Source organism: Pokkaliibacter sp. CJK22405 (assembly GCF_046614695.1).
GTDB lineage: Bacteria > Pseudomonadota > Gammaproteobacteria > Pseudomonadales > Balneatricaceae > Pokkaliibacter.
In genome coordinates this window covers 1-115,343 of the sequence record NZ_JBKKHQ010000009.1, presented here as the reverse complement: position 1 = coordinate 115,343, position 115,343 = coordinate 1, and the positions used below count along the sequence as shown (strand labels likewise).

101 protein-coding genes and 8 tRNA genes (1 of these 109 running past the window's edge) are annotated in these 115,343 nt (G+C 51.7%); 71 read left to right on the top strand and 38 right to left on the bottom strand.

Features of this window, described 5'->3' with window-relative positions:
• Positions 1–739 carry the beginning of a Lon protease family protein gene (locus ACKC9G_RS05935; RefSeq protein ID WP_411404012.1) on the bottom strand. It extends 1,658 nt beyond the left edge of the window, so 739 of the gene's 2,397 nt are visible here — the first part of the coding sequence; it begins with the start codon at positions 737–739; its stop codon lies off the left edge, out of view.
• A gap of 251 nt (positions 740–990) precedes the next feature.
• Between ACKC9G_RS05935 and ACKC9G_RS05930 the strand changes: the two genes are divergently transcribed.
• Together ACKC9G_RS05930 and ACKC9G_RS05925 are read left to right on the top strand one after the other, a co-directional pair.
• Positions 991–1,914, top strand: a complete 924-nt coding sequence (locus ACKC9G_RS05930; RefSeq protein ID WP_411404011.1) for a LysR substrate-binding domain-containing protein — start codon at positions 991–993, stop codon at positions 1,912–1,914.
• Positions 1,915–2,053: 139 nt separating this feature from the next.
• A complete protein-coding gene (locus tag ACKC9G_RS05925; RefSeq protein WP_411404010.1) occupies positions 2,054–2,461 on the top strand; it encodes an acyl-CoA thioesterase in 408 nt (135 codons plus the stop codon).
• Between the two features lie 83 nt (positions 2,462–2,544).
• Here ACKC9G_RS05925 and fliB read toward each other — a convergent pair whose 3' ends face one another.
• Positions 2,545–3,735 carry a flagellin lysine-N-methylase gene (gene fliB / locus ACKC9G_RS05920; RefSeq protein WP_411404009.1) on the bottom strand — a complete coding sequence of 397 codons (1,191 nt, stop codon included), beginning with the start codon at positions 3,733–3,735 and terminating at the stop codon, positions 2,545–2,547.
• A 379-nt stretch (positions 3,736–4,114) separates the two neighbouring features.
• Between fliB and yfcD the strand changes: the two genes are divergently transcribed.
• The 3 genes from yfcD (at position 4,115) to ACKC9G_RS05905 (ending at position 7,589) form a co-directional block, all read left to right on the top strand.
• Complete coding sequence (gene yfcD / locus ACKC9G_RS05915) at positions 4,115–4,630, top strand: NUDIX hydrolase YfcD (protein ID WP_411404008.1); 516 nt, start codon at positions 4,115–4,117, stop codon at positions 4,628–4,630.
• 153 nt (positions 4,631–4,783) lie between these two features.
• Positions 4,784–6,919 (top strand): putative bifunctional diguanylate cyclase/phosphodiesterase, encoded by a 2,136-nt coding sequence (locus tag ACKC9G_RS05910; protein ID WP_411404007.1) that lies wholly within the window; start codon positions 4,784–4,786, stop codon positions 6,917–6,919.
• A gap of 67 nt (positions 6,920–6,986) precedes the next feature.
• Positions 6,987–7,589: a response regulator gene (locus ACKC9G_RS05905; protein WP_411404006.1), complete on the top strand. Its 603-nt coding sequence runs from the start codon at positions 6,987–6,989 to the stop codon at positions 7,587–7,589.
• Between the two features lie 71 nt (positions 7,590–7,660).
• Here ACKC9G_RS05905 and wrbA read toward each other — a convergent pair whose 3' ends face one another.
• Together wrbA and arsC are read right to left on the bottom strand one after the other, a co-directional pair.
• A complete protein-coding gene (wrbA, locus tag ACKC9G_RS05900) occupies positions 7,661–8,263 on the bottom strand; it encodes an NAD(P)H:quinone oxidoreductase (RefSeq protein ID WP_411404005.1) in 603 nt (200 codons plus the stop codon).
• Entirely contained in the window at positions 8,260–8,607 is a 348-nt protein-coding gene (arsC, locus tag ACKC9G_RS05895) for an arsenate reductase (glutaredoxin) (protein WP_411404004.1), read from the bottom strand. Before arsC ends, wrbA begins: the two co-directional genes overlap by 4 nt.
• Before the next feature lie 136 nt (positions 8,608–8,743).
• Here arsC and ACKC9G_RS05890 point away from each other — a divergent pair, with 136 nt between their 5' ends.
• Both ACKC9G_RS05890 and ACKC9G_RS05885 read left to right on the top strand, forming a co-directional pair.
• Positions 8,744–10,012 carry a YihY family inner membrane protein gene (locus ACKC9G_RS05890; protein ID WP_411404003.1) on the top strand — a complete coding sequence of 423 codons (1,269 nt, stop codon included), beginning with the start codon at positions 8,744–8,746 and terminating at the stop codon, positions 10,010–10,012.
• The gene (locus ACKC9G_RS05885) at positions 10,006–10,284 is read left to right on the top strand and encodes an acylphosphatase (RefSeq protein ID WP_411404002.1); all 279 of its coding nucleotides are present in this window, start codon (positions 10,006–10,008) and stop codon (positions 10,282–10,284) included. Before ACKC9G_RS05890 ends, ACKC9G_RS05885 begins: the two co-directional genes overlap by 7 nt.
• A 50-nt stretch (positions 10,285–10,334) precedes the next feature.
• Here ACKC9G_RS05885 and ACKC9G_RS05880 read toward each other — a convergent pair whose 3' ends face one another.
• From ACKC9G_RS05880 to ACKC9G_RS05865, 4 genes are all read right to left on the bottom strand, one after another.
• Positions 10,335–10,877, bottom strand: coding sequence for a lytic transglycosylase domain-containing protein (locus ACKC9G_RS05880; RefSeq protein ID WP_411404001.1), 543 nt, complete (start codon positions 10,875–10,877; stop codon positions 10,335–10,337).
• Positions 10,874–12,592, bottom strand: a complete 1,719-nt coding sequence (locus ACKC9G_RS05875; RefSeq protein WP_411404000.1) for a proline--tRNA ligase — start codon at positions 12,590–12,592, stop codon at positions 10,874–10,876. The genes ACKC9G_RS05880 and ACKC9G_RS05875 overlap by 4 nt, the downstream gene beginning before the upstream one ends.
• Before the next feature lie 108 nt (positions 12,593–12,700).
• Positions 12,701–13,216 carry a GAF domain-containing protein gene (locus ACKC9G_RS05870; protein WP_411403999.1) on the bottom strand — a complete coding sequence of 172 codons (516 nt, stop codon included), beginning with the start codon at positions 13,214–13,216 and terminating at the stop codon, positions 12,701–12,703.
• A 181-nt stretch (positions 13,217–13,397) separates the two neighbouring features.
• Positions 13,398–13,904: a DUF523 domain-containing protein gene (locus ACKC9G_RS05865; RefSeq protein ID WP_411403998.1), complete on the bottom strand. Its 507-nt coding sequence runs from the start codon at positions 13,902–13,904 to the stop codon at positions 13,398–13,400.
• 279 nt (positions 13,905–14,183) lie between these two features.
• Here ACKC9G_RS05865 and ACKC9G_RS05860 point away from each other — a divergent pair, with 279 nt between their 5' ends.
• The 11 genes from ACKC9G_RS05860 to lolD all read left to right on the top strand — a co-directional run bounded on the left by ACKC9G_RS05860 (position 14,184) and on the right by lolD (position 24,598).
• Entirely contained in the window at positions 14,184–15,527 is a 1,344-nt protein-coding gene (locus tag ACKC9G_RS05860) for a Na(+)-translocating NADH-quinone reductase subunit A (RefSeq protein ID WP_411403997.1), read from the top strand.
• Between the two features lie 2 nt (positions 15,528–15,529).
• Positions 15,530–16,735 carry an NADH:ubiquinone reductase (Na(+)-transporting) subunit B gene (locus tag ACKC9G_RS05855; protein ID WP_411403996.1) on the top strand — a complete coding sequence of 402 codons (1,206 nt, stop codon included), beginning with the start codon at positions 15,530–15,532 and terminating at the stop codon, positions 16,733–16,735.
• Positions 16,725–17,531 carry a Na(+)-translocating NADH-quinone reductase subunit C gene (locus ACKC9G_RS05850; RefSeq protein ID WP_411403995.1) on the top strand — a complete coding sequence of 269 codons (807 nt, stop codon included), beginning with the start codon at positions 16,725–16,727 and terminating at the stop codon, positions 17,529–17,531. The genes ACKC9G_RS05855 and ACKC9G_RS05850 overlap by 11 nt, the downstream gene beginning before the upstream one ends.
• 2 nt (positions 17,532–17,533) lie before the next feature.
• Positions 17,534–18,202 (top strand): NADH:ubiquinone reductase (Na(+)-transporting) subunit D, encoded by a 669-nt coding sequence (locus ACKC9G_RS05845; protein ID WP_411403994.1) that lies wholly within the window; start codon positions 17,534–17,536, stop codon positions 18,200–18,202.
• Positions 18,202–18,810, top strand: coding sequence for an NADH:ubiquinone reductase (Na(+)-transporting) subunit E (gene nqrE, locus ACKC9G_RS05840; protein WP_411403993.1), 609 nt, complete (start codon positions 18,202–18,204; stop codon positions 18,808–18,810). Before ACKC9G_RS05845 ends, nqrE begins: the two co-directional genes overlap by 1 nt.
• Before the next feature lie 26 nt (positions 18,811–18,836).
• Positions 18,837–20,075 carry an NADH:ubiquinone reductase (Na(+)-transporting) subunit F gene (nqrF, locus tag ACKC9G_RS05835; protein WP_411403992.1) on the top strand — a complete coding sequence of 413 codons (1,239 nt, stop codon included), beginning with the start codon at positions 18,837–18,839 and terminating at the stop codon, positions 20,073–20,075.
• Positions 20,076–20,216: 141 nt separating this feature from the next.
• Positions 20,217–20,453, top strand: coding sequence for a (Na+)-NQR maturation NqrM (nqrM, locus tag ACKC9G_RS05830; RefSeq protein WP_411403991.1), 237 nt, complete (start codon positions 20,217–20,219; stop codon positions 20,451–20,453).
• 60 nt (positions 20,454–20,513) lie between these two features.
• Positions 20,514–21,917 carry a Si-specific NAD(P)(+) transhydrogenase gene (gene sthA, locus ACKC9G_RS05825; RefSeq protein WP_411403990.1) on the top strand — a complete coding sequence of 468 codons (1,404 nt, stop codon included), beginning with the start codon at positions 20,514–20,516 and terminating at the stop codon, positions 21,915–21,917.
• A gap of 73 nt (positions 21,918–21,990) precedes the next feature.
• Entirely contained in the window at positions 21,991–22,509 is a 519-nt protein-coding gene (locus ACKC9G_RS05820; protein ID WP_411403989.1) for a HugZ family protein, read from the top strand.
• A gap of 171 nt (positions 22,510–22,680) precedes the next feature.
• The gene (locus tag ACKC9G_RS05815; RefSeq protein ID WP_411403988.1) at positions 22,681–23,922 is read left to right on the top strand and encodes a lipoprotein-releasing ABC transporter permease subunit; all 1,242 of its coding nucleotides are present in this window, start codon (positions 22,681–22,683) and stop codon (positions 23,920–23,922) included.
• The gene (gene lolD / locus ACKC9G_RS05810; RefSeq protein WP_411403987.1) at positions 23,915–24,598 is read left to right on the top strand and encodes a lipoprotein-releasing ABC transporter ATP-binding protein LolD; all 684 of its coding nucleotides are present in this window, start codon (positions 23,915–23,917) and stop codon (positions 24,596–24,598) included. The genes ACKC9G_RS05815 and lolD overlap by 8 nt, the downstream gene beginning before the upstream one ends.
• Positions 24,599–24,673: 75 nt before the next feature.
• On the opposite strand, the gene ACKC9G_RS05805 is transcribed toward lolD, so the two are convergent.
• Positions 24,674–25,195 carry a DUF2062 domain-containing protein gene (locus ACKC9G_RS05805; protein ID WP_411403986.1) on the bottom strand — a complete coding sequence of 174 codons (522 nt, stop codon included), beginning with the start codon at positions 25,193–25,195 and terminating at the stop codon, positions 24,674–24,676.
• Positions 25,196–25,285: 90 nt separating this feature from the next.
• Between ACKC9G_RS05805 and ACKC9G_RS05800 the strand changes: the two genes are divergently transcribed.
• Genes ACKC9G_RS05800 through murB form a run of 8 tightly spaced genes read left to right on the top strand, consistent with a single transcriptional unit; the run spans position 25,286 to position 32,275 of the window.
• The gene (locus ACKC9G_RS05800) at positions 25,286–27,652 is read left to right on the top strand and encodes a DNA internalization-related competence protein ComEC/Rec2 (RefSeq protein WP_411403985.1); all 2,367 of its coding nucleotides are present in this window, start codon (positions 25,286–25,288) and stop codon (positions 27,650–27,652) included.
• 47 nt (positions 27,653–27,699) lie between these two features.
• A complete protein-coding gene (locus ACKC9G_RS05795) occupies positions 27,700–28,338 on the top strand; it encodes a MotA/TolQ/ExbB proton channel family protein (RefSeq protein WP_411403984.1) in 639 nt (212 codons plus the stop codon).
• Positions 28,335–28,751 carry an ExbD/TolR family protein gene (locus ACKC9G_RS05790; protein WP_411403983.1) on the top strand — a complete coding sequence of 139 codons (417 nt, stop codon included), beginning with the start codon at positions 28,335–28,337 and terminating at the stop codon, positions 28,749–28,751. Before ACKC9G_RS05795 ends, ACKC9G_RS05790 begins: the two co-directional genes overlap by 4 nt.
• Positions 28,748–29,734, top strand: a complete 987-nt coding sequence (gene lpxK, locus ACKC9G_RS05785; RefSeq protein ID WP_411403982.1) for a tetraacyldisaccharide 4'-kinase — start codon at positions 28,748–28,750, stop codon at positions 29,732–29,734. The genes ACKC9G_RS05790 and lpxK overlap by 4 nt, the downstream gene beginning before the upstream one ends.
• Before the next feature lie 55 nt (positions 29,735–29,789).
• Positions 29,790–29,993 (top strand): Trm112 family protein, encoded by a 204-nt coding sequence (locus ACKC9G_RS05780; RefSeq protein WP_411403981.1) that lies wholly within the window; start codon positions 29,790–29,792, stop codon positions 29,991–29,993.
• 3 nt (positions 29,994–29,996) lie between these two features.
• Positions 29,997–30,761: a 3-deoxy-manno-octulosonate cytidylyltransferase gene (gene kdsB / locus ACKC9G_RS05775; RefSeq protein WP_411403980.1), complete on the top strand. Its 765-nt coding sequence runs from the start codon at positions 29,997–29,999 to the stop codon at positions 30,759–30,761.
• A 3-nt stretch (positions 30,762–30,764) separates the two neighbouring features.
• Entirely contained in the window at positions 30,765–31,241 is a 477-nt protein-coding gene (locus tag ACKC9G_RS05770; protein WP_411403979.1) for a low molecular weight protein-tyrosine-phosphatase, read from the top strand.
• Positions 31,241–32,275: a UDP-N-acetylmuramate dehydrogenase gene (gene murB / locus ACKC9G_RS05765; RefSeq protein WP_411403978.1), complete on the top strand. Its 1,035-nt coding sequence runs from the start codon at positions 31,241–31,243 to the stop codon at positions 32,273–32,275. Before ACKC9G_RS05770 ends, murB begins: the two co-directional genes overlap by 1 nt.
• A 96-nt stretch (positions 32,276–32,371) precedes the next feature.
• On the opposite strand, the gene rne is transcribed toward murB, so the two are convergent.
• Positions 32,372–35,305, bottom strand: a complete 2,934-nt coding sequence (rne, locus tag ACKC9G_RS05760) for a ribonuclease E (RefSeq protein WP_411403977.1) — start codon at positions 35,303–35,305, stop codon at positions 32,372–32,374.
• Positions 35,306–35,580: 275 nt separating this feature from the next.
• Here rne and ACKC9G_RS05755 point away from each other — a divergent pair, with 275 nt between their 5' ends.
• Both ACKC9G_RS05755 and rluC read left to right on the top strand, forming a co-directional pair.
• Positions 35,581–35,838, top strand: a complete 258-nt coding sequence (locus ACKC9G_RS05755; RefSeq protein ID WP_411403976.1) for a hypothetical protein — start codon at positions 35,581–35,583, stop codon at positions 35,836–35,838.
• A gap of 132 nt (positions 35,839–35,970) precedes the next feature.
• The gene (gene rluC / locus ACKC9G_RS05750) at positions 35,971–36,954 is read left to right on the top strand and encodes a 23S rRNA pseudouridine(955/2504/2580) synthase RluC (RefSeq protein WP_411403975.1); all 984 of its coding nucleotides are present in this window, start codon (positions 35,971–35,973) and stop codon (positions 36,952–36,954) included.
• Positions 36,955–37,040: 86 nt separating this feature from the next.
• Here rluC and ACKC9G_RS05745 read toward each other — a convergent pair.
• Positions 37,041–37,116, bottom strand: a tRNA-His gene (locus tag ACKC9G_RS05745).
• A 184-nt stretch (positions 37,117–37,300) separates the two neighbouring features.
• Here ACKC9G_RS05745 and ACKC9G_RS05740 point away from each other — a divergent pair.
• The gene (locus ACKC9G_RS05740) at positions 37,301–38,404 is read left to right on the top strand and encodes a DNA-binding protein (protein WP_411403974.1); all 1,104 of its coding nucleotides are present in this window, start codon (positions 37,301–37,303) and stop codon (positions 38,402–38,404) included.
• Between the two features lie 64 nt (positions 38,405–38,468).
• On the opposite strand, the gene ACKC9G_RS05735 is transcribed toward ACKC9G_RS05740, so the two are convergent.
• Together ACKC9G_RS05735 and folD are read right to left on the bottom strand one after the other, a co-directional pair.
• The gene (locus ACKC9G_RS05735; protein WP_411403973.1) at positions 38,469–38,915 is read right to left on the bottom strand and encodes a MaoC family dehydratase; all 447 of its coding nucleotides are present in this window, start codon (positions 38,913–38,915) and stop codon (positions 38,469–38,471) included.
• Between the two features lie 9 nt (positions 38,916–38,924).
• On the bottom strand, positions 38,925–39,776 hold the full coding sequence (folD, locus tag ACKC9G_RS05730; RefSeq protein WP_411403972.1) for a bifunctional methylenetetrahydrofolate dehydrogenase/methenyltetrahydrofolate cyclohydrolase FolD: 852 nt from the start codon (positions 39,774–39,776) through the stop codon (positions 38,925–38,927).
• Between the two features lie 218 nt (positions 39,777–39,994).
• Here folD and ACKC9G_RS05725 point away from each other — a divergent pair.
• From ACKC9G_RS05725 to ACKC9G_RS05685, 9 genes are all read left to right on the top strand, one after another.
• A tRNA-Arg gene (locus ACKC9G_RS05725) sits at positions 39,995–40,071 on the top strand.
• An 18-nt stretch (positions 40,072–40,089) separates the two neighbouring features.
• Positions 40,090–40,165 (top strand) — tRNA-His (locus tag ACKC9G_RS05720).
• A 37-nt stretch (positions 40,166–40,202) separates the two neighbouring features.
• Positions 40,203–40,278: transfer RNA gene (locus ACKC9G_RS05715), tRNA-His, on the top strand.
• Between the two features lie 216 nt (positions 40,279–40,494).
• On the top strand, positions 40,495–41,811 hold the full coding sequence (tig, locus tag ACKC9G_RS05710) for a trigger factor (protein ID WP_411403971.1): 1,317 nt from the start codon (positions 40,495–40,497) through the stop codon (positions 41,809–41,811).
• A gap of 109 nt (positions 41,812–41,920) precedes the next feature.
• Positions 41,921–42,556, top strand: a complete 636-nt coding sequence (clpP, locus tag ACKC9G_RS05705; protein ID WP_411403970.1) for an ATP-dependent Clp endopeptidase proteolytic subunit ClpP — start codon at positions 41,921–41,923, stop codon at positions 42,554–42,556.
• Positions 42,557–42,648: 92 nt separating this feature from the next.
• The gene (clpX, locus tag ACKC9G_RS05700) at positions 42,649–43,929 is read left to right on the top strand and encodes an ATP-dependent Clp protease ATP-binding subunit ClpX (protein WP_411403969.1); all 1,281 of its coding nucleotides are present in this window, start codon (positions 42,649–42,651) and stop codon (positions 43,927–43,929) included.
• Positions 43,930–44,035: 106 nt separating this feature from the next.
• Positions 44,036–46,480, top strand: coding sequence for an endopeptidase La (gene lon / locus ACKC9G_RS05695; RefSeq protein ID WP_411404112.1), 2,445 nt, complete (start codon positions 44,036–44,038; stop codon positions 46,478–46,480).
• Between the two features lie 125 nt (positions 46,481–46,605).
• Positions 46,606–46,881 carry an HU family DNA-binding protein gene (locus ACKC9G_RS05690; RefSeq protein ID WP_411403968.1) on the top strand — a complete coding sequence of 92 codons (276 nt, stop codon included), beginning with the start codon at positions 46,606–46,608 and terminating at the stop codon, positions 46,879–46,881.
• Positions 46,882–47,122: 241 nt separating this feature from the next.
• Entirely contained in the window at positions 47,123–48,985 is a 1,863-nt protein-coding gene (locus tag ACKC9G_RS05685; protein WP_411403967.1) for a SurA N-terminal domain-containing protein, read from the top strand.
• A gap of 98 nt (positions 48,986–49,083) precedes the next feature.
• Here ACKC9G_RS05685 and queG read toward each other — a convergent pair whose 3' ends face one another.
• The 9 genes from queG to ACKC9G_RS05640 all read right to left on the bottom strand — a co-directional run bounded on the left by queG (position 49,084) and on the right by ACKC9G_RS05640 (position 58,164).
• Positions 49,084–50,184 (bottom strand): tRNA epoxyqueuosine(34) reductase QueG, encoded by a 1,101-nt coding sequence (queG, locus tag ACKC9G_RS05680; RefSeq protein ID WP_411403966.1) that lies wholly within the window; start codon positions 50,182–50,184, stop codon positions 49,084–49,086.
• Positions 50,185–50,266: 82 nt separating this feature from the next.
• A complete protein-coding gene (gene cueR / locus ACKC9G_RS05675; RefSeq protein ID WP_411403965.1) occupies positions 50,267–50,659 on the bottom strand; it encodes a Cu(I)-responsive transcriptional regulator in 393 nt (130 codons plus the stop codon).
• A 57-nt stretch (positions 50,660–50,716) separates the two neighbouring features.
• Positions 50,717–53,065 (bottom strand): heavy metal translocating P-type ATPase, encoded by a 2,349-nt coding sequence (locus ACKC9G_RS05670; protein ID WP_411403964.1) that lies wholly within the window; start codon positions 53,063–53,065, stop codon positions 50,717–50,719.
• Between the two features lie 105 nt (positions 53,066–53,170).
• Positions 53,171–53,767, bottom strand: coding sequence for a DNA-J related domain-containing protein (locus tag ACKC9G_RS05665; RefSeq protein ID WP_411403963.1), 597 nt, complete (start codon positions 53,765–53,767; stop codon positions 53,171–53,173).
• A gap of 63 nt (positions 53,768–53,830) precedes the next feature.
• The gene (locus ACKC9G_RS05660) at positions 53,831–54,682 is read right to left on the bottom strand and encodes a 6-pyruvoyl trahydropterin synthase family protein (protein ID WP_411403962.1); all 852 of its coding nucleotides are present in this window, start codon (positions 54,680–54,682) and stop codon (positions 53,831–53,833) included.
• Complete coding sequence (queE, locus tag ACKC9G_RS05655) at positions 54,682–55,323, bottom strand: 7-carboxy-7-deazaguanine synthase (RefSeq protein ID WP_411403961.1); 642 nt, start codon at positions 55,321–55,323, stop codon at positions 54,682–54,684. Before queE ends, ACKC9G_RS05660 begins: the two co-directional genes overlap by 1 nt.
• A 4-nt stretch (positions 55,324–55,327) precedes the next feature.
• Positions 55,328–55,984, bottom strand: coding sequence for a 7-cyano-7-deazaguanine synthase QueC (gene queC / locus ACKC9G_RS05650; protein WP_411403960.1), 657 nt, complete (start codon positions 55,982–55,984; stop codon positions 55,328–55,330).
• A 223-nt stretch (positions 55,985–56,207) separates the two neighbouring features.
• Positions 56,208–57,161: a diguanylate cyclase gene (locus ACKC9G_RS05645; RefSeq protein WP_411403959.1), complete on the bottom strand. Its 954-nt coding sequence runs from the start codon at positions 57,159–57,161 to the stop codon at positions 56,208–56,210.
• A gap of 4 nt (positions 57,162–57,165) precedes the next feature.
• Entirely contained in the window at positions 57,166–58,164 is a 999-nt protein-coding gene (locus ACKC9G_RS05640; RefSeq protein ID WP_411403958.1) for a response regulator, read from the bottom strand.
• A gap of 263 nt (positions 58,165–58,427) precedes the next feature.
• On the opposite strand from ACKC9G_RS05640, the gene ACKC9G_RS05635 reads away from it, so the two are divergent.
• The 19 genes from ACKC9G_RS05635 (at position 58,428) to ACKC9G_RS05545 (ending at position 79,939) form a co-directional block, all read left to right on the top strand.
• Positions 58,428–60,827, top strand: a complete 2,400-nt coding sequence (locus ACKC9G_RS05635; RefSeq protein ID WP_411403957.1) for a DNA polymerase II — start codon at positions 58,428–58,430, stop codon at positions 60,825–60,827.
• Between the two features lie 440 nt (positions 60,828–61,267).
• Complete coding sequence (gene thrS, locus ACKC9G_RS05630; protein WP_411403956.1) at positions 61,268–63,193, top strand: threonine--tRNA ligase; 1,926 nt, start codon at positions 61,268–61,270, stop codon at positions 63,191–63,193.
• Between the two features lie 2 nt (positions 63,194–63,195).
• A complete protein-coding gene (infC, locus tag ACKC9G_RS05625) occupies positions 63,196–63,738 on the top strand; it encodes a translation initiation factor IF-3 (RefSeq protein ID WP_411404111.1) in 543 nt (180 codons plus the stop codon).
• Positions 63,739–63,827: 89 nt separating this feature from the next.
• A complete protein-coding gene (rpmI, locus tag ACKC9G_RS05620; RefSeq protein WP_411403955.1) occupies positions 63,828–64,022 on the top strand; it encodes a 50S ribosomal protein L35 in 195 nt (64 codons plus the stop codon).
• Between the two features lie 40 nt (positions 64,023–64,062).
• Complete coding sequence (rplT, locus tag ACKC9G_RS05615) at positions 64,063–64,416, top strand: 50S ribosomal protein L20 (protein ID WP_411403954.1); 354 nt, start codon at positions 64,063–64,065, stop codon at positions 64,414–64,416.
• Between the two features lie 121 nt (positions 64,417–64,537).
• On the top strand, positions 64,538–65,533 hold the full coding sequence (gene pheS / locus ACKC9G_RS05610) for a phenylalanine--tRNA ligase subunit alpha (protein ID WP_411403953.1): 996 nt from the start codon (positions 64,538–64,540) through the stop codon (positions 65,531–65,533).
• Between the two features lie 59 nt (positions 65,534–65,592).
• Entirely contained in the window at positions 65,593–67,968 is a 2,376-nt protein-coding gene (gene pheT / locus ACKC9G_RS05605) for a phenylalanine--tRNA ligase subunit beta (RefSeq protein WP_411403952.1), read from the top strand.
• A 31-nt stretch (positions 67,969–67,999) separates the two neighbouring features.
• Complete coding sequence (ihfA, locus tag ACKC9G_RS05600; RefSeq protein WP_411403951.1) at positions 68,000–68,302, top strand: integration host factor subunit alpha; 303 nt, start codon at positions 68,000–68,002, stop codon at positions 68,300–68,302.
• Between the two features lie 174 nt (positions 68,303–68,476).
• A tRNA-Pro gene (locus tag ACKC9G_RS05595) sits at positions 68,477–68,553 on the top strand.
• A gap of 78 nt (positions 68,554–68,631) precedes the next feature.
• Positions 68,632–68,708: transfer RNA gene (locus ACKC9G_RS05590), tRNA-Pro, on the top strand.
• A gap of 308 nt (positions 68,709–69,016) precedes the next feature.
• A complete protein-coding gene (gene hsdR / locus ACKC9G_RS05585; RefSeq protein ID WP_411403950.1) occupies positions 69,017–71,392 on the top strand; it encodes an EcoAI/FtnUII family type I restriction enzme subunit R in 2,376 nt (791 codons plus the stop codon).
• A 121-nt stretch (positions 71,393–71,513) separates the two neighbouring features.
• Entirely contained in the window at positions 71,514–72,998 is a 1,485-nt protein-coding gene (locus ACKC9G_RS05580; RefSeq protein ID WP_411403949.1) for an N-6 DNA methylase, read from the top strand.
• The gene (locus ACKC9G_RS05575) at positions 72,995–74,716 is read left to right on the top strand and encodes a restriction endonuclease subunit S (protein ID WP_411403948.1); all 1,722 of its coding nucleotides are present in this window, start codon (positions 72,995–72,997) and stop codon (positions 74,714–74,716) included. The genes ACKC9G_RS05580 and ACKC9G_RS05575 overlap by 4 nt, the downstream gene beginning before the upstream one ends.
• A gap of 210 nt (positions 74,717–74,926) precedes the next feature.
• Positions 74,927–75,511 carry a hypothetical protein gene (locus ACKC9G_RS05570; RefSeq protein WP_411403947.1) on the top strand — a complete coding sequence of 195 codons (585 nt, stop codon included), beginning with the start codon at positions 74,927–74,929 and terminating at the stop codon, positions 75,509–75,511.
• On the top strand, positions 75,508–75,849 hold the full coding sequence (locus ACKC9G_RS05565; RefSeq protein WP_411403946.1) for a hypothetical protein: 342 nt from the start codon (positions 75,508–75,510) through the stop codon (positions 75,847–75,849). Before ACKC9G_RS05570 ends, ACKC9G_RS05565 begins: the two co-directional genes overlap by 4 nt.
• Complete coding sequence (locus ACKC9G_RS05560; RefSeq protein WP_411403945.1) at positions 75,839–76,534, top strand: hypothetical protein; 696 nt, start codon at positions 75,839–75,841, stop codon at positions 76,532–76,534. Before ACKC9G_RS05565 ends, ACKC9G_RS05560 begins: the two co-directional genes overlap by 11 nt.
• A 61-nt stretch (positions 76,535–76,595) precedes the next feature.
• Positions 76,596–76,877, top strand: a complete 282-nt coding sequence (locus ACKC9G_RS05555) for a hypothetical protein (RefSeq protein WP_411403944.1) — start codon at positions 76,596–76,598, stop codon at positions 76,875–76,877.
• A gap of 35 nt (positions 76,878–76,912) precedes the next feature.
• The gene (locus ACKC9G_RS05550) at positions 76,913–77,416 is read left to right on the top strand and encodes a glycine-rich domain-containing protein (RefSeq protein WP_411403943.1); all 504 of its coding nucleotides are present in this window, start codon (positions 76,913–76,915) and stop codon (positions 77,414–77,416) included.
• Between the two features lie 429 nt (positions 77,417–77,845).
• Positions 77,846–79,939 carry a hypothetical protein gene (locus ACKC9G_RS05545; RefSeq protein WP_411403942.1) on the top strand — a complete coding sequence of 698 codons (2,094 nt, stop codon included), beginning with the start codon at positions 77,846–77,848 and terminating at the stop codon, positions 79,937–79,939.
• An 88-nt stretch (positions 79,940–80,027) separates the two neighbouring features.
• Here the strand turns inward: ACKC9G_RS05545 and ACKC9G_RS05540 are convergent, their stop codons facing one another.
• Complete coding sequence (locus ACKC9G_RS05540) at positions 80,028–81,623, bottom strand: glucan biosynthesis protein (protein WP_411403941.1); 1,596 nt, start codon at positions 81,621–81,623, stop codon at positions 80,028–80,030.
• A 538-nt stretch (positions 81,624–82,161) separates the two neighbouring features.
• Between ACKC9G_RS05540 and ACKC9G_RS05535 the strand changes: the two genes are divergently transcribed.
• Both ACKC9G_RS05535 and hisN read left to right on the top strand, forming a co-directional pair.
• Entirely contained in the window at positions 82,162–83,226 is a 1,065-nt protein-coding gene (locus tag ACKC9G_RS05535) for a D-alanine--D-alanine ligase family protein (protein WP_411403940.1), read from the top strand.
• Positions 83,227–83,356: 130 nt separating this feature from the next.
• A complete protein-coding gene (gene hisN / locus ACKC9G_RS05530) occupies positions 83,357–84,151 on the top strand; it encodes a histidinol-phosphatase (protein ID WP_411403939.1) in 795 nt (264 codons plus the stop codon).
• An 85-nt stretch (positions 84,152–84,236) separates the two neighbouring features.
• Here hisN and ACKC9G_RS05525 read toward each other — a convergent pair whose 3' ends face one another.
• Both ACKC9G_RS05525 and ACKC9G_RS05520 read right to left on the bottom strand, forming a co-directional pair.
• Entirely contained in the window at positions 84,237–85,241 is a 1,005-nt protein-coding gene (locus ACKC9G_RS05525; protein WP_411403938.1) for an NAD(P)H-quinone oxidoreductase, read from the bottom strand.
• 199 nt (positions 85,242–85,440) lie between these two features.
• A complete protein-coding gene (locus tag ACKC9G_RS05520) occupies positions 85,441–86,061 on the bottom strand; it encodes a TetR/AcrR family transcriptional regulator (protein WP_411403937.1) in 621 nt (206 codons plus the stop codon).
• Positions 86,062–86,269: 208 nt separating this feature from the next.
• Between ACKC9G_RS05520 and ACKC9G_RS05515 the strand changes: the two genes are divergently transcribed.
• Positions 86,270–86,497: a hypothetical protein gene (locus ACKC9G_RS05515; protein WP_411403936.1), complete on the top strand. Its 228-nt coding sequence runs from the start codon at positions 86,270–86,272 to the stop codon at positions 86,495–86,497.
• 310 nt (positions 86,498–86,807) lie between these two features.
• Complete coding sequence (locus tag ACKC9G_RS05510; RefSeq protein WP_411403935.1) at positions 86,808–88,022, top strand: MFS transporter; 1,215 nt, start codon at positions 86,808–86,810, stop codon at positions 88,020–88,022.
• A 230-nt stretch (positions 88,023–88,252) separates the two neighbouring features.
• Here ACKC9G_RS05510 and ACKC9G_RS05505 read toward each other — a convergent pair whose 3' ends face one another.
• Entirely contained in the window at positions 88,253–88,633 is a 381-nt protein-coding gene (locus ACKC9G_RS05505) for a hypothetical protein (protein ID WP_411403934.1), read from the bottom strand.
• A 307-nt stretch (positions 88,634–88,940) separates the two neighbouring features.
• On the opposite strand from ACKC9G_RS05505, the gene ACKC9G_RS05500 reads away from it, so the two are divergent.
• Positions 88,941–89,645, top strand: coding sequence for an SAM-dependent methyltransferase (locus ACKC9G_RS05500; protein ID WP_411403933.1), 705 nt, complete (start codon positions 88,941–88,943; stop codon positions 89,643–89,645).
• 47 nt (positions 89,646–89,692) lie between these two features.
• Here the strand turns inward: ACKC9G_RS05500 and ACKC9G_RS05495 are convergent, their stop codons facing one another.
• From ACKC9G_RS05495 to ACKC9G_RS05465, 7 genes are all read right to left on the bottom strand, one after another.
• Positions 89,693–90,412, bottom strand: a complete 720-nt coding sequence (locus ACKC9G_RS05495; RefSeq protein WP_411403932.1) for a GNAT family N-acetyltransferase — start codon at positions 90,410–90,412, stop codon at positions 89,693–89,695.
• A 172-nt stretch (positions 90,413–90,584) separates the two neighbouring features.
• Complete coding sequence (nirD, locus tag ACKC9G_RS05490) at positions 90,585–90,917, bottom strand: nitrite reductase small subunit NirD (RefSeq protein ID WP_411403931.1); 333 nt, start codon at positions 90,915–90,917, stop codon at positions 90,585–90,587.
• Positions 90,918–90,927: 10 nt separating this feature from the next.
• On the bottom strand, positions 90,928–93,489 hold the full coding sequence (gene nirB, locus ACKC9G_RS05485) for a nitrite reductase large subunit NirB (RefSeq protein WP_411403930.1): 2,562 nt from the start codon (positions 93,487–93,489) through the stop codon (positions 90,928–90,930).
• 290 nt (positions 93,490–93,779) lie between these two features.
• On the bottom strand, positions 93,780–94,997 hold the full coding sequence (locus tag ACKC9G_RS05480; protein ID WP_411403929.1) for an NAD(P)/FAD-dependent oxidoreductase: 1,218 nt from the start codon (positions 94,995–94,997) through the stop codon (positions 93,780–93,782).
• A gap of 21 nt (positions 94,998–95,018) precedes the next feature.
• Positions 95,019–95,885, bottom strand: a complete 867-nt coding sequence (locus ACKC9G_RS05475; RefSeq protein ID WP_411403928.1) for an ABC transporter ATP-binding protein — start codon at positions 95,883–95,885, stop codon at positions 95,019–95,021.
• A gap of 27 nt (positions 95,886–95,912) precedes the next feature.
• Positions 95,913–96,833 (bottom strand): ABC transporter permease, encoded by a 921-nt coding sequence (locus ACKC9G_RS05470; RefSeq protein ID WP_411404110.1) that lies wholly within the window; start codon positions 96,831–96,833, stop codon positions 95,913–95,915.
• 163 nt (positions 96,834–96,996) lie between these two features.
• Positions 96,997–98,325: a CmpA/NrtA family ABC transporter substrate-binding protein gene (locus tag ACKC9G_RS05465; RefSeq protein WP_411404109.1), complete on the bottom strand. Its 1,329-nt coding sequence runs from the start codon at positions 98,323–98,325 to the stop codon at positions 96,997–96,999.
• A gap of 647 nt (positions 98,326–98,972) precedes the next feature.
• On the opposite strand from ACKC9G_RS05465, the gene ACKC9G_RS05460 reads away from it, so the two are divergent.
• Both ACKC9G_RS05460 and cobA read left to right on the top strand, forming a co-directional pair.
• Entirely contained in the window at positions 98,973–101,645 is a 2,673-nt protein-coding gene (locus tag ACKC9G_RS05460) for a molybdopterin-dependent oxidoreductase (RefSeq protein ID WP_411403927.1), read from the top strand.
• On the top strand, positions 101,632–102,570 hold the full coding sequence (gene cobA, locus ACKC9G_RS05455; RefSeq protein ID WP_411403926.1) for a uroporphyrinogen-III C-methyltransferase: 939 nt from the start codon (positions 101,632–101,634) through the stop codon (positions 102,568–102,570). The genes ACKC9G_RS05460 and cobA overlap by 14 nt, the downstream gene beginning before the upstream one ends.
• A gap of 113 nt (positions 102,571–102,683) precedes the next feature.
• Here the strand turns inward: cobA and ACKC9G_RS05450 are convergent, their stop codons facing one another.
• Positions 102,684–103,949, bottom strand: coding sequence for a nitrate- and nitrite sensing domain-containing protein (locus tag ACKC9G_RS05450; protein ID WP_411403925.1), 1,266 nt, complete (start codon positions 103,947–103,949; stop codon positions 102,684–102,686).
• 178 nt (positions 103,950–104,127) lie between these two features.
• Between ACKC9G_RS05450 and ACKC9G_RS05445 the strand changes: the two genes are divergently transcribed.
• Both ACKC9G_RS05445 and ACKC9G_RS05440 read left to right on the top strand, forming a co-directional pair.
• Positions 104,128–104,487, top strand: coding sequence for a hypothetical protein (locus tag ACKC9G_RS05445; RefSeq protein WP_411403924.1), 360 nt, complete (start codon positions 104,128–104,130; stop codon positions 104,485–104,487).
• A 186-nt stretch (positions 104,488–104,673) separates the two neighbouring features.
• Positions 104,674–104,895: a hypothetical protein gene (locus ACKC9G_RS05440; protein WP_411403923.1), complete on the top strand. Its 222-nt coding sequence runs from the start codon at positions 104,674–104,676 to the stop codon at positions 104,893–104,895.
• A 118-nt stretch (positions 104,896–105,013) separates the two neighbouring features.
• Here ACKC9G_RS05440 and gcvP read toward each other — a convergent pair whose 3' ends face one another.
• From gcvP to ACKC9G_RS05425, 3 genes are all read right to left on the bottom strand, one after another.
• Entirely contained in the window at positions 105,014–107,905 is a 2,892-nt protein-coding gene (gene gcvP, locus ACKC9G_RS05435) for an aminomethyl-transferring glycine dehydrogenase (RefSeq protein ID WP_411403922.1), read from the bottom strand.
• A gap of 324 nt (positions 107,906–108,229) precedes the next feature.
• The gene (gene gcvH, locus ACKC9G_RS05430; RefSeq protein WP_411403921.1) at positions 108,230–108,622 is read right to left on the bottom strand and encodes a glycine cleavage system protein GcvH; all 393 of its coding nucleotides are present in this window, start codon (positions 108,620–108,622) and stop codon (positions 108,230–108,232) included.
• Positions 108,623–108,771: 149 nt separating this feature from the next.
• Entirely contained in the window at positions 108,772–110,154 is a 1,383-nt protein-coding gene (locus ACKC9G_RS05425; RefSeq protein ID WP_411403920.1) for an L-serine ammonia-lyase, read from the bottom strand.
• Positions 110,155–110,488: 334 nt separating this feature from the next.
• Between ACKC9G_RS05425 and gcvT the strand changes: the two genes are divergently transcribed.
• Positions 110,489–111,610 carry a glycine cleavage system aminomethyltransferase GcvT gene (gene gcvT / locus ACKC9G_RS05420; RefSeq protein ID WP_411403919.1) on the top strand — a complete coding sequence of 374 codons (1,122 nt, stop codon included), beginning with the start codon at positions 110,489–110,491 and terminating at the stop codon, positions 111,608–111,610.
• 76 nt (positions 111,611–111,686) lie between these two features.
• On the opposite strand, the gene ACKC9G_RS05415 is transcribed toward gcvT, so the two are convergent.
• Positions 111,687–112,898, bottom strand: coding sequence for a D-alanyl-D-alanine carboxypeptidase/D-alanyl-D-alanine-endopeptidase (locus ACKC9G_RS05415; protein WP_411403918.1), 1,212 nt, complete (start codon positions 112,896–112,898; stop codon positions 111,687–111,689).
• 157 nt (positions 112,899–113,055) lie between these two features.
• Here ACKC9G_RS05415 and ACKC9G_RS05410 point away from each other — a divergent pair, with 157 nt between their 5' ends.
• The 4 genes from ACKC9G_RS05410 (at position 113,056) to ACKC9G_RS05395 (ending at position 115,342) form a co-directional block, all read left to right on the top strand.
• Complete coding sequence (locus tag ACKC9G_RS05410; protein ID WP_411403917.1) at positions 113,056–113,325, top strand: SelT/SelW/SelH family protein; 270 nt, start codon at positions 113,056–113,058, stop codon at positions 113,323–113,325.
• Positions 113,326–113,472: 147 nt separating this feature from the next.
• Positions 113,473–114,951, top strand: a complete 1,479-nt coding sequence (gltX, locus tag ACKC9G_RS05405; RefSeq protein ID WP_411403916.1) for a glutamate--tRNA ligase — start codon at positions 113,473–113,475, stop codon at positions 114,949–114,951.
• A gap of 221 nt (positions 114,952–115,172) precedes the next feature.
• Positions 115,173–115,248 (top strand) — tRNA-Ala (locus ACKC9G_RS05400).
• 18 nt (positions 115,249–115,266) lie between these two features.
• A tRNA-Glu gene (locus ACKC9G_RS05395) sits at positions 115,267–115,342 on the top strand.
• Position 115,343: the final 1 nt, after the last annotated feature.

The following is a 115,343-nucleotide window of genomic DNA, read 5'->3' as shown; positions in this document are numbered from 1 at the left end:
TCTTGATCGTCAGCTGGTTGAGCTCGCGCAGTTGCTCCGTTGTCTCACGGCGCCACTGGGGCAGGCTGAGTAGTTCGTTACGAAGATCCACCTCCAGCTCATTGATCATGGCATTGATCTGGTCGCGCATTTCCTCCGGCAACTGACTGAATTCCGCATCATCCAGCGGCTTGCCTTCAACGATTGGCGAGAAAGTGATGGAGCCTGCTTCACGGTAGAGAGCAATACCCTGACGGCTGGCTTTCTTCTCAACGGTTTCCAGTGCGGCCTCGTATTTCTGGTTGAAGTCACGCTCAATCGCGTTCTTGCCCTGCTGGTAGCTGGGGTCTTCAAAAGCAGCCGGGAATGTCAGCAGCAGGTTTTCCAGAAAAGTGTCGAAGGTTTCCTTAAAGGTTTGACCTTCACCGGGGGGAAGCTGAATGGAGCGGGGCGAGCGCGGATCTTTGAAGTTGTTGACGTAAAGACGATCCGGCGGCGTTTGCTGACGCTTTGCTTCGCTTTTCAGGTAAGAGCTGACATAGGAAGCGCGGCCAGTACCGGGCTCACCCATAACAAAAATGTTGTATCCGGGACGGCGCATGGCGACGCCAAACTGTAATGCCCGAACAGCGCGATCCTGCCCGAGAATGCCGCTCATGGGCTCGATTTCACTCAGTGAGCTGAAGGGAAGCTCATCATCTGCCAGACAAACAGACAGCTGAGCAGTTTCCAGAGACTTGAGGTGCGGCGTTTTTGCCATCCGATGACATCCTGAGGAGAGAGATTAGGGATTTTTTAGCAGTCTGATCAAGGCTTTGCAACCAGATTGATCGGGCAAAGCTGCTGCTGGCGGCTCGTCATCCGGGGCGAAAAAGCAGGGAAAAATGCTGCATAAAAGACCTTTTTGAGGATGCCTTTCGGGCATCGCCAACGGTTTGTCTTGTGAGCTGACCTTTTCCCGCCGGATTAGGCTGGTGTTTAATGGACGGATACTAAATCAAGGATAACGCTATGTCTCTGCCTATCTCTCTGGAAGCCCTGCGGGTGCTGGATGCTATTGATCGGCGAGGAAGCTTTGCAGCAGCGGCTGAAGACCTCAATAAGGTCACCTCGGCCGTGTCCTACACGATTCAGAAGCTGGAGCAGGATCTTGACCTGCTGCTGTTTGATCGTCAGGGACACAAAGCCAAGTTAACCCCTGCCGGGCAACTGCTGCTTGATGAAGGCCGTGAGTTGTTACGCAACTCCGAAAAACTGGTGGAAAAGGCGCGTCAGCTGGCGAACGGTTGGGAGTCTAACCTGACCATCGCGGTGGATAGTGTCCTCCCGATGAATCCGATACTCAGTCTGGTGAACCTCTTTTATAGCGATACGCAGGGGCAAACCAACTTTCGTTTACAGGAAGAAGTGCTAGGGGGCGGCTGGGATGCTCTGCTGAGTGATCGGGCAGATCTGTTAATTGCCCCTTTGCATACGGAGTTTGCGCGTGGTCTGCACCAAGTCACCCTGGGTCATGTGCAATTTTGCTACGTGGCTGCGCCACATCATCCACTGGCAAGCCTAAACCGACCTGCGACCGATGAGGATATTCGCCAGCACCGGGCCATTGCGGTGGCAGATACCTCACGTGAGAGAGCACCTCTCACAGCGGGATTGCTGGATCGGCAGTCCATTCTGACAGTGACTAGCTTCACCATGAAAATCGCGGCGCTGGAAAGTGGCATGGGAAGCGGATTTTTACCGCTACCCTTTGCCAAACCACTGATTGATGAGGGCCGATTAGTGCATGTTCCGGTCGATAAAGAGCGTGAGCCCATTCCTGTTTCTCTTTTCTGGAAACCTAAGCCGGGTGGCAATGCCCGCGACTGGATGATCAAGAACATGCCTAAGCATATTGGCGGCCAGTGTGCTCATGTGATGAATCTGGCCCTTTAGTCACCTTAACCCTGTAAGAATAAGTTGAACACAGCGTTGTGAGCATCGGCGTCTCTGGTGAAGCCTTTAGCGTCACCGCATAAAACTCCTTTTTGACGCGTGGATAGAGCAAACGCGTTCCTGCGATAAGGATCTTCGTATGTTTGTGAAAGAAATCGAGCCCGGCTTTTATGACACTGATGCGTTGGGCCATATCAACAACACCCGTCTGCCTGTCTGGTTTGAGCTGGCGCGTAATGATCTTTTTGCCGTGTTTTCCCCGGCGCTGGACCCGAAGGAATGGCATCTGATTCTGGCGCGTTTGGAAGTCGATTTTATCGGTGAGCTGTTTTACAACGATAAAGTGCAGGTTAAAACCTGGGTAGAGCGTCTTGGCAACTCCTCCATTGTGGTGTTGCAGGAAGCCTGGCAGGGTGATCGTCTGGGGGCACGAGGTCGAGTAACCATGGTTCATTATGACTGGAGTGAGAAAAAGTCCTGCCGTATCCCTGATCCGATTCGTGCCAGGCTGGAGAAGCATTTTCCATCGGATGCCCCCGACGCCTAAGGGGCAGATCAACGCCGTTGAGTGGCATTAAAAAAGGCGAGCCTGTTGCTCGCCTTTATTCCTCTGCATCGATAAAGCCCGCGCTATTGCGCATTCATCAGGATCAGGTCTGTCAAAAGAGCGGCATTGCCCTGATCAATCTCCTGTCGCAGTTCGTGTTCACAGCCACCGGCTGGCAAGTGATTTACCTTGCGACAGTAGTTGTACATCACCTCAACCAGCATATCCTGCGGGAGTTCGATGGCATTGATCTTGCCGCCCAGGCTCAGAAGGATCGTGCGAAGCATGAGAGTGCGAACGATAAGGGTTGTGGTCCATTGGGCAACGCTGTGGCCGTAATCCTGGCCTGCTGATGAGGTTGAGATAAAGGGGAAGCCTGTTCTGCTGATTTCCCCAGCGATAAACCGCTTCAGGGTTTGAGCTAAAGCAGGGCGCATGCTTCGGTAGTGGGTTGCAATATCCGCCTGAAGCTGGAAGGAGGGAACGCCATCCTTTGCATGATCAGTGATGGTGAAAGCGGTAGTGAGTGCCTGACGTAAAACCTCAGGTGAGCCCGGACGGGTCAGTGCTTCCAGCGCCACAATCATCAGCGACATTCGCCCGGCCATGGCGCGAGGCATCTCTTCGCTAAGGGAGGTTTCCTCTGCGCTGTGGTGAGCCTGAGCAATCACTCCGGCCCAGTCGCTGGCAGGTGTTGATTCCATCATTGGCCCCAGTTTCTGCAACGTCAGCAGAATGGCTTCTGCGGAAAGGCTCTCATCCTGCGCCAGCGCCAACAGAGCGCCAAGTGTTTGCTGCCACTGGCCGCTTTCAGGTTTGACAGGGTTATTTGGCACCAAGCCGTGACCCTCGGCATGATTGACTGGCAAGGTGCCTGTGGTCATGGAAAAAGGACTGTCCATGGTTAAGCACAAACGAGCCACCTCCGGGCAGCTCATGGTGCCGCCTTTGGTATAGAGTGCACCAAGGTCACGGAACATGCGGGGATAATTCTGGCAGGTATCTGACAGTAAATGCTCGCCATGATCACGGTGAATAATGCAGAGGCCTTTATCCAGAGCACGGCAGCCATTCTCATCACTCTGCATAAAATAGCCCTGCTCATCTTTAGCAAGGATGTTGTAAATGGGTGGGTAGTCTTTCTGATACTGGGCAACGTGTTCATTATCGACAGCGATACGCCATGCATCATTACAACAGCTGCTGGGGCATTGGTCGGCCAGACAGGAAAAGGCTTCGATATACTCAAAACTCGTGAGTGCTGGCTGTGACATGCTGGTTTGACCCTGAAGAACCCAATGTACTTGCTGAGTGTGGCAGAGGATTGTTCAGTTCCCAATGAGCAGAAGGTTGGCGTGCCTGGGTGAGAATGCCCGGCAGGTTGGCCCTCTCCGGGGAGGGAGAGGGCCGCTCCCATACTCATCAGGAGCCAAGCGAGCCAGGGAGGAAAGCAAAGCCTTCGAGTGGCAATATATCGCTATCAGCGGGGCAGCCTATTGATTCGGATCAAGATTTTCCTTATCCCTGAAAAGAAGCCAAAAATACCGGCGGCCAGCTTTAATCCTGTTAAACCGCCAGTGTTCTTAAGGTATCGCCTTACTGAGTTAGTCGTGGTTATCAAGTAGAACGTAATCCAGTGAAAGTGTCGTCATTATGAAATCTAGCGAAAATATTCGCCCAGCGGATGAGCTGGTAACCTGGGTGGATCGGGATAATCAGGTACTGGGGAGTGTGAGTCGGCGCCGTATGCGCCAGGAGCGCCTTTGTCATCGCGCAGTTTACGTGCTGGTATTTGACCATGAAGGCAGGCTCTGTGTTCATGAGAGAACAAGCACCAAAGACTTTCGCCCCGGCTGGTTTGAACTGAGCGCGGGTGGCGTCGTCGCTGCTGATGAAAGCTACGATGTGGCGGCGACTCGTGAGCTGGCAGAGGAGTTGGGGGTCATTGGTGTGCCCTTGACCTCCCACGGGATTTTTTTTGACGAGGCACCTGATTATCAGGTCTGGGGTGCTGTCTACAGCTGTGTTTACTCGGGTCCGCTGACTCTGCAGCCTGAAGAAGTGGCTGATGCATGGTTTATGGAGCTGCCTGCCATCAGCGAAGTCATGCTGGCGAAAACGACGGAAACCAGTCTCAAAGCGTTTCGTCACTGGCAGTTACAGAATTGAAATGCGAATATTGGGTGTTTATCTTGCTGGCATGGCTGCATTATTTTGTTTGAGTTTTATCTGAAACAAACATGGTTTTGCGCAAATGCCGTGGCCGTTAGACCGTGAGAGGTCTGTGTGAATATTCAAGTATGAGCAGAATCAGGGATTGAAATGAGTAGTACGTCCTGGGCGATTGAAGATTTTCCAGGCCTAAGCAAATTACTGCATCGGGCCGAACTGCGTGGTGGGTCAACACCCTCCGAAGGCTTGCTGCAGGTGGCTGCTGAATGGCAGCGGTTGCACGTGATGCTAAAGCTCCTTTCCCCTGCTTTCTGGGAGTATGATCCCGCCAAAGGCTGGTGGGGGACTCCCTCATTTTATGAGTTTCTCTCTTTGCCCGTTGAGTCAGGCTGGTTAAGTGATGAAGCCTGGATCGAGCGAATTCCGCCTGCGCTTCAGGATCTGGTCACCCCTTATGCTTCGCTGTCAGGCGCACCTGAACCCATCGTCGGAGTTATTCAGCATCACCCTTTCACTCTCGGTGAAACGGCATTTCGCGCCACTATTGCCATTCTTGAGGCAGCGGATAATCGTGGCTTTTGTGGCGTACTCATTCCCGAGCAGGCCAGTGCGCCAATTCTGAAAGCCAATGGCTTACTGGAGCAAAGCTCTTTTGGGATGCTGATGATTGATCAGCAGCTGCGGGTAAGCCAAGCCAATCAGCGTGCCTGTGAGCTGTTGGAAACCACCTCAGCGTCGCTCAAGGGCAAATTAATGCCACTGTTCAAAGCTCAGGCAGAGAACCCCGGCTTTATTCCACAGTTGATCGCGTTGATTGAACAAAACGGTCGTTGGCAGGGGGATTTGCTGTTATCTCAAGCCAATGAGGAAAATCGGATTTTTCAGGTTGAAGTGGTTGCTTCTGCTAAGCAGGGCATCACTCAGCCGGGCGAGCTGATGGTTCTGCTGACGGATGTCACACATCAGCGCCGCGCAGAGCGTCGGTTGAACCAGCTCGCCTATCAGGATGTATTGACCGGGTTGCCTAACCGTCAGCAATTACAGGCTGAAGTGGAGCGACAGATTATTCATGCCGGGCCAGGTCATGAGCTGGCGCTGATTCTTATGGATCTCGATAACTTTCGTATGCTCAACGACAGTTGGGGACATACCACAGGCGATGCGCTGCTGGTCAGTGTGGCCAGACGACTGCGTAAGCATCTGCCGGAAAACATCATGCTGGCCCGACTTGAGGCAGATCAGTTCGCGCTGCTGATCAGCGGTGTTCAAAAAGCCGAAAATGTGTTGTCACTTTGTTCCGAAGTGCAAAGAAATTTATCTGAGATTAAGGAAGTTCAGGGTAAATCTCTGTATACCACTGCAACGCTGGGTTACGCCTTGTATCCCGCGGATAGCAAGTCTTCTGAGGATCTGTTTAAACATGCCGATATGGCACGATTTCGTGCCAAGGCTCTGGGTAAGAACCGGATTCTCTGTTATGAACAATCCATGGGAGAGAGCCCAAAGGGGCGTTTGCATATTGCCCACCAGTTGAGGGAAGCTGTAGGGCGCAATGAACTGCAGTTGTTTTATCAACCAAAATTCAGCACCCAATCACCTTTTGAACTCGAAGGGTTTGAAGCGCTAATTCGCTGGTTCCCCAGCGGTTATGGCGGCATGATCTCGCCGCTGGAATTTATTCCGGTGGCTGAAGAGACGGGCATGATTGTCGGTCTCGGCTATTGGGTGCTGGAGGAAGCCTGCCGACAGATGTGTCTGTGGCGTGAGCAGGGTTTGCGTGTGCCGGTAGCGATTAACCTCTCTGCACGGCAATTACTGGATACCTCGCTGGTCTCCCGCGTCAAGGAAACGCTTGATTACTTTCAGCTTCCTGCAGACATGCTGGAAATGGAGCTGACCGAAAGTACCCTGATGCAGGATATTGATGAGGCGATTTATCAGCTTCATGCTCTGCGTGAACTCGGTGTGAGGCTGGCGATTGATGACTTCGGAACAGGGTACTCCTCTATGGCGTACCTCAAGCGTCTACCGATACAGACGCTGAAAATTGACCGGGCCTTCATTCGGGATATTGAGTCTGACAAGGATGATCGCGCCATTATCGGTGCAATCATGGCCATGGCTCGTAGTCTGGAGTTGAAGGTAGTAGCCGAAGGTGTGGAAACTCAAGCACAATGGGAGTTTCTGAAAGAAGCCGGGTGTGAGCTCACGCAAGGTTTTTTGCAAGGGAAGCCTATGCCGGTATCGGATTTAGATGGATTTTTTGCAGAACAGAAACTGGCCTGATCAGTGATCAGACTTTCTGAAGATGCGGAGCGTCGATTGATACAGATTTATTGAGTGAGGTCGTCACGTGAAGAAAGCGCTTACCACAGGGGAAGTAGCAAAGTACTGTGGTGTTAATTTCCGCACTGTCATTCGTTGGATTGAACGAGGACAGCTTAAGGCCTTTAAGCTACCGGGGCGCGGAGATAATCGCATCAGCATCGAGCATTTTGTCGCGTTTTTGCGCGAGCATGATATGCCCGTACCGTCGGAGTTTCAGGAACTGAGCCGACGCGTATTGATTATTGAAGACCAGCCGCAAATGGCTGCCGCTATTGAAAGGGTTCTTCGTCGTGCAGGTCTTGAAACCCGCATAGTGAGTGACAGTTTTCAGGCGGGTACCCAGCTGGCGGAATTTAACCCCTCCATGATTACGCTGGATCTGCAGATGCCAGGCCTGAACGGATTCCACGTATTGGACTTCCTGCGTCAGGATGATCGCTATCGTGGCGTCAAGGTGCTGGTGATCTCCGCGCTAAGCGAGAAGCAATTGCAATCCTCGCTTGAGCAGGGCGCAGACGAAGTGCTATCCAAGCCCTTCGATAACCAGCAGTTGTTGGATAAAGTGGCCTCCCTGCTGGATCTCAACATTGTGATCGAGCGGGAAGCTCCTGGCGCTGCCGAAGCCTGACTAACGGGTGCACCAGCATAAAAAAAACGCCTCTATGAGGCGTTTTTTTTATGGGCAATTATGGGGATGACTCAGTCTTTTAACTTAAGTGCGAAGCTTGCCACTCGCTTGCCCAGTGCGCTAGCAAGAGCGCTCTCATCCTGACTTAATCCAGATTCCTTTTGCTGTCCGGGTTGCCAGTGAGAGGCGCCATAGGGCGTTCCGCCTGTGGTTGTGCTGGATAGCTCAGGCTCACTGTAAGGCAGTCCGCAAATCACCATGCCATGATGTAGTAGCGGCAGCATCATCGTCAGTAAAGTACTTTCCTGTCCGCCATGCAGGCTTGAGGTGGACGTAAAGACTGCAGCAGGTTTGCAGCTCAGACGCGCACTCATCCAGCTGTCGGCGGTGCCATCAAGAAAGTACTTGAGAGGAGCTGCCATGTTGCCAAAGCGTGTGGGGCTGCCGAGGATCAATCCGGCGCAGTTATTCAGATCTTCTTTTGAGCAATAGACCGCGCCTTCGTCTGGAACGGCGGGAGCACTGGCTTGGTGATCTGGCGATACGCCAGGAACCGTGCGCAGGCGTACATCTATCCCTTTCACTTGTTGCACACCACGAGCAATTGCCTGGGCAAGTGCCAGGGTGCTGCCATGTCGTGAGTAATAGAGGACGAGAATGTAGGGTGCGCTCATGACAGAATTTCCAGGATCTGTTCGACAGGGCGGCCAACGGCAGCGCGATCACCACTGATCAGGATAGGGCGTTGCATCAGCTTGGGAGTGTCTGCCATCGCTGCAATCAGCGTCGCGTCATCTGTCGAGCCGGAGTTGAGTTGTTTGTATTCATCCTCGTTGGTTCGCGTCCAGTCCTTTACCGGAGCGCCCAGCTTTTCTGCGAGTTGGTGCAGTTCATCGCGGCTCAACGGGTCTTTCAGATATTCTCTTACCTCAAACTCCACGCCTTTTTCCTGAAGTAGAGCGAGCGCTTCGCGGGACTTTGAGCAGCGGGGATTATGAAGCAGGACCGGGCGTGACATAGAAAGACTCCTTACATGGTCGGCGTCGAAAGCGCAGACCTCTCTTGGCCTTGAGTGAATCCATCCGTATTGTAGAGAGCAGGAACAAGAATACCAGCCAGAGAATAGAGCAGGTCTGATGAAGGGAATACGATGGATGGCCAGAGCGCGGCATGCTTCAGCATTTGCCCGCTACGTGTTCAAGCGTTTCATTGAAGGGCAAGGGTTTCTCAATGTCTCGGCGCTGACCTATACCACGCTGTTTGCTGTCGTTCCTGTGCTGATGGTGATGTACTCGGCACTCTCAGTTTTGCCGCTTTTTGAAGGTGTGAGCCTGGATATGCAGGCTTTCATTTTTTCGCATTTTCTTCCCAGTAGCTCTCAGGCTGTTCAGGAGTATCTCGCAGGTTTTGCGGATCAGGCACGAAGGCTCACCGCTGTGGGGGTGGTTTTCCTGCTCTTGACGGCTTATATGACGTTGCGAACGATTGAGCAGACGTTTAACCGTATCTGGGGTGTGGTGGAGTCGCGTAAAGGTGTGGCAAGTTTTCTGCTTTACTGGGCAGTTCTTACCTTGGGGCCCATGCTGTTTGGTGCTGCATTTGCCATCAGTTCTTATATTGCGACCTTGCCATTTCTGACTGATGTCAGTGGTGTGGCTGGTCGTTATCAGCTGCTACAACTGCTGCCCTGGCTGTTGAGCTGGGGAGCCTTCACGCTACTTTACTGGGCCGTGCCAAATTGCTCGGTACCAGTGCGCCATGCTATGTGGGGTGGACTTCTTACCGCACTGCTCTTCAATATTGCCAAGGCTATCTTCACCTTTTATGTAAAGCAGTTTCCCTCTTATCAGCTGATTTACGGTGCCTTTGCCGTCATTCCGTTATTCCTTCTCTGGATTTATCTTTCCTGGCTGATTGTTCTGCTCGGAGGGCATGCGGTCCGAGCGATGGCAACCTTTAACCTCTTAGGGCTCAAACGGCATCCCGCCTTTATTACTATGGCTTTTGTGCTGTTGGAGCGTTTATGGATAGCGCAGAAACGGGGTGAGGCTGTCTCGGAAGAGCAAATGCAAAAGCATCTTCCGGCAGAGGCGCTTGAGGAGCTGCTGGATATGTTTCAGCAGTGTGGTTTTATTATTCGCAGTGAGTCCGGCGGCTGGTTATTAAGTCGGGATCTTCATGCGTTACCTATGTACGAAGTGCTGGAAGCACTGCCTTTTTCCCATAGAGGCGAGTTGCCGGGAAATGAAGGTTATGCCTGGGAGGCCAAACTCAGCGCAATGCTGCTGCAATGGCGAGGGCAGTGGCGAGAGCAAATGGCATTGCCTGTCACTGCATTATTAGAAGAGTCTGAGCGCACGGATGAGTCAGTGGCAGGTCATGTCTCGGAAAGCTTAAGTATAGTGAAGGAGCCAACATGCTAGCAGTTCATGCGTGGGTTGATGGTCGGGTACAGGGGGTCTGGTACCGTAAGTCGCTTTACGAACAGGCGGTCACCCATCAGTTGGTAGGCTGGGTGAGGAATCTAAAGGACGGTCGGGTTGAAGCCTGGCTTCAAGGAGAGGAGTCTTCGGTTCGGCACGTGGAAATGTGGCTGTACGAGGGGCCGGAGCTAGCGGTGGTGAATGAAGTAAAGCTAGAAGTGGAAGCGCCGGACACGGCTCTTGATCGCTTTGAGGTATGGCCTGATGGCTGAGGGTTGTCTATGGCTCTAGCTGGCTCTATAAAGCGCTTACCTGCAGCCTGCTAGAAATAATAATAATCCCACCAGATTTTCACCTTATCCGAATAGGTGCTTTCGCCGAGCGATCCGTTATAGCGCTGAAGTGCTCTATCAAAGTTACCGGATTCTCTATCCAGATAGCGCCTGAGAATCGTACAGCCCAGCTCGATGTTTTCCTTGTCCACCAAAAGATTTGCCTCAGGTTGCTCTAAAACAGGCAGCCAGAAGGGCATGACCTGCATAAGGCCTATGGCACCAACCCGAGAAACCGCAAAGCGATCAAAGTGACTTTCTACGTGGATGACAGCAAGTATCAGTTCTGGAGGAAGATGGTGTTCTTCAGCGGTGTCCCAGACGATATTGAGGAGCGGGAGCGGGTCTTCATTCTTAAAAAAACGTTTGTAGGGTGAGAGCCGGCCAGCCTGAAGTGTCAGCCAAACGGTTTTAATATAGGGGTCATCAGCTGCATGAGCAGCGGGCAGAGATGGAGTGAGAAAAACAAAAACCAGCCAGAAAAGCAGCACCTTTCTGACTGGTTTTAGTAAGTTTAATTGCGCTGTTGTCACACGTTAATGAGTGCTTTAAGCGTTTCGAATACTTCAGAGGCATTCATGTCACGGCTTTCGCTGTCACGACGGCCTTTGTATTCAACGGTGCCATTTTTAAGGCCGCGTTCGCTGATTACCAGGCGGTGAGGAATCCCGATCAGCTCCATGTCAGCAAACTTAACGCCGGGGCGTTCTTTGCGGTCATCCAGCAGGACGTCCAGACCGGCGTCACGGAACTGCTGATATAGCTCTTCGCTAATCTTGGCGACTTCTTCGGACTTGTCGGCGTTCAGCGGCACCAGTGCCAGATGGAACGGGGCAATCGCATCAGGCCAGATGATGCCTTTGTCATCATGGTTTTGCTCAATGGCTGCTGCAACGACACGGGTCACGCCAATGCCATAGCAGCCCATCTCGACAACCTGCGCCTTGCCATTCTCATCAAGAACCGTTGCGTTCATTGCTTTACTGTACTTGTTGCCGAGCTGGAAGATGTGTCCGACTTCAATACCACGGCGCATTACCAGTTTGCCCACGCCATCCGGACTTGGATCACCTTCAACAACGTTACGTAAATCCTGTACCTGAGGCGTCGGCAGGTCACGCTCCCAGTTGATGCCGAAGTAATGCTTGCCTTCAATATTGGCGCCAGCGCCAAAATCAGACATCGCAGCCACTTCACGATCAATGATACAAGGGATCGGTAAGTTGATCGGACCGAGTGAGCCGGGACCAGCGGGCATAAAGCTGCGAATCTCTTCTTCGGTTGCGAAGGTCAGTGGTGCAGCAACGTCTGGCAGGTTTTCGGCTTTGATTTCGTTAAGTTCGCGGTCACCACGAACCATCAGTGCGACGAAGTCGGCTTCATTTTCTTCGCTGGCACGAACGAACAGTGTCTTCACGGTCTTTTTGATATCCAGACCGTGTTTCTCGACCAGATCAGCAATGGTGCGAGTCTCAGGAGTGTCCACCAGACGCAGTTCTTCCTGAGCCGCTTCAGGAGCAAAGGTGGCAGGAATGGCTTCCGCTTTTTCCAGGTTGGCCGCGTAATCACTCATGTCTGAGAACGCGATCAGGTCTTCGCCTGAGTTTGCCAGCACGTGGAACTCCATGGAGCGATTTCCTCCAATAGCGCCGCTGTCTGCCTGTACGGGGCGATAATCCAACCCGATACGATCAAAAATATTGCAGTAGGTCTGGTGCATCAGCAGGTAGCCGTCGTTCAGAGACTCGGGCGTCAGATGGAAGGAGTAGGCATCCTTCATGATAAATTCGCGTCCGCGCATGACACCGAAGCGTGGGCGGATTTCATCGCGGAACTTGGTCTGAATCTGATAGAGGTTAATAGGCAGCTGCTTATAGGAACTAACCTCACGACGGAATACATCTGTGACGACTTCTTCGTGAGTTGGGCCTAAGCAGAAGTCGCGCTGGTGACGATCTTTGAGGCGCAGCAGCTCGGGGCCATATTGTTCCCAGCGGCCGGACTCCTGCCAAAGCTCTGCAGGTTGAACTCCAGGCATCAGGATTTCCTGGGCGCCGGACTTGTCCATCTCTTCACGAACGATTTTTTCTACCTTGCGAAGGGTGCGGATACCCAACGGCAGCCAGGTGTACATCCCTGAGGTCAACTTACGGATAAAGCCTGCGCGCAGCATCAGCTGATGGCTGATAACTTCTGCATCAGAAGGGGTTTCTTTAAGAGTGGCGATCAGCAGTTGACTCGCTCGCATAATACTCGCTCGTTTCGGTAGGAAAAAAAGACCAAATCATTCTAGGGAGTGGGCTGCACTGGGGCAAGCCTGCACTCCCGTTGGATGGGCGTTAATGAGACTGGGGGCTCAGGCCTGCGTACTGAACTGCCAGTGCCAGTCGGTGGCTGAAACCAATTGTTGGCAGAGTGCTTCGATACCAGCGACGTCTTCCAGGTCGAAGCGACCGGGATGGGGACTGTCGAGGTCCAGTACACCGATAACGTGACCATCAATAAACAGAGGGACTACCAGCTCCGATCTTGAGGCAGCATCACAGGCAATGTGTCCGGGAAACTCATGGACATCGGCGATACACTGAGTCACGCCTGAGCGTGCGGCGGCACCACAAACGCCTTTACTAAAAGGAATATCCACACAGGCAACTTTGCCCTGAAAGGGTGCGAGCTTCAGCATCTCAGGTGCACTGACAAGATAAAAGCCTGCCCAATTCAGCTCAGGTAAGGCGTTATATAATAAAGCGGAAACCTGTGAAAGATTGACGATCATGTCTCGGCTCATGCTTAGCAAACCTTCGCTCATGCTCAGAAGCTCTTCATAGAACTGAGGCTTGGGTAGCGAGGCGTCAACGGCGGCATCAAACATAACTGACTCTATCACCATCATGTTGTGGGTTGGGCGGCCTGAGCTTTCTCTAAAAAGGCTGTCGGTCGCGTGCATCTGAGAGGCGGAGAATAGCATAGTCTTAACTGGTATACGGCTTATGCACTTTTGAAAAATCCTGTTATTGCTGAGCACATTCATTTTCGCCGTAAGCCCTGAGAGGCTATGTTTTCTCGGTCGGTTCAAGCTTCTCCAGTGCACTTTGTGCTTCTTCAAGTTGGTGTTCGTTATATATTTGTACGCCGATATTTTTGAGTCTGGCAGCTGTCAGGCCATCACCATCAATGAGCATGCCCGAAAAACTGCCATCATAGATCCTTCCGAAACCGCATGAAGGGCTTTTGCTTTTAAGAATGGCGATAGCAATGTTATGCGCTTTGGCGAAGGCCAGGGTTTTGTCTGCTCCACGCTGGAAATGGGGGAGCACATCATCGCCGTCTATGCTGATTAGTCTGGCGGCATGTCCCATAACGACACTTGTTCCATCGCCCTCCAGCCATTCTGCAGGAGGACGGGGCGTTGAAAGACCGCCAATAACCTCGGGGCAGATAGGTAAGAGCCGATCCTCCTCGAGCCACCTTTTCCAGAGAAAATGTTTCTGAAAACAATGGCTGCCATCGTATCGAACAGGTTGTCCAAAGAGGCAGGCGCTCACCAGAATTTTTTGCATGATTCGCTAGGTCCCTGAAAGTGCTGGATTTTTATGGTGCATAATTCCTCCACAAAATCGAAATTCTAGGAAAAACAGCGAAGTGCATTAGGGAAGTTTGTAGAAATATTCACTGTGGCTAATTATACTGGGTAGGTTTTTTGGTGGGTCATACCCGTTTTGGTGCAGTCCTGATGCCTCTTTAATTAATAAAAAGATAGGCTCGGGCTGCTTTTTGTCGCATATGCGATCCTGAACGGGTGAGATCTGGTCTAATCAAGCTTGTGATTGGGTGAGGCGATGATCAAGATCAGTCGTGGTCTGGATTTGCCTATTACCGGCGAACCAGTGCAGAAAGTCGAAGCGGGAGCTTCGGTGAGCACGGTAGCCATTGTCGGTTCAGACTATCATGGTATGAAACCAACAATGCTCGTCCGGGAAGGTGATCAAGTCAAACTTGGTCAGGTATTGTTTTCTGACAAGAAAACGCCTGGCGTACATTTCACTGCTCCGGCTTCCGGAACAGTTAAAGAAATTAATCGTGGCGCTAAGCGTGTATTTCAATCATTGGTCATTGAAGTGGCCGCTGATGAATCTGATGCGCTGACGTTCAAAAAATATTCAGAAGATCAGATCAAGTCACTTGGTCGTGATCAGGTCGTTGAGCAGTTGTCCGAGTCTGGCCTCTGGACTGCTTTGCGTACTCGTCCTTTCTCTAAAGTCCCTTCGCCGGAATCGACCCCCAAAGCGATCTTCATTACGGCGATGGATACTAATCCGCTGTCAGCAGATCCTGCTGCGATTATTGCTGAAAACTCCGAAGCCTTCTTGGTAGGGCAGGCTGTTCTGGCCAAATTGACGGAAGGTAAACTCTATCTGTGTAAGGCTGCAGGCTCGAATGTTCCTGCCGCTTCCCAGTCAACAGTGCAGGAGTTTGGTGGTATTCATCCGGCTGGCAATGTCGGAACTCATATTCACTTCCTGGACCCTGTCGGACCACACACCGTGGTTTGGCACATCGGTTATCAAGACGTCATCGCAGTCGGTCAGCTGTTTACCACAGGCAAGCTGAATGTCGAGCGTGTTGTTGCGGTGGCTGGCCCTCAGGCAAGCAACCCTCGTCTTTTAAAGACTCGTGTTGGTGCGTCTCTTGAGCAGCTATGTGCCAAAGAACAGAAGAGCGGTGCAAATCGTATTATCTCTGGTTCTGTCTTTAGTGGTTTTGCGGCGCATGGTCCGACAGCGTATCTGGGTCGCTATCACAATCAGATCAGTATCCTGCTGGAAGGCTCACAGCGTGAGTTTATGGCGTGGATCACCTTCGGTGGTGAGCGTTATTCGCTGCTGAATGTTCTGAGCTCTGCGTTTAACCGTAAACGCAAACTTAGCTTTACCACCACAACCAATGGTTCCGAGCGGGCCATGGTTCCTGTAGGTCAGTTTGAAGAAGTTATGCCGCTGGATATTCTGCCAACCCAATTGCTGCGTGCGTTGGTTGTTAGTGATATCGATACGGCGATCAAACTCGGCTGTCTCGAACTGGATGAGGAAGACTTGGCGCTTTGTACTTTTGCCTGTACCGGCAAATACGAGTACGGCCCCATCCTGCGTGACAACCTGACCCGCATTGAGCTTGAGGGGTAGTCATGAGCTTGAGAAACGTTCTGGACAAAGTGGAACCCCACTTCCATAAAGGTGGGAAATACGAGAAGTGGTATGCGCTTTACGAAGCCGTTGATACCATTTTCTATACACCTGGTCATGTAACCAAGAGCAATGCACACGTTCGTGATGTTATTGATCTTAAGCGCATGATGATTCTGGTATGGCTGTGCACCTTCCCGGCCATGTTCTTTGGCATGTTTAACGTTGGCAGCCAAGCACTTAATGCTATCGCTTCCGGCGCTACTTTGCCGGATAACTGGCACAGTGCTGTTATTTCTGCATTGTCAGGAATGGATGCTTCCAGTGGTTGGGACTGCTTCCTCTATGGTGCGGTGTACTTTATCCCTGTTTATGCGGTGACATTCATTGTTGGCGGTTTCTGGGAAGTACTGTTTGCCATGAAGCGCGGTCACGAAGTTAACGAAGGTTTCTTTGTAACTTCCGTACTGTTTGCACTGACTTTGCCTCCTACTGTTCCTCTTTGGCAGGTGGCTCTGGGTATCTCCTTCGGTGTTGTTATCGCCAAGGAAGTTTTCGGTGGTACAGGCAAGAACTTCCTTAACCCTGCACTTGCCGGTCGTGCATTCCTGTTCTTTGCCTACCCGGCACAGATGTCCGGCGATGCAATCTGGACTGCAGTTGATGGCTTCTCTGGCGCCACTCCTTTAAGTCTGGCAGCGATGGGCGGTGTTCAGGCGATTACCGATGCCGGTATCAGCTGGAGCAGTGCTTTCTTTGGTAACATTCAGGGCTCCATGGGTGAGGTCAGCACACTGGCTATCCTTATCGGCGGCGTCTTTATTATGTATGCCAAAATTGCTGCATGGCGCATCGTAGCAGGTGTTTTCATCGGCATGACCGCAATGGCAACACTGTTCAATGTCATTGGCTCTGATACCAATCCCATGTTCGCGCTGCCTTTCTACTGGCATCTGGTTCTGGGTGGTTTTGCCTTTGGTATGATCTTTATGGCGACAGATCCTGTGTCTGCATCAATGACTAACAAGGGTAAATGGTACTTCGGAGCGCTGGTCGGCATCATGTGTGTGCTGATTCGTGTCGTGAACCCTGCGTTCCCTGAAGGCATGATGCTGGCCATTCTGTTCGGTAACCTGTTCGCCCCGCTGATCGACTATTTCGTCGTCCAGGCAAACATCAAGCGGAGGGTAATGCGCAATGGCTGCTAAGAAAGATAGCGTCGCCTATACCATTATTGTTGCGCTGGTGCTATGTGTGGTCTGCTCGGTAGTGGTATCTGCCGCTGCAGTCGTCCTCAAGCCCGTGCAAACCGTTAATAAATTGGTTGAGCGTAAGTCAAACATTCTTGCCGCGGCAGGTATTACTGTTGCTAAAGGTGAGAACATCAATGAAGTCTTTGAGCAGAAAGTAACCTCCAAGGTTGTTGATCTGCAGACCGGTAAATTTACTGATGCAGTGAACCCTGCTACCTATGATCAGCGTACGGCTTCTAAAGATCCGGACATGTCCATTCAGCTGAGTGCTGATGAAGACATCGCCAGCATCAAGAGCATTGCCAAGTACGCAACTGTCTACACGGTGAATGATGACAGTGGCAAGATGAAAGCCATTGTTCTGCCCGTGAAAGGCTATGGTCTATGGTCTACCCTTTATGGTTTTGTGGCGCTTCAAGGCGACCTGAATACAGTGTTGGGTATGGGGTTCTATGAGCAGGCTGAAACTCCCGGACTGGGCGGTGAAGTTGATAACCCAGCTTGGAAAGCTCTGTGGCCAGGCAAAAAGATCTATGATCAGGATGCGCTGTCTGCAAACGAGTTGCCTCAGCCAAAAATTCATTTGATCAAAGGTAAGGTCGACAAAAATGCACCTAATGCCGCTCATGAAGTTGACGGTCTTTCCGGTGCAACCCTCACCAGTAATGGTGTTACCCACCTGATGCAATTCTGGTTTGGTAAGAATGGGTTTGGTCCTTTCCTTGAAAATCTGCGTGCAGGGGAGGCCTGATCATGGCTGGAAACAGTGAACTGAAAGAAGTCCTCACGAAACCGATATTTCGTAATAACCCAATCGCCTTACAGATCCTTGGTATCTGTTCTGCGCTAGCGGTTACCTCGAACCTGAAAGTTACTTTGGTCATGTGTTTGGCGCTGACCTCGGTAACGGCGTTTTCCAACTTTTTCGTTTCTCTGATTCGTAACTACATTCCTAACAGCATTCGTATGATTGCTCAGATGGTAGTTATTGCATCTCTGGTAATCCTGGTTGATCAGGTACTGCGTGCTTATGCTTACGAAATCAGCAAGCAGTTATCGGTATTCGTCGGTCTTATCATCACCAACTGTATCGTTATGGGTCGTGCCGAGGCCTTCGCTATGAAGAATCCGCCGGTAATGTCTTTCATGGACGGTATCGGTAATGGCCTGGGTTACAGCGCTATGCTTCTGGCAGTGGGCTTCGTTCGTGAGCTGTTTGGCTCCGGCAGCCTCTTTGGCTATGAAGTTCTGCCGCTAGTAACCAATGGTGGTTGGTATCAGAGTAACGGTCTGCTGTTGCTGCCTCCTTCGGCGTTCTTCGTTATTGGTCTGCTGATCTGGGCACTTCGTACCTGGAAAAAAGATCAGGTTGAAGCAAGCGAGTTTAAGCTGGCGCCTAACACCAAGGGAGGAGCTCACTAATGGAACATTACATTAGTCTTCTGGTGCGCTCCGTTTTTGTTGAGAACATGGCTCTGTCTTTCTTCCTGGGGATGTGTACGTTCCTGGCGATTTCAAAGAAAATTCAGACAGCTATTGGTCTTGGCGTAGCGGTCGTGGTGGTTTTGACCATCACCGTTCCTGTCAACAATCTGCTTTATACCTACGTTCTTCGTGATGGTGCTTTGGCTTGGGCGGGTATGCCTGATGTCGATCTGAGCTTCCTGGGTCTGATCAGTTATATCGGCGTCATTGCGGCGATTGTTCAGATTCTGGAAATGTTTCTGGATAAATATGTACCTGCACTCTACAACGCGCTAGGTGTATTCCTGCCACTGATTGCTGTTAACTGCGCCATCATGGGTGCTGCGCTCTTTATGGTTGAGCGTGACTACAACTTCGGTGAAAGCGTTGTGTTCGGTATTGGTGCCGGACTGGGTTGGGCGCTGGCGATTACTGCACTTGCCGGTATCCGTGAAAAGCTCAAGTACTCTGATGTTCCTGCGGGACTTCGTGGACTGGGCATCACCTTCATCACTGCTGGTCTGATGGCGATGGGCTTTATGTCCTTCTCCGGCGTTCAGCTTTGATACTGAGAGTAGAAGGTTAACGGAACATGAATAGTTCAGCGATGATGATCTCTATGGGTGTCATCATGTTTACAGTCATCGTGCTCGCGCTGGTGGTTGTAATCCTGTACGCCCGTAAGCTGCTGGTATCCTCAGGCAATGTCACCATTGAAATCAATGATGATCCCAGCAAAACCATTACCGTCCCATCAGGCGGCAAGCTGCTACAAACTCTGGCAGGTGAAGGTATCTTCCTGTCCTCAGCCTGTGGTGGTGGTGGTACTTGCGCGCAGTGTAAGTGTCAGGTGCATGACGGTGGTGGCTCTGTGCTACCTACCGAAGAAGGCCACTTCACTAAAGGTCAGCTGCGGGAAGGCTTCCGTCTCGCATGTCAGGTTGCAGTGAAACAGGACATGAAAATTGAAGTTGAAGAGTCATTCTTCGGCGTCAAGAAATGGGAATGTACTGTTGAGTCCAACAACAACGTGGCTACGTTCATCAAAGAGCTGACCTTGCGTCTGCCTGAAGGTGAGAATGTAGACTTCCGCGCAGGTGGTTATGTTCAGCTGGAAGCTCCTGTTCACGAAGTGAAGTACAGTGACTTCCATATCCCTGATCGTTTCCGCGAAGACTGGGACAAGTTTGGCCTGTTTAATCTGGTAAGTAAGGTTGATGAACCCATTATTCGTGCTTACTCAATGGCTAACTACCCTGAAGAGCGTGGTATCGTTAAGTTCAACATCCGTGTTGCAACGCCGCCGCCACGTCAGATGGACCTGCCTCCTGGTAAAATGTCCTCTTATGTCTTCAGTCTGAAAGAAGGCGATAAGATCACTGTTTACGGACCCTTCGGTGAGTTCTTTGCGCGTGATACGGATGCTGAAATGGTGTTTATCGGCGGTGGTGCAGGTATGGCTCCCATGCGTTCGCACATCTTCGATCAGCTTAAGCGTTTGAAATCCAAGCGTAAGATTTCTTTCTGGTATGGTGCTCGTTCGCTGCGTGAGACTTTTTATGCAGATGAATACGACATGCTGCAGGAAGAGAACGATAACTTTGTATGGCATTTGGCTCTGTCTGATCCGCTACCTGAAGATAACTGGTCAGGTTACACTGGATTCATCCATAACGTGCTTTACGAGAATTATCTCAAGGACCACGAAGCGCCTGAAGATTGCGAGTTCTACATGTGTGGACCGCCCATGATGAACTCCGCGGTTATCAAGATGCTGGAAGATCTTGGTGTTGAGCGTTCTAATATCATGCTGGATGATTTCGGCGGTTAATTGAACGTCAAGAAAAAGCCGGTAAGGGTAACCTACCGGCTTTTTTGCATTTTAGAGTTCAGGAAGACGTCAGTATTTTGCGTTACAATAGTTCCAGATTTTATTTGCTGACGTCAGATCAGGACGTTGGTGGGAGGAAAAATGAAAGTTCTGGTTTTAACCTTCGTGTTGCTTCTTCTTGTGGTTGCCGGTATGGCTGTTGGCGTAATTATGGGCCGTAAACCCATTAAAGGTTCCTGTGGTGGTATGAGTGCCCTAGGAATGGATACCGCCTGTGATATCTGTGGTGGGAACCAGGAAGTGTGTGATGCAGAACAGCAAAAGAAAGCATTGCCAAGTCCCAAGGCAGATCTTGCCTACGACGCCACTGGGAAATAAGCACTGGTTATCAGCCTTAAAAGAACTCATCACGGAATCGTGCCGAATTAGGGGATACGAATGGCAGTTTATCAATATGATGTAGTGGTAATTGGAACAGGCCCGGCAGGAGAGAGTTCGGCCCTGAATGCTGCCAAGAAAGGTAAGCGCGTCGCGGTGGTAGAAACGCGTGGAGTGGTGGGCGGTAACTGTACTCACATGGGTACTATTCCTTCTAAAGCTCTGCGTCATGCTGTAAAGCAGATCATTGAATTTAACACTAACCCGATGTTCCGTGATATCGGTGAGCCGCGCTGGTTCTCATTCCCCCGTGTTCTTAAGCGTGCTGAGCAGGTCATCTCTAAACAGGTGCAGATGCGTACTAATTTCTACGCACGCAATCGTATTGATGTGTTTTTCGGCCATGCAAAATTTGAAGATGCCAATACCGTCTCTGTAAAAGGAACTTCTGGTAAGGGTGATGAAACCCTGAAGGCCAAAGCTGTAGTCATTGCTACAGGATCTCGGCCTTTTTGCCCGTCAGATGTGGACTTCACACATCCCAGAATTTACAACAGTGACTCTATTCTGAAGTTGAGTCATACCCCACGTACTATCATTATTTACGGCGCAGGGGTTATTGGGTGTGAATACGCCTCTATTTTCAGTGGTCTTGGTGTTAAGGTCGATTTGATCGATACCCGTGATCGTCTTTTATCGTTCCTGGATCACCAGATCTCCGATGCTCTCAGTTACCATCTGCGTAATAACGGTGTGGTTATTCGCCACAACGAGCAGTACGACTCGATTAAGGGTTCTGATACTGGTGTGCTGATGACGCTCAAGTCTGGTAAGAAGATTCGAGCTGATGCATTCCTCTGGTGTAATGGGCGCTCGGGTAATACTGAGAACATGGGACTGGAGAGTGTTGGCCTGGAGCCAAACTCTCGTGGACAGCTTGAGGTTGATGAGCATTACTCTACTGGCGTGGCAAATATTTACGCCGCAGGTGATGTTATCGGATGGCCAAGCCTAGCCTCTGCGGCCTATGATCAGGGCCGTTCCTCCACATCACATCTGCTTGATGCAGATGACTTCCGTCACATCAACTCTGTTCCGACCGGTATCTATACAATTCCTGAAATCAGCTCAGTAGGGCAGACGGAGGAGGAGCTAACCTCCGCCCAGGTTCCCTACGAAGTGGGTCAGGCTTTCTTCAAGGATACTGCGAGAGCCCAGATCACGGGCGAGCAGGTCGGTATGCTGAAAATCCTGTTCCACCGTGAAACTCTCCAGCTGTTAGGTATCCATGCATTTGGAGACCAGGCTTCTGAGATCGTACACATCGGGCAAGCGATTATGAGTCAGGAAGGTGAGGCTAATACCCTTGAGTATTTTGTAAATACCACCTTTAACTACCCGACCATGGCTGAAGCCTACCGTGTAGCGGCCATGAATGGTTTGAACCGCGTTTTCAATAAGTGATTGCCTGAGATAAAAGGGAGCGATAAGCTCCCTTTTTTAGTGCTCGTTATTTCTCTTTGATTGAGTGATTCACATGCCTGATAGCGTCGAAACGTTACTTCAAGTCTTTGATGATCAGCTGGCGTTTCGTCGGCAGTGCCGGTCGGTGATGATGGCGACCGTTTCATGTGATGGAGGCGCGCCACATGTGAGTTATGCGCCATGTATCGAGGATGAGGATGGTCATCTGTTCATCCAGGTCAGCGAGCTTGCCGCGCATACGCGTAATCTGTTGGCGGGTTCATCTATCAAGGTGATGTTTATTCAGGATGAAGCTTCATCTCCTGTGATTCACGCGCGAGAGCGCTTGACGCTCGATGTGACTGTAAAAGAAATTTCCCGTGAAGAAGTGGAGTGGAATAGCACTATTCAGGCATTTATAGAGCGTTTTGGTGAGGTTGCTAAAACGTTGAGCTCACTGGATGATTTCCATATCTTCAAGCTTACTCCTGAGTCCGGGGTGTATGTGAAAGGCTTTGCAAAAGCCTATCGTGTCTATCCAGACGGTATCGAGCACATTCGTGATTTAGGTCACCGTAATATCTCTGTTTGATAAATAGGGTAGAGATCGGCTGAGTTCATAAATATTGGCCGATCTCATACCTTCTCGCATGTAGTAACAAAGCGCACCATTGCCTTCAGCTTGTTTCTTCAAACTCCCTTGCATTGACTTGTTACAGCCCTTTGCCCAGACTAGCGTGCTGCATCTACGCAGGAGTGGCGAATGGGTAATTCTTGGGCTTCATGGATCGGGCTACGTTACACCCGAGCCAAGCGTCGCAATCATTTCATATCATTTATCTCGGTAGTATCTATTGCTGGTCTGACCCTTGGGGTCGCAGTGCTCATTATTGTTTTGTCAGTAATGAACGGATTTGATCGGGAAATGCGTGAACGTATTCTTGGGATGGTCCCTCAGGCTTCAATTCTCGGCTATCCGGTTATGCATGACTGGCAGCAGCTTGAGTCTTTGATATCGGAAAAACCAGGGGTTGTTGGAGCTGCGCCCTTCGTTCAGGCAGAAGGCATGCTTAATAACGAGGGCAATACGAACGGCGTTCTCTTACAGGGCATCCTTCCCTCCCAGGAAGACAAAATCTCTATAATTCGCGAGCATATATCGGAAGGAAGTCTGGATGAGCTGAAATCCGGTTCGTTCAATATCATTCTGGGCGATATTCTTGCGCAATATCTCAATGCCAAAGTTGGTGACAAGGTCACACTGATACTTCCCGAGGCCACTGCAACGCTGGGCGGTGTATTTCCGCGTATGAAGCGCTTTAACGTGGTGGGGATTTTCTCGCTGGGTGCGCAGCTCGACGCGAATATGGCTCTGGTCAATATTGAGGATGCCGCAAAGCTTAAGCGGCTTGGTGATGGTGTTGATGGTATTCGTATCAAGTTTGATGACCTGTTCTCTGCTCCTCAGAAGGTTCGCGATATTGCCAGCACTTTGCCAGGGATGTTCCGGGTAAGCGACTGGACCCGAACTCAGGGTAATCTTTATCAGGCTATTCAAATGGAAAAAACCATGATGGCCCTATTGCTATCTCTGATCATTGCTGTTGCTGCGTTTAATATCGTATCGACACTTGTCATGGTGGTCACAGATAAGCATGCGGATATCGCTATTTTGCGTACCCTTGGGGCGACACCTGGCGACATCATGAAAGTCTTTATGGTACAAGGGTCTGTTATCGGCGTTGTTGGAACACTGGTCGGAACGGGCCTGGGGGTATTGGGTGCTTATACTGTGACTGATCTGGTTCATTGGTTGGAAAAAGTATTTCATACCCAGTTCCTGAATCCGGATGTTTATTTCATCAGCTATCTGCCTTCAGATCCTCATGCTTCTGACATCGCTATTATTTGCGGTGCTGCATTGGTAATGAGCTTTATTGCGACCTTGTATCCTGCATGGCGCGCATCAAAAACCCAGCCAGCAGAGGCTCTTCGCTATGAATGATAAGGTTGTGCTGGAAGCAAAAAACCTTTGCAAGAGTTATATCGAAGGCCCTAGAAAGCTACAGATTCTGGATCATATCAATTTTCAGATTCAGGCTGGTGAGAGTATTGCGATTATCGGCTCTTCAGGTTCAGGTAAGTCGACCTTACTGAATATGTTGGGTGGGCTGGATACTGCGGATGAAGGAGAGGTCTTACTCAAAGGCCGCTCTTATCAGGGGATGAAAGAAGTCGAGCGTGGCCGGTGGCGGAACCAAAATCTTGGGGTGGTGTATCAATTTCATCACCTTTTGGCGGAGTTTACTGCCATAGAAAATGTGATGATGCCCTTGCTGATTGGAAAGCGTTCCAAATCCGAAGCGCGCGATAAAGCTCTGGCTTTGCTTGATCGTGTTGGTCTTGCTCCTCGTGGAGACCATAAACCATCAGAGCTTTCGGGTGGTGAGCGTCAGCGTGTAGCGATTGCTCGTGCTTTGGTGACTGAGCCTGCTTGTGTTTTGATGGATGAGCCCACGGGTAACCTGGACCGCCATACTGCGGAGAGTGTTCAGAATTTGATTCTTGAGCTTAATCAAACTCTCAAAACGGCTTGTGTGGTGGTCACTCATGATCCTCAACTGGCTGACCGTTTGCATCGACAGTTTCATCTGGTAGATGGGGTGTTGAGCCCGGTATAGGTCATTATTACAGAGCATAAAAAAGGAGCCTTAGGGCTCCTTTTTTTGATACGCGGTAGAGGCGTTTTATTTGAGTTACTTATTTTGTGCAGCTAGCTGCTCTCGGCGACGCTTGATGCGTGCTGCCCAGTTTCTGCGAACTGACCACTTCCAAAAGAGCTGCATCAGGATGTAGGAGAGGCATCCAAAGACGATACCGCAGGTTACCGATCCAATAATGAGTGGTTCCCAAAGGTGACTTGAAGTCAACGCGTGAATGGAAAACTCCACAGGGGAAATGCCCAGGAGCCATGTGCCTACGCGATAGCAGAAGTAGAACACCGGGGGCATGGTAATGGGATTGGTTAACCATACCAACGCAACGCTCAGAGGGAGATTCGCTCTGCAGACAATTGAAAAAACAGCAGCGACGACCATTTGAAAGGGCATTGGAAGAAAAGCACAGAACACACCCACGAAGCATGCTCGTGAAACTGAGCCGCGTGTGAGATGCCAAATATTGGGACCATCAAGCAGCTCACCCAACCAACGCAGAGAGGGGTGTTTTTTCAACTCAGCTGGTTGAGGTATAAAACGTTTGAGAATCTTGCGGGGCATGGACTGCTTCACAGATGACTAGGCTCAGGCGGCGCTATTATGCGCTTATCGGGTTTAAATGCCAATTTAACGACATAGTCGGGTTCACGGATGAACGCCTTATTATTTGCACCATTACTAGGATGCCTTCTGATGTTGGAGTCAGGGCCTTTTGGGGCCCAAGCCAGCATATTGTCTGTTGTTTTTGGCACTTCTCTTCTGTTCATATTGATATATCTCCACTGGATCAAGGCTTTGTATGGCTCCCGGCTATTTCGAGCTTTGACATTCCTTACGCTTTTATTGCTAGGTTTTGCCTGGAGTTCGTACTGCTGGAATAAGGAGATTGCGCATATCGGGGCTGAAAGCGCTACGGTACTCACTAACCTAAAAGTAAAAATCGCGAGTCGTGAGGAAATAACCCCCTACGGTAAAAAGGCTCGTGTGGAAGTCTTGTCCAGCCATTTGAGTGGCGCTCCATATTCAGGGCAGGGCGCTGTAATTCTCTACTATCCTGATTCACTGACGTTTAAACCCGGAGAGCTCTGGTTGCTGACAAAAGCGAAGGCCAAGCCCTTTCATGGTTATGCAAGCTACGGAGCATTCAGTCGTGAAACCTGGGCTCTCTCTCAGAAACTTTCATTTAGCTTATCGCTCAAAGGGCAGGCTACCCGGTTGGCTTCTGGTGGCTTTTCATTAACCCGCTGGGTCGAGGCAAGAATTGACCTTGCCTTGGCGAATGGTCAAGAGAGCGGCGATCAGATTCCTCGTGCGGGGAATAATGTAATAAGAGGTCTCCTGCTGGGAGATCGCTCTCAGTTTGATCGAAATGACTGGCAGCTGCTGCAGTCCTTAGGATTGAGTCATTTGATGGCCGTCAGCGGCTTGCACATCGGCATTATGTTTTCTTTGGGGTTTCTGATTGGGGAGTTGCTGGGTAAAGGCTTGCAGTGTTTAAGCATATATCGTCGCTATATCCCGGATCGTCACTGGGCGAGTCTTGCGGTTGGGTTGATGCTTGCAAGCTTCTATGCCGGGCTAACTGGGTGGGGCGTGCCCGCGCAGCGAGCCTTTCTTATGCTTCTCATTGCCGCATTTGCTGGTGTCTTCTGGCCCGGCGTATCGGCTTTTCGTCGTCTGTTGCTGGCTTGTTTGGGAGTCTGGATCCTATGGCCTTTTTCACTACTGTCAGCGAGCTTCTGGCTATCGGCTTATGCAGTACTAGTACTCGTTTGGGTGTTTTCGGGTAAGTCACAAATGGCTCCCAGGCTCTATGGTCTGGTACTTGCTCAGGTTGCCATGACATTGTGCTTAATGCCTCTGAGTGCCTTGTTCTTTCAGCAGGCCAGTCTTGTCGGCCCTCTGCTTAATTTTGTATTAATTCCGCTGGTGAGTTTTGTTGTGCTGCCAGTGCTCCTTTTGCTGGCATGTTCGGCCTGTTTCTTTCCTGCTGTCGCGCATATCGGTTTTGACTGGTTGGGATGTTTGCTTGATGACGGCTGGCAGTGGGGGCAAGTCATAGCCAATTGGAGTCTTTCGAGTCTGCACTGGCAACTTCAGCCGGTTTTGCTGCTTATTTTATTGTCGGTCTCAGCATTACTTTGGGCATTCGCTCCAAAAGGGACCCCGGGCAGAAAGCTGGCGCTTGTCGCGGTTTTACCGCTCTTTTTTCTGAAAAATAGCGATCCTGCCCTGAACGAGGGAGAGTGGTTGCTCGGGGTATTGGATATAGGTCAGGGAAGTGCCGCAGTTTTAGTCACGCGAACCCAGACATTGTTGATTGATACAGGACCAGGCAATGAAGACTACTCTGCCGCTGAGCAGGTGATTGGTCCCTACCTGCAACATTATGGCCGGACTCTGGATAGGGTTGTGGTAAGCCATAATGATCAGGATCACAGTGGGGGCGTGAGCTGGCTGGCAGGTCAGTATCACCCCTTATGGTTTCTTGGGCAGCCGTTGACTGAGCCATTGCCTCATCCGCGGCAATGTCATGGCGAGTGGAACTCAGATGGGGTTGAAGTTCATCTGCTGCAGCGTGACTTGTCAGGCAATAGCGATGATAACAGCCATTCATGTGTGGTCTTGATCCGCGGTGCCAGTGCATCAGCATTGCTCCCCGGAGATCTTTCCGCCAATGATGAGAAGGCCTTGATAGAAAAATACCCTGACCAGTTGGATGCGGTACTGCTAGTCGCGTCTCATCATGGCAGTCGCACAGGTTCAAGTGATGCTTTTCTGGCGGCAGTGAAACCGCAATTTGCTGCAATAAGTGCGGGTTATCTCAATCAGTTTGGTCATCCTCATCTCGAAACGTTGCAGCGATTTTATTCCCGCGGTGTGAAGACCTATAATACGGCCACTTTGGGGACGTTAGAGTTTGTCTCACGTCGCGATCAGCCGCTTGAGATAAAAGCCTGGCGCGAACAGCAGGGTTATTTTTGGGAGCAGGTTTTTGCTTCCGGACAAGCCCACTAATTTGTCTGTCTTCAGCGGTTGAAGAGCCCTATCTGTGGGAGAGTTGTGTGCTGGAATTGATCATCGCAGGTGGCTGGACAATGGTGCCGCTATTACTGTGTTCTATCATCGCCTTGGCCATCTGTCTTGAGCGTTTTTGGACGCTCCGTCGTCATCGGGTTGCACCGACCTATCTTCTGGCTGAAGTCTGGGAGTCTATCAGTCAGCATCGTCTTGATAACGCCAGGTTGCAAAGCCTGCGTAAAGGCAGCCCGTTGGGGGAAATCATGGCGGCAGGGCTTCTGAATGCCAAACATGGCCGTGATGTGATGAAGGAGAGTATTGAAGAGGCCGCGGCACAGGTCGTTCATGAGCTTGAGCGTTACCTCAGCACCTTGGGAAGTATCGCGGGCATTGCGCCTTTATTAGGTTTGCTGGGTACGGTCATCGGAATGATCAAGATTTTTGCACAGATAACTCAGGCTGGTTCAGGTAATACGGCTATGCTGGCAGGTGGTATTTCTGAGGCGCTACTGACCACGGCTACTGGCCTGGTGATTGCTATTCCTGCCGTTTTTTGCCACCGCATGCTCCAGCGACGGGTTGATACGCTGGTGGTCGATATGGAGGCGCAGGTCGTTAAGCTGGTTGAAATGGTTCATGGTGATCGTGAGCGCGACGCTAGTGTCGAGCTGGTGAAGTCATGAAATTTCGACGCCAGCGTCAGGAAGAGATTTCGCTAAATCTTACCCCTCTGATCGATGTGGTATTCCTGCTGCTGATCTTCTTTATGATTTCCACGACCTTTGAGAAAGATCGTCCTCTGGAATTGACTCTGCCTTCGTCCAGTGCAGAGGTCGGCCAGGAGCCGCCCCAGGCGATTGATGTGAGCATCAGTGCCGATGGTCAAACTGCTGTGAACGACCAGATTATCAAAGATCCTGCGGGGGATGCCTTAAAAGCAGCCATTGAGGCTGCCGGGCAGGGCCATCCGGATGTGCCTGTAGTGATCAGTGCTGATGCATTGTCGGCTCATCAATATGTTGTACGAGCTATGGATGCTGCTGGCCAAGCAGGCTATGTGCATATACGCATTATGACTTCAGGGAGTGGTCAATGAGCAAGCTGGCTTCACGCTGGTATGGAGAACCAGGCTGGCTGAAAGCTGCATTGCCTGCCGAGTGGTTATTTAAAACGGTAGCTGGATATCGTCGCGAGTATTTGACCCGGCACGCATGGAAGCCCAGCGTTCCTGTGATCGTGGTGGGCAATATCAGTGTAGGTGGTACGGGTAAAACCCCGGTTATTGCTGCACTTGTACATTGGGCAAAGATGAAGGGTTTTTTGCCTGGCATCGTCAGTCGTGGATATGGAGGAAAGTCTCCCCATTACCCTCGGTTAGTGACTGCGAGCGATGATCCTGCCGAGTGTGGCGATGAGCCCGTACTGCTGGCCAGTCAATGCCAGTGTCCGGTAGCTATTGACCCTGATCGTGCCTCTGCAGTCAGGCTCTTGCTTCGCGATCATGCCGTTAACCTTATTCTCTGTGATGATGGGCTGCAGCATTACAGTCTTGGCCGCGATATCGAAATTGCAGTAATTGATGGGGCTCGCGGCTTTGGCAATGGTCATTGCCTGCCGGTTGGGCCCTTGCGTGAGCCAGTATCACGTTTGGCCAAGGTGGATTTTTGTCTTCAAAACGGACCCAGTCATGAGCATCTTCTGAATCGTGAACCCTGGCCTATGGAAATTGTTGCCAAGAGCCTGACGCGTTTAAGTGATGCTCAGGAGTATTCGCTGGACACGCTAAAAGGTCAGCCTCTTGAGGCTATCGCAGGTATAGGTAACCCGCAGCGGTTCTGGAATACACTTAATGAGTGCGGTTTTGAGATTGCCGTCGCGCGTACCTTTGAAGATCACCATGCGTTCGTTCAGGCTGACCTTGAACGAAAGACCCCGTATCCACTCATCATGACTGCCAAGGATGCCATCAAGTGCTCACAATGGGCCGATGAAAACACCTGGCAGCTCAATATTGAGGCCCAGCTACCTGATGCATTTTTCGAAGCGCTGGCGTCTAAACTTTGTGAACGAAAGACTTAACGTCCGTCCTGGTTTTGAATTCCAGCGACGGTATTCCCGATTTAAGGAGAACACCATGGATAAGCAGCTACTCGACTTACTTGTCTGCCCGGTCACTAAAGCGCCGCTTGTCTGGCAGCCTGAAAGCCAGGAGCTGTTCTGTTATGCAAGCCGTCTGGCATATCCGGTGCGTGATGGCATTCCGGTAATGCTTGAACCCGAGGCTCGTGCCTTGACGACTGAGGAATACGACCAGCGCTCAAAGCATAGCGAGGCCTGAGTCATGTCTTACACCGTGGTTATTCCTGCCCGATACGCTTCATCCCGTTTACAGGGTAAGCCACTGCTGGATATTGGTGGTAAGCCGATGCTCTGGCATACATGGCAGCGTGCTTGTGAAAGTCAGGCAGCTCGTGTGGTGATTGCAACCGATGATCAGCGAATCTATGACGCTGCTACCGCGTTCGGTGCAGAAGTCTGCATGACTGCAGATACCCATAACAGCGGAACCGATCGTATTCAGGAAGTCGCCAGCCAGCTTGGCTTGAGTGACGATGATGTCATCGTCAATGTGCAGGGGGATGAGCCCTTGCTGCCCGGAGTGCTTATTGAGCAGGTGGCACAACTGTTGGTCGACAATCCTCAGGCTGACATGGCGACTCTTTGCGAGCCGCTTCAGGATGTTGATCAATTAATGAATCCCAGCGTGGTAAAGGTTGTTATGAGTGCTAATGGCCTGGCGCAGTATTTTAGTCGGGCACCTATTCCCTGGCACCGTGATGCGTTTGCAAATGGTCGACCTGAAGTACTACCCGAGGGTTGGGATGGCTATCGTCATATTGGTATGTATGCCTATCGTGTGGGTCTTCTAAATCGTTTCGTGAGTTGGCCGAGTGCGCCCACTGAGCAGTGGGAGTCTCTTGAGCAGCTTCGTGTGCTCTGGAATGGTGGAAAAATTCAAATGGCTGTTGCCAGCGAAGTGCCAGCGGCGGGTGTTGATACGCCTGAAGATCTGGAGAGAGTGCGACGTATGTTGAGCGGGAGCTGATCGATGGTGATGCCTGCGAAAAAGATACTTTTTGTCTGTACCGGCAATATCTGTAGATCGCCAACGGCTCAGGGAGTGTTTGAGAAGCTGGCGCGCGAGCGTGGAATCAAAGTGGAACTGGATTCGGCAGGAACCGATGCCTATCACGTAGGAGAGGCTCCTGATTCGCGGGCTCAGGCTGAAGCTAAGCGCCATGGCTATGACTTGAGTTCACAGCGGGCCCGCCAGGTCCATGACGAGGATTTCGCGCATTATGATTTACTGCTCGCAATGGATGGGAAGAATCTTAAGGCCCTGATGGCGCGGTGTCCTAAGGCGTTGCAGTCCCGCTTGAAACTGTTTATGACCTATTCGCCGGAACATGTGATGAAAGGAAGGCTGGAAGTGCCTGATCCTTATTATGGCGGCAGTGAAGGTTTTACCGAGGTGATCAAGCTGATCGAACTTGCCAGCGCCGGGCTCTGTGAGGTGCTTTCCTGATGGCAGGAGAAATACCGGAATATTGGCAGCGGAAGGTCAATCTTGCTGCTTTTAATACTCTTGGATTTAGTGTTTCTGCGGACTATTTTGCGCAGATTAGCTCTGTTCAGCAGTTGCAAGAGTCTGTCGCGACAGCAAAGAAAAACTCGCTTCATTGGCGCGTATTAGGCGGTGGCAGCAATGTTGTTCTGAGAGAGGATCTTCCTGGTTTAACGCTTCGTATGGCTATCAGAGGTCTGGAGTTCGAGGTTAAAGCTGATAGCGACGAGGTTATAGTCAATGTCGCTGCAGGAGAGGTCTGGCATGAGCTAGTGAAGGCGTGCGTTGCTCAGGGGTATAGCGGCATAGAAAATCTGGCATTAATTCCCGGTAGTGTCGGTGCTGCACCTGTTCAGAATATCGGAGCCTACGGTGTTGAGCTTAAAGATGTGCTGGTGGATGTTGAATGTTTTGATCCTGATTCAGGGCTCATAAAAGTATTAGATGCCAGTGAATGCGGTTTCGGTTATAGAGACAGTGTCTTTAAGCATGAAGGACAGCATCTGATTATCACCAAAGTGCGTCTTAAGCTATCCATGAAGGCCAAGCCCTGTGTTAGTTATCAGGCTTTGCGAGATTTTCTGGCTAAGGCTAACAAGGATGACCCTTCGCTTGTGGAGGTCATGAATGCGGTTATTGCCATTCGACAGAGTAAGTTGCCTGACCCTGCGGTATTGGCCAATGCAGGAAGCTTTTTTAAGAATCCTGTCATCACGGCACAGGATGCATCATTACTGAAATTGCGCTATCCCGCTATGCCTTCTTATCCTGACAAGTCAGGGGTGAAAGTTCCTGCTGGCTGGCTCATTGACCAGCTCGGGTTGAAGGGGTATCGCACTGGTGACGTGGCTGTGCATGAGCATCAGGCGCTGGTGTTGGTGCATTTCGGTGGAGGCACGGGCAAGGATCTGTTGTCGTTGGCAGAAGAAGTTCAGTCAAAAGTGAAGGCTGAATATGGGATTGCCTTAGAGCAGGAGCCGGTGAACCTTCCCTGAAGTTCGTGTTTCTTGAGGGAGACGATAAAAGCCTGTGTCAGAATAAATAAAAAAGGCCTGATGTTATCAGGCCTTTTTTGTGAGGATCAGCAGGGTTTATTCTGCGGATTCCTGTTGCGCTGCCAGTTGGCGGCGCTTCAAACGCGGATCATTGTGAGCGCGGCGACTGCGGCGAGGTTCGTCGTTTTCCTGAGTTGTTGGCTCAGGTTCTACAGACTTTGCTTCAACGGCCTCAGTGTTATTGCTCTCACTGATATCATTTGAAGTCACAGGCTCAGCTTTTGCTTCAGATTGGCTAGTGATCTCCAGACTGTCACTGGCTTTTTCAACTGCCACAAAGGTTTGCTCTGGAGCTGACTGCGCTTTAGTGTCGTCTGTTGCAGTAGCGACAGTCTCTTCGTTTTGGGCTTCTGTGGTTTTGGCTGCTTCGACAGAGCTGTCAGCAACTTCTACACTCTCGGCTACGACTTCAACTTCAGGCTCTGACTGTTCGTCTTTGCGGCCACGACCACGGTTGTTGCGTGGACGATTACGTCCTCGACCACGACGACGGCCGTTGTCATCACCCTCTGTTGACTCTTCCTCATCAGAAGAGGCCTCTTCAGAAGTACTGTTTTCAGCATGTTCATGACTGCTCGTTGACGGTTCAGTTTTTTCTGTCACCGGTAAGCTTTCAGATGCCGGTGCTTCAGAGTTCTGTTGCCCCGAGATTTCAGCAACTACAACTGCTTCTTCGTTGGAAGCGGTTTTGGTCTCTTCAGTCGTGATGGCAGACTCACTTGCAGGCACGACCACTTCGACTTGGTTGCTGTTGGCTTCAGCCGTAAGTGCCTCTTCTGTGGCTTGATCACGCATTGCCTCAGGAAGAGGGGTGCGTCGAGCTGAGCGCTCCCGACGACGGCGCTGGCGTCCGCGACGACGGTCATCGCTACCTTGTACAGGTAAGCCTTCATCGACAGACTCAACCGAGGTTGTCTCTACCTGGCTTTCACTGCTTTCATCCGTAGCAGATTGTTCATCACGAGGTTTGCGGCTGCGACGGCGATCGCGAGAGTCACGGTTGCTATTGTCTTTTTCGCGGCGGTTGGATTCGCGTGGTGAACGGTTTTCTTCATCGGAAGAAGGCGATGTAGTCGCTTCTTCTGCTGAAGTGTTAGTGCTGCTCTTGTTATCGCGACGGTCGCGACGATCACGGCGATCTCTGTCATTCCGATCACGACGGCGTGAGTTGCGATCATTGCGCTCAGGGCGCTTTTTCTCATCCTTATTATCGACTTCGCCAGACGCTGGTGAAGTTGCTTCGGCAGCATTGTCATCACGGGACTCGCCGTTGAACCAGCTGCTGAAAGCTTGCAGTAAACGACGGCCAATACTGGCTGTTTGAACCGGGGCTGCAGTTTTGGTAGGTGCGTGCGGTTGAGGCTCGCTAACTTCCAATGCCTTAGGCGTCATTGCCTTAACAGCTGCTTCTTCGCGATTTACCGGCGTTGGCGCTGCTGGTAGCTCATCTTCATGTTCATGAACCAGCTCATAGCTGGCATCAGTTGAGCGAGCCTCAGCATTATCATCACGTAAGCGAATCACCTCGTAATGCGGAGTTTCCAGATTAGGGTTGGGAATGATAACAATCTTGATTTTCTGACGCTGTTCCAGTCGGGTCAGGTGACTGCGCTTTTCGTTCAGAAGATAGGTCGCCACACTAACAGGCACAATCGCACGAATTTGCGCGGTTCGCTCTTTTAATGCTTCTTCCTCAATCAGGCGCATGATGGAAAGTGCAAGACTTCCAACGTCACGAATAGTCCCTTGGCCGTGGCAGCGTGGGCAGGTCATTGCAGTCGTTTCGCCCAGAGACGGGCGTAGGCGCTGACGGGACATTTCCATCAGACCGAAACGTGAAATACGGCCTGTCTGAATACGGGCGCGGTCAAGTTTTAGCGCATCTTTCAGTCGGTTTTCAACTTCACGCTGGTGCTTGATTGGGGTCATATCGATGAAGTCGATAACAACCAGACCGCCAATATCACGCAGTCTCAGCTGGCGTGCAATTTCATCTGCCGCTTCAAGGTTGGTCTGCAATGCGGTTTCTTCGATATCACCACCCTTGGTGGCTTTCGAGGAGTTGATGTCGATAGACACCATTGCTTCGGTAGGATCAATAACGATTGAACCGCCGGATGGCAGTCGTACTTCGCGCTGAAAAGCGGTTTCAATCTGTGATTCGATCTGGAAACGGGTAAAGAGAGGAATGTCCTCATTATAGAGCTTGATCTTGCTCTGAAATGAAGGCATGACCTGTCGTGCAAAGTTTTGTGCGTCTTGGTGGACTTCAGAGCTATCAATCAATACCTCGCCGATGTCCTGACGCAGGTAGTCTCGCAGGGCGCGAATGATGACATTGCTTTCCTGGTAAATCAGGAAAGGGGCTGGCCTTGCCTGGGCGGCAGAATAAATGGAGTCCCACAATTGTGTGAGGTAGTCCAAATCGTTTTGCAGCTCTTCTGGGGATCGTCCGATGCCAGCGGTGCGCACGATAACACCTGCATTGTCAGGCAGATTGAGCGCATCCATTGCCTCTTTCAGGGCCTGACGCTCCTCACCTTCAATTCGACGAGAGATACCGCCGGCACGAGAATTGTTAGGCATGAGGACCAGGTAACGACCAGCAAGGCTGATCATTGTGGTCAGTGCTGCACCCTTATTGCCACGCTCTTCTTTATCGACCTGGACAATGACTTCCTGGCCTTCACGGATAGCTTCGCGAATATTGACACGGTTGCCCTTGGCTTCTGAAGAGAAGTACTCGCGTGCAATTTCTTTCAAAGGAAGGAAGCCGTGGCGCTCGGCACCGTAATCAACAAAAGCAGCTTCAAGACTGGGTTCGATGCGGGTGATTCGACCGCGATAGATGTTTGCTTTTTTCTGCTCACGGGAGACAGATTCAATATCCAGATCGTACAGGCGTTGCCCATCGACCAGAGCGACCCTGATTTCTTCAGGCTGGGTCGCATTAATCATCATTCTTTTCATTGTATCTACAGACCATTAAGGCCTTCTGGCTCAACCCGGTTTCCGTTTATCCGAGCAGGTAGCATCTGTTTTATACCGGTTCTTCTTGCAGTTCGGCATAAGCCTTACCGGGCCGGCTTGGTGCTACAGTTCATTCGATTCCGACAGCGTCAGTGTTACACAACAACATTTAACGTGGTGGCTTGCTGCAGTCAGCAAGTAGTTGAGCGACAAAAGAAGCGAAAGGGGCGTGAAACAGTGTTGGGTGAGTAGCTTACGAGGGCAATACAGAGGGTATGGCACTTGGTAAAGGAATCTCACTGCAATCTAAAACGCAACAGCACATCTTTGGTGCTGATCTGTTCCCGGCTGCGCTTTCGCAACTTCAATCAGTGCTCATCGACCACGCTTTTCATTACATTCTGACCGGACTTACGGATCGAGTGTTGAGCGAAAAGGCTGGTTATTCGCATCGTATCGCCAAGCGATACGGCCAAATTCTTTTGCTGCCTGAAAACGCGTTAGCAATATCATCAGTACAGCGATTATCATAACGGCATCTGAGCGGTGAGAAGGGGGCGTTATTCGCCACTACCTTAATGCTCTATCGGCATCAGAACCGCCGATCAATATAGCAGTAATTCCTGACCGCAAGCAAATGACCTTGGTACGTAGATCAACGAGTTATGTCTGAAATAGAAACGGGTAACACCAGCGCCGTCCAGTGGGTGCAGCTGAGTGCAGATTTTAAAGGGCAGCGCCTTGACAACTTTCTGCTATCTCGTCTGAAAGGTATGCCTAAAACGCGTATCTACAGCATGATGCGTAAGGGTGAGATTCGAATTAATCGCAAGCGGGTCAAGCCTGATTATCGTATTGAGGGTGGGGAGGAGCTTCGCTTGCCTCCAATGCGGCTGCCGGAGCGTGAGGGGCCGCCGCCGGTACCAGCAGGTTTGGGTGAGCGGATTAACGCGGCTGTGCTCTACGAAGATGATGCATTGATGGTAATTAATAAACCTTCTGGCCTGGCTGTGCATGGGGGGAGTGGAATCAACCTTGGCTTGATTGAGAGCCTTCGCCAGTTGCGCCCGGATGCTAAAATGCTTGAGTTGGTGCATCGTCTGGATCGTGATACGTCAGGCTGCATATTGGTAGCTAAGAAGCGTTCCGCCCTGAGGCAGATGCATGAAGCCTTGCGTGATGGAAAAATGAAGAAGACCTATCACGCGTTAGTATTTGGCCGCTGGCCATCACGCCGTCAACACGTTAATGCTCCGCTCAAAAAGAATGAGCTGCAGTCTGGTGAGCGTATGGTCAAAGTTGATGACGAGGGAAAGGCTTCTTTAACCGAATTTAAGGTCATTGAGCGTTTTGCAGATTATACGCTGGTTGCAGCTAGCCCAATTACTGGTCGCACGCATCAGATTCGTGTACATGCCCAGTTCGCCGGGCACTCGATTGCGGGTGATCAAAAGTATAGCCTTGATGAAGATAACAGGCGTGCGCGGGAGATTGGTGTGTCGCGTCTGTTCTTGCATGCTGCAAGTATTGGCTTTCCGCATCCTGGGACAGGAAAATGGCTTGAGGTTTCTGCACCTTACGACGAGGTGTTAAAGGGAGTTGTTGAGTCTCAGCGCCAACAGGGTTTTTTCCCAATAAATACTGATTAGATAGAATGAAGCCGTTTTGCTATGCAAAGCGGTTTTTTCTAAGAAAGCTTATATCACAGAATAGGGATATTAAGAGGGGAGGGGGTTGGGGTGAACGATGGGGCTTGAACCCACGACCGCCGGAATCACAATCCGGAGCTCTACCTACTGAGCTACGCCCACCATTGTTAGTACTCTGATCTTATGCAGAAGTACTTTGAAAGCTGTCCCTGTTGTTCAGGAACGGGGCACTATAATAAGAATTTATCTCTCGGAGTCAAGCGGTTATTGAAACAGTTGTGTTGTCGTTCGTGCCCTTTGCTGGTGTACAATGCCTTGGCTTATTCAGGCTGCAAGGATAATGGCAATGTCAGTTAAATCAGTGCGTGAGCAAGTTTTTGCGGTGGCGGATGACCTGTTAATGTCAGGTTCTGACCCGATGCCGCGACTGATCAGTGCACGGCTTCCTGATATCGATGAAGCAAATGTTCAGTCGGTATTACATGATTGGTGGGCATCGCTTCCTCAACGAATTCAATATCGCATGCCAATCTCCAGTGATGTGCCTAAAGAGGTTGTTCAGGTTGTCCAGGGCTTGTGGGATCAGGCTATTCGTCATGCAAGCCACCAGCTTGAGCATGAAAAGAAGAAAATGGAGCAGCGCCTGGAAACTGCCGAAAGCGACGCCGAGCATAATGCTGAGCGTTTACGCAGTGATATAGCGGGCCGTGACGTCACCATTGAGCAACAAAAAGCCAAACTGGATGAGTTCGATCAGCGCTGTAAAAACCTGCAGGCTGAGCTTTCTATGCAAAAAGCAACGCTGCATGCAGAGATTCAGAAGCGCAATCAGGCTGAGGAACGTGAGAAGGAAATTCGTGCAGAGCTTGACCGTACGACCAGGAAGCGTGATGAATCCCGAGCAACTTTTGAGGCTCGGTTGAAGGAAGAGCAAAGTCGTTTGGTGGAGATTCAGGCTAAATTTCGCAATGAGATCTCCCAGATGCGCTCAACTCATGACCAGCTCAGAGATGAGTCTAATAAGCGTGATACCGCTTATATGCGTCAGATTAGTGATCTTCAGGCTGAGGTATCTCGGGGTGAGGTCAAGATCGAAACGCTGTCGAACCAGGTTAAAAGCTTGGAGCAGGAGCTTAAGGGGTATCGTTACGAGTCCTCTAATAGTTCTCGCGAGCTTAACAAGCTTAATGCTCAGTTGCTGACAGAGATTAATCGCAGTAAGCGCTTTGAACACCGGATTAATGAGCTTGAGAGTGCGAGTAAGGAAGTAGGTAAGCGTGTCACAACCAGTACGGCTGAGACGATGCGTCGTGAGTCTGATCTACGCCAGCAGGTGTTGGAGAGAGAGGATGAGTTGCAAAAGCTGCGTGCCCAATTAAAACAGCAGCAGTCGGTGCTGATTTCTCGTGAAGAAGAGATGAAGCGTTTACAGGCTCGTTTGCACGCCTGAGGGTTGTTTGAAAGGTAAAAAAGGGTGCATCTGCACCCTTTTTTATTAGTGAAAGCTTTTGCTGCTACTCTGTGTCGACGACTTTTGGGCGCTTGCTAACCATCACGATGGCTTGACCGGTAGCAACAACTTTGTCTTTTACACGGCATTCGGTGATTAAGGTGACTTTTTTGCGTCGAGGATCGATTTCCGAAACTTCGGCTGAGGCTACAACTGTGTCGCCTATATGCACTGGCGCTTTGAAGCTAAGACTCTGGTCAAGATAGATAGCGCCGGGACCAGGAAGGCGAGTCCCTAGAACTGCACTTATGAAGCCGCCTGCCAGCATGCCATGAGCTATGCGCTGGCCAAAGTTTGTCTGAGAGGCGAACTCTTCGTTAATGTGCACAGGGTTGAAGTCGCCCGTAATGCCTGCGAAGAGCGTGATATCGGTTTCGGTAACTGTTTTTGCCAGCTCGTCTTTCATGCCGATGGTCAGATCTTCGAGATAGAGGCCATGATAAGGGTTCATGGTATGTCCTTAGTCGTGAAGGTTGGCGGCGTGGAGCGTGTTTTCTATCAGGGTTGCAACCGTCATCGGGCCTACGCCACCGGGTACGGGAGTGATGAAGCCAGCTTTTTCCGCTGCTGGTTCAAACTCTATATCTCCGACCAGTTTGCCAGACTCAAGACGATTGATGCCAACATCAATTACCAGTGCCCCTGGTTTAATCCATTCACCTTTGACGATGCCTGGTTTGCCCACAGCGACGACTACTAAGTCTGCCTTACTCACTTTTTCTGCAAGATTCTTGGTGAATCGATGGGTTGTTGTAACCGTGCAGCCTGCCAGTAAAAGCTCAAGGCTCATTGGTCGTCCTACAATATTAGAGGCGCCAACGACAACCGCATCCATGCCGCGGATGTCAACGCCGGTGCTTTCAAGCAGGGTCATAATGCCTTTGGGGGTGCAGGGGCGAAGTAATGGCATGCGTTGCGCCAGCCGGCCCATGTTAAAAGGATGGAATCCATCGACATCTTTGTCTGGGCGAATTTGCTCAAGAATGGGGTCGGCTTTTAGGTGTGAGGGGAGTGGTAGCTGAACCAGAATGCCGTCAATGCGCTCGTCGTTATTAAGCTGCTCTACTAGATTTGATAGCTCTTCCTGAGTTGTTTCTCTAGGTAGGTCATAAGCGGCAGAGTAAAAACCTACTTCTTCACAGGCTTTGCGCTTGCTATTTACATAGACCTGAGAGGCAGGGTCCTGACCAATCAAAATGACGGCGAGTCCGGGCTGACGCTTGCCCAGAGCCAGGCGTTCTTTAACGCCGCTGGCAACTTCTTCTCTAACTCGGCGAGCAATCTCTTTTCCGTCAATAATCTGGGCAGTCATGGTGTTAAAGCAGTCCTCAAATAAAAGCGCGCTGATTTTCGCATGCTTTGATGAGATAGCCAAATCTCATGCTCACATATCCATTGTTCGTGTGGGACTTGGGTCTGCGGTCGCAACTCTCACGTTAAATGTAATAAGTGCTTAAAAAACTTGACCTTAGAAAAGTTGCTGCTATTATTCGGCGTCGTTTGGCGGGCAAGCTTCCGCTGGTCAGGTATGCGCCTGTAGCTCAACCGGATAGAGCATCGGCCTTCTAAGCCGAGGGTTGCAGGTTCGAGCCCTGCCAGGCGCGCCAAACAAACTGGATATTATGGTGGGCGTAGCTCAGTAGGTAGAGCTCCGGATTGTGATTCCGGCGGTCGTGGGTTCAAGCCCCATCGTTCACCCCAATTCCAGACCCTTCTTTTACAGGTTGTCCTGTCTATGGTGGGCGTAGCTCAGTAGGTAGAGCTCCGGATTGTGATTCCGGCGGTCGTGGGTTCAAGCCCCATCGTTCACCCCAATTCCCTGATTTTATTAAAGTTTTATATTTCTCATGCCTGCGGGTGCTTGACTCCTGACTGGGGTTTAATGAGAATGTGCGCTTTGTTTTGTCTGTGTTTGCCCCCAGAACCGGGTGGCTGACCGCCCTAAATCGGAAATCAGGCAGTTAAACTAGAGTCTCTGGTAATGATCAGAGTGCGGATTTAGTTGACGCTAAGTTTTGTGAGGCAGATTAATGCAAGTATCTATCGAATCGACGTCTAATCTTGAGCGTCGTCTGACAATCACTATTCCCGCAGAGCGTATCGATGCGGACGTCGAAAAACAGCTTAAAGATGCTGCAAAAACCGTACGTATCGATGGTTTCCGTAAAGGCAAAGTGCCTTCTAAAATCGTTAAGCAGCGTTACGGAAAAGGAATTCGTCAGGATGTACTGAGCGAAGTTATTCGTACCAGCTTCTACGAAGCGGTAACTCAGGAGAAATTGAACCCTGCTGGAACTCCTTCTATCGAGCCTACCAAGGACGAAGAAGGTCAGGATTTTGAGTTTGTTGCCACTTTTGAAGTATTCCCGGAAATCGCTCTGGCTGACTTCAGTGCCGCAGAGATCGAAAAGCAGAGCGCGGAAATTTCTAACGAAGATCTGGATAAAATGATCGATACCTTGCGCAAGCAGAAAGCTGACTGGACTACAGTAGAGCGTGCTTCCCAAGACGGTGATCGTGTAACTGTCGACTTTGAAGGTTTTGTTGACGGTGAGGCATTTGCTGGTGGTAAAGCTGAAGGCTATGAGCTGGTTCTTGGCTCCAATACCATGATTCCTGGTTTTGAGTCTGGTCTGTTGGGCGCCAAAGCGGGCGACACTCTGGATCTGAACGTCACTTTCCCAGAGCAGTACCAGTCCGAAGAGCTACAGGGTAAAGCAGCTGTATTCAAGACTACTGTACATCAGGTTGCTGAGCCTAAGCTGCCAGAATTGAATGTTGAATTCTTTAAAGACTTCGGTATCGAAGGCGAGAGTGAAGCAGATTTCCGTGCTGAAATTTCCAAGAATATGGATCGTGAGTTGAAGAATGCTCTGCGTAGCAAGCTTAAGACCCAGGTTCTTGAGTCTCTGAGCAAACTGAATCCAATCGATATTCCTTCTGCGCTGATTGATGAAGAGATTGATACTCTGCGTCGTCAGGCTGTTCAGCAGTTTGGTGGTAACCTGAAAGACTTCGATCTGAATATGCTGCCAAAAGAGCTGTTCAAAGATCAGGCAGAGCAGCGAGTTCGCAATGGCCTGCTGTTGGCGGAAGTGATTCGTGCCAATGAGATCAAAGCTGATGAAGAACGCGTTGTTGCTTTTGTTGAAGAGATGTCTTCTGCATACCAACAGCCTGAGGAAGTTCGTGCCTACTTCCTGAATGACCAGAATCAGCGTCGTCAGATTGAAGCGGTAGTGGTAGAGGATCTGGCGGTTGAAAAACTGCTGGAAAAAGCCAGTATCACTGAAACTGTTGTAAGCTATGAAGATGCTATTCGTCCGGCTGACCAAGCTGCAGCCTGATAATTATTAGCATCTGCTGTACTTAAAAAACGATAGTTGTTACAACATAAACAGTTGTAATGGCTATCGTTTTTTTCTTTAAGGAACTCACTAGGGAGAAGCTCGTAAAATGAATCCATTTCTAGAGCAAGCTGCTGCGAAAGGGCAGGATCCTATGTCTGCACTGGTCCCAATGGTTGTAGAGCAGAGTGCTCGTGGTGAGCGTGCCTACGATATTTATTCCCGCTTGTTGAAGGAGCGTGTGATCTTTCTGGTTGGTCAGGTTGAAGATCACATGGCTAATCTTGTAGTGGCTCAAATGTTGTTTCTTGAGTCTGAAAATCCCGATAAGGATATCCATCTTTACATCAACTCACCTGGTGGTGTGGTTACTGCAGGCATGGCGATTTATGACACCATGCAGTTTATTAAGCCTGATGTAAGCACCCTCTGTATTGGTCAGGCGGCCAGCATGGGCGCGCTGCTGCTTGCTGGTGGAGCAGCAGGTAAGCGTTATGCGTTACCCAATGCGCGAGTGATGATTCACCAGCCCCTCGGTGGTTATCAGGGGCAGGCGACTGATATCGAAATCCACACCCGCGAAATTCTCACAATGCGCGAAAAATTAAACCGGATCCTGTCACATCATACTGGCAAGGATATCGAGTCTATTGCGCGCGATACTGATCGTGATAATTTTATGGATGCTAATGCAGCTGCAGAATACGGTTTAGTGGACTCTGTTCTGACTCAGCGTGGCGCCTAAATGAAAAAATGAGGCTGATTGCCGAAATGTTGTTGAAATGTTTTGGTAACGGCCTCATCTTGAAGGCAGAAGCAAGTTAACGGGGAAGTCGAATGGCCGACGATACACGCAAAAAAGGCGACGATAGCAAGTTGCTCTATTGCTCTTTCTGCGGTAAGAGCCAGCACGAGGTAAGAAAGCTGATTGCAGGGCCTTCGGTTTATATCTGCGATGAGTGTGTTGACCTTTGTAATGACATCATCCGTGAAGAAATTCAGGATCAGGACCAAGGTTCTCAAGGTGAGAAGCTTCCAACTCCTAGCGAAATTAAACAGACGCTTGACGAGTATGTGATTGGTCAGGACGTTGCTAAACGCGTGTTGGCAGTGGCTGTCTATAACCACTACAAGCGCCTGCGTATGAATGATAAATCCTCTGATGTTGAGCTGGGTAAGAGCAACATTCTGATGATTGGTCCAACCGGTAGCGGTAAGACCTTATTGGCGCAGACGCTAGCTCGTATGCTTAACGTTCCTTTCACTATTGCTGATGCAACTACGCTAACTGAAGCGGGTTATGTTGGTGAGGATGTGGAAAACATCATTCAAAAGCTTCTCCAGAAGTGTGATTATGATGTTGAGAAAGCTCAGATGGGCATTGTCTATATCGATGAGATCGACAAAATTAGTCGCAAGTCTGACAATCCATCTATCACACGTGACGTTTCCGGCGAAGGGGTTCAGCAAGCGCTTTTGAAGCTGATTGAGGGTTCTGTTGCATCAGTGCCACCTCAGGGTGGAAGAAAGCATCCGCAGCAAGAATTTTTGCAGGTTGATACTTCTAATATTCTTTTCATTTGCGGCGGTGCTTTCGCAGGCCTTGAGAAGATTATTAGCGATCGCAGTGAGAAAAGCAGTATTGGTTTCTCCGCGACGGTGAAGTCAAAAGATAATAGTAAGTCTGTTTCTGAAATCCTTTTAGGTGCAGAAGCTGAGGATCTGGTCAAGTTTGGTCTGATTCCTGAGTTCGTAGGTCGTCTACCAATGGTGGCGACTCTGACTGAGCTGGATGAGGATGCATTGATTCAGATATTGGTTGAGCCCAAAAATGCTCTTACTAAGCAATATCAGAAACTTTTTGGTATGGAAGGCGCTGAGCTTGAGTTCCGAGAAGACTCGTTAAAAGCTATTGCTCAGCGTGCCATGGAGCGCAAGACTGGCGCACGTGGATTGCGCACCATTATGGAAAGTGTTCTTTTGGACACCATGTTCGAATTGCCCTCTGCTGAGAATGTTAGCAAGGTTGTCATTGATGCCTCTGTCATCAAGGGTGAGTCCAAGCCTCTGATGATTTATGAAAGCAACGACGAAAAGCGCGCATTACCTGAGTGTTAATGTTCTTCTGACACAGATATTGCATTCTTTTCCTTGAGCCCCAACGTACAGCTTTATGAAGTCATTGGGGCCTCCTTTTAGTGCCCGTCATAAGTCCGAGGTGTTTATGGAACAACATGCATCCAGTCACGACGTGACTCCGGTCACTGTGCCTTTATTACCGCTGCGGGATGTTGTTGTATTCCCGCACATGGTTATCCCTCTTTTCGTTGGGCGTGATAAATCTATCGCTGCCCTGGAGCGAGCGATGGAAGAGGAGAAAGAAATCCTTCTGGTCGCTCAGCGTGATGCCTCTGATGAAGACCCCGTATGGGAAGATCTGTTCGAAATCGGTACTGTTGCCTCCATTCTGCAATTGCTCAAACTTCCCGATGGTACCGTTAAAGTATTGGTTGAAGGTGAGTATCGTGCGCGAGTGAAATCTGTCTTTCTGGATGACACTTGCTATCAGGCGGAAGTTGAACCTCTGGAAGTCAAGGAGGTTCGAGATGCAGAGTCTCAGGTGCTGTCTCGTGCTCTGATGACTCAGTTTGAGCAGTATGTTCAGCAAAGTAAGAAAGTCCCTTCTGAAGTGGTTTCGTCTCTTTCTAATATTGAAGAGCCAGGCCGCTTGGCAGACACAATTTCCGCTCATATGAACCTTAAACTGGCTGACAAGCAAAAAGTGCTTGAGTTAGTCGATATAGTTGAGCGTGTTGAGCAGTTGATTGGGCATATGGAAGCGGAGAATGACCTGATTCAGGTTGAGCGCCGTATTCGTGGCCGAGTTAAAAAGCAGATGGAAAAGAGTCAGCGTGAGTACTATCTGAATGAGCAGATGAAGGCTATTCAGAAAGAACTGGGTGACTTGGATGATACGAGCGGCAATGAGATAGAAGATCTTAAGAGCCGTATTGAAGCTGCAGGCATGCCTAAAGAGGCTCTTAATAAGGCGATGTCTGAGCTTAATAAGCTTAAGATGATGTCGCCGATGTCTGCTGAGGCTACTGTCGTTCGGTCTTATCTTGATTGGATGCTCGGAATTCCGTGGAGTAAGAGAAGCAAAGTGCGTCATGACTTGGGTCGTGCCGAGGTTGTTTTGAATGAAGATCATTACGGTCTTGATGAAGTTAAAGACCGTATTCTTGAGTATCTTGCTGTTCAGCAGCGTGTGAAAAAAATCAAAGGCCCCGTGCTTTGTTTGGTTGGGCCTCCAGGTGTAGGTAAAACTTCTCTGGGGCAATCGATTGCGCGTGCTACGAATCGTAAATATGTTCGTATGGCGTTAGGTGGTGTGAGAGACGAAGCTGAAATTCGTGGTCACCGTCGAACTTATATTGGCTCCATGCCCGGTAAATTGGTTCAGAAACTCTCTAAAGTGGGTGTTAAAAATCCACTGTTCCTGCTTGATGAGATCGACAAGATGGGAATGGATCACCGTGGTGATCCTGCGTCAGCTCTGCTTGAAGTGCTTGATCCTGAACAGAACAACTCCTTCAATGACCACTACTTGGAAGTGGACTTTGATCTTTCTGATGTCATGTTTGTTTGTACGTCAAACAGCATGAATATTCCTGCGCCTTTGTTGGATCGTATGGAAATTATCCGTATTCCTGGATACACAGAAGATGAAAAACTAAACATCACTAAGCGATATCTGCTACCTAAGCAGATGAAAAATAATGGCCTTAAGGACGCTGAGCTGGAAGTTAGCGATGACGCGATTCTTGAGTTGATTCGTTATTATACTCGCGAAGCGGGTGTGCGCGGTCTTGAGCGTGAGGTTGCCAAGCTTTGCCGTAAGGTTGTTAAAGCCCGTCTCCTTAAGAAAATTGAAGAAGATACCTTGGTTGTAACTTCAGAAGTGCTTGAAGAGTATAACGGTGTTCACAAGTTCAATTATGGTCGTGCAGATGACAATGATCAGATTGGTCAGGTCAATGGTCTGGCCTGGACTCAGGTGGGTGGTGACATTCTTCGTATTGAGTGTGCAGTAACCCCAGGTAAAGGTCGTGTTGTTAAAACCGGTTCACTGGGTGATGTCATGCAGGAGTCTATCCAGGCAGCGATCACCGTGGTGCGTTCACGCTCTAAAGCGTTGGGTATCAAAACTGATTTCCATGAAAAGCAGGATATCCATGTGCACGTACCTGAAGGGGCTACTCCTAAGGATGGGCCAAGTGCTGGTATTGCCATGTGTACCGCGATGGTGTCATCACTGACGCAGATCCCGATCAAAGCTGATGTAGCTATGACCGGTGAAATTACGCTTCGTGGTCAGGTGCTGCCAATTGGTGGTCTCAAGGAAAAGCTTCTTGCAGCTCACCGTGGTGGTATTAAAACTATCGTTATTCCTGAGGAAAATAAGCGTGATCTGAAGGAAATTCCTGACAACATCAAGGCAGAGCTTGAAATCCATCCTGTGAAATGGATTGATGAAGTTTTGGCGATTGCTTTGCAGTATCAGCCGCATCCCGATGATAAGGATGCACAGGAGACTGCCGATCATTCAGCTAAAAATAAGGAAGCAGATCAGGATGGCGACGGAAGTCAACGTCCAAGTACGCACTAAAATCGCTACAGGCCGCATGAATACTAGCTTGACACTGATTCGGCGGCCTTGGTATAAAAGGATCTGCCTGTTCCAGACCTATAAATACATAAAAGAATATCTACGAAACTTCGAAGGGGATAAACGTGAACAAATCTGAACTGATCGATGCTATCGCTGCCTCTGCTGACATTCCTAAAGCAGCAGCTGGTCGTGCTCTTGATGCAATGATCGATGCTGTGACCGATGCTCTGAGCAAGGGTGATTCTGTCGCACTGGTTGGTTTTGGTACTTTTGGTGTTAAAGAGCGTGCTGCTCGTACTGGCCGTAACCCACAGTCTGGTGCTCCGATCGAGATCGCTGCTGCCAATGTGCCTAACTTCAAACCCGGTAAAGCGCTGAAAGACGCTGTTAACGGTTAATAATTCTGAATGTCTGGATTGATAATCTGGGCATTTTTGAGAAAGCCGGTCGCAACGGTGGTAAAGAATGCCGACCGGACAGGCGGATAAAACGCTGGTTATGATGTCCGGCTTCTCATCAGAAAGAGCGCATTCTCCAGAGTGCGCTTTTTTTTTATCGAATGGTTATGACTGTGCTTGCCGGTAAATTACTGACAGCGACGTTCAAGATTATTTAACACTCCGGCAGAGTGGGGGCCCCATGCTGCAATCTATACGCGATAAGTCGACAGGTATTCTTACCAAGGTCATTATCGGTTTCATCATCTTTGTTTTTGCCATTTTTGGCGTCGAGTCCCTGATCTCATTGGCGAATAGTGAACCTGTTCCAGCGACGGTCAATGGTGATGACATTAAGACTCAGGAGCTAAACCAAATGGTCGAGCTTCAGCGTCGTCAGCTGTATAACCGCTACGGTAGTAATGTGGATCCAGCGATGTTGCAGCCAGGTCGTCTGCAGGCTGTTGCTCTCAATCGTCTGATCCAGGAAAAGCTGTTGATCCAGGAAGCAGAGAAGCGTGGCTTGATGGTTTCTGATTCCATGGTCGACCAAATGATCGTTATGGCGCCTGATTTTCAGGTGGACGGTAAGTTTGATCAGCAGCGTTATCAGCAGGTACTAGCTAATGTTGGGCTGACGCCCTCCAGCTATCACCAGATGATGAAGAAAAACCTGCTTATCGGCCAGTTGGAAGACACTATTGGCGAGTCTGCCTTTGTTATGCCATCTGAACTTGATGCCATCATGGCGCTCAATAATCAGTTGCGTGATATTAAGTATCAGGCTTTTACCTTGAACGACTATCTGGGCAAGGTAAGTCCTTCTGACGAGCAGTTGCAGGCCTACTACAATGACCATAAATCAGATTTTATGGCTCCTGAGGAAGTGGCTGTAAACTATATTGAGCTTGATAAGGCATTGTTGACCAAAGATGTCACTGTTGACGAAGCTCAGGTGCAATCGGATTACGACGCCGAGGTTAAGCGCTTAAAAGGCCAGAAAAATCATGATATCGCACATATTCTGATCGCTGTTAATGACGGCCGTGATGATGCAGAAGCAAAGAAACGTGCTGAAGAAGTCGAGCAGAAGCTTAAGTCTGGAGAGGGCTTTGCCGCTCTTGCCAAAGAGTACTCTGATGATGACGGCAGTAAGGATGATGGTGGTGAGTTAGGCACTGTGCAGCCTGGTGTCCTTGGTGATGCTCTGGACAAAGCGATCGCTACTATGAAGCCCGGGGACATCTCAAAGCCAGTGAAGAGCGATTATGGCTATCATATCGTCAAACTGGTTTCTCTCACTGATAAAGAGATTCCTACTTTTGATCAGTTGAAGCCTAAACTTGAGCAGCAACAACGCGATGCAAAAGCTGCTCAGTTGTTTGGCGACAAAGCGGATCAGTTAGCTGATCTGGTCTTTAGCTCAAGCGATTTGCAAGAGCCAGCCAAAGAGCTCGGACTTAGTGTTCAGAAGGCGCCTTTGTTTAGTCGAGATAATGCACCTGGGGTTCTTAATAACGCTAAAGTGTTGGATAAGGTGTTTAGCCCTGACTTTATTGATGAGGGTGTAAACAGCGATCCAATTCAGGTAGGTACTGACCATATTGTGGTTGTGCGTATTGCTGATCATCAGGCGAGCCGACAGCTGGGCTTTGATGAGGTCAAAGAGCAGGTCACTGAGGTGGTTAAGCGTCAGCAGGCGACCGATCTGGCCAAGAAAGATGCCAAAGCGGCTGAAGAGTCGGCCCAGGCGAGTCCGGAAATAGTGCAGGACTGGCAGACTAAAGCTAATCTTTCGCGCTCTACTGCTGAGGATCAGGCGCTGGCTAAAACTGTTTTCGCGATGCCTAAGCCTGAAGACGGTAAGCCAAGTTTTACTGTTGTGACGACTGCCAAGGGTGATATTTGGACTGTGGCTTTGACGAGTGTTCAGCAAAAAGCGAACGCGTTACCGAAAGAGCAGTTACAAGGCATTACCAGTTACATGGCAAATCAGGAAGGCTCTCAGGCTTTCCAGGCTTTTGTTAATGACCTGAGAAGTAAGGCTAAAATCGAAACACGTTAAGTGGTTGGTTTTAAGTGTTTGAAAGCCGGCTTGGTAAAAACCAAGCCGGCTTTTTATTGGCTGATGTTGATAGCCTGAGTGGAGCTTTTGAGCCTTGCTCAAAGAAGTGATTTTTTACCTAGCTGCTGGTTTAACGCCCAGTGCAAATGTTCGGCAAGAACGTCGCTAGCGAGTTCTAGCCGTTGTTCCAAGGCTTTCACTGTTGCAGCGTCATAGGGAGCATTGCCCAAGGCCACACTCAGGTTTCGCTGCCAGTTTGCATAGCCGGTACGTCTGATGGGAGAGCCTTCGGTGTATTTCAGGAATTCCTCTTCTGTCCACTGGAAGAGAGTTAATAGCTTGGTTTTATCCAGCGCATGTCGTGGCAAGAAGTCTTCTTCCCGTGTCGCTTTTGCAAATCGATTCCATGGGCAGACGAGTTGGCAGTCATCGCATCCATAGATCCTGTTTCCCATTAGGGGGCGTAGCTCTTCCGGGATGACACCGTTAAATTCTATTGTTAGATAGGAGATACAGCGTCTTGCGTCCAGCACCCCTGGAGCAGGAAAAGCTTTAGTAGGGCACAGATCAAGGCAGGCACTACATTTGCCGCAGTGATTCTTATGCCTGTCCTCATTGGGTTTGAAGGGAAGTGTGGTGAATAGCTCTCCTAGGAAGAACCAGGATCCTGCCTTGCGGTTCATGACCAATGTATTTTTCCCCACCCAGCCAAGCCCAGCCTGCTCTGCAACAGGTCGCTCCATAACCGGTGCACTATCGACAAAAGCCCGATACCCAAAAGCACCGAGTCTTTCTTCAATACGCTTACCGAGTTGAGTGAGTCGCTTTCGAATCAGCTTATGATAATCCCGCCCTAGTGCGTAACGAGAGATATACGCCTTATCTGGACTATTGAGAATTTTCACAGACTCAGTTTCAGCCGGAAGATAGTCCATACGAAATGAGAGGATACTGAGGGTGCCTGCAACTAGCTGCTCCGGGTGGCTTCGTAGCTCATGGTTACGCTCCAGATAATCCATTTCACCGTGGTAACCGGCATTAATCCAGCGTTCCATCGCTTCAGGATGGTCGCCCAAGTGCACGGAGCTGACCCCCATATCCTGAAAGCCTAACTCTTCTGACCAAGCACGAATTTCATCCAGTAGCTCTTCTAGCTCCTGATCACTCAGCACGGTACGTTCATAGTGTGTATCTGGCATGGTTCCTTGGGTGTTTGATCTACTTTCAGGCAGGGTGCAAACCGTAAGTATATCAAGCGTAATACTGGTTTAGTGCTCTCAATTAATCCACTGATTCTAAGGAGTCGATAATGGCGCAGTGAGGGGAGTGATTGCCTTGGCATTGATCAATCAGGGTATCCAGTGATTGTCGCATTTGGGTAAGGCGATGAATTTCCTGATCGAGTTCTTCTATACGCCGTTGAGCAACTTCTTTGACGCTGGCGCTGGCCCGGAGAGGATTATTGTAGAGAGCCAGAAGATCGCGGCATTCATCCAGCGTGAACCCAAGGCTTCGAGCTCTTTGTATGAATCCAAGCTGGCGAAGGTCTGCATCAGTGTAGCGACGATAGCCGTTTTCGGCGCGTGCCGTTGGGGAAATTAGCCCTATGCTCTCATAGTAGCGGAGAGTCTTGGCGGAGAGGCCGGTTTGTTTAGCAACATCGCTGATTTTCATGGAATTTCACTATCATAGTTGCCGGGAAAGGGGCTTTCCCGGCAGAGTGGTTAACTCTCAGTTCCTGGCCTTCCAGCGTTGAAGCAGAAGAGCATTCGTCAGCACGATTACACTGCTACAGGCCATGGCAGCACCTGCAATAGCAGGACTTAAGAGGCCGAAGGCCGCCAGTGGAATACCAATAATGTTAAAAATGAAGGCCCAGAACAGATTCTGTTTAATCTTATTGCGAGTCAGTCGGCAGATTTCAAGCGCTGCGGCCACAAGCGCTGGCTGAGGGCGTATCAATGTAATTGCAGCGCTTTCGCGAGCCACATCGGTCCCGCTGCCCATTGCAATGCCGATATCAGCCTGAGCCAGTGCAGGGGCATCGTTAATTCCATCGCCGACCATAGCAATGTGTAACCCTTGAGACTGGGCTTCCTTTATTACGCTGACTTTATCGGCTGGAAGTAGCTCGCCTTTTGCATTATCGATAGAAAGCTCAAAGGCCAGACTTTCAACAACAGGGTTGCGATCACCACTTAGCAGGCCTGTTTTAAGCTGACGCTCGTGCAAGGCTTTAATAGCGCCGGCGCTGTCATCACGCGCCTGATCTTCAAGAACATAACTGCCCACCCATTGCTGATTCATTGCAACATGAACCAGACTGCCGGGACGCTGAGTGAGTGCTTGCAGCCGGGCGTCTTCCGGAATTCGGATGCTCAGTTCTTTAAACCAGCTCTGGCTACCCGCCATAATGGTTTGGCCCTGATATATCCCTTCAACACCTTTGCCCGCACGGGCCTTGAAAGATTCAATCCCCGTCGCTTTGATTTGCTGATCTGCGGCATAGGTGACAAAGGCTTTGGCCAGCGGATGTTCACTGCTGCTCTGTAAAGCTGCAGTGGCTGCCAGTGCATGCTCATCTTTAAAGTAAGTTTCAGTGACTGTTGGTTGCCCGCGCGTAAGAGTGCCGGTTTTATCGAAAAACACCCAGTCAATTTTCTGAGCTGCTTCCAACACGTTCAGATCCCGGATAAGAATTCCCTGGCGAGCCGCTACTCCTGTGCCTGCGAGCAGGGCTGCAGGAGTGGCAAGTCCAAGTGCACAGGGGCAGGCAATCACAAGAACCGATACAGCTGCCAGCAGTGCTGGCTCAAAGTCGTACCCTAATGTCAGCCATGTAATAAGAGTGATAAAAGCTATCGCCAATACTGCGGGGACAAATATAGCGCTGACTCTGTCAACGAGTTGTTGTACGGGAGCTTTGCCTGCCTGCGCCTGCTCAACCAGATGAATGATTTTTGATAATGCTGTGTCTTTACCAAGCGCAATCGCTTCAATCTCCAGTGTTCCGCTACCATTCATGCTGCCGGTAATGACCTTATCACCACTCGAGCGGAGTTGTGGCTCGCTTTCACCAGTAATGAGAGCTTCATCAAGTTCGCTCTCGCCTTTAATAACCTTGCCATCGACGGGAATAGTCTCGCCGGGGCGAACCTGAATACGGTCACCCTGTTGAACTTCAGCAATCGCCAGTTCACTCCAGCTATCCTCTTTCCAGACCCTTGCCTTCTGTGGTTTCAGAGAGAGCAAGGCGTCCAGCGCGGACGCTGTTTTTCGCTTTGCACGTTCTTCAAACCATTTACCGAGGCTGATAAGTGTCATCACCAGAGCGCTGGACTCAAAATAGAGGCCACCTCCAGATCCCGCTAACCAGTGATAGAGACTGTAAAAGAAGGCAGCGGAAGTTCCTAAAGCGACAAGCACATCCATGTTGGCATAGCCCGATTTGAGCGCGTGGTAGCTGCCTCGATAAAAGCGATAGCCCAAGACGGCCTGAATCGGAAGGGCAAGAAGAAACTGCTCAAGTGCTGGAAAAGGGTGAACTAATCCAAGCATGGGTGATACCAGTGGGATACAAAGGACTATTGCCGCCAGTAACAGGTATCCGGATTGCAGCCAGGGTTTTTTATGCTCTTTGATGTCGTTCTCAGGGGATGGCGCTGAAGTGGAGGCCAAAGAATAACCTAAAGCTTTGATGCTGTTACGCAGCTCAGTCTGGTCAAAAAGGCTTTCCAGGGCCTCAATATATACCTTGCCTGTAGCCAGATTTACGCTGACCTTGAGTACTCCTGAAAGGTCAGCCGCCGCGTGCTCAACTTTGCTGACGCAGCTCGCACAATGCATACCTTCCACTACAAATTCGTAACTCTGTGGCTGCACCTTGTAGCCCAAACCATCAATGGCGTTGATGGCATCCTGAATTCCCTTCGCGTTGGCAGGTCTTATAGTCGCGCGGTTGAGCGCAATGTTGACTTCAGCAGTTTCGAGACTGGAAAGCTCATTGAGAGTTCTTTCCACCTTTCGAGCGCAACCTGCGCAATGCATTCCAGTGATATCGAGAGCAACGGGGTTACTCATGTGGCATCTCCTGAAAGTTAGGTGCTTACTTTTCCGCACCGTTTGGTAATGGGTTACCTTCAGGATAAACCTTCCAGTAAATGGAAGGTAAAGTGCAGGGTTTGCTTAATGTTCGAACAGATGATGTTCTAATGTTTTCCAGGCCTGCTGTAATTGATGGAAGTGCTCTGCATCGCCTCCTTTGTCAGGATGAGCTTGCTGAATGAGCCGGCGGTATTGCTTCAAGTACTCAGGCCGGGCACTACTTTGAGGCTGTTCTATAGGCAGTTTAAGTGTGGACAGAGCTTCTTCTATTGCCATGGCTGGCTTTTCATGACGAAAGAACTGGCTAAAAGCCGTTGATAGCAAGGCTTCGACATCGGCCTGCTGAGTATGAAAATGGGTTTCCCAGTCCAAATAATACTCGCGTAACTTATCGGTTTGAGAAATCGCATTCTGCTGATGGGTAAGAGACTGATACTCAATACAGAGTGTATGAATGCTTAGATGTGCCTGGTGTTGATTTAGCATTTCATCGCTCAGGCGATAAAGCGTGTGGAATAATGCGAAGTGGGTCTGGAAGAGGGCAAGCGCGGGGCTTAGGGGGAGGTCAAAGCCTCTCTCCCGCAGGGCTGCTATTAAAGCAAACTCTGTGTAGCGGTTGCCCGATTGAAGCAGCTCGGTGAGGGCGTCGCGAAGTGGTAAGTAGTAGATATCATCCATGGAGCTATCCTGCTATGTCCGTTATGGCATAGCAAGGATAAGGTTTCTGGAAAGCTTGCTTTGTTAGTGGTTGGCTTGGGGGATTTTGACAATCGCACCTTTGCCTATGCCCTCAAATCCACGGACTTTCCATTCATGCTGGGGCGCTTCCTGGCTCAGGGTTTCAGCAATATAGCGGGTGAGCTCTTCCACAGTGGTGTCATAGTCAATGATTTCGCAGCGGTCACGCGGAAGGCTGACACTGAAAGCGCCTTGGTTTGCCTCATAGGCAAAGTGGAAATGGGTCTCATCCTGGCCTGTAAGATCTTCTCGTGTGCCAAGATAAATATCTTTCCAGCGCTGGCTCCAGCATTCTTCTGTGGTGCTATCACGGACGCCATCTCGCCAGATTTGCAGCGTTGAGCGGTGACCGTGAACGATACGCTGGCAGTTGCCATCGTGTTTCTTCAGACCATGGCTGTAACGGTAGAAGCTGCCTTTGCCTTGTTCTTCTTCAAGGGTTATTCGTACATCATTAAGGTTGGCAGGCAAGTGTGCTTTCAAGACGCGTTCAATATGGCGAGCAATCGTTTCTTCCGTGAGCTTCTCTACTGGAATGAGTGAATATGCCTGCGCAGGGCCTGAGGTTTTTAGTCCAAAAGCTGGGACAATAATCGTCACGCTGGCCTGATCGGTTCTGGTGATCTGCACTGCCGGGTTTTGCTCAGGCACCAGCAAAGTATGATCGAGTGATTGGTCGATAAGACGCTTGATCAGCTTTTTGACGTTGCCGAAATCCAGCAGCATGCTTTGTTCGTCAAGGTCGCCATCCAGCTCGATATTCACCTGCCAGCTGGCACCACATACGCCGTCAGTATCGTCCAGAAATGAGCAGTCCAGAACGGTGAGGTTGTCGACAAAAAGAGTCAGTGCCATCAGTCAATGCCAATAAATTTGTGTGTCTGCAGGCTGAGATGCCACTGGGGATTAGCCAGACAATACGCAACTGCTCCACGAGTATTCTGTGATTGCTGTTCGTTATCCATGGGCTGCAGATAGAAATGAGTAAAATCGAGATCGGTAAAGCGTTCCGGCATTGCCAGGGGTTGTGGGTAGACTAACTTCAGCTCATCGCCGCGGGTTTGCACGATGGGAGCATCCGCTTTCGGGCTGATGCATATCCAGTCGATACCCTCAGGGGCTGGCAGCGTACCATTGGACTCGATAGCAATTTCAAATCCGCGCTGGTGAAAAGCATCAATAAGCGCCGAGTCCAGCTGCAGTAGTGGCTCGCCGCCGGTACAAACAACATACTTCTTTCCCTGGGTCGTAATTGGCCAGAGCAAGTCAATATGTTGCGCCAGAGCACCGGGCGATTCAAAGCGGCCACCATTCTGACCATCGGTACCAATAAAGTCGGTATCGCAGAACGTGCACACCGCTTCAGCACGGTGTGCTTCCTTACCGGACCACAAATTGCAGCCGGTGAAACGACAGAAAACGGCGGGGCGTCCCGCGTGGGCGCCTTCACCTTGAAGCGTATAGAAGGCTTCTTTGATGCTGTAGACCTTCGCCATGGACTTATTCGTACTCCAGCGGGTCTTTTACGCCATTAAGCTCAAAGGCTTCCAGTCGTTCCTGGCAGGAGCCGCACTTGCCGCAGGCTTTTTCACGACCGTTGTAGCAGGTCCAGGTCTGGCTATAGTCAAGGCCCATGCGTAATCCGTCGGCAAGAATATCAATCTTGTTGCCCTGCAGATAAGGACTGACGATATCTACCGGCTCAAAATTGGCAATCTGAGAGACATCGTTCATCTTCTCAACAAACTCGGGACGGCAATCTGGATAAATGGTGTGATCACCGGAGTGGGCGCCATACATCACCTGCCGTGCGCCAATGGAAACAGCGTAGCCAATCGCCAGGGACAGAAGAATCATGTTGCGGTTGGGAACGACGGTCGACTTCATATTGTCTGCCGCGTAGTGGCCTTCAGGGATATCAATGTCGTCCGTCAGGCTGGAACCAGCGAGCAGCGTGTTAATGGCGCGAATATCTACCAGTTTTAGCGTTAGGCCATTGGCATCACACACTGACTGAGCAGCATCGAGCTCGCGAGAGTGTCGCTGACCATAATTGAAGGAGAGAGGATAAACCTCATAGCCTTCACGCAATGCACGGTGCAATACCGTGAAGGAGTCCATTCCTCCAGAGTAAATAACAACAACTTTGTCTTTCATGGACACCTCGGTCTTGCCAGCAGCCTCTCTTTTGGAGATCGATCACAGAAGCATCAGTGAACGTAAGTTCGCAGTCTGAAAAAGAGGCGCTTGATAAAAGCCGAGCATTATAGTCACTTTTATCATGCTTTATAAGAGAGGCGAGGCTAGACGGTCTGTCTTTGGCGCTGAGCTTAGGTGCTGAATAAGTTGGGGTGTGGGCAGGCCTGTGCCTGCCGAGTGCTTAAGCGGTCGTGACGCGGTTTCTGCCTGCATGCTTGGATTCATACAAGGCGCTATCCGCTTTCTCAATCCAATGGGAGGTTTCCATCTCGGCTGTCAGCTGAGCGACGCCAAGGCTTACTGTGTAGGAGATTGCCTCACCATCCACGGTGACGCTGTGCTTTTCAATCTGCTTTCGCAGCCGTTCTGCAAAGAACTGTCCACCGGCGATATCAGTATTCACCAGCACCACGGCAAATTCTTCACCGCCGTAGCGGCCTGCAAAATCGGTATTTCTCAGGCACGCTCGCAAAATGCGGCTGGTCTGACGAATGACCTCATCACCTGCAGGATGGCCGTAGGTATCGTTCACTTTTTTAAAGTGGTCAATGTCCATCATTACCAGCACATGAGGTTCATTGGTGCGCTTGAACCGCTGGACCGTACGGTTAATCTCTTTTTCCAAATGTCCGCGGTTAAAGAGTCGGGTCAGGGCATCCGTACGGCTAATGGCTTCAAGGTCATTATTGGCTGCCTTTAAGGCCACCTTGTTGGTCGCTGCATCCGTCATATCGTAAATCATGATGCAGGCATGGTTGATCTTGCCGTCCAGACCCGCCAATGGGATCAGCGTGGCATTTTGGTACATGTAGTCTGCCTGCCCTGTGATGGGCTGATAGGTTGGGAACGGGAAAATATAAGGTCGTTGTTCCCAGGTTGAAAAAGCCTTATTCCCCAGGTTGAAGATCATATTCAGCTGGCGGCTCAGCCACTCATGGGGCATATCCGGGTAGATGGAAGACAATACTTGTCCGCGTACCACTTCAGGTTTCATGCCGCTATGGTTTTCCATAAAGCCATTCCATAGGGACACTTTTTGTTCACGGTCGATGACTACCAGACCCACGTCCAGCGTCTGTAGCATGTTGACCATCCAATGGAATTCTTCGAACTCTTTGTCGTGATTCTCGGACATGTCGTTATTCCATGATTAGACTTACGCGGCTGTTCAACGCCGGAACGGATTGCGGTGTGAAAAGCAGCAGAAGATCACAAGTGATCGGCTGATTTTCCAGATCGTAGCTGATTTCAATCGCCAGAAGCTGCTGAGATTTTTGACGGATCTTGGCGACAAGATCGGCAATGCTGCAGTGTTGTCCCAGTACGACAGGATGGCCTTGGCTAAACTCGATATCCAGCTGCTCAGCAATACCTTTAAGGCATACGCTAATCAGAATGTTGGCCATATCCATCAGTACATCGAGGCTATCGGTCTCAGACAGCGGCACCTGATAATTCATCAACTGACCAACGTTACTAAAGTCAGAATCAGCAAACAGCAGCATGGCCTCACCAGAGATGCCAGAACCGATGAAACCCTGGCAAACGGCTGAGAGGGATTGCTGTTCCGACACCGCTTCAAGTGCCATCTGTATTTCACTGGGTTCAATGAAGCTGACGCGCGGTACGGGGAGCTTGATAAATACATTCAGCAGGCGGGCCAGTTTATCGGCTGCCTGACCCATGGCCACGTTCACCACTTCGCGATAGCTGTCCTGCAAATCTACGGTGATATTAGCGTAATCAGAGGTGGCTGCTGGCGCACCTGCCGAGGCCTCAAAACCCAAACCGCTTAATGTGCTCTCAAGAAGGGCAGGAGCGGCAGGTTTCTTGATAAAGGCGCGTGCGCCAAGCGACATCACACGATTATGCGCCTCAGGTTGAATATCGCCGGAGACCACAATGACATCCAGGTCCACTCCCTGAGCCTTGAGATGTTCCAGAACCTGATAACCATCCAGCTCTGGCATGGTTAAGTCCAGGAACATCAAATCAACCGGATTGGCTGCGATGAAGTCGACCGCTTCCTGGCCATTAGTGGCGAAGTTCACTTCGCGTGCCAGCCCGTCGGGTAGCGATTTGGCCATTTGCTTGCGCGCAAGTGCGGAGTCATCGCAAATCAGAACCGAGTAGGTCATTGTCTCTCCTAACTGTGGTCGGCCATGTGAGAGAAAAGGTAAAGTGCCGCACAATGTGACAGGTGTGCCTTACATACTTGCAGAATGGCTAACCCGTTCATCTTAATCAACCCCATAACGTCATAGTGTTTATTAAATGTCCCTCGTGACAGCAATAAGTGGATTTCCGCCACTATTTGTTCGGCATTAGAGAGTGGTGGTCGATAGACTTTTCAGGATGTGGCTGGGGATGCTCGGCAGATCCAAATTTCAGAGGTTTCAGGTTGTCATCGTTTGAGCTTATTCAAGGCTGGATTCTGACCCGCTCATCAAGTGATGTGAGCGGTAAACTCATGCTTGAATACTGGCTTCGGCGTGAGCAGCGTTGCTGGTGCTGGCGGGTAACAGACCAGGAAGCTGTTTTCTTTTTCCGTTCGCAAGATGAACTGGCCGTTAAGCAGGCGTTGTCATCACATAAGGACTGGCGAGTTGAGCCGCTATCTCTCAAGGATTTTGACGGAAATGCGGTGAGTGGTTGCTACTTTCGTTCATTGGCGGGGTGGTATCGTGGTCGAGAGGCATTGAAGTCTGCTGGCATTGAGATGATGGAAGAGGATATTCGTCCGCAGGATCGCTTCCTAATGGAGCGGAATATTCGCTTTGGCGTTGAGGTGCTGGTCGAGGGAGTGGCCGACTCCGCTCAGTTTCCGTACTTTTACAGCAGCCGAGCACGGCCTGCGACGATTCAAGCCGATGTGCGTTGGCTTTCTCTCGATATCGAAACCACGATGGATGCCAAACGTCTCTTTAGTATTGGCCTGCATATGCAGAACGATGACACCTTGCTGGTTCTTCGTGATGCCCCAGAGCGCTTTCAACCGCCCGAAGAGGCTACCGTAGAGTGGTTCTCGGATGAGGGCTCCTTACTTTTGCGTCTCAATGAGTATCTTTGCCAACAAGATCCCGATGCCATTCTGGGTTGGAATATCGTTGGCTTTGATATCAGCGTTTTGCAGCGTTGTTACCAGCGCCAAAAAATCCCCATGCTTTGGGGGCGGGATGATCATGAGTTAAACCTCAGGCAACGCCAGTCAGGGCAAATGGCCTTCCTGGATATCGGTGGGCGTATTGTGCTCGATGGGATCGATACCCTGCGAGGCGCAACCTGGCATTTTGAGAGCTTTTCCCTCAACTATGTTTCCAGTCAGTTGCTTGGTAGAAAGAAGCTGATTCATGAAGATGAGGAGCGCGGTCAGGAAATCTCCCGCCTGTTTCATGAGGATATAGAGGCGTTGCTGGCCTACAACCTGGAAGACTGCAAGCTGGTCGCTGATATCTTCGATTACGCCGCGTTATTACCTTATTTGGTTGAGCGGGCAGAACTGACGGGATTGCCCCTCGACCGTGTCGGTGGTTCTCAGGCCGCTTTTGACTATCTCTATTTACCCAAACTACACCGCAAAGGTCGTGTCGCTCCGGTCTATGCCTCCGGTAATGCGGAGGTTGATAGTCCCGGCGGCTTTGTCATGAGCTCACAGCCTGGATTGTATGACAACGTTTTGGTTTTCGATTTTAAAAGCCTGTATCCCAGCATAATCCGCACCTTTTGTATTGATCCGCTCGGCATGGTTGAAGGGCTGTCCGGTGATTATAAAAAGGACTCACTGGTGGATGGTTTTAATGGTGCCGTTTTTCATCGTCAGAAGCATTTGCTGCCCGATATTGTGGCTGAATGCTGGAAAGCACGAGATCACGCAAAAGAGCAGGGCAATAAGCCGCTTTCGACTGCTATAAAAATCATCATGAATGCCTTTTATGGGGTTTTGGGATCTCCCCTGTGTCGGTTTTTCGATCGACGGTTATCTGGCTCAATTACTTTGCGTGGACATGAGATTCTGCACCTGAGTAAGGAGTGGTTTGAGCGCCAAGGCTTGACCGTCATCTACGGTGACACTGACTCACTATTTGTGCATGTCGGCGACAGTATTCGCGGTGAAGCCGCCGTCAGTCAGGGGAAAGAGCTGGCCCAGGCACTTAATCAATGGTGGGAAGGGCAGCTGCAAAGCCGATTCCAGTTACGCAGTTATCTTGAGATCCAGTTTGAAGTGCACTATCAGCGCTTTTTAATGCCCACGATTCGGGGCAGCGAGGAGGGTAGTAAGAAACGTTATGCCGGACTGGTCAGAAACGAAGCGGCCCAAGAACATCGGCTGGTTTTCAAGGGGCTCGAATCCGTGCGCTCGGATTGGACGCCGTTTGCTCAGCGTATTCAGCGGGAGCTGTATGAAAGAGTTTTTCTTAAGCAACCTTACCGGAGCTGGTTACGACAACAGGTTGATTCCCTGCTGAAGGGAGTTTTCGATGAAGAGCTGGTTTATCGCAAGAGGCTGCGGCGTTCTATGGACGAGTATCAGCGTAATGTACCGCCTCAGGTACAGGCTGTTCGAAAACTTGCAGAACTGAAGCAGCGTCAGGGAGAGCAGTGGCATGCCGAGCGGGGGTATCGGATCGCTTACGTGTTCACCCTAAACGGCGCCGAGCCTTTGAGTCATCTCACTGCGGCCGTTGATTATCAGCGATATCTGGATAAGCAGCTTGTTCCTGTGGTGGATTCCATTCTCTTGTTTCTCGGAGATTCCGCAGAAAAGTGCCTCTCGAATCAACCAGATCTGTTTGATCAATAAGCCCGCAGCTTTAGCGTATTGCCGTGGTCGGCAGGGCGCTTTTACTAATGAGAAACTCTAAACAACAGCGGGCAAAACCTGGAATATCCATTCCCAGATTCTGCCCGTAATGATCGAAGATTCGATCCAAAGGGGATGATGTGAAACTCTGTTTCAGAGCCTCATTGATTATATAGTGATCAGTTGTTCGCGGCTCAAGTCGGAAGTTTTTAATGGCACCGTCGCTAAGTGAGATGACGTCATACAGTCATTGGCTTCTTCCCAATTAATTCCTCTGTATTGCTGGTGAGGGAAAGTGGTGATTGCTATAATCCGCCCTCCGTCGCACTTGGTTTGTGCGCGTAAATCCATTGTTCTGGCGGCAATTAGGTCGCCAACATCAAGTCATTGTCTTACGTGGCCCATCGTAGGGGTCACCACTGAGCCTAAGGACCTTACACATGCCTGTTATTACCCTTCCCGACGGCAGTCAGCGTCAATTTGATAATCCTGTTAGCGCTTATGATGTGGCTTCCAGCATTGGAGCTGGTCTCGCGAAAGCAACAGTTGCCGGTAAAGTTGACGGCCGTTTAGTCGATGCGTGCGACGTTATTGATCATGATGCGACGCTGCAGATCATTACGCCAAAAGATGAAGAGGGCGTGGAGATTATTCGCCACTCCTGCGCGCACCTGATCGGGCATGCGGTAAAACAGCTGTATCCAACGGCTAAAATGGTCATCGGTCCGGTGATCGATAATGGCTTTTACTATGACATCGCTTATGAGCGTCCCTTTACCCCGGACGATCTGGCCGCGATTGAAGCTCGCATGCAAGAGCTGATTGCCAAAGATTACGACGTTATCAAGAAAGTAACTCCTCGTGCAGATGTCATTTCCGTATTTGAGTCCCGTGGGGAAGAGTACAAGCTGCGTCTGGTGGAAGACATGCCGGATGAGCAGGCAATGGGTCTTTATTATCACGAAGAATACGTGGATATGTGCCGCGGTCCCCATGTACCTAACACGCGCTTCCTGAAAGCGTTCAAACTAACCAAAATTTCCGGTGCATACTGGCGTGGTGACTCAAAGAATGAGCAGCTACAGCGTATCTACGGCACTGCGTGGGCTGACAAGAAAGAACTGAAAGCCTATCTGCAGCGTCTGGAAGAAGCTGAAAAGCGTGATCACCGCCGTATTGGCAAGCAACTTGATCTTTTCCATACTCAGGAAGAAGCGCCAGGTATGGTGTTCTGGCATCCTAATGGTTGGAATATCTGGCAGAGTATTGAGCAATACCTTCGTGGTAAGCAGCGCCGTCGTGGCTATCTGGAATTGCGTACTCCTCAGGTCGTAGAGCGGACCTTGTGGGAAAAGTCCGGCCACTGGGACAAGTTTAAAGAACAGATGTTCACCACGCATTCAGAAGAGCGTGATTTTGCGATTAAACCCATGAACTGCCCATGTCACGTTCAGGTGTTTAATCAGGGGCTAAAAAGCTATCGTGAACTGCCACTGCGTTTTGCTGAATTTGGTTCCTGTCACCGCAATGAGCCCTCTGGCGCGCTGCATGGCATTATGCGTGTGCGTGGCTTTACGCAGGATGACGGCCACATTTTCTGTGCTGAAGACCAGATCCAGTCCGAAGTATCCGAGTTCATTGACTTCCTTCATGAGGTTTATGCTGATTTCGGTTTTGATGAGATCATCTATAAGCTCTCGACTCGTCCGGAACAGCGGGTGGGTTCTGATGAGGTCTGGGATAAAGCTGAAAAAGCTCTGGCTGAAGCGCTGGATTCAAAACAGCTGGACTGGGAAGAGTTGCCCGGGGAAGGTGCTTTCTATGGTCCTAAGATTGAGTTTTCTCTGAAGGATTGTCTGGGGCGTGTGTGGCAGTGCGGCACCGTTCAGGTCGACTTCTCCATGCCAGGGCGTCTGAGCGCCCAGTTTGTGAACGAGCAGGGTGAGCGTGAAACGCCTGTCATGTTGCACCGCGCGATCCTGGGTTCTTTTGAGCGCTTTATCGGAATTCTGATTGAGAACTATGCCGGTGCCATGCCTGCATGGTTGTCTCCGGTACAAGCTGTCGTTATCAATATCACCGACAAACAAGCGGATTTTGTTAAAAACGTTGAGAATTTCTTGCAAGATCAGGGCTTCCGTGTGAAAGCGGACTTGAGAAACGAGAAGATCGGCTTTAAAATCCGCGAGCACACTTTACAGAAGATCCCTTATCAGCTTGTTGTAGGTGATAAAGAGGTCGAATCGAATATGATTACCGTTCGCACTCGCACAGGGCAAGATCTGGGCAGTATGAGTCTAGAGGCCTTTGCTAAGCATTTGTCAGCTGAAATAGGGCAGCGTGGACGGTTAGCAACGGAGAAATAGCCATTAAGCGTAACGCCAACACATCGCGGGGTGGTGATAAAACCCCGATTAATGAAGAAATTCGTGCACGTGAAGTTCGTCTAGTCGGAGCCGACGGCGAAATGATCGGGATTGTTTCCATTAATGAAGCGCTGTCAAAAGCAGGTGAAGCGGACCAGGATCTGGTGCTGATCGCAGCTGATGCCGAGCCGCCGGTGTGTAAAATAATGGACCACGGCAAGCACCTCTTCGAGAAGAAGAAGCAGCAAGCCGTTGCTAAGAAGAAGCAAAAGCAAACCCAGATTAAAGAAATGAAGTTCCGTCCAGGAACTGAAGAAGGGGATTACCAGGTAAAACTACGCAACCTGGTACGTTTCCTTGAAGAAGGTGACAAAGCCAAGGTCTCCCTCCGCTTCCGCGGTCGGGAAATGGCGCACCAGGAAATCGGCATGCAGCTTATGAATCGACTCGAAAAGGATCTGGACGAGTTGGCGGTAGTTGAGCAGCGTGCAAAGATGGAAGGTCGTCAGATGGTCATGGTAATGGCGCCGAAAAAGAAGAAGTAACCCCGCTTTACACATTGTTAAAGCTGGCCCGCCGCTCTTGGGCGGCAGGGTACAGGGTTGCATAACTATCTGAATGCGTGGAGAAGACAATGCCTAAGATTAAATCAAGCAGTGGCGCTGCCAAGCGCTTCAAAAAGACTGGTAGCGGTTTCAAGCACAAGCAGTCTTTCCGTCGTCACATTCTGACCAAGAAGTCTACCAAGCGTAAGCGTCAGCTGCGTTCTACTCACCATGTAGAAGCAACTGATCTGGGCAACGTAACTCGTATGCTGCCTTACGCCTAAGGGCACCTGGTAAGAACTGATTTAACGGAAGGATTAAGATATGCCTCGCGTAAAACGTGGTGTGGTTGCTCGTCGTCGCCATAAGAAAATTTTGAAGCAAGCTAAAGGATACTACGGTGCTCGTAGCCGTGTATTCCGTGTAGCCAAACAGGCTGTTATCAAAGCCGGTCAGTATGCATACCGTGACCGTCGTCAGCGTAAGCGTCAGTTCCGCGCTCTGTGGATTGCACGTATCAACGCTGGTGCACGTCTGAACGGTCTGTCTTACAGCCGTCTGATCGCTGGCCTGAAAAAAGCTGCTATCGAAATCGACCGTAAGGTTCTGGCTGATCTGGCCATGAACGATGCGGCAGTATTTGCAGTGGTTGTCGAAAAAGCCAAAGCGGCTCTGTAAGACACCCGGCTAATACCCTTAGGGGTATGAAGAGCTGCATACGATTGTCATCGTAGCTACTGTTTAATAGGGGAAGGGTGTCTGCTCTTTCCCTATTTTCGTTTCTGGAGCCCCTGATTCTATGGAAAACCTTGATTCTCTGCTCAGCCAGGGACGTGAAGCTGTTGCCGCTGCGCAAGATCTTCAGGCCCTGGATGCTGTTCGTGTCCAATACCTTGGCAAGAGCGGTGAGCTAACCCAGTTGCTAAAAGGCTTGGGTAAATTGTCTGCAGAAGAGCGCCCGGCTGCCGGTGCGGCGATTAACGTCGCCAAACAGGCGCTGCAGGAAGCACTGAATGATCGTCAGCAGTCTTTGCAATCTGCTGAGCTTGAAGCCAAGCTGGCTGCTGAACGTATCGATGTCACCTTGCCCGGTCGCGGTGAGCACATTGGAGGTTTGCACCCTGTTACCCGTACCATCGAGCGTATGGAGCAATTCTTCGGCAGCATAGGTTACTCTGTCGCAGAGGGCCCAGAAGTTGAAGACGATTATCACAACTTTGAAGCGCTGAATATTCCGTCGCATCATCCTGCGAGGGCGATGCACGACACTTTCTATTTTGACGTAGGCACATTGCTGCGTACGCATACTTCTCCGGTGCAGATTCGCACCATGGAAAGCTCTCAGCCACCTATTCGCATTATCTGTCCTGGCCGTGTTTATCGAAATGACTCTGACCAGACGCATTCCCCCATGTTCCACCAGGTAGAGGGGCTCCTGGTTGATAAGGGTGTGAGTTTTGCGGACCTGAAAGGTACGGTTGAGCGTTTCCTGAAAGTCTTCTTTGAAAAAGATGATCTGGCAGTACGCTTCCGTCCTTCTTACTTCCCATTCACTGAGCCTTCACTGGAAGTCGATATCGGCTATACCGTTGATGGCAAGCAGCGTTGGCTGGAAGTCATGGGCTGCGGCATGGTGCATCCCAAGGTTTTTGAGTACGTTGGAATCGATCCCGAGGTTTATACCGGTTTTGCCTTTGGTATGGGCGTTGAACGTCTCGCCATGCTGCGCTATGGCGTTCGTGATCTTCGTCTGTTCTTTGAGAACGATCTGCGCTTTTTGCGTCAGTTCCGTTAAGGCGTCGAGCCAACTGATCGCAATTGTCTATCGCACAACGTATTTAGAGACAGAACAGCATGAAATTTTCAGAACAATGGTTGCGTGAATGGGTTAACCCCGCAATCTCCAGTGAGGAACTGGTGGCTCAGGTCACCTTGGCTGGCCTTGAAGTTGATGAGGTTATTCCGGTAGCGGGTGTTTTCAGTGGTGTCGTTGTTGGCAAAATCCTGAAAGCGGAGCCGCATCCAAATGCCGATAAGCTGCAAGTATGTACTGTGACCGATGGGGAGCAAGAGCATCAGGTGGTTTGTGGTGCACCAAATGCCCGAGAAGGTCTGGTCACTGCCTTTGCGCGTATTGGCGCAGTTTTACCTGGCGATTTTAAGATCAAGAAAGCCAAGCTCCGCCAGGTGGAGTCTTTCGGCATGCTTTGCTCTGCACAAGAGCTGGGTTTGAGCGAAGATCACAGTGGCATTATGGAGCTGTCGCAAAATGCGCAGCCAGGTCAGGATGTTCGTGAGCTTCTCAACCTGAATGACGTCACTATTGATGTTGATCTCACACCCAATCGCAGCGACTGCCTGAGTATTCGAGGCTTGGCGCGTGAAGTTGGTGTCTTAAACCAATGTGACCTGACGCCTCCGGCAATTACACCGGTTGCCGCAGGGACTGATGCGACGTTCCCCATCCGTATTGAAGCGCCACAAGCTTGTCCTCGCTATCTGGGCCGTGTCATGAAAGGCATCAACCTTGGTGTCGCCACACCACAATGGATGCAGGAAAAACTGCGTCGTAGTGGAGTTCGCAGCATCGATCCTGTTGTTGATGTGACTAACTACGTATTGCTTGAGCTCGGTCAGCCGATGCACGCCTTTGATATGGCGCAGCTGAATGGTGGTGTTGTCGTTCGTATGGCTAAGCCCGAGGAGAAGTTAGTTTTACTGGATGGTAGCGAGATCACACTGGCAGAGGACGAGCTGGTCATTGCTGACGAAACCAAGCCAGTTGCACTGGCTGGTATCATGGGTGGTGAGCACAGCGGCGTTAATGCGGATGCATCCGATATCTTCCTTGAGTGTGCGTTCTTTGCACCTCTGGCAATTGCCGGTCGTGCGCGTCGTCATGGACTGCATACTGATGCGTCCCATCGCTATGAACGTGGCGTTGATCCTGAGCTTCAGTACCTTGCCATTGAGCGTGCTACTCAACTACTGCTGGATATCGTGGGCGGTACTGCCGGTGAAGTGATTGTTGCTGAGTTCCCTGCACAGTTACCTGCGCGTGAGAAAGTGCGTCTGCGTGCAGATCGTTTGGCTATGCTGCTGGCGTTGAATCTTCCAGAAGCAGAAGTGACCGCTATTCTTGAACGTTTGGGAACTCACCCGAATATCGTTGAACCCGGCGTTTGGGAAGTGCAGGCACCTTCATGGCGCTTCGACATGAGTATCGAAGAAGATCTCATCGAAGAAGTGGCGCGTATTTACGGTTATAACCGTATTCCATCACGACAGCCTTCGGCCGCAATGGAAATGCCAGCAATGCCTGAAGAGCGTGTGCATTTGTCACGCGTACGTCAGTCATTGATCAGTCGCGGTTATCAGGAAGCGATCACCTTTAGTTTCACTGAGCCTAAACTTCTTGCCTCGATTGATCCGGACAACAAGCCACTACCACTGGCAAATGCTTTGTCTGCGGACCTTTCCGTGATGCGAACCACTTTATGGGCAGGGCTTCTGAAAACGGTGCAGTATAACCAGCATCGTCAGCAGCCACGTGTTCGCTTATTTGAAACAGGCTTACGTTTTGTCCCAACGGATGTAGGGCTGGTTCAGGATAAGATGATTTCCGGTGTGATTTCCGGTTCTCGTCATCCGGAGAACTGGCACGGTAAAGCAGAAAGCGTCGATTTCTTTGATCTCAAGGGAGATATCGAGGCGCTGTTAAGCCTGTCTGGCAAACGCTTTAACTTTGTTGCTGCCACTCATCCTGCGCTTCATCCAGGCCAATGTGCTCGTATTGAAACAGCTGAAGGTGAGCTGGTGGGCTTTATGGGCAGGCTGCATCCTCGTTTGAAGGATGAGCTGGATCTGACCTCTGAGGCTTATCTGTTTGAGCTGGTGCTTGATAAAGTACTGGCCGGACGTGTAGCCAGTTTCGCGGGTATCTCGCGTTACCCTGAGGTTCGTCGTGATATCGCTGTGCTGGTGGATGAGTCTGTCTCCTATGATGCGTTGCGTGATGTCGCGGCGAAGTCAGCAGGAGAAGGGTACAAAGATACTCTGATCTTTGATGTCTACCGAGGCAAGGGCGTGCCCGAGGGCAAGAAGAGTATTGCCCTGGGGTTGACCTGGCAGCATCCTTCCCGCACTCTAACTGATGAAGAGACCAGCGCCGCTATGGCTCAGGTAGTCAGTCAGTTGGAAACGCAATTGAGCGCAGTACTTCGTAGCTGATAGCTGAAGAGATTGCCGGAGGGACAAAAGCATGGGTTCATTAACGAAAGCAGATATCTCCGAACGATTATTTGAAGAACTCGGGCTGAACAAGCGCGAGGCCAAAGACATCGTTGAATCTTTCTTTGAAGAGATTCGGGAGAGTTTGAGTGCCAATGAACAGGTGAAATTGTCTGGATTCGGTAATTTTGATCTTCGGGAGAAACGCGAACGGCCAGGACGCAACCCTAAAACCGGTGAAGAAGTTCCCATTTCTGCACGGCGTGTGGTGACATTTAAGCCAGGTCAAAAGCTCAAAGAGAAGGTCGAAACCTTCACGTTGACGACGCACTAGGTCTCTCACAGATTGCCCTTAAAAGCCCGCGCTATGCGGGCTTTTTGCTGTCTGGAGGGAAAGGCTCCAGGGGAAAAAGCGGTTGCAATTTCAAACGCTTAGGATATTATACGCCGCACAAAGCAAGACGTGACGCCTAAGTATCTGATTTGCGTAATCAGGCTTAGCTTAGAGCGGGGCGTAGCGCAGTCTGGTAGCGCACTTGCATGGGGTGCAAGGGGTCGCAGGTTCAAATCCTGCCGTCCCGACCAACGAAAGCACAGTTGGTTACTCTTGCTTTGTAAACAGTGAGCTTACTGGTGTGCGAGCTGGTATCTCAACAAAGAATTCGGGGCGTAGCGCAGTCTGGTAGCGCACTTGCATGGGGTGCAAGGGGTCGCAGGTTCAAATCCTGCCGTCCCGACCAATTCTTTAAAAAAGCCGATTCTGTCACGTACAGGATCGGCTTTTTTATTGCATCAACAAACAGGCTTTTGTTTAACACAACAGTTATTTCCGCAGTTACAAAAGCTAATCTACCTCTCTGAGTTCTTTACCTCTGTTTAGTGGTTGGATATTGTTTCAGACGCTGAAACAATGATTTGGCTATTATTGGGTTCCAAGTTAATGCCTCTCAATTTGACGTGAAGGACACTCGGGCTTGATGTATTCCGGATCTTTTAGAAGTAATGAAAAAGTTCTAACTCATAACAAGTGATAAAGCGGGACAGGGGAATGAACAAAAAGTCGCTGAGCGAACGTGATATCTGCAGCAAGTTTATTACCCCTGCTATTACGTCCGCGGGATGGGATTTGCAGCGACAAATTCGGGAAGAAGTCAGCTTTACCAAAGGGCGAATTATTGTCCGGGGTAAACTTCATAGCCGCGGCGAATCACGTCGCGCTGACTACATTCTCTACCATCAGCCCAACCTGCCTATTGCGGTTATCGAAGCTAAAGACAATAAACACTCCATCGGAGCAGGCATGCAGCAAGCCCTTGGCTATGCCGATGCGCTGGACGTGCCTTTCGTGTTTTCCAGCAATGGTGATGGTTTCCTCTTTCATGATCGCACCGGCACAGGTGACAAGGTCGAAACCGAACTGACGCTTCAGGAATTTCCCTCGCCCAGCGAACTGTGGCAACGCTACTGCCAGTGGAAAGGGCTGGAAGGTGATGCCCGAGAGAAAATTGAAGCGCCTTATTACGATGACGGTTCAGGACGCTCACCCCGCTACTATCAAGCCAATGCGATCAATCGCACTGTAGAAGCCGTCGCCCGCGGGCAAGATCGCCTACTGCTGGTGATGGCGACCGGCACAGGCAAAACCTACACCGCCTTTCAGATTATCTGGCGGTTATGGAAGTCCGGTCAGAAGAAACGCATTTTATTCCTCGCTGACCGCAATATTCTGGTCGATCAGACCAAAAACAACGACTTCAAGCCCTTTGGTCAGGCGATGACCAAAATTGCCAAACGCCAGATTGATAAATCCTACGAGGTTTATCTGTCGCTCTATCAGGCCGTCACGGGCAGTGAAGAAGAGCGCAACGTCTACAAGCAGTTTTCCCCGGACTTTTTCGATCTGATCGTCATCGACGAGTGCCACCGTGGCAGCGCCTCTGAAGAGTCAGCATGGCGTGAAATTCTTGATTACTTCACCAGCGCGACACACATCGGCCTGACTGCCACGCCGAAAGAAACTCGCGAAGTTTCCAGCATCACCTATTTTGGTGAGCCGGTGTACAGCTACACCCTGAAGCAAGGCATTGAAGATGGCTTTCTGGCGCCATACAAAGTTGTGCGCATTGATTTTGATAAAGACCTGCAAGGCTGGCGTCCGCCCAAAGGTATGCGCGATAAAAACGGCGAGCTGATCGAAGACCGTATCTACAACCTCAACGATATGGACCGCCAGCTGGTGATTGAGGCACGGACTTATGAGGTTGCCCGTAAAGTCACCCAATTTCTGCAGGCGACAGGCCCTTACCAGAAAACCATCGTCTTTTGTGACGATATCAACCACGCCGAGCGCATGCGTCAGGCGCTGGTGAACCTTAACCCCCAACGTATGGCGGAAAACCGTAAATACGTCATGCGCATTACCGGCGATGAAAAAGAAGGCAAAGCCGAGCTGGATAACTTTATTAACCCTGAAGTGCGTTATCCGGTCATTACTACCACCAGCAAACTGATGACGACCGGTGTGGATGCGCAAACCTGCAAGCTGGTGGTGCTGGATCAGCACATCCGTTCCATGACGGAGTTCAAGCAGATTATCGGCCGTGGCACACGGATTAACGAAGAGTACGGTAAATACTGGTTTACCATCATGGACTTTAAAAAGGCCACCGAGCTATTTGCGGACCCCGCCTTCGATGGTGAGCCCGTCGTCATCTACAGCCCATCGGCGGATGAGCCCCCCGTACCGCCGGAAGAACAGGATGATGTTATCGACGGTGGCGAAGGGGTAACTGGCACTGATAACACCGATCTGACTGGCGATGACGCAGGCCAAAAGCGCGTCCGCTACGTGATCAACAATGTGGCTGTGCATGTTGTGGCCGAGCGCGTTCAGTATTACGGGCCGGACGGCAAACTGATTACCGAATCCCTGCGCGATTTCACCCGCACGGCGGTGCAAAAGCAGTTTGCTTCGCTGGATGATTTTCTGCGTCGCTGGAATGATACCGAACAAAAGAAAGCCATCATCGACGAATTGGCTGCCCAGGGCGTGATGTGGGAAGCACTGGCAGAGGAGGTTGAAGCTAAACGTGGACAACCCCTCGACCCGTTTGACCTGATTTGCCACATCGCCTTCGACCAGCCGCCACTGAGCCGTCAAGAGCGTGCCGAACAGGTGAAAAAGCGTAACTACTTCACCCGATACTCTGGTGCCGCACGGCAAGTGCTGGAAGCCTTGCTCGATAAATACGCCGATACCGGCATTGAACATATTGAAGATATTAGAGTGCTAAAATTGGCCCCTTTTACGACCATTGGCGCACCGATGGAGCTGGTCAGTGCCTTTGGCGGCAAGCCCGGATACCTGCACGCCATTGCCGAGCTCGAACATGCGCTTTACCAGATGCCGGAAAAGGCAGGCTAACGCCCAAGGCCCGAAGCCGATGCCGCCAGCCCCGCAACCAATACATCGATAAGTCGCCGCCGCATATACCAGCAGCGGCACCGATGCTCAGTGAATGAGCCCTGAACACATAAGGTTTTCCATGTCCATTAGCAGCACCATCAAATCCATTCAGGACATTATGCGTAAAGACGTCGGCGTCGACGGCGATGCCCAGCGTATCGGCCAGCTGGTGTGGATGCTCTTCCTGAAAATCTTCGACGACCGCGAGCAGGAATGGGAGCTGCTGGATGACGATTACCGCTCGCCGCTGCCACAAAGTTGCCGCTGGCGTACCTGGGCGGCAAATCCTGAAGGGATTACCGGCGATGATCTGAAAAGCTTTATTGATAATGATCTCTTCCCTCGCTTGCAGAACCTGCAGGAATACAGCCAGACACCTTCGGCCTATGTGGTGCGTGGCGTATTTGAGGATGCTTACAACTACATGAAGTCCGGCCAGTTGATCCGTCAGGTGATCAACAAGATTCAGGAAGGGGTGGACTTTAACAGGGCGCAGGAACGTCACGCCTTTGGCGATATGTACGAGCAACTGCTGCGCGACTTGCAGAACGCCGGTAACGCCGGTGAGTTCTACACCCCGCGCCCGGTCACCGAATTTATGGTGCGCATGGTTGACCCGAAACTGGACGAAAAAGTGATGGACCCGGCCTGTGGCACCGGCGGATTCCTCACCTGTACCATTGAGCACAAACGCAGCCGTTATGTGAAAACGGCTGAGGATGAACGCGCTCTGCAGGCGAGTATTTTCGGTGTGGAGAAAAAGCCGCTGCCGCACCTGCTGGCCACCACCAATATGATCCTGCACGGCATCGAGGTGCCGAACCAGATTCGTCACGATAATACCCTGGGCCGCCCGTTGATCAGCTGGGAGCGTAGCGAGCGGGTCGAGTGCATCGTCGCTAACCCGCCGTTCGGCGGTATGGAAGAAGACGGCATCGAAACCAACTTCCCCACCGCCTTTCGTACCCGCGAAACCGCCGACCTGTTCCTGGTGCTGATCATGCACCTGCTGAAAGACGGAGGCCGTGCCGCCGTGGTGCTGCCGGACGGCTTCCTCTTTGGTGAAGGCATAAAAAGCCGCATCAAGGAAAAACTGCTGACCGAATGCAACCTGCACACCATCGTTCGCCTGCCCAACGGCGTGTTCAACCCTTACACCGGCATCAAGACTAACCTGCTGTTCTTCACCAAGGGCACGCCGACCAAGCACGTGTGGTTCTACGAGCACCAGTACCCGGCCGGTTACAAAAGCTACTCCAAGACCAGGCCCATGCGCGTCGAAGAGTTCGCCGTCGAAGAAGCCTGGTGGGGCAGCGAGGCCGATGGCTTTGCCGCGCGGCAGGAGAACGAATTTGCCTGGAAGGTCAGCTTCGACGAGCTGCAAAACCGCAACTGGAACCTCGACTGCAAGAACCCGCATGTCGGCGAGCAGATCAGCCACGACCCGGACGAACTGCTGCGTGACTACGCCGCGCTGCAAGGCGAGATCGGCGAACTGCGCGACCAGCTCAAGGCCATGCTGGCCGAGGCATTTGCCGCACAGGCGGCGGAGCGTGACGCATGAGCGCAGTGCTGACCGACAACCTGCCGCTACTGGCCGGCGCACCCAATGGCATCAAGAAGCTGCGTGAGCTGATTCTGGAGCTGGCGGTGCGCGGCAAGCTGGTGCCGCAAGATGCGAGTGATGAGCCGGCCAGCGAGTTGCTCAAGCGGATTGCTGAAGAAAAGGCGCGATTGGTGGCTGAGGGGAAGATCAAGAAAGCGAGGGCTACACAAGAAGAGTTAGCTGAGGCTTCTTACGAAATACCCTCCAGCTGGGCAGTAGCTGCGTTAGGGCAGGTTGTAGAGATTGTGCGCGGTATCACTTTTCCCGCGAGCGAGAAATCAAAAGAGCCTGAATCCGACCGTGTTGCGTGTCTGCGCACCGCAAATGTGCAAGACGAGATTGAATGGGATGACCTTCTCTACATTCGAGAAAGCTTCGTCTCTCGAAATGACCAGTACGTAGAACCTCATGACATAGTTATGTCGATGGCGAACAGCCGAGAGCTTGTTGGGAAAGTTGCACTGATTGGCTCTGAGCTGAAGCAAAAAACAACGTTTGGTGGATTCCTCGGGGTTTTGCGGCCGGTGCTAATCGAACCTCGATTTGTTATGGCTTTGCTGCGGACCCCACATGCAAGAAGCATCCTGATTGATAGTGCGAGTCAGACCACGAACATTGCAAATGTCTCACTGGCCAAGTTAAGACCTTTGCCATTTGCAATCCCGCCACTCGCCGAGCAACACCGCATCGTCGCCAAAGTCGATGAGCTGATGGCCCTGTGCGACCGGCTGGAAGCCCGTCAGGCCGATGCCGACAGCGCCCATACCCAACTGGTGCAAGCGCTGCTGGGCAGTCTGACGCAGGCCAGCGATGCTGCAGACTTTGCGCAAAGCTGGCAGCGCTTGGCCGAGCACTTCCACACCCTGTTCACCACCGAATCCAGCATCGACGCCCTCAAGCAAACCCTGCTGCACTTGGCGGTGATGGGCAAGCTGGTGCCGCAAGATCCTAGTGATGAGCCGGCTGGCGAGGATCTAGTCAAAGAGCTTGCTCACCAGCGTAATGAGTTAAGAAGAAGTGGCAGAATTCGTGAGTCTAAGGAGGCAATCGATTTTTCAGGTCTTGATGAAATGAAGGTCTGCATCCCTACTAACTGGAACTGGGTGAGAATGTCCGAAATCGCTGAAGTGGTCAGAGGGGGATCACCACGTCCAGCGGGAGACCCTCAGTTCTACGGCGGAGACATTCCATTTCTTAAGGTGGCCGACATCACGGCTATTAAAGGAAAATATTTGGAAGGCTACAGCTCAACAATAAAGGAAGCAGGCCTTAAAAAGACACGATACATCGACGCTCAAACGGTTCTTCTAACAAATAGCGGTGCAACTTTAGGGGTTCCCGGAATTTGCAATTTTCCAGCGAGCTTCAATGATGGAGTTGCCGCGTTTATAGAGAAAAGTGATCTGGTTTTTGATGAGTATCTCTACCTATACCTCAAGACACTAACCAAATGGTTTTTGACGATTGCATCACGCGGTCAAGGTCAACCAAACCTGAACACTGACATCATTAAATCAACGTGGTTCGCTTTACCCCCTCTCGCCGAACAACACCGCATCGTCGCCAAAGTCGACCAACTGATGGCGCTCTGTGACCAACTCAAAGCCCGCCTTAACCAGGCCCGGCAGGTGCACGAGCATCTGGCCAGTGCGCTGGTTGAGCAGGCCGTGGCTTAAGCAGGAGAGCACGGATGCCCATTCGCACCCAGATTTGGACCGTCGGCACACAGCCCGCGCCGTGCTCCGGAGCTACGTTAAATGAGCTTTTCTATCATCCAGCAAAGGTGTCTTAGGCATTAGCAAAAAAGTAAGGACTCCGCTCTGGACTTTTCAGATTTCGAGCGAGAAATAACAAAAACAACAGATCATAAAGAACAGGGACGCACCATGGAAAAAGCTCAACCTTTATCACTACTGGCTCGAGTCGATGTAGGGGTCGCCTATTATTTTAGCGTGCTATTCAAGGGAATCATTACCCTTGCTATTTGGCTACTAGGTCTGGTGTCGTTGATCCAGATTATTTGGTCTTTTTTCGAATACCATGAAGGACTGGCAGATCTCTCATGGGCAGAATGGGGTTTTCTGCTTTTCTCACTTCTATTATTGCGACGACATATACATTACTGCCGACACTTCGGATGGGGGTTCTGGGCTGGACTTTCGCGTTTGTTCGCTTTTCAAGGCATCTTTTACGGCGTTATTTATGCTGTGCTCGGTATGTTGTTCATTTATCTATACTCCATTGGGGAGATAAATGAATTTCTATTACAGCTCGAAGTCATTGAGCCTGCCGACAAGCTGGTAGAGTACGGGTTGAGTCTTCTGGCTATCTTTCTGGCAATACCTACCTCCCAATATGTTAGACGCGCCTCAAATAAACCAGTTAAAGCTCCTACAGCACCTCCCTCTGAAGAAAAGAAGGAACCGTATGCACCTGAGGTCTCTGTTGTGGTCAAGGAGGCCAGCCTATGAAACGTCTTAATGTCGTGCTTGCCTGTGTCGTGAGTTGTTTTTTATTAACGTCAGCTAAGGCGGCTGAAAGCCCTGAGTATCTGATCCAAAGTTGTAAAGAAGTGGTCGGCATTTATGCTCAGCGCGATCAAAAGCGGCTAGCAGCAGGTCTGACAACTTCGGTCTCAGAAGCTTTGCGTGCTGGTTACTGCATGGGAGTGGTTGAGGAATATCGACGTCATAAAAGCTGCTATACCAGAGACTGGTTCACTCAGGCTACCCGAATTAGTGAGCAGCCATTGCCATTAACTTCACGGATCCGCGTTTCTGAGTTGCTGGAGATGTCGTGTGGTTACTGAAGGGTACTTTACACAGGCCGAGGCGGTAGAGCGGTTGTTTGGCATCGTTTTAGCTAAACATACTGTGTTTAAGAATGCGGTCAGTACGTTGGCGACTGCGCTTAACAAGCAGGGTGTGCTGCCTCTGCAGAAAGAGGGTAACAATTATGCTGCCGGTAGTCGTCAGCGCATAACGCTACCTGGTAAAGCCCTGACAGTACTGAGTAATGCCATTATTCTGCAGGGGCTCTTCGGCGAACCCAAAACCGTAGTGAGCCTATTTAAAGACTCTGCGGCACGCGCAGGCCACGCTGATCGTGCCCGAAGTTTGTTGCTGGAGAGGCAGTCCGTTGCGAACGTTGGGTTAATTCGCCACGAGCTGTTGCAGGTTCTTGATTTGCTTGGCTCATCGGTGGATCTCACGCAAGAACGTTTGCCGAATCCTTTCGATAACAACGTGTTCCCGCAAATGGGGCTGAGTGATTACGGCGGTAACCTGCTTCGCGCGCTCGCCTGCCAGACGGCGGCCTTATCTCAAGGCGACAGCATGATGGCGCACTACCTAAATGGTGAACTGGAACAGGCGCATAAGCTGGCCAGCAAACTGCACACTCAGAATACTATTTTGCAGAAGTATCAGCGGCTGATTGTGCGTGATTATCACGAGGCTCAAGACTTTGATAATTTATTGGATGATTTGCGATAAACCCCCTTGGTAGTGGATTCCACTAACCAATACTGGCTCCAACGTCACCGAGGAGCCAGCCATGAATACCATCGAAAACGTGCTTAGCCGCTGCCCGCATCAGGTCAGCCTTTGCCATCAACATAAAGCCCTTGATATTGATCACGCCTTGCAAGCAGGGACGTCCTTTACGGTCCTTGGCGGCAAGCGTGTGCGTTCTTGCAGCCATATCGTGCGTTTTAAGCTGGGCTACGCCTGGCGTTTGCTCTATATCATCGATGCCGAAGGCTTCCACCCCTTAAGTCTGGTCAGTCGCCAATGTTTCGAGCGTGAGCTGAAACGAAGGCGGGTTCCTATGTCTTGAACCTGCTAATCCGTTAACTCTCAGGAGAAATACCGATGACTGCTCTTATTCAGTTGCAACAGCCTCTTTTGGCCGCAGACGGTCTGGAAATGCAAGTAAGCAAACTCGATTTTCAGCGTCTTAAACACAAATACACGGCCTCGTCTGAGGCAGAAATGACAGTGGAGGAATGGGACGTCGCTGAGCTGGAATACCGTCGCTTCCTTAGCCTCAAATGTTTTTATCCCTCAGTGGCATTCGTGCCAAGCAAGCAAGTGGATGCGCTCTGGCACGCACACATCCTTGATACCCGTGCTTACCGTGAAGATTGCCACGCGGTATTTGGCCGTTTTATCGACCATTACCCGTACTTTGGCATCTACGGTGAGGACGATTACGAGGCGTTGAAGCAGGGCTTTGCCCAAACCGTTGCCTTGTATGAGCAACATTACGGCGCGTACCCCGGTGGTGGCACAGAATCACAGGCGATGCGCTGCCAGAATCATCCCTGCCATGTGCCTTCGACCTGTGCCTGCCGTGCGCCAGGCACTTGCAAGTAAAGGCAACCGTTTAAAAAATCTCTCTGGAGCAAAACACTATGAGCAAACCTCAAACTGCTGGTAACAACCAACCTACTCCACGCCCGCCTGTGCCTAATCTTCCCAGCACGACGGGAAACCCTTCAGGTAAAGGCCGTGGTAAATATCCACCCAAGACATCTTAGTATTTTCTGTTAAACCCCAAGTAAAAGGGCAGTGCAGTAGTGGTGATAAGTCACTATTGCACTGCACTGAGTGCTTAGCTTCTGATTATTGATCAGCGTCCGAAGTCAGTAGGATCAGGCTTTCTTTGTATCCTGCTATCACTAAACAATTTGCTTATTTAGGTCATAAAGCTGTACCAGTCTTTGTCACAGTATGTAAAATTCACCGCTCAGGAGCTTCGGTCGAGGTCACTTGGCCGGAGAATGGATGACAAAGGAGTAAGCTATGAAGAAGCTGACGGCGATCGCAACGGTTGTAGTTGTTGCTGCCGCAGGTGGAGCCTGGTGGTGGACTACCAATCAGGAAGGGAATGCAGAAATTGCCGCTTATGTGCCTGCAGACACAATCCTCTACGCAAGTGGTTACCAGTCCAAGGACGTTGACGCAACTGTTCGCAGCTGGCCACTGTGGGGCACGCTTCCACCCGAAATGTCTCAGATCGTTGATCAGTTAGGCGAGAAAGAAGCGACTACACCGCTGGCCAAGCTGGGTCAGTTCCTTCTTGCGGACTTCCGTAATAATGCTGCCACCTACGGTGATTTCTATGATCACTACGGTATTGATGCGACTCAGCCTTCGGCGCTGTATTTTGACGGTATTGCTCCGGTCATGCGCTTTACCCTGAGCCAGCCAACCAAGTTGCAGGCGGTGATCAGCCAGGCAAGCGAGAAAAGCGGCCTTAAAGCGACGACTGAAACGCTGGATGGCCATTCCGTACAAGTCTGGCGCAGTGAGAAAGAAGATAAAGGCGCGGTGGCGCTGTTGATCGAAAACAATACCGCCACATTCTCTGTATTCTTCCCCGGTGAAGATCAGAAAGCCCAGCTGCAGCGTCTTGCGCTGGTCAAACCTGAAAAGTCTATTGAAAGCAGCGGCGAGCTGGCGGCACTTCAACAGAAGCACGATAAAGCAGATACTGTTGCCGTCTTCCACGTTGACCGTCTGGTGAAAGCCCTGTTGCAGCCAGAGTCTGCAGGTCTTGCGGGTAAGCAGATTGTCGAGATCATCAAGCAGTCTGGTAAGCCGGATCCATTTGCGGCGGTTTCCGGTGCCTGCCGTAAAGAATATGTTGAGATGGCGGGTTACGTGCCGCAAATCACGCTGTTCTCTGAATCCTCCGCCCAAGACGGTGGTGTGCATTCTTCCCTGCAGTCCACCTGGGAAATCACCAGCAAAAATGCTACCGCAACACTTGGCAAGTTGCGTGGACATCTGCCCGCTCATGGTGGCGATAAAAACTCTGCATTCTCCTTTGGTTTAGGGCTGGAAGTTTCCCAGTTGGCACCCGTGCTGACGGATGCCTGGACTCAGTTTACGCAAGCCAAGTTCGAGTGTGATGAGCTGGTGAAAGCGCAGCAGGCGGCAAGCCAGACCAGTCCGGCCATGCTGGGCATGTTTACCGGCATGTTGCAGGGTGTGAAAGGTCTTGGTATTTCCGTCTATAACCTGACGGCTGCCAAAGAAGGTCCTGGTGCTGAGGCGGATGTATTGCTGAGCGTCGCCTCTGAGAATCCCCAGCAGCTCGCTTCCATGATTGCCAGCTCACCGTTCACTGCCGGCGTTCAGATTCCGGTTGATGGTACTTTTGGTGATATCAGCCTGGGGACCTATGGCACGCCAATGACGGTGAAAGCCGGTATTGCAGGGCATTCGCTGGTGCTGTTCAGTGGAGAGCAGGCCACCGCTCAGGTTGAGAAGCTGAAATCAGAAAGCCTGGATGCTAATGGTCTATTCTCCATGGGTATCGATTACTCCAAGCTGGCTGATCTGGTCGAGAATGCGCCCATTGAAAACTTCACGCCGGAGTACAGCGACGAGTACGGTCCTTCTGCCTGTGTCCAGAAGTTTTCTACTGCGCAGATGCTGCGTACCAAGCCTATCCAGCTGTCTTATCTGGTGGATGCCAAAGAAGCAGGCCTGACGACCGACATCGACATGCTGATGAAGAAGCCGCAGGTGGCTGACAGCATCAAGCCAGCTGGCAGCTATCGTGTCTTTGATCAGACCTATGATTGCGGTGAAGGTGATGACGTAGGTACCGAGACCATCAATAGCGATGGTACTGGTACCTATGAAATGAAAGATGTTGAAGGCAAGTGTGTGGTTTCCCGCATCACTTATCAGTGGAAGCAGGAGGGTAATCAGCTCACCATGTCTAACGGTAAAACCCAGTACCGTGACAGCTGTGAAGCTGAGTGGCCTGCCGCGACGGATTACAGTGCCAACTGTACCATGATGCCTGTCTCCGGTGGTGGTTTCCGCTGCCTGATTGATGAGGCGGAAGGTCAGAGCCTGTACTTCTACCGTCCGGAGAAGTGATCCGGGTCTCATGAAAAAGGGCTGCAATTGCAGCCCTTTTTTTATGCCTCGTCATTTTATAGAGAGGCGATATTCACAGAGGTCATGATCAGAAAGGGTGGAACTGGTAGAGCCAGGTTTCTGTCAGCGTCTCATCCTTATATTTCAGGTACAAACGCATATCCACGGGTTTTTGATCGGCGGCAGTGAAGTCGAACTGCGCACGCCAGTGCCCAGGGACGCCATCGGGCACCGGCTCAGCAAAGATGTAGGAAAACTTGCCACTGGAGGACCATAGCTCAAGCTCAGGCTTTTCACCAAAAGGCATATCTTTCAGAGGACCGCCCAGGAACTCAACCATGAACTTTCGAACGCCTGCAGGGCGAGGTTGACCAGGCTGTCCGCCACGGCCAATACGTGTCGCTACACAGCGCGCCAGTGACGTCGGGAAGGGTTCATCCGCCTGCCAGAACATCTTGTAGTGCAGATGATGCTTATCACCGGCTTTTGCGGCTTTCTCCGGAACCCAGAAAGCCACGATGTTGTCATGGATTTCATCATCCGTAGGAATCTCGATCAGCTGAACGGCTCCTTTGCCCCAGCCATCAAGAGGTTCAATCCAGAGACTGGGACGGCGGTCATAGTTAACCCCATCCTGATAATGATCAAAGTTACGGTCGCGTTGCAGCAGGCCAAAGCCTTTAGGGTTGGTGTCCGAAAACGCCGAAGCACTGGTGCTGGCAGGGTTATTCAGCGGACGCCAGATATGCTCTCCACCGCCTGTCAGCATGGCCAGACCGTCTGAGTCATGGACTTCAGGGCGCCAGTCGATGGCTTCGGGCTTGCGGGTTTCTGAGAACCAGTACATGGAGGTGAGAGGCGCCAAGCCCAGACGACTGATGTCCTTTCTGAGATAGACATAACTATCGACATCCATAGTCACCGCTTTATCTCGCGTCATGATGAACTTGTAGGCGCCGGTAATACTTGGGCCGTTCAGCAACGCATAGACAGTGACGGAGTCGCTATCGTCTTTGGGCGGCTCAAAATAGAAATGGGTAAAGGAGGGGAATTCCTCAGGCTTGTTATACATGGCAACATCAATAGCCACGGCGCGGGCTGACAGGCCATACTGATAAAGCTCGCCAATGGCACGGAAGTAAGAAGCGCCAAGGAAGGCAACCCAGTCATTCTTTTTCCAGCTCAGTTTGTCCTGGTCGCCTTTACGGCTCTCCTGAAAGCGGAAACCGGCGAAGCCTGCACCTTTGGGAAGTTCATGGGCAGGGCTGTCTTTTGGCATGTTAAACAATGAGGAGTCGTAAATGATCTCTTTGGCCTGTGTTTTCCCATCATCGCTATCCAGCAGATACATGTGCACCGGGGTCTGGAAGTAACGGCCGAGATGGAAAAAGGTAACCGGGAACTGGCCTGGGCCATCACGGAAGAGGGCTTTGTCGGTATCGTAAATGATCTTGCCGTGAGCATCGTAATCAATGCGCTCAAGCACTTCTTTGGGAAGATTACTTTCCTGCGTATAGGGGCGGCCCGCCAATTCCTGGGCGTGGGCTTGCAGTGCCTCAAAGCTGAAAGGCATGGCTTTACCGAACTTAAGGCCGGCATCTGCCAGAGAGCTGGCTGGAAGGCCCAGTGCGCTTAGGCCAAGGGTGGCACCTGCGGCGCCCATGAATGCACGTCGATTCATCATAGTGTCGTCTACAGCCTGACTGGTCAGAAGGTTTACACGGCATCCGTCAATCCATAGCGCGGAAGCGTGACCTGATTAAGAAACAATCGGATGGGCGCAGATATTCATCGCAGAGGGATGAATAAACAAGACTTCGAACCGGAATAGATTGCCGGTGTGCCTGCATAGCTGAAGGGATTGTGAGGTAACAGTCACTCCCTTGCCCGATACTCCTCATGACTGGTTAGCCTAGTCAGGGGAGCAGGGGGAGTAAAGTTTCACTTCTCATAATGAATGCTACGGTTGGACGTGAAGCGCAACAGCCAGAAACAACTAGGGTGGCGAGGCTTCTCTTTCTCAATCAGGGCTATCGTTGGTGACAGCGGATTTTTCAGAGATTTTTTCGATACGGACAACGGGTTTTAGTCATTTGTTCTGGCGATCACCTGCTATAGTGGGGCGCTTCCGGCAAGCGGGATCAGCTTGCGTTTTACCCGTTATCGCCAGCCTGTTGTCGTGCTTCAAGGCTGGTTGAAAGCTTCAAGGGCAGGATTTCCTTATGACCATGAATGTGGTGGTGTTGTTTGGTGGGCGCTCCGCTGAGCATGAAGTCTCCCAACGTTCGGCAGCCAATGTGATTGCTGCGCTGGATCGTCAGCGTTTTCACATTATGCCTGTATACATCGATTTTTCCGGCAACTGGTATCGGCTGGAAGATAACGATGACATCTCTCAACCCGTGGTAACGGATCAGCTGGATGAAGTTCTGCTGAGTCGTCAGGGTCTTATCAATTTTGAAACCCATGCGATCGAAAATGTCGATGTGATCTTCCCTGTATTGCATGGCCCCTACGGTGAAGACGGAGCCATTCAGGGTCTCTGTAAAGTCATGGATCTGCCTTGTGTGGGCAGCGATATTCTTGGCTCCGCGATTGGTATGGATAAAGACATCGCTAAGCGCTTGCTGAATGATGCAGGTATTCCTGTTGCGGAATACGTCATGGTTCGAGCAGGGCATAGCGAGCTTGATCTCCAGGCACTGGAGGCGAAACTGGGTTATCCGATGTTCGTGAAGCCCGCCAACATGGGCTCTTCGGTGGGCGTAAGTAAGGTGGAGTCCTGGCAAGCGCTGCAGCCCGCCATTGAGGAAGCCTTACGCTTTGATGCAAAAGTGCTGATCGAAGCTGCTATCGATGGTCGCGAAATTGAATGCGCCGTACTCGGTAACCTCAACCTTGAGAGTTCCACCGTGGGCGAAGTGGCAACCAGCGATCATTTCTATTCCTACAGCAAGAAATACCTGAACGAAGCGGGGACTGATCTTATGATTCCTGCGGCATTGGACGAGGACACGATCCAGCGTGCCCGGGCGATGGCAGAGAAAACCTATGCTGTGCTGGAAGCTCGTGGTTTAGCCCGTGTTGATATGTTCGTGACCCCGCAGGGTGATCTTTACGTAAATGAGATCAACACCTTGCCGGGTTTTACCTCGATCTCCATGTATCCCAAGCTCTGGGAGGCCAGTGGGCTGCAGGTTACCGAGTTGCTGTCGCGACTGATTGATCTTGCGCGTGAGCACTACCGCTCACAACATACCCTGCAGGTGCGTTATCTGAACGCCTGATTGCCCTTGGAAGTTGGCGATAGTTTTAGCTAGGTGCCAGAGTCTTGGGTAAGACAGTTCGCAGGAAAGTCGAAAGTCTTTATGCGGCAAGAGAGTGCTTTGCCGCTTTTTCTTTTTCGGAGTATCAACCATGAATTTCACCCCGACTGAGCTGGAAGGCTATCGTGACTTTGCCGGACAGCTGGCGGATGCGGCAGCTCAGGCCATCATGCCGTACTTTCGCAAACCCATGGCGATCGACAATAAAAAGTCACAAGCCTTTGATCCTGTCACGGATGCGGATCGTGCGGCAGAACGTGCCATGCGCGAGCTGATTGAGCTGCACTTTCCGGCGCATGGAATTCTGGGTGAGGAGGAAGAGAATAAGGCCGGGTCATCGCCCTTGACCTGGGTGCTGGACCCGATTGATGGCACTCGTGCATTTATCACCGGCTATCCGTTATGGGGAACTTTGATTGCATTGAATGACGGTGATTATCCGGTCGTGGGGGTGATGAATCAGCCGTTCACGGGAGAACGTTTTGTAGGTTCTCCTGACGGCGCCTTTGTGGTTACTGGGCAGGAGAAAACCAGGCTCGCGACCAGCGGATGTCAGCAGTTAGCAGAAGCGCGAATTACCTGTACTACGCTGGATATGTTTACTGACGAAGAACGGGCGGCTTATCTTCGCGTGGCCGCTCAGGCAAGACTCAGCCGTTACGGTGGGGACTGTTATGCCTATTGCATGCTGGCCAGTGGTCACATTGATGCGGTGATCGAATCAGACCTTAAACCTTATGATATTCAAGCGCTTATCCCGCTTATCGAAGCTGCGGGTGGCATCATTACCAACTGGCAGGGTGAGTCAGCGGCTAATGGCGGTGCGGTTATCGCAGCGGCCAGCAAAGAGTTGCACGCTGCTATTTTGCCGATCCTCAAAGAGTGAGTAGTGCTAAATAGCGCTAAAGCGATAAAAACCTGAATGTCTGATACTAAAAGCGGAGCTTGCGAGGCTCCGCTTTTTTTATGCTTCAGAGTGAAGCACTGTTCACCGTTAGCACGATTTTGCCTAAGTGAGTACCGGACTCCATCAGGCGATGCGCCTCAGCGGTTTCCTCTAATGGGAAGATCTTATGAATCTGCGGAAGCAGGGTTTTCCCCAACGAGGGCCAGAGCGTTCGCTCTACTGCTCGTGCAATCGTGGCTTTCTCTGCCACCGAACGGCTTCGCAGGGTTGAACCAGTGAGAGTCAGGCGTTTGGCCATCAAGAGGCCAAGATTCAGGCTTGCGGGCTTACCCTTTAGCAGCGCAATCTGAACGATACGGCCCTCAGTGGCAGCCGCTTTGAAGTTACGCTCTGTGTAATCGCCGGCGACCATATCAAGAATGACTTCAGCGCCGCGACCGTCGGTGAAACCTTGCACCGCTTCCACAAAGTCATTGTCACGATAGTTGATGGCCAGGTCAGCGCCGAGAGATTCGCAATAACGGCACTTTTCATCACTCCCGGCGGTAACGATGACCCGTGCGCCAAGGTGTTTGCCGATCATAATTGCGGTCACGCCAATGCCGGAACTTCCACCATGTACCAGTAAGGTCTGTTCGGCCTTTAACTGACCGCGTTCAACGACGTTGGTCCAGACCGTAAAAAAGGTCTCAGGCAAGGAGGCAGCTTCAATGGAAGTCAGCCCCTGGGGGATGGGCAGGGCATTATCCTCAGCCAGCGTGCAATACTCTGCATAGCCGCCACCTGCGACCAGTCCGCAGACTTTGTCGCCGACAGTAAATCGGTTAGTGCAGGCGCCGACACTGACTACCTCACCGGCAATTTCCAGTCCCGGGATATCCGAAGCGCCTTGCGGTGGCGGATAAGCGCCTTCTCGCTGGAAGATATCCGGCCGGTTAACGCCGGCGGCTTCAACTCGAATCAGTAACTCATTGGCAGCAGGTGTCGGCCGTGGTCGTTGAGCCAGCTGGATAACTTCAGGCCCACCGGCTCCTCTAAACTCAACCGCCTTCATCAAAACATCAGACATAACAAAACCTTGATCAGCATGTGCTGAATGATAAGTGGGTCAGCTTTGGCGATTGGGCAAGAGTTCAGGACATCAAAAAGGGATGCCCTTGCAGAACTAGCGCCGCGGCACTTACTAGGTCATACGAAAAGAAAATAGCACCTGACGAAGGTGCTGGATTTCCGAAGTTAAAGTGAGGGAGGCTGGGCAGAGATGATAATCAGTTGGGAATGTCAGGCCAGGCACGCATGGCAATGTCAGCTATTGCTTTAAGATGGGCTTCGCTTGCGCCGTCACGAGCCTGCACCGTCATGCCCTGCAGCACGGCGGCAAAGTAGTTACTGAGCTGCACCGGATCGACGGAGCGGTCCACATCACCTTCGAGAATTCCGCGGCGAATGCGTTCCTCCATTTCCATTCGCTTGTGATGACGAAGGCGGGCGACCGCTTCCTGAACGCGCTCTGAAGACGCCGAACAGTTGGTGGCAGAGGTCACTACCATACAACCCCGAGGGTGATCCGGGGAAACCATGGTTTCAGCCGAGCGCATCATCAGTTTATGCATGGCTTCTTTGGTCGTTTTACCACTATGAAGGGCGCAGCGAATATTATTGGGACCGTTGACGTAGCGGTCGATTGCCGCCAGAAACAGCTGCTCTTTATCGCCAAAGGCGCTGTAGAGGCTGGGCGGGTTAATACCCATGGCGCGGGTCAGATCGCTGAGGGATGTGGCTTCGTAGCCGCGCTGCCAGAAAAGGCGCATCGCGCTATCAAGAGCCTGATCCCGGTCGAACGCTCTGGGCCTGCCACGGGTTTTAGTGGGTGTGGTTGTTGTTTTCATAACAATCGATAGTAAATTCAGATCAGACCCCGTGCAAGCCAGCATGACATCTGGATCCGGCTGGAAACGAGCTGCAACGATCCAGCCGTGCGCTCGACTGGAAACCTGATGAATCCATCCCGATAAAAAGCACCAAAGGGATGCACTGACTGGGCAAGAGCGCAGCAGCGCACGTGTGGTACTTACGGCAGGAACGCAGGAGGCAAAAATGTATAAGTTGCAAGTTCAGGACGACGATCAGGATGCACGCATCTGGCACAATGTGACCGATGATGGCGGACAATTATTGACCTTCGAAAGTGAGAGTGCAGCAAGGGCTGAATTGGAAAAACGCTTTCCGGTGAAAACCGGGCTGGAACAGTATGGCGCTGGCCGGAAACGGACGCGGGTCATCGCCATTTACGATGAAGATGACGAAGACGACTGGCCATCCTGAGTCTTTTACTGTGGTTCAGAGACAGAGAGGGCACCTGGCCCTCTTTTTTATTGCACTGATATAAGGCAGTTTGCGGTGCAACAATCTGGCGATGATGAAAGCTAACGGATATAAGACTGTCCCTCATGCAACGATGAATTGTCTGCATAAAGCTTCCTTTGGTTAGTCATAAAAACTATTTTTGGCAGCGCAAAAAAATAGAAGTCTATGATAGACGTCAAGGCTTCGACCTTCGTATTATAAGAATCCTTCAACAGGCTTTCGATCAGGAGCCTGTAAACATCCTCACACTGCAATCAAGCGAATTCACATGGATAGCAAACTACAGGCAACACCGCCTTACGGTGTAGGGCTTGCTGTACTGGCATTGGCTGTCGGCGGGCTGGCAATTGGAACAGGCGAGTTTGCGGCAATGAGCATTCTTCCTGATGTCGCCCGTAACCTGGATATTTCCGTGCCCAAAATGGGCCACATGATCAGTGCCTATGCGCTGGGTGTGGTGGTGGGCGCGCCATTGATTACTATTCTCTGCGCAAGTTTGCCCAAGCGTTTTATGCTGATTGCCCTGATGCTGATGTTTGCCGCAGGCAATCTGATGGGCACGATCTTCACGACGTACGACGGCGTGATGATTTCTCGCTTTATTGCGGGTATCCCTCACGGCGCCTATTTTGGACTGGCTGCGCTGGTCGCCGCTTCCCTGGTGGACCGACGGCATCGTGGCAGAGCGGTTTCGCGGGTAATGATGGGGCTGACGATTGCCAATATTATCGGTGTCCCTTTTGCGACCTGGCTTGGGCAGCTGCTCGGCTGGCAATGGGTCTTTAATATTGTCGGCGCGTTGGGCCTGCTGACCGCGCTGATGGTCTTTATTTTCGTGCCCAAGGTGCAACTGGCGCAGAGTAGCGTCACGCAGGAGCTGTCGGTCTTTACCCGTCCGCAGGTATGGCTGACCCTTGGCGTGGTGGCTATTGGTTTTGGTGGCGTATTCTCGGTTTATACCTACATCACACCTACGCTGGTGGAAGTGACGGGCCTTCAGGAAGGTGTCGTACCACTGGTGCTGGGTCTCTTTGGTGTTGGTATGACTCTGGGAGCATGGATTGGTGGCTGGCTGGCGGATCGCTCACGCATCTGGACCATTGTTGGCGGCCTGATCTGGAACATGCTGGTGCTTTCACTCTTTACTGTGGGGGTTCAGCACGTATGGTCTGCAGTCACGATGGTTTTCCTGGTGGGGATGAGCATTGCGGTTGTGCCTGCGGCGCAAACCCGGTTGATGGATGTTGCGGGTGATGCGCAATCCGTCGCTGCTGCACTTAACCACTCCGCCTTTAATATTGCCAATGCCATTGGCGCCTGGTTCGGTGGGGTAGTGATCAGCATGCATTACGGCTGGGCTGCGACCGGCTGGGCGGGTGTCATGCTGGCGGTGGGTGGTCTGGTGATTATGTTCTTCTCGATTCTGCTGGAGCGTCGCCGTCCTATTACCTACGTCGAGACTGACTTTCAGATGGTGCACTAAGTACCTGACAGAAGTACCGTTTAATACACACGCACTGCATAAGTGAGTAAAAACGCCTCCTCGTGAGGCGTTTTTTTATTGCACGCTGGTAAGACAGAATGCGGAAAACTTCAGATAAAAAAACAGCAGCTCAGAGAGACTCTGGCTGCTGCTGAAAAAGCGAGGAAATTGATGTCCTTTAACCCGGACTCAGGCGCCAATCCTTAGGGATCAGCAGGGTTAAGCACTGCTTAAACGCGGGTTTCAGCAACACCAATGACCATGGTGCGGCGGATACCAACAAAGGCTTTAACGCCTTTCAGGTTCTTGGTCAGGGAGACCAGTGAGTTTTCATTACCCTGACGGTGGTCATAAATTGCACCAGCGACCGCAAAGAAGGCCGCCATGGCAAGAAGTGTGCTGATAACAAACCAGTGCTGGAACAGAATCAGACCTGGAAAAACGCTCAGGAATGCAAGCTTGGGCAGATGTTGACGAAGTGGCGTTCCTTCTTCTTCCTGAATCAGGCAGACGCTCAGGAAAAGAACAAACAGGGCAGCGGAATACCAGGGGGTGGCAGCCAAGATCAACAGAGCTGCAATCAGGCCATGACGAGCGATTGAAGTGAGCACGGTAGTCTCTCTACGAATAAGTAATTAGGGCAGGGTGATGTGCTCACTGGCGGTGATAACTGCGGAGCAGGGACGCTCGAAGGCAGTCGTCGTCGTAAACACGCGCGATATTTTATCCGAATCCTTTTCATTTCACTATTGATTCAGATCGGTGCATGAAAGAAAAAATGCCTCTTTTTGTGCCACATTTTGTTCTTTTCATGGGACGCTCTGGCCCTCACGGGGACTGGCGGATAGGCTGGCGCAATAGTGATGATTTAAACACCTTTGTTTATAGCGACTCCTATTCAGCTCAGGGAAGTTACTGATGTCCGACAATGCCTCTGCGTCGTTAATGAAAAGCCTTCTGCTTATGCCTGTTGTGGCCTTTCGCTCTCTGATCGAAAGCCTGCAAAAGCTCAGCTGGTTTTGTCGCAGCCGCCGCTTTTTGCGGATTGGGCTTTGCTACTACGCACAGTATCTGTGGCTTGATCCTTACATTGCCTGTCGCCGCTATCTGGAGCGCTGGGATGCCGATGAAGTGCAGCCCGTCTATGGAGAGACGCCTTTTGCCACGCTAGAGGATATCGCCACACGGGTTGAACTTAAGGAAACTGATGTCCTTTATGAGCTGGGCTGTGGGCGCGGCTTAACGGTGTTCTGGTTTAATCACTTTTATGGCTGTCGAAGCGTAGGCATTGAGCTGGTACCTCACTTCGTGAAGCGAGGTAATCGTATTGTTGAGCGTTTGAATATCGACAGGGTGACGTTTCGGGAAGAGAACATTCTTGAGGCGGACCTGAGCGAAGCAACGGTGGTGTATTTCTTTGGCACGGCCTTTTCGGATCTGGCCGTTGCGCGAATTGTCGAGCGCTTTGAAACCCAGCTGAAACCCGGTACGCGCATCGCCTCTGTCAGCTTTCCTTTGCAGGACTTCGCTGACCGGCCTCACGCCTATACGCTGAAAGAGACGTTTACCGCCCAGTTTCTCTGGGGAGAAGGGACAATCTATATTCAGGAAAAGAATGCCTGAAGAGTGGGGAACACGACCGGGCAGTGTTCACTGCCCGGCTGCTCTGCTCACACCTGACGGCTTTCCCGCAAGGCTTTTAGGGACTGACGCTGCTTGCCCGCCTCATCAAAGTTATCTGCGGCAAGCCAGGCCAGAAAGCCGGCTTTAACCTCTGGCCATTCACTATCAATAATGGAATACCAGGCCGTATCACGACTCCTGCCTTTGTAGACAATCGCCTGTCGGAAAATCCCTTCAAAGCTGAAGCCTAAACGGTCGGCAGCCTTGCGTGACGGCGCATTACGGCTATCACACTTCCACTCGTAGCGGCGATAGCCGAGGGTTTCAAACGCATAATGCATCATCAGAAACTGCGCTTCTGTCGACAGCGGCGATTGCTTAAGCGCCGGTGAGAAGCTCACGTTGCCCACTTCAATCACGCCATTGGCAGGGTCAATGCGCATCAGGGAAATAGTCCCCACCGCCTGACCGCTGTGCTTATCAATGATGGTGTAGAAAAAGGGATCAGGGCTTTGCTCACACTGACTCAGGTAGTGGAGATAATCCGCCTGCTGATCAAAACGCTCGACACCAAGATAGGTCCAGTCACGTCCATCGCCGGCGAGGTGATAAGCCGTAAAGAGTGCCGGGCCGTGAGCTTCAGCATTCAGCGGTTCGATCCGGCAATACTGACCTTCCAGAGAGATCCTTTGCGGACGCGCGCGCGCGCTCCAGTCAGGCATGGGGTGGCCCACAGGCTGGCCATACTGATTGAGTAATTCAGACATCTTCGGGCTCTCAACTCACTTGGTAATGAGCTGACTCTAGTGGGAAATTGGTCTGGCGGATAGGGCCAATAGCAGTGAGTAAACAGAGCCATTTCAGGGTGGGAAGTCCGCAAAGATCAGGAAAAAGGCACCGTCTGCTGTCAGGGCCGGACGGTGCCAACAAGGCTACGCCTTATACCAGTGATATTTCCACGTGGCCGTTTTGTTCGCGCACCTGATACACCGGTAACGCGAGGCTTTCATCCTCAAGGCAACGGCCTGTCTCAAGGCAATAGTGTTGTTTGTAGAGTGGCGCGGCGACGGTCATTTTGCCGCCGAGGTGCGCCAGCAAACCGCGGGACATCACGTTAGCCTGCCCCACGGGGTCAAAGTTGCCGACGGCATACAGCTTGTTATTGCTGCGCTGACGGAAGATCGCGACCTGCTGACCCTGCACCAGTGCGCAAATGCCTGTATCCGGAGCGATATCGTTCAGTGAACACACGGCGGTCCAATCGGATTTCATCTCGGCCTCCTTAGCTGGCTTTAGCGATCAGTTGTTGTTTTTCGATGGCATTGGCCGGACGGCGCTGGCCGCGTTCGCTGACAAACTGCAGGTTATCGTCGGTCTGCTCAGAGTTAATAAAGTGGCGGAAGCGCTTGAGCTTCTCGGGGCTTTCCAGCGTCTTGGCCCATTCGCATTCATAGTTGCCGATGTTGAGCGCCATCTCCGCTTCCAGTTCCGCATTGATGCCAAGGCTGTCTTCAAGAATGACCTGCTTTAAGTAATCCAGCCCGCCTTCGAGGTTTTCACGCCAGACGGAGGTGCGCTGCAGACGATCGGCCGTGCGGATATAAAACATCAGCAGGCGGTCGATCAGGCGAATCAGGGTGTCTTTATCCAGGTCTGTGGCGAAGAGTTCCGCATGGCGGGGCTTCATGCCGCCGTTACCGCAGACATAGAGGTTCCAGCCGTTTTCGGTGGCGATAATGCCGAAGTCTTTGGACTGGGCCTCGGCGCATTCGCGGGTACATCCCGATACCGCAAACTTGAGTTTGTGCGGCGCGCGCAGGCCTTTGTAGCGGTTCTCGATTTCAATGGCGAGGCCGACGGAGTCATCCACGCCATAGCGACACCAGGTTTCCCCCACGCAGGATTTCACCGTGCGCACTGACTTGCCGTAGGCCTGACCCGTCTCGAAACCGGCATCAATCAGCTGACGCCAGATATCGGGCAGCTCATGCAGCTGCGCACCAAAGAGGTCGATACGCTGACCGCCGGTGATTTTGGTGTAGAGGTTGTATTGCTTGGCGATCTCGCCGATGCGAATCAGCCCCTGTGGGGTGATTTCACCACCGGGAATACGCGGCACCACGGAATAAGTGCCGTCTTTTTGCATGTTGCCAAGGTAAATATCGTTGGTGTCCTGCAGGCCAATGTTGGCATCGGACAGCACGTAGCCGTTCCAGCAGCTGGAGAGAATCGAGCCAATCAGCGGTTTACAAATCTCACAGCCTTCGCCTGAACCATGTTTGTGCAGCATGTCCTCGAAGGTGTGAATCTGGCCGACGCGGATCAGGTGGTACAGCTCCTGACGAGTGAAGGCGAAGTGCTCGCAGACATTGCGATTCACGCTGATGCCACGGCTTTCCAGCTCATGGTTGACTACCTGCGTCAGCAACTGCACGCAGCCGCCACAGCCGGTGCCCGCTTTGGTGGTGCCTTTCACATCGGCCACGGAGCAGCAGCCGCCCTCGACCGCGCCGCGAATCGCCCCTTTGGAGACGGAGTAGCAGGAGCAGATATTGGCCGCATCCGGCAGTGCCGCCGCCCCGAGCATGGGTTTGCCTTCGGCGCCGCTACCGGCTGGGAGAATCAGCGCTTCCGGGCTATCGGGCAGTTCAATGGCATTGAGCATGTATTGCAACAGGGTGTCATAGTCGCTGGTATCGCCAATCAGTACCGCACCAATGACACGCTTGTTCTCGGCATCAACCACCAGCTTTTTGTACACCTCGGCAGGCTGGTTCTGATAAACGTAGGTCAGAGCGCCCGGCGTGCGCACATGGGCATCACCGATGGAAGCAACATCAACGCCCATCAGTTTGAGCTTGGTGCTCATATCAGCACCGGCGAAGGTGCTGACGCCACCGAGCAGATGGTCAGCGGCCACACGCGCCATGGTGTAACCCGGACCGACCAGCCCGAAAATCTTGCCATCCCAGAGTGCACATTCGCCGATACTGTAAATGGACTCATCGGAGGTCTGGCAGACATCGTTAATGACGATACCACCACGCTCCCCCATCGCCAGCTCAGCCTGGCGTGCCAGCTCATCACGGGGGCGAATACCGGCGGAGAAGATGATGAGATCGGTATCAAGGAAGCTGTCATCGGTGAAATTCATGCGGTGCACATACTCGGTGCCATCGACGATTTCACGGGTGGCCTTGTTCAGGTGCACACCGACACCCAGCGCCTCGATTTTCTTGCGCAGCACATCGGCGCCGGCATCATCGAGCTGCGCCGCCATCAGCCGTGGTGCAAATTCGATCACATCGACCTCAAGCTCAAGATCACGCAGTGCCTTGGCGGCTTCAAGGCCTAGCAAGCCACCCCCGATAACCACACCACGTTTGGCCTCTTCAGAGGCTTTGGTGATGGCTTCGAGGTCTTCAATGGTGCGATACACAAAGCAGTTCTTGCGGTCATTACCGGGAATCTGCGGTACAAAAGGGAAGGAGCCGGTCGCCAGCACCAGCTTGTCGTAACCGACCAGAGCACCGCTGCTGGTGGTGACGGTTTTGGCGGCGCGATCAATCCCGGTGACTTTCTCGTGCAAATACACCCGGATGCCACGCTGCTCATAACTGGCCTTCGTGGTCATCGCCAGATTGTCGGCATTCAGGGACTGGAAATACTCGGTCAGATGCACGCGGTCGTAGGCGACCCGTGGCTCTTCGCCAATCACCGTAATGTCGAAATGGTTGGCCTGCTCGCTGCCGAGCAGGGATTCGATAAATTGATGACCGACCATGCCATTGCCGACCACCACGACGCGGCAGGGCCATTGCGCTGCTGAAGTGACTGACGTCATAACGGTTCCTCACCTGTTTGTCGTAGACAAAATTCATGCATAAAAAAACGGCGTCGCTCCTGCTCTGATTTCAGAGAGGAAGCGGACGCCGTTGTCCGAAAAGAGTGAAACCGAAGTTTCCTCTTGCCTGTTTAATGACTTTCTCTAAGCAGGCTTTATGCCATTTTGAGAAAGCCTTGTAATTCAGATGCTTAGATAATCGCCATTCAAAGTGCGATCAGTTTTTGTTCAGTATCGAGGCCTGATCAATCCCGCAGGCACCGAAATGGTTCGCACGGTGGGCATGACGTTCACTGCGGAAAGAGCAGTTGCTGCCGCTGCTGTTCGCAGGAATCACCGCTGACAATCCACTGATGATACTGCTGACCAAAACGCACATCGCCGTAAAGAATGGCGCCAACCAGCTGGTTATCGCGCAGCCAGAGGCGGCGATACTCACGGGTTTGCGGGTCCATAAAGGTCATGACTTCGGCATCCTCAGAATTAATCTCGCCGCTTGAAAACAGCTCTATGCCACTGACTTTTAGCTGGGTGGCGATGGCTTCCTCTTTATAGGGCAGAGACTCTCTGCCACATAAAACGCCAGCCAGTGTTTCAGCCTGCCGCCAGATCGGAGCGACCAATCCGTAAGTGGTACCGTCAAACTCGCAGCACTCTCCCAAGGCATAAACATCCGGATCACTGGTGCGCAAAAAAGCATTTACCCGTATCGCCCGGTCACAGCTCAGGCCTGCTTCGCGGGCAAGTTCTGTGCGCGGTGTGATGCCAATCGCCATAACAACAAGATCGGTCATGATGTGCTTGCCGTCTTCCAGGGTCACGATACCTGCGAACTGCTCGGTGTGGTCTGTCTCAATACTGGCCAGACGCGCCCGGGTGATAATCCCCAGGCCTCGTTCGCTCAGGGCCGCTTGCAGCATGGTGCCTGCTTGCTGATCCAGCTGACGGTTAAGAAGCGTCTCTGCGCGATGCAGCAGGGTGGTTTCCACACCTTGCTTGCGTAAGCCTTCTGCTGCTTCAAGTCCAAGCAGGCCGCCACCGATGACAACGGCTCGGGGGGCACGAATGCGCTCTCTTTGACGCGCAAATCGGCTGAGGCGATCAACATCCTGCCAGTTACGAAAGCCCATCACGAAAGGCAAGGAGCAACCTTTCACCTTGGGTACGGTAGGCACCGAGCCGGTTGCCAACACCAGCTTGCCGTAGTTCAGCTGCTGACCTGACTGCATGATTAGCCGTTTGCTGGCGGGGTCGATCGCCATCACTCGGGTGTCGGTGCGGTACTCAAAACCCTGTTCGTCGTACCAGGCCTGAGGGTTCAGATTCAAGGCTTCATTACTGATCTCGCCTGCCAGAAGCGGAGAGAGTAGCACCCGGTTATAGGCAGGGCGTATTTCTTCGCCGAGAATCAGCACCCGCTCCGGCCGGTTGGACTCTTCAGCCAGCCGCTGCAATAGTCGGTTGGCCGCCATGCCGTGACCGATGATTACCAGATCGTAAAATCGCATTCTGGCTCTCCTTGTCCGCTATTAGCCTTGCGCCGCCTGTTTGTCTGGAGACGCTGACGGGGCATCGTCTTTGTTGCGACTGCTGCGATGACTGTCCAGATGCTCAATTTTGCGCTGTTTCTCATAGAGGAAGCTCAGCACCTGCTGGCGATAACGGTTGTAAGTTGGGTCATCGGCCAGCGCGATGCGGTTACGCGGGCGTGGCAGTTCGATATCCAGAATTTCACCGACGGTGGCAGAAGGCCCGTTGGTCATCATTACGATGCGATCCGACAGCAGCACTGCCTCATCGACATCATGGGTGATCATGATCACGGTGTTATTCAGGGTTTTCTGAATCTCCATCAAGGAGTCCTGAAGATGAGCGCGGGTCAGGGCATCCAGCGCGCCGAAGGGTTCATCCATCAGCAGTACCTTGGGCTCCATCGCCAGCGCACGGGCAATTCCAACACGCTGCTTCATGCCGCCGGAGATTTCATCGGGGCGTTTGTGCATGGCGTGGGTCATGTGCACCAGTTCAAGGTTGTGCTCAATCCAGTCCTTCATTTCCGCTTTGGTTTTCTGGCCCTTGAAGACCTGCTTCACCGCCAGTTCCACGTTCTGATAGGCACTCAGCCACGGCAGCAGCGAATGGTTCTGGAATACCACGGCACGTTCAGGCCCGGGCGTGTTGACCTCTTTGCCATCCAGCACCACACCGCCTGCCGTTGCCTGATGCAGGCCTGCGACGATATTGAGTACGGTGGATTTACCGCACCCGGAGTGGCCGATCAGGGAGACAAACTCGCCCCGGGCAATTTTCAGATTGACGTTATCCAGTGCTTTAAAGCTGCCCTTGGGTGTGGGGAATTCGATGGAAACGCCGGTCAGTTCAAGATGCTTGCTCATGGTCTGCTTTTCCTTGAAGTCGTTTGCTTAACGGGTAATGGCTTTCTTGTCCCAGGACAGCCAGCGCTGCAGGACAAGCATGAGACGATCGAGCAAAAAGCCGATCAGGCCGATCACCAAAACAGCGACCATGATGCGACCGAGAGAGTCGGAGCTGCCGTTCTGAAACTCATCCCAGACGAACTTTCCAAGGCCCGGATTCTGCGCCAGCATTTCGGCGGCAATCAGCACCATCCAGGCGATGCCAAGAGACAGGCGCAGGCCGGTAAAAATCATCGGAATCGCCGAAGGCAGCACGATTTTCACCACATGGGTAATCCAGTTCAGGCGCAGCACCTTGGAGACATTCTGCAAATCCGGACTAATCGCCGAGACACCCACGGCGGTATTGAGCAGCGTCGGCCAGAGGCTGCAAAGGGCGACGGTAAAGAGCGAGGTCAAAAAGGACTTGGCGAACATCGGCTCATCCGTCACATAGAGTGCGCTGACGACCATGGTCACCAGCGGCAGCCAGGCCAGCGGTGAGACAGGTTTGAACAGCTGGATAATCGGGTTAAGCGCCGCATACAGGCTGCTCGAAAGGCCAATACAAATGCCGAGGGGGATGGCGATCAGCGAGGCAATCACAAAGCCTGAGATCACGGTGCCGAGGCTGGTGAGGATCTGATCAAAAAAAGTGGGCTTGCCGGTATATTCGCGGATCTTGACCACGGCGTTTGGGTTTTTCTTGAGCTTGGCCGCGTTGCGTTCCTCCTGACGCGCATAAAAGGCGTCGGCTTTTTCACGCTCACGCTGATGCTCGGCAATCAGCCCCTGGGTTTGTTCAAACACCTGAGATGGCCCTGGGAACTGGCCCAGCGAGGTATCAATCTGCTTGGCCGCCAGTTGCCAGAACAGCAGGAAAACAATCAGGCCAAGGGCGGGTAAACACAGGCTGCGCAGCAGCATTTGCGCCCATTCGCTGGCCGAACGCTGCTGGCGGGTACCCATCCAGGCAGAGACTCCGGCAAGTGAGCTTCGAATAACACTCATGGCAATTCTCTCTTCATCTCTTTTCAGGCATCGGGGACGGGCTGGCAACCGCAGCCCGTCATTGGGGTTTCACGGTGACTTACAGGGTTTCTTCGCCCTTGAGGCCAATGGCGAACTTGTTCAGATAGGCGTTGGGCTGACGACCGTCATAAGTGACGCCATCGATAAAGCCGGTTTGCTCAGGTTTGAAGCCGGTTTCTGAGGAGAAATCCGGGAAGTCGGTGGGTTGCATGAGTCCATCTTCGATCAGGGATTGCGCCGCCAAGGCGTAGATGTCGGGGCGATAGACTTTCTTGGCGATGTCCATGTACCAGCTGTCCGGCTTGCCTTCGGCAATCTGCCCCCAGCGGCGCATCTGCGTCAGATACCAGATGGCATCGGAGTAGTAGGGGTAGGTCGCGTTATGACGGAAGAAGACGTTGAAGTCCGGCACCGGGCGGCGGTCGCCTTTCTCGTACTCAAAGGTGCCGGTCATGGAGTTGGCAATGACGTTGGCATCGGCACCGACATAACTGGGCTGGGCGAGAATCTGAACGGCTTCGGGGCGGTTGGCGTTGTTGTTTTCATCCAGCCACTTGGCGGCACGAATCAGCGCTTTGACCACGCGGATATGAGTATTGGGATATTTCTCTGCCCAGTCCTGGGAGACGCCGAAGACTTTCTCGGGGTTATTGCGCCAGATCTCGTAATCCGTCACGACCGGAACACCGATATCCTTGAATACCGCCTGCTGGTTCCAGGGCTCACCGACGCAGTAACCATAGATGGTGCCGGCTTCCATGGTAGCGGGCATTTGCGGTGGTGGCGTCACGGATAACAGCACATCGGCATCCAGCTGGCCGCTAGTGTCGCCACGGGCAGGCGCGTAGTAACCGGGCTTGATGCCGCCCGCCGCCAGCCAGTAGCGCAGTTCATAGTTATGGGTGGAAACCGGGAAGACCATGCCCATATTGAAAGGCTTGCCCTCGGCGCGGTACTTGGCGACTACGGGTTTCAGGGCATCGGCCTTGATTGGGTGGACAGGTTTGTCATCGGCTCCGACGGGGATATTCGGCTTCATCGCCTCCCAGATAGCGTTGGAAACGGTGATGCCGTTGCCGTTCAGATCCATGCTGAAAGCGGTGATGATATTGGCCTGTGAGCCGTAACCGATGGTGGCTCCCAGTGGCTGACCTGCCAGCATGTGGGCACCATCGAGCTGGCCGTCGATGACGCGGTCGAGCAGAACTTTCCAGTTGGCCTGGGCTTCGAGGGTGACGTAGAGGCCTTCATCTTCAAAGAAACCTTTTTCGTAAGCGATGGCCAGAGGCGCCATGTCGGTCAGTTTGATAAAGCCGAACTTCAGCTCCTCTTTCTCAGGCTCACCCAGCCCAGCCAGAGCCTGATTCGCCAGTGCGCCGCTGCCCATGATGAGGGAAGTGGCTACCACAAGGCGTTTTAGAAATGCGCGTTTGGTCAGCATGGTGTCTCTCCACGGTGTTCAAGTTCAGTGTCGGTGCTCAATCCGGAAACGAAAAAAGGCGCCGCCCCCACGTCGCGATTGCTGCGTGGAGACGGCGCCTTTGCCGTAACAAAACTGATTGTGAGTGAACCTCTAACTACTGCCAGGCTCGAATGCGAAGAGCCTTAGCAGGATAAATGCCAATTTTTGAAAACCCTTGTTTTTCATGGGGCTTAGGCTTTTTTGCGTAAGTTTGAGGAAGAGGGTTCTGGCCGATGGTGCACTGCACTAGCGCGTGGCTCACCAAAATTGCGCATTTTTTGCTCATTTTTCGTTGTTATCAGCGGATTCCTCGTCATTGTTGAGTTCACTCTTTAAGTGAGGAAAAGCAATGCCGGATATTTAGCGATTTAAAATCAGTAAGTTAGAAGGTTGTTATCAGTACGCAATCAGAATTGGCACAAGTCTCGCTAAGCAAACAGCAAAGTTTTTTCGACGGATTCAATTCGGTCGATCAGGCAAAGGCGCCTGAAGACAGCTCTCAATGAGGGTTGGCTTCAGGCGCTTTTTTTATGCCTGATCGGCAGGGGTGAGCCTAATCGGATGGATAAACGATGAGCTTAGCGAAAACGACCTGTCCTTATTGTGGCGTTGGCTGTGGCATTACTGCCGAGGTGAGCCACGGTGCCGTAAAACGTGTCAGCGGAGATGAAGATCACCCTGCCAATCAGGGCCGTCTGTGTGTGAAAGGCAGTGCTCTTGTTGAGACGCTGGGTGCCCATGACCGGCTGACTTCGCCGTGGGTTGATGGTCATGCCACCAGCTGGGATAACGCCCTGAACACACTGGTCGGGCGGTTGCAGAATATTCGTACCCGGCATGGGGATCGTTCGGTCGCCATGTATCTTTCAGGACAGCTGCTGACGGAAGACTATTACGTTGCCAACAAGCTGATGAAGGGCTTTTTAGGCAGTGCTCACGTCGATACCAATTCGCGCCTGTGTATGGCTTCCACGGTTGCTGGGTATAAGCGCGCTTTTGGCGGCGATCTGATGCCGTGTGCCTATGAGGATATCGAGGCAGCGCGTTTGTTTATTCTGGTTGGCTCCAATGCCGCCTGGAATCATCCGGTTCTCTTCCAGCGTATCGCCGCAGCAAAAGCGGCCAACCCAGAGGTGCGGGTGGTGGTGATTGACCCACGCCGGACGGCGACCTGCGACATTGCGGATCTGCATCTCGCCCTCAAACCGGGTACGGATGCGCTGATCTTTAATGCGCTGCTGGCGGAGCTGGTCCGACATGATCAGCGCGATCAGCACTTTATCGATCACCACACTCAGGGTTTTGAGCAGGCGCTCAATGCGGCACTGGAAGATGCCTTTTCTCTCGCCGGCGTGGCAGAAGCCACAGAGCTGCCCCTGAAGGATCTACAGCAGTTGGTGGATTGGTTTGTGGCGGAGCCTTTGACCCTGACCCTCTTTTCTCAGGGGGTTAACCAATCCAGCAGCGGCACCGACAAGGTCAACGCCATTCTCAACTGCCATTTGGCCAGTGGCCGTCTGGGTAAAGCCGGTTGCGGGCCTTTCTCTCTGACCGGCCAGCCCAATGCGATGGGTGGCAGGGAAGTCGGTGGTTTGGCTAATCAGCTGGCGGCGCACATGGGTTTCAGCCCGGAAGAAGTCGCGACGGTGCAACGTTTCTGGGATGCGCCGAATATGGCGACCCAGGAAGGCTATAAAGCCGTGGATCTCTTTGAGGCGATCGAGCGTGGCGAGATTAAAGTGCTTTGGATTATGGCGACCAATCCGCTGGTCAGTATGCCTGATGCCGAACGTGTTCGCCGTGCGCTGGAAAAATGCGAGCTGGTGATTGTTTCTGAATGCATGGCCAACACCGATACGCTCGCGCTGGCTGATATCGTGCTGCCTGCGACTTCCTGGTCGGAGAAGGACGGCACGGTGACTAACTCCGAGCGTCGCATTTCGCGCCAGCGTGGTTTGGTGCCTGCCGTGGGTGATGCGCGACACGACTGGCAGATCATCTGCGAGGTGGCCAGGCGTTTGGGCTTTGCCGAGGCCTTCAGCTACAACTCCCCCGTGGAGATTTTCCGCGAGCACGCTGCCTTGTCCGGCTTTGAAAACTGCGGACAGCGCGCCTTTCATATTGGCGCGATGGCCAACCTCAGCGAGGAGCAGTACCTGCAATTAACACCGGTGCAGTGGCCAGTGTTGCTTCAGCAAGGGCAGTTTATCGGCACGCCGCGTTTGTTTGCTGATCAACGTTTCTATACCGATTCCGGCAGAGCGCGCTTTATTCCCATCACCGCCAGGGCTCCGCTTCAGCAAACCAATGAAGACTTTCCGCACCTGGTGAATACCGGCCGTGTGCGCGATCAATGGCATACCATGACACGCACGGGCCGCGCGGCCAGTCTGATGCAGCACCGTAATGAGCCCTTTATTGAGATTCATCCCAGGGATGCTGAGCGTTTGGGAATTGATCATCAGGATCTTGTTTGCCTGAACAACACACTGGGCAGATACGTTGGCGTGGCACAGATCACTGCGACGGTACGCCCCGGCGAGTCATTTATCGCCATGCACTGGAATCGTCAGTTCAGCTCCAGTGCGATCAGTGGCGCCTTGATGGAGTCGCAGGTGGACCCGATTTCCGGGCAGCCGGAGTCCAAGCAGGGGCGGGCGGTGTTACAGCGGGTGGATGCTCCCTGGCACGGCTGGTTGCTGCTGCCCGGTAACTCAGGGTTTGTGCGGCCGCCGGTGGCCAATGAAGACATGCTGTACTGGTCGAGAAGTCTGCTCCGGCATTCCACCCGCTTCAAGCTGGCGGGTGTGGCCACGCCGCTGTTCTGGCATCAGTGGTGTCAGGATCATTTGGGGGCAACGCCAAGCCTGTGGCTGGAAGACAAAGCCAGGGGTACGTTTCGTGCGGCCGCTATTCATGACGGCCAGCTGCAGTGGATGCTGGTGATTGGTGCCACAGGCCGTTTGCCTGAAAGCGGGTGGGTGGATTCCCTGTTTGCTGTCCCCGAACTAAGTCGTGATCAGCGACGTCAGCTTCTGTCCACGCAACCTGCCGAAGGCGAAGCCCAGGGGCAGGTGATCTGTAGCTGTTTTCAAATCCGTGAGCCGCAAATTCGGGCGGCCATTCATGCAGGCTGTGTCAGCACCGCGGCCTTGGGTAAAGCATTGGGGTGCGGCACGAACTGCGGCTCCTGCCTGCCCGAACTGAATAATCTGATTCAAGAGGAGTCTCATGATGCTGCTTGAAAATACCTTTTCTGCACTGCTGCAACGCACTTCTTTTCATCGTCTTGGGCAGCTGACGGGTATCAGCGCTATGCTGCGACTGATTCAGGGCGGCAAGAGCCATCGTCAGGATCTTCAGTCAGTAAAACAGGCCGAAGAGCCTGTCGCCAAAAGTGCCAGGCCGGGACACGTCATGTTGATTGGTACCGGTCCCGGAGCAATGGATCTGCTGACCGTACGCGCTTATCGCTTGATCTGCGAAGCCAAAGTGGTGATTTATGACCGTCTGGTGGGCGATGACATTCTTGATCTGATTCCCGCGGACGCCGAGCGCTATTACGTCGGTAAAAAGCCGGGGCAGCATTCAGCAACCCAGGATGAGATTAATGCGCTGATGATTGACCTGGCCACCAGGCATCCGCAGGTGTTGCGGCTTAAAGGTGGTGATCCGGCCATTTTTGCCCGCCTTGCCGAAGAGCGTGATGCCTTGAATGGTGCAGGGATTAGCTGGTCGATAGTGCCCGGAATCACTGCAGCATCCGGTTGTGCTGCCAGTGTGGGAATACCTCTGACTGATCGCGCTTCAGCCCACTCGGTGCGTTATATCACTGCGACCCACTACCGTCAGGATATCGCCCATGACTGGGCAGAGTTGGCCCGGGAGGATCAGACTCTGGTGTTCTATATGGGCGTGGAGAATGCCAGCCAGATTTCCCGTGAGCTGGTCGCTCATGGCTTGCCTGCTGACTGGCCGGCGCTCATTGTTGAGCGCGGCACTCAGCCCGGCCAGCGAAGCCTGCGGCTTAGCCTCGGTGATCTGCCTCAGCAAATCGCGAAGCATCAGGTCAAAAGCCCGGCACTACTGATTATCGGGAAAGTGGTAGAAGCGGCGCAGACGGATGTGCTGGCTCTGGAGCTGGCGGACTCTTTCGAAGTGGCGGCTTAGGCTTAAGCGATTACACTTCGGTACAGCGTATGAAGAAAGCCCGTTGCTGAGTGGTCAGTCACGGGCTTTTTTACGGAGAGTCTGACGATTGAATGCGTCGCTGTAAGGCGGTGTCAGGTACCGGTTTTCTGTACCCGTTCAGCGGCATTCAGCAGTGAGACTGCGATTTCTCCCAGACTTACGTTCTGGCTCATGGCGCTCTGTCGCATGCGAGTGTAAGCCTGTTGTTCACTCAGCTGGAGTGAGCGCATCAGCACACCCTTGGCGCGTTCGATCAGCTTGCGATCCTCCAGCGCCTGTTTGGCCTGTGTTAATTCCTGCTGGATTTCCTTGATCTGTTCGGACTGCTGTTGCATCAGTTCATACATCAGCTTCAGAGGCTCACCGCCGTCTCTTAGCGGCAAGGCGGCATCCATTTCACCTTCCAGAAGAGGGCTGCTATCCGAGGCGCGTGGCAGCAGTTTATCCAGCTCATGCGTATGCTGGCTCATGGCCAGGCGCGCCTCTTCCATGCGGGTTTCACAGGCTTGCCGTAGCGCTGAGGCCAGCAGATCCTCCAGCTGCCGTAGCTGATCGATACGTTGGGTCGCCATGTCGTACCAGACTTCGCTCAATTCCGGGGAAACCTCCATGCCATCGCTAATACCGCTGATTAGCCGACGTAACTGTTCAAACTGATGCTGAGGTTCGCTGCAAAGCCAGTCCTGCCACTGCCGAAGCGCCTGCGGGTGGTCGAAGGATTCAAACACCCCCAGACAGCGCTGCTGGGCATACAGCAAGTTCTCAATCCGCTCGAATACCTCTTGTGTGAATTTACCTGCGGCGAAACCAACGGCTCCCCAGGCGCGCTCTTGTCCTGCGTATTCCTTGCCTTGCATGAGATGAAACAGGGTCACCAGTAAGCGGGTAATGGCAGGATCTGTGGCGATATCCGCCGTTTCAAAGACCACAGCGAGGAGCCCGCGAATCAGTCTGATAAAGGATTCGGTAGACTGGCTTGGGCAGACGTCACGTTTCCTGATGCTCTGGCGCAGCGCCGGTAGCTCATCAAGACCATGTAAAACCAGAGCGACACTGTTCAGCAGGCGGACATTGGCCTGAGGCATTTTCGGCTTCAGATAGCGTTGATCCAGCAGCAACCGCAGTCGGGTTTCTTCTGCGCTACTGACCTGGCTTTGCTGCTCCAGCTGATCCGCAAAGTGGGCACCTCCCGAGGCAAGGAAAATATTGCTCGCACCGCGCTCACGCTGCAGTTGGTGAATCAGGTCACTAATGGCGCTGACCATTTCGCAGGTCGTTGCCAGCTGATGCAGGCTTTCAATTTCAGCCTGTTTGGCCATCAGGATAAATCGCACCGTATCGCGGTTCGCTGTTGTCATGACTGAGCCTTGATCAATCGGGCGAGTGGAAGCTCACTTTGGTGGCATTTTTCTTCAGGTCGGTCATGGCTGCGCCAAAAGAGGGAGCCAATTGACTGAAAAAGACCACAAAACGGATGGGCTTTTGCTGAACAGGCTTGGTGCAAGAAACGTGCTTGAGCCTCTTTCGGACGTCTAAATGGATTCATCCGCTTTAACGAGGCTGGCCTTGGTCACCAAAACCCCGTTTAATACCGCGCCAGGATTGAGGAGACTGAAAATGGATTTTTTGGGTGAAGCGCTGGAGGGCTTACTGGGCGGAGTGGGCCGTGCAGTAGGCTGGATTATTTTTGAATTTTTCTTCTGGACAGTCTGCTACTGGGTGGGCTGGCCGATATGCCGGATTTTGACCTGGGGCCGCTACCCGCATTATGAGCGGGTCGTGTTTATGGATGACTCGCGTGATGATCCGCCTCTTGGCTGTGCAGTCGTCGGTTTTTTGGTGATTGTACTTGCCTGTTTGAGCCTGGCTGCGCACTTCAGTTCTGCGACTCCATAGCGCTCTGCGTAGGGTTGAGATGTATTAACGTTTTTTGTCCTGAAGTGCGATTTTCTTCGTGAGCGAAAGTGAAAAGGCTTGGGTATGATCTCGCAGCTTTTTGCTCAGGCACCTTGCCTTGCTCTTTTGGAGAAAAAATTGAAACGGGTGTTCTCTTTAGCTGCGGCCTGTTCCGCAGTGGTTTTAATGTCACTTGCAGGATGCGCGACAGGTCCGATTTATCAGGACTATTGGAAGAAAGACGGGATCTCAATGGATCAGGCCAGAACCGCTGAGGCGTCTTGTCAGTACGATATCGGTATGGCGCGTTTTGCTGATGCGTCTGAGCGTCAACAGATGCTGCAGGCTTGCATGATGAAAGACGGTTATCGTTGGGGAACCTATACCCTGACTTCGCCGGGTAACTGACCCGCGAGCTGTAAATCAAGGCTGTAAAAAAGCCCGGTACTGAAAACAGTCACCGGGCTTTTTTGTTTCTGTTCCGCCCTTCCCGCTTCACAAGGAAGCAGGAAAGACAGAGCGTCAATTAACGGTAGTTATCAACGCTTGGGCAAGAGCAGATCAGGTTACGGTCGCCGTAGACGTTGTCGATACGGTTGACCGTTGGCCAGTACTTGCTGGTCGCCATCACGCCTTTGGGCAGAACGGCTTCAGTCTGGGTGTAAGGACGGTCCCAGGCCTGAGTCAGGTCAGCCAGCGTGTGAGGGGCGTTGCACAGCGGGTTGTTGTCCGCAGGCCAGACGCCTTCCTGAACCTTGGCGATCTCTTCACGGATAGCGATCATCGCATCACAGAAGCGATCCAGCTCTTCCTTGGATTCAGACTCGGTAGGCTCGATCATCAGAGTGCCGGCCACAGGGAAGGACATGGTTGGCGCATGGAAACCGTAGTCCATCAGACGCTTGGCAATGTCTTCCTCGGTCACGCCGCTCGCCGCCTTGATCGGACGAATGTCGATAATACATTCGTGCGCGACGGTGTTATTGCGGCCTTTGTACAGCACAGGATAGTGCGGTGCCAGACGCTGCATGATGTAGTTGGCGTTCAGAATCGCCAGCTCAGTTGCCTTGCGAAGACCGAGGTTACCCATCAGCTTGATGTAAACCCAGGAGATCGGCAGGATCAGCGCGCTACCAAAAGGTGCGGCAGAAACAGCGTTGTTACCTTCGACAGGAACACCTTCAATTTCGTTAACCACGTGGTTAGGCAGGAAGGGCGCCAGATGGCTCTTCACACCGATAGGACCCATGCCTGGGCCGCCACCACCGTGAGGAATACAGAAGGTTTTGTGCAGGTTAAGGTGCGATACGTCAGAGCCGAACTTGCCAGGTTTGGACAGGCCAACCTGTGCGTTCATGTTGGCGCCGTCCATGTAAACCTGACCGCCGAACTGGTGAGTAATGTTGCAGATCTCAACCACTTCTTCCTCGAATACCCCGTGGGTGGAAGGATAGGTGATCATGATGCAGGCCAGATTGTCGGCGTGTTGTTCTGCTTTCGCGCGCAGGTCGTTGATATCAACGTTACCCTGATCATCACACTCAACGATGACGACTTTCATGTTCGCCATTGCTGCAGAAGCAGGGTTGGTACCGTGGGCAGAGCTTGGGATCAGGCAGATGTCGCGATGCGACTGGTTGATGCTCTCGTAGTAACGACGGATCGCCACCAAACCGGCGTATTCGCCCTGTGCACCTGAGTTAGGCTGCATGGAAACAGCGTCGTAACCGGTGATTTCCACCAGCCAGTCTTCCAGTTCCTTGATCATGGCGTGATAGCCACGGGTCTGGGCCTTCGGCGCAAAGGGGTGAATGTTAGCGAACTCGCCCCAGGTGACAGGCATCATTTCGCTGGTAGCGTTCAGCTTCATGGTGCAGGAACCCAGCGGAATCATGGCGTGAGCCAGTGACAGGTCCTTGTTTTCCAGGCGCTTCAGGTAACGCAGCATTTCGGTTTCGGAATGGTAGCGGTTGAAGGTCTCGTGAGTCAGGAAGGCTTCCTGACGCTGATAGCCTGCAGGAATACCGCTCAGGGACGCATTAACGGCTTCGCTATCCAGCGCAGCAACGTCAAGGCCGTGACCTTCACCCAGGAAAATATCAAACAGCTCGGCGATATCCGCGGCAGATTTGCGCTCATCCAGGCTCACACCCAGCTTGTCGCTGTCGAGCTTGCGCAGGTTCACACCCTGAGCGATGGCGGCATCATAAATAGCCTGCTGCTTTTCACCGACGTTAATGGTGATGGTGTCAAACCAGGAATCATTCACCAGCGTCAGACCTTTCTGCTTCAGGCCCTGAGCCAGCAAGGTGGTCAGACGGTGGATACGGCCAGCAATGGCTTTCAGGCCTTTGGCGCCGTGGTAGACCGCATAGAAACCGGCCATGTTGGCCAGCAGCGCCTGTGCGGTACAGATGTTGGAAGTCGCTTTCTCACGACGGATATGCTGTTCGCGGGTCTGCATCGCCATACGCAGGGCCATGTTGCCATGGGTATCGACGGACACACCGATGATACGGCCAGGCATGGTGCGCTTGTACGCATCCTTGGTGGCGAAGAAGGCAGCGTGCGGGCCGCCAAAGCCCATAGGTACGCCGAAACGCTGGGCAGAGCCGACAACCACATCAGCACCCATGCTGCCAGGTGAGCGCAGCATCACCATGCTCATCAGATCAGCGGCAACACACACCAGTGCTTTCTGGTCGTGAGCCTGTTTGATCAGTGCTTCAAGGTCGGTGACTGCACCGGTCGTGCCGGGGTATTGCAGCATCACACCGAACACTTCGTGGTTAGGCAGATCAGCCACATCACCGATAATCAGCTCAAAACCAAAGTACTTGGCACGGGTGACCAGTACGTCGATGGTCTGCGGATGTACTTCGTTGGACACGAAGAACTTGTCAGTTTTCAGACGGTTAGAGCGTTTGCACAGAGCCATTGCTTCAGCAGCGGCCGTGGCTTCGTCCAGCAGAGAGGCGTTAGCCAGCTCCATGCCGGTCAGATCAGTGATGACCTGCTGGAAGTTCAGAAGACCCTCAAGGCGACCCTGAGAAATTTCAGGCTGGTAAGGGGTGTAAGCGGTGTACCAACCCGGATTTTCCAGCACGTTACGCAGGATAACGGGAGGAACGATGGTGTCGTAGTAGCCCATACCGATGTAGGACTTGTTAACGACGTTCTGCTCAGCCAGACCACGCAGGTACTGGATCACCTCTTCTTCAGTGCGAGCATTATCCAGGCTCAGCTCAGCCGGCAGACGGATGCTGGCAGGAACGGTTTTCTGGATCAGCGTGTCCAGAGAAGGCTGGCCGATGGTGCTCAGCATGGCTTCTACGTCAGAAGTGCTGGGGCCAATATGGCGTTGAATGAAGTCGTCCCGTTGTTCAAGCTGGGAGAGGCTCTGAGAATGCGTGCTCATCGTTCTACCTGTGAGTTGGACCCTGAGTCCGTCTTGCGTTGGCGCCTGCCTTGTGGGTATGGCGACAGTTTCGTGGCAGTGAGAGCTGTGCTCAGAGCCATAGTAAAGACGTGACTACCGAGGAAAAGTAACGTTAATACGTGTTAATCATCACCTGACAATAGCGTCTGCTGCGATGCAGGATAGCAACCTAAGCAGGGTAGCAAGCTGAGAGACGATGTCGAGTCAGTTGCTCGTATTGTGCGCGGTGGGTCTAAAAATCTGAGCCCCGAAACCAGGAGTGAATATCACACCCGGTGCGGGGCTCTGGAGTCATGCCGACGCTTATTGAGCGTCTTCAACAACCTTGGCGTAGGCTTCAGCGGTCAGCAGCTGGGAAACTTCTTCTGGCTGAGTCAGGCGCAGCTTAACAATCCAGCCACCTTCATAGGGCTCGGAGTTTGCCAGTTCGGGGGTGTCGTTCAGTGCTTCGTTCACTTCCAGAACTTCTCCGGAAACCGGTGAGTAAAGGTCGGAAGCGGCTTTAACGGATTCGATGACACCGAACTCTTCGCCCGCATTCATTTCACGACCCACTTCAGGCAGTTCAACAAATACGACGTCGCCCAGCAGTTCCTGAGCGTGATCGGTGACGCCTACCAGCACCGTGCCATCGCCATTGTCGAGAATCCACTCGTGGGTATCGACATAAAGAAGATTGGCAGGAATCTGACTCATGATGTAATCCCTAGTAAATCGAGGTTATATGCCCGAATTGGCTGGGCAGGTTGCCTAAAGGAAAAAAATTTCCCGCTATTATGAAGAAAACTGAAAAAAATTATAGTCATCGACTGAAATAAATCCCGCTTTTCACTACGGGTTTTACCTCAACAGGCAACCACATTTACCGCTAATCCGCCGGTCGAGGTTTCCTTGTATTTTGCCTGCATATCCAGCCCGGTCTGGCGCATGGTTTCAATGACATTGTCCAGCGAAACATGATGCGTGCCGGTACCGCGCAGTGCCAGTCGTGCTGCATTGATGGCCTTCACAGCGCCCATGGTGTTGCGTTCAATACAGGGCACCTGAACCAGACCCGCGATGGGGTCGCAGGTCAGCCCGAGGTTGTGCTCCATGCCGATCTCTGCAGCATTCTCGATCTGCTCGTTAGTGCCACCAAGCACAGCACATAGCGCGCCAGCTGCCATGGAACAGGCCACGCCAATTTCACCCTGGCAGCCGACCTCGGCAGCAGAGATTGAGGCGTTCTCCTTATAGAGCATGCCGATAGCGGCGGCTACGCAGAGAAAGTCGATAATGCCCTGACGATTGCTGTTGGGAATAAACCGATCGTAATAGGCTAATACTGCCGGGATGACACCGGCCGCTCCGTTCGTTGGTGCGGTTACCACACGGCCGCCTGCGGCGTTTTCTTCATTCACCGCCATTGCGTAGAGGTTGACCCAGTCGAGTACGGTGAGCTGATCCTTAAGGCCAGCTTCAGGTTTCAGGGTCAGCTCCTTATAGAGCTTTGGAGCGCGTCGTGGGATGTTGAGCCCGCCAGGGAGCAGGCCATCCGCTTGGATGCCACTTCGAATGCACTGGTCCATAACTTCCCATATGCCGAAGAGATCCTGCTCAAAGCGGGTATTGTCCCGCCAGGTGGCCTCATTGAGCTTAATCAGTTGGGCAATACTGAGATGGTGTTCTTTGCAAAGCTGGAGAAGTTCAGCCGCGTTATTAAAAGTGTAAGGCAGTGCCTGAAGGGCTTTGTCCGCAGGATTGGTCTTGCTTGCCTCGGATTCACTGAGAACAAAACCGCCACCGACCGAGTAGTACGTTTGTTCATGCACGCAGATGCCCGCAGCATCATAAGCACGCAATGTCATCGCATTGGGGTGTCTTGGAAGAAAGGTTTGAAAATGGAAGATCAGATCTTCTTCCGGAACAAAGGCAATACGGTTCTCACCTGCAAGCGCGAGGGACTGGGTCTGATAAATGCTGCGGATGTGATCATCGTGACTCAGCGGGTCGGTAGTGGCGGGAAGCTCGCTCATCAGGCCTAACAAAGCGGCGCGGTCTGTGGCGTGACCTTTACCGGTGAGGGCCAGTGAGCCAAAGAGATTGATGCGAACGCGCGACACCTGATGGAGCATAGAGGCCTGATTCAGCTCATCAACAAATCGACAGGCGGCCAGCATAGGGCCCACGGTGTGAGAGCTGGAAGGGCCAACGCCAACTTTAAAGAGATCAAAAACACTCAACAGCATGATGAACTATCTGACTCCGTGTTTCCTATTGGAAACTTGTGTTTTGGTTAACTGAGGCCGTTTGTTCTACTGTGCCTATTCTAGGGGGCAGTGCACCGTGAAAACCATCCTTGGAAAGTAATGTATTGATTAGGAAGGCTAATGGTTTGTTGCTCCGTTAGCGCCGCTAAGTCCCGGTATTTATGACATTTGGCAAAAAGTTTACGATAGGAAACCTGTAGGCGGTTGTTTTCGGCTGATTGTCGCTATAGTCTTGCCGCACTGATAACGAGCCGTCTGTGCTTTTCTTCTTTGTCTTTAAGGTTGGCCCTGTTGGGTGGCCGGGAGTCTTCACATGTCTGACGCAGCTTTGCTGAAAACCCCTCTGTTTGATCTTCACGTTGAACTGGGTGCCAAAATGGTTCCTTTTGCGGGCTATGAGATGCCAGTTCAGTATCCGGCAGGTGTAAAAAAAGAGCATGAGCATACTCGTGCTGAAGCCGGATTGTTTGATGTGTCGCACATGGGTCAGGTGCGTCTGAGTGGTGAAAATGCAGCAGCGGCGCTTGAGAAGCTGGTGCCGGTCGACATTATCGACTTGCCTCTGAACAAGCAGCGTTATGCGCTCTTTACTAACGAAGAAGGCGGCATTCTGGATGACCTGATGGTCACCAACTTTGGCGACTCCCTGTTTGTTGTTGTGAATGCTGCCTGTAAAGCGCAGGACATCGCTCATATGCAGGCGAGTCTTGGTGAAGGTGTTATCGTTGAAGTGCTTGATGACCGCGCATTGCTGGCTATTCAGGGGCCCAAAGCGGCCGAGGTCATGGCGCGTATTAATCCCGCACTCTCTTCTATGGTGTTTATGGATGCCGGGCAGTTTGATCTCGCTGGTATCCCTTGTTTTGTCAGTCGCTCTGGTTACACGGGTGAGGATGGCTACGAAATCTCCGTACCGGCTGATCAGGCAGAAGCCCTGAGTCGCCGCTTGCTGGCCGAAGAAGAAGTGATGTTTATTGGCCTAGGTGCACGTGACTCACTGCGTCTTGAGTCTGGTTTGTGCCTCTACGGACATGACATCGATACAGAAACAACCCCTGTTGATGCGAGCTTGTTGTGGGCGATTTCCAAGGTGCGTCGTGCTGATGGCGAGCGTGCAGGTGGTTTCCCCGGTGCTGAAAAAATTCTGCGCCAGATTGCCGAGAAAAACATCAGTTCCAAGCGTGTTGGTCTGGTGGGTGAAGGTCGGGCTCCAGTGCGTGAAGGTACCGACATTGTTGATGCAGACGGCAATGTGATTGGAAAAGTGACGTCTGGTACTTTTGGACCAACGCTTGGTGCTCCTGTGGCAATGGCTTATGTTGCGACAGCCTTTGCTGACGTGGGAACTGAAGTGTTTGCACTGGTACGCGGCAAGCAGCTTAAAATGTCTGTCACCAAGATGCCGTTTGTTCCACAGCGATATTTCCGTGGTTAAAACGGTCTAGAAACCAAAGAAAAAACCGCCTTAAAGGCGGTTTTTTTATGCGCGGATTAGGCGGGAAGTTCCGGGGTTAGTTCTGCGCCTGAGCGATATAGTTGCCATCCAGTGCGCGCTGAATATCTTTGGCGACATCCAGTCGCAGGCCTGGGCGACGGGGATTGCCCATCAGCAAGGCAAACCGCAACCACTGATCCTTCACCTGGATATAGCCAGCAAAAGCTCGAACGTCGGAAAGTGTTCCTGTTTTCGCCTGGATGCCTGGGGCCTCGGTCTTCAAAAGCTTTTGATATGGCTGGAAGGCTTCCAGCAATTGACCCATTTCCAGCACCGTGATGTGCGTTTTGCGCGAGAGGCCTGAACCTTCCTCAATATGGAAGCTTGGCCACTTGAAGCGCTGAGCAACAAAGTTGTTCATGGCGGTCTGGGCTTTGCCAAGTGAGGCAGGAGCGCCAAGTTGTTGGGCGCCCAGTGTAAGGAATAACTGGTTGGCTATCACGTTGTTGGAGTAATACAGCATGTTGGACAACACGTCTTCCAGTGAATCCGGGTTGCTGAATTCGCCAAGTGAGCTTGCCTGTGGTGGGCGTTTGCCAATCTGAATCAGGTTGCGAACCTTGATGCCTTTTTCCTGAAGGTGCACGCGGAGCTGCTCGGCAAAATAGGTCTGGTAGTTCACCGGATTGGTGCCGAGATTGATGCGGTCACGATAGCCCTTGAGACGAGATGCGTAACTGAAGGCGGTCGGTGTAAGCGGTGTCTGAATTTCGGCGGACGCAATGCCGTCATTGGTTCGCTTCAGGTAGAGCGTGTTGTAGTTAAGGATGACTGCGCCGGGCTTTGCATCATAAGGGTTCAAGGTATCTTCTATGCCGTCAGGAAGTTCATCCGGCGTGAAGTAGCTATTATCGATGCCAATGCCTTTCACGGCAGTGATGCCCCGGGAGCGAATATAGTCGGCCATCGCCATCAGGGTTTCTGAAGTCATGGTCGGGTCGCCACGGCCTTCCACCCAAAGAATGCCATCATGATCAAGCCAGAGTGGCGTTTTGTAGTGGTAGTCCAACCCAAGCACATTGATGGCATAAAAAGCAGTTAAAAGCTTAATGGTAGAGGCGGGGACGCGTGGTGTTTCCAGGTTCTTGCTGAGCTCTGAGTGGCCTTCCACCCACAGACTGGCATCATTGGGCAGATTCAGGGATTCTGCATGAGAGGTTTGTACCAGCCCCAAAGTGCCAACCAATAACGAGGCTGAAAGTGTTAGAGGCTTAAAAATACGACGCATTGAGGCACCTCTGAATCAACGTGTGTCATTGCAAAAATAAGATAAAGCGAACCGTGGCAATCTAATGTTCGTAGGGCAAGTGTGAACGGCCTTGATTAATTCCTCAAGGCGAAAGGTGTAACCTGTGGCTTATTTCCCTGTTTTGAAGGAATAAATAATGAATAAGGTGACGATTTCATACTGTCCCCTGTGTCGATGGATGCTGAGGGCTGCCTGGATTGCTCAGGAATTGCTATCAACATTTGAAGAAGAGCTCGATGAAGTGGCTTTAAGACCCTCTGGTAAGGGTGTGTTCACCATAGAGTTTAATGGCGAGCTACTTTGGGAGCGTGTGCGTGATGAAGGCTTTCCTGAGGCCAAGGAGATTAAAAAACGCTTAAGAGATCAGTTGGATCCAGCTCGGGATCTTGGTCACATTGATCGTTAAATGATTTTTGTCTGCGGCAGACTTTTATTGGTGTCTTTTTCCATGAAAGCTGACGTTGAGTTGCCTATAATGGCGCCTGCATCTCGCTCCGCTGTCCGAAACATAACAGGGCAGCGCGATCATGTTACTTCACTGACTGGTTGATCTATGACTGTTCGTACTCGTATCGCTCCTTCTCCTACCGGTGATCCCCACGTCGGGACTGCTTACGTTGCTCTCTTTAATCTGGCGTTTGCCAAACAGCAGGGCGGCGAGTTTATCCTCCGTATTGAGGATACCGATCAGGTGCGTAGTACGCCGGAATCTGAGCAGGCTATTCTCGACTCACTTCGTTGGGTGGGTATTGAATGGTCGGAAGGTCCGGATGTTGGAGGCCCTTATGGACCATACCGTCAGAGCGAGCGTTCTTCTATTTATAAAGAATACGCTGATCAGCTTATCCGTGATGGTCATGCATTCCACTGTTTTGCCACGTCTGAAGAGCTTGATCAGATGCGCGAAGAGCAAAAAGAGCAGGGGTTGCCCCAGAAGTATGACGGCCGCGGTCTGAAGCTCTCGCAGGATGAAGTGCAAAAGCGTATTGCGGCTGGCGAGCCGTATGTTATCCGAATGAAGGTGCCGGAAGAGGGTGTCTGCGTCTTTAATGACATGCTGCGTGGGCAGATTGAGATTGATTGGGCACAGATCGATATGCAGGTGTTGATGAAGGCTGATGGCCTTCCAACCTATCACCTGGCGAACGTGGTGGATGATCACTTGATGAAAATCACCCATGTAATCCGTGGAGAAGAGTGGATTAACTCTGCGCCTAAGCATTTGTTGCTCTACAAGTATTTTGGTTGGGACGCGCCGGAGCTTTGCCATATGCCATTGCTCCGCAACCCCGATAAAACCAAACTGTCCAAGCGTAAAAACCCTACCAGTATTAATTTTTACGAGCGCATGGGATACATGCCTGAGGCGTTGCTGAACTACCTGGGGCGCATGGGCTGGTCTATGCCGGATGAGCGGGAAAAATTCTCTCTGGCTGAAATGATTGAGCACTTCGATATTCTTCGAGTCTCTTTGGGTGGGCCGATTTTTGATCTGGAGAAACTGAGCTGGCTTAACAGCCAGTGGCTTCGTGAGCTGGATCAGACGAGCTTTATCCTGCGTTTTGTGCAGTGGGGGCTAAATGCTCAGTATCTTTCTCCGGCGATTGAGCACATCATGCCGCGTATCAATACCTTTAGTGATGTTGTGCCTCTGGCTGGGCATCTGCTGAGCGGAATGATTGATGTGAAGGTGGATGATTTCACCCATAAAAAGCTCGAAACCGAAGATGTGCGCCGCATTCTGCAGTTTGCTGCCTGGAAGCTGGATGTGCAGCGTCAGTGGGATCGTGACTCGCTGTTCGAGGTGGCTTCCGGACTGGCTAAGGCGATGGGTTATAAAGTCGGTGAGTTTTTCTTCCCGCTCTTTATCGCTATTGCAGGAACCTCTGCGACATTCTCCGTGGTTGATGCGATGGCGATTCTGGGGCCAGACTTAAGTCGTGCGCGCTTGCGTCATGCAATCGGCGTAGTGGGCGGGCCCTCGAAAAAAGAAGCTAAAGCTTGGCAGAAAGAGTTTGATGCACTGGTTTGAAGCTACATGTCGCTTCTGAAGTAGAGGCTTAGGCTGCTTCGATAGAAGGGCGGTTGCAGATGCGACTGCCCTTTTTTATTAGTGTTTAAGTGGTCGGTGTCAGAAGAGTCGTTTGGTGAATTGGGTGGTCGCTAAGTTATTGAGATGCATAAAGTATTAGGGGATAAAATCATTGACAGGGTGGGGGATGGTTATTACTATACGCCCCGCAACGCAGCTAAGGGGCTATAGCTCAGCTGGGAGAGCGCTTGCATGGCATGCAAGAGGTCAGCGGTTCGATCCCGCTTAGCTCCACCAAATCTGCGTTTGTACCACGTCCCATTCGTCTAGTGGTCCAGGACACCGCCCTTTCACGGCGGTAACAGGGGTTCGAACCCCCTATGGGACGCCAT

Coding starts and splice junctions, on each gene's coding strand:
- ACKC9G_RS05930 (WP_411404011.1), top strand. CDS start 991: ATGTCTCTGCCTATCTCTCTGGAAGCCCTGCGGGTGCTGGATGCTATT.
- ACKC9G_RS05925 (WP_411404010.1), top strand. CDS start 2,054: ATGTTTGTGAAAGAAATCGAGCCCGGCTTTTATGACACTGATGCGTTG.
- fliB (WP_411404009.1), bottom strand. CDS start 3,735: ATGTCACAGCCAGCACTCACGAGTTTTGAGTATATCGAAGCCTTTTCC.
- yfcD (WP_411404008.1), top strand. CDS start 4,115: ATGAAATCTAGCGAAAATATTCGCCCAGCGGATGAGCTGGTAACCTGG.
- ACKC9G_RS05910 (WP_411404007.1), top strand. CDS start 4,784: ATGAGTAGTACGTCCTGGGCGATTGAAGATTTTCCAGGCCTAAGCAAA.
- wrbA (WP_411404005.1), bottom strand. CDS start 8,263: ATGAGCGCACCCTACATTCTCGTCCTCTATTACTCACGACATGGCAGC.
- arsC (WP_411404004.1), bottom strand. CDS start 8,607: ATGTCACGCCCGGTCCTGCTTCATAATCCCCGCTGCTCAAAGTCCCGC.
- ACKC9G_RS05890 (WP_411404003.1), top strand. CDS start 8,744: ATGGCCAGAGCGCGGCATGCTTCAGCATTTGCCCGCTACGTGTTCAAG.
- ACKC9G_RS05885 (WP_411404002.1), top strand. CDS start 10,006: ATGCTAGCAGTTCATGCGTGGGTTGATGGTCGGGTACAGGGGGTCTGG.
- ACKC9G_RS05875 (WP_411404000.1), bottom strand. CDS start 12,592: ATGCGAGCGAGTCAACTGCTGATCGCCACTCTTAAAGAAACCCCTTCT.
- ACKC9G_RS05870 (WP_411403999.1), bottom strand. CDS start 13,216: ATGTTTGATGCCGCCGTTGACGCCTCGCTACCCAAGCCTCAGTTCTAT.
- ACKC9G_RS05865 (WP_411403998.1), bottom strand. CDS start 13,904: ATGCAAAAAATTCTGGTGAGCGCCTGCCTCTTTGGACAACCTGTTCGA.
- ACKC9G_RS05860 (WP_411403997.1), top strand. CDS start 14,184: ATGATCAAGATCAGTCGTGGTCTGGATTTGCCTATTACCGGCGAACCA.
- ACKC9G_RS05855 (WP_411403996.1), top strand. CDS start 15,530: ATGAGCTTGAGAAACGTTCTGGACAAAGTGGAACCCCACTTCCATAAA.
- ACKC9G_RS05850 (WP_411403995.1), top strand. CDS start 16,725: ATGGCTGCTAAGAAAGATAGCGTCGCCTATACCATTATTGTTGCGCTG.
- ACKC9G_RS05845 (WP_411403994.1), top strand. CDS start 17,534: ATGGCTGGAAACAGTGAACTGAAAGAAGTCCTCACGAAACCGATATTT.
- nqrE (WP_411403993.1), top strand. CDS start 18,202: ATGGAACATTACATTAGTCTTCTGGTGCGCTCCGTTTTTGTTGAGAAC.
- nqrF (WP_411403992.1), top strand. CDS start 18,837: ATGAATAGTTCAGCGATGATGATCTCTATGGGTGTCATCATGTTTACA.
- nqrM (WP_411403991.1), top strand. CDS start 20,217: ATGAAAGTTCTGGTTTTAACCTTCGTGTTGCTTCTTCTTGTGGTTGCC.
- sthA (WP_411403990.1), top strand. CDS start 20,514: ATGGCAGTTTATCAATATGATGTAGTGGTAATTGGAACAGGCCCGGCA.
- ACKC9G_RS05820 (WP_411403989.1), top strand. CDS start 21,991: ATGCCTGATAGCGTCGAAACGTTACTTCAAGTCTTTGATGATCAGCTG.
- ACKC9G_RS05815 (WP_411403988.1), top strand. CDS start 22,681: ATGGGTAATTCTTGGGCTTCATGGATCGGGCTACGTTACACCCGAGCC.
- lolD (WP_411403987.1), top strand. CDS start 23,915: ATGAATGATAAGGTTGTGCTGGAAGCAAAAAACCTTTGCAAGAGTTAT.
- ACKC9G_RS05805 (WP_411403986.1), bottom strand. CDS start 25,195: ATGCCCCGCAAGATTCTCAAACGTTTTATACCTCAACCAGCTGAGTTG.
- ACKC9G_RS05800 (WP_411403985.1), top strand. CDS start 25,286: ATGAACGCCTTATTATTTGCACCATTACTAGGATGCCTTCTGATGTTG.
- ACKC9G_RS05790 (WP_411403983.1), top strand. CDS start 28,335: ATGAAATTTCGACGCCAGCGTCAGGAAGAGATTTCGCTAAATCTTACC.
- lpxK (WP_411403982.1), top strand. CDS start 28,748: ATGAGCAAGCTGGCTTCACGCTGGTATGGAGAACCAGGCTGGCTGAAA.
- ACKC9G_RS05780 (WP_411403981.1), top strand. CDS start 29,790: ATGGATAAGCAGCTACTCGACTTACTTGTCTGCCCGGTCACTAAAGCG.
- kdsB (WP_411403980.1), top strand. CDS start 29,997: ATGTCTTACACCGTGGTTATTCCTGCCCGATACGCTTCATCCCGTTTA.
- ACKC9G_RS05770 (WP_411403979.1), top strand. CDS start 30,765: ATGGTGATGCCTGCGAAAAAGATACTTTTTGTCTGTACCGGCAATATC.
- murB (WP_411403978.1), top strand. CDS start 31,241: ATGGCAGGAGAAATACCGGAATATTGGCAGCGGAAGGTCAATCTTGCT.
- rne (WP_411403977.1), bottom strand. CDS start 35,305: ATGAAAAGAATGATGATTAATGCGACCCAGCCTGAAGAAATCAGGGTC.
- ACKC9G_RS05755 (WP_411403976.1), top strand. CDS start 35,581: ATGGCACTTGGTAAAGGAATCTCACTGCAATCTAAAACGCAACAGCAC.
- rluC (WP_411403975.1), top strand. CDS start 35,971: ATGTCTGAAATAGAAACGGGTAACACCAGCGCCGTCCAGTGGGTGCAG.
- ACKC9G_RS05740 (WP_411403974.1), top strand. CDS start 37,301: ATGTCAGTTAAATCAGTGCGTGAGCAAGTTTTTGCGGTGGCGGATGAC.
- ACKC9G_RS05735 (WP_411403973.1), bottom strand. CDS start 38,915: ATGAACCCTTATCATGGCCTCTATCTCGAAGATCTGACCATCGGCATG.
- folD (WP_411403972.1), bottom strand. CDS start 39,776: ATGACTGCCCAGATTATTGACGGAAAAGAGATTGCTCGCCGAGTTAGA.
- tig (WP_411403971.1), top strand. CDS start 40,495: ATGCAAGTATCTATCGAATCGACGTCTAATCTTGAGCGTCGTCTGACA.
- clpP (WP_411403970.1), top strand. CDS start 41,921: ATGAATCCATTTCTAGAGCAAGCTGCTGCGAAAGGGCAGGATCCTATG.
- clpX (WP_411403969.1), top strand. CDS start 42,649: ATGGCCGACGATACACGCAAAAAAGGCGACGATAGCAAGTTGCTCTAT.
- lon (WP_411404112.1), top strand. CDS start 44,036: ATGGAACAACATGCATCCAGTCACGACGTGACTCCGGTCACTGTGCCT.
- ACKC9G_RS05685 (WP_411403967.1), top strand. CDS start 47,123: ATGCTGCAATCTATACGCGATAAGTCGACAGGTATTCTTACCAAGGTC.
- queG (WP_411403966.1), bottom strand. CDS start 50,184: ATGCCAGATACACACTATGAACGTACCGTGCTGAGTGATCAGGAGCTA.
- cueR (WP_411403965.1), bottom strand. CDS start 50,659: ATGAAAATCAGCGATGTTGCTAAACAAACCGGCCTCTCCGCCAAGACT.
- ACKC9G_RS05670 (WP_411403964.1), bottom strand. CDS start 53,065: ATGAGTAACCCCGTTGCTCTCGATATCACTGGAATGCATTGCGCAGGT.
- ACKC9G_RS05665 (WP_411403963.1), bottom strand. CDS start 53,767: ATGGATGATATCTACTACTTACCACTTCGCGACGCCCTCACCGAGCTG.
- ACKC9G_RS05660 (WP_411403962.1), bottom strand. CDS start 54,682: ATGGCACTGACTCTTTTTGTCGACAACCTCACCGTTCTGGACTGCTCA.
- queE (WP_411403961.1), bottom strand. CDS start 55,323: ATGGCGAAGGTCTACAGCATCAAAGAAGCCTTCTATACGCTTCAAGGT.
- queC (WP_411403960.1), bottom strand. CDS start 55,984: ATGAAAGACAAAGTTGTTGTTATTTACTCTGGAGGAATGGACTCCTTC.
- ACKC9G_RS05645 (WP_411403959.1), bottom strand. CDS start 57,161: ATGTCCGAGAATCACGACAAAGAGTTCGAAGAATTCCATTGGATGGTC.
- ACKC9G_RS05640 (WP_411403958.1), bottom strand. CDS start 58,164: ATGACCTACTCGGTTCTGATTTGCGATGACTCCGCACTTGCGCGCAAG.
- thrS (WP_411403956.1), top strand. CDS start 61,268: ATGCCTGTTATTACCCTTCCCGACGGCAGTCAGCGTCAATTTGATAAT.
- rpmI (WP_411403955.1), top strand. CDS start 63,828: ATGCCTAAGATTAAATCAAGCAGTGGCGCTGCCAAGCGCTTCAAAAAG.
- rplT (WP_411403954.1), top strand. CDS start 64,063: ATGCCTCGCGTAAAACGTGGTGTGGTTGCTCGTCGTCGCCATAAGAAA.
- pheS (WP_411403953.1), top strand. CDS start 64,538: ATGGAAAACCTTGATTCTCTGCTCAGCCAGGGACGTGAAGCTGTTGCC.
- pheT (WP_411403952.1), top strand. CDS start 65,593: ATGAAATTTTCAGAACAATGGTTGCGTGAATGGGTTAACCCCGCAATC.
- ihfA (WP_411403951.1), top strand. CDS start 68,000: ATGGGTTCATTAACGAAAGCAGATATCTCCGAACGATTATTTGAAGAA.
- hsdR (WP_411403950.1), top strand. CDS start 69,017: ATGAACAAAAAGTCGCTGAGCGAACGTGATATCTGCAGCAAGTTTATT.
- ACKC9G_RS05580 (WP_411403949.1), top strand. CDS start 71,514: ATGTCCATTAGCAGCACCATCAAATCCATTCAGGACATTATGCGTAAA.
- ACKC9G_RS05575 (WP_411403948.1), top strand. CDS start 72,995: ATGAGCGCAGTGCTGACCGACAACCTGCCGCTACTGGCCGGCGCACCC.
- ACKC9G_RS05570 (WP_411403947.1), top strand. CDS start 74,927: ATGGAAAAAGCTCAACCTTTATCACTACTGGCTCGAGTCGATGTAGGG.
- ACKC9G_RS05565 (WP_411403946.1), top strand. CDS start 75,508: ATGAAACGTCTTAATGTCGTGCTTGCCTGTGTCGTGAGTTGTTTTTTA.
- ACKC9G_RS05555 (WP_411403944.1), top strand. CDS start 76,596: ATGAATACCATCGAAAACGTGCTTAGCCGCTGCCCGCATCAGGTCAGC.
- ACKC9G_RS05550 (WP_411403943.1), top strand. CDS start 76,913: ATGACTGCTCTTATTCAGTTGCAACAGCCTCTTTTGGCCGCAGACGGT.
- ACKC9G_RS05545 (WP_411403942.1), top strand. CDS start 77,846: ATGAAGAAGCTGACGGCGATCGCAACGGTTGTAGTTGTTGCTGCCGCA.
- ACKC9G_RS05540 (WP_411403941.1), bottom strand. CDS start 81,623: ATGATGAATCGACGTGCATTCATGGGCGCCGCAGGTGCCACCCTTGGC.
- ACKC9G_RS05535 (WP_411403940.1), top strand. CDS start 82,162: ATGACCATGAATGTGGTGGTGTTGTTTGGTGGGCGCTCCGCTGAGCAT.
- hisN (WP_411403939.1), top strand. CDS start 83,357: ATGAATTTCACCCCGACTGAGCTGGAAGGCTATCGTGACTTTGCCGGA.
- ACKC9G_RS05525 (WP_411403938.1), bottom strand. CDS start 85,241: ATGTCTGATGTTTTGATGAAGGCGGTTGAGTTTAGAGGAGCCGGTGGG.
- ACKC9G_RS05520 (WP_411403937.1), bottom strand. CDS start 86,061: ATGAAAACAACAACCACACCCACTAAAACCCGTGGCAGGCCCAGAGCG.
- ACKC9G_RS05515 (WP_411403936.1), top strand. CDS start 86,270: ATGTATAAGTTGCAAGTTCAGGACGACGATCAGGATGCACGCATCTGG.
- ACKC9G_RS05510 (WP_411403935.1), top strand. CDS start 86,808: ATGGATAGCAAACTACAGGCAACACCGCCTTACGGTGTAGGGCTTGCT.
- ACKC9G_RS05500 (WP_411403933.1), top strand. CDS start 88,941: ATGTCCGACAATGCCTCTGCGTCGTTAATGAAAAGCCTTCTGCTTATG.
- ACKC9G_RS05495 (WP_411403932.1), bottom strand. CDS start 90,412: ATGTCTGAATTACTCAATCAGTATGGCCAGCCTGTGGGCCACCCCATG.
- nirD (WP_411403931.1), bottom strand. CDS start 90,917: ATGAAATCCGATTGGACCGCCGTGTGTTCACTGAACGATATCGCTCCG.
- nirB (WP_411403930.1), bottom strand. CDS start 93,489: ATGACGTCAGTCACTTCAGCAGCGCAATGGCCCTGCCGCGTCGTGGTG.
- ACKC9G_RS05480 (WP_411403929.1), bottom strand. CDS start 94,997: ATGCGATTTTACGATCTGGTAATCATCGGTCACGGCATGGCGGCCAAC.
- ACKC9G_RS05475 (WP_411403928.1), bottom strand. CDS start 95,885: ATGAGCAAGCATCTTGAACTGACCGGCGTTTCCATCGAATTCCCCACA.
- ACKC9G_RS05470 (WP_411404110.1), bottom strand. CDS start 96,833: ATGCTGCTGCGCAGCCTGTGTTTACCCGCCCTTGGCCTGATTGTTTTC.
- ACKC9G_RS05465 (WP_411404109.1), bottom strand. CDS start 98,325: ATGGGCAGCGGCGCACTGGCGAATCAGGCTCTGGCTGGGCTGGGTGAG.
- ACKC9G_RS05460 (WP_411403927.1), top strand. CDS start 98,973: ATGAGCTTAGCGAAAACGACCTGTCCTTATTGTGGCGTTGGCTGTGGC.
- cobA (WP_411403926.1), top strand. CDS start 101,632: ATGATGCTGCTTGAAAATACCTTTTCTGCACTGCTGCAACGCACTTCT.
- ACKC9G_RS05450 (WP_411403925.1), bottom strand. CDS start 103,949: ATGACAACAGCGAACCGCGATACGGTGCGATTTATCCTGATGGCCAAA.
- ACKC9G_RS05445 (WP_411403924.1), top strand. CDS start 104,128: ATGGATTCATCCGCTTTAACGAGGCTGGCCTTGGTCACCAAAACCCCG.
- ACKC9G_RS05440 (WP_411403923.1), top strand. CDS start 104,674: ATGTCACTTGCAGGATGCGCGACAGGTCCGATTTATCAGGACTATTGG.
- gcvP (WP_411403922.1), bottom strand. CDS start 107,905: ATGAGCACGCATTCTCAGAGCCTCTCCCAGCTTGAACAACGGGACGAC.
- gcvH (WP_411403921.1), bottom strand. CDS start 108,622: ATGAGTCAGATTCCTGCCAATCTTCTTTATGTCGATACCCACGAGTGG.
- ACKC9G_RS05425 (WP_411403920.1), bottom strand. CDS start 110,154: ATGCTGTTGAGTGTTTTTGATCTCTTTAAAGTTGGCGTTGGCCCTTCC.
- gcvT (WP_411403919.1), top strand. CDS start 110,489: ATGTCTGACGCAGCTTTGCTGAAAACCCCTCTGTTTGATCTTCACGTT.
- ACKC9G_RS05415 (WP_411403918.1), bottom strand. CDS start 112,898: ATGCGTCGTATTTTTAAGCCTCTAACACTTTCAGCCTCGTTATTGGTT.
- ACKC9G_RS05410 (WP_411403917.1), top strand. CDS start 113,056: ATGAATAAGGTGACGATTTCATACTGTCCCCTGTGTCGATGGATGCTG.
- gltX (WP_411403916.1), top strand. CDS start 113,473: ATGACTGTTCGTACTCGTATCGCTCCTTCTCCTACCGGTGATCCCCAC.